The following is a 112327-nucleotide window of genomic DNA, read 5'->3' as shown; positions in this document are numbered from 1 at the left end:
CCTCCCGTGAACTGGACTCGGTTGAGACAACACCATCCACGGCCAGAAGCGCAGGCTCCAGAGCCTGCACAATAGCGGCATCCACATCTTCGGGACCGGCATCATCCCAAGTGACACTGACCGAAACGCTTTCGACAATCACATCCGGGAAGAACTGCGCCCGCATATTGGGAATTGCGGCCGCTCCCAAGATCAGCAGAACCACCAACAAAAGATTTGCGGCTGTTTTGTGTCGGGTGAAGTACGACAAAAGCCCTTTGGCCTGATCTGGCAGATCCTTCACCATGGGTTATCCCCCCATCCGGGATTCGATCCGGTCCACCAAGGCCGCAGGAACACGGGATTGGGCGAGCTGGCCCAAGACGCGCTGTTTGGCCTCGTCGGGCATGCGCGGGTTGCCTTCGACAAATGACACAAGGCGCGCGCGTCGTTCATCAGTCAACTCAATCATGTCAGGCTTTTGGATTTCAGCAGCATCTGCGTTCTGCCGCAAGGGGGTCACAAGGATCCCGCTGCCCAAAAGCGGCGTGCGCCCAACCACAATCTCCCGCCCCACAAGGCCTGATCCGCGGATCAGAACGTCATCGCCCTGACGACGCACCAGCTCAACATTCAGGCTGAGCAGGCGATTGTCCTCGTCCAGCACCAGAACTGTCCCGTCCGACCCTAGCGCTGAAGAGGCCACCCTGACTACGCCACGGACTGCCGGTTCGCGCACTGAAACAGTGACAAAGTCATCCGGCTTAAACCCCGGAGCCCTATCAATGCGGGCATAGATAAAACGCCCTGTCTGCCCGCCCCCCGCCGCACCGCTGTCGCGGGAGATCACGCCGGTCGCTTCAAGGTCTGCGCCGGTCGCATCAAGCCGTACCGAAACCGGCAACGGCAGCAATCGCCCCTCTTCGTCCAGAAGACGGGCGTATTGAACAGTTGAGACCCGAAAGGCGACCTCAAGCTGTCGGGGGTCCACAAGCTCAGCAAGTTTTTCATTGGCTGAGACCAGCCGTCCCTTAACCACGGACACTTCTTCCAGGTTGCCGGAAAATTCAGCCACAACGGTCATGTCTTCCAGATCGCGTTTTGTGGTCTCTACGGCGATGGCCGCGCGGGCTTCACTTGTTGCGGCCTGATCCACGCGCGCCTCAGCCTGGCTGAGCGCCTGTCGACGGGTAATCACGGATTGGCGCGCCTGCGCTGCAACCAGCTCCGCCTCCTCGACGGCTGCAGCCGTGCCGACACCGCGTGACTGCAGGTCCTTTTGACGTTGAAATGCGCGGGTGCGCAGGTCGGCTTGTTCCTCTGCGGCGGCCAACTCGTCCCGTGCCAGGTCCAAAGCACGGGCTGCATCCCGTGTCTCAGCAGCGGCGTCCATCTGATCGGCTTCGGCACTTGCAAGAGCAGCGCGCGCATCAGCAGGGTCTAATTGTGCCAGGATTTCGCCCTGCCGGACACTCCCACCTTCGACAAAAGCATCAGACAAAGTTACAACGCGGCCGGATGCCGGAACCCGAAGCTCCAACCGTCTGCGGCTTTCGATCCGGCCAAAAACCACCAATTCGGGATGTTCTTCGCTGACCTCGGCCGTAACCACATTTACGGTAAAAACCCGTTCACGCGCCGGACGCTGGTTGGTTTCCTCGTTCAGATAAGCCTCTATCGCAGTGTAAACCATCTGGCCTGAATAGGCCAAAAACCCCAACGCCAGCGCTGTAAAAAAGAGCCCCACAAGGCTTTGCCGCAGAAAGCGCATCCCAAGATCCTTTTTTAGCATTCAGTGGCAGGATTCCACCGAAATAGCTCGGGAAAGTTTATCAACTCTTCCGGTCTGTTACGAGCTTTCACGCAGCAGTGGATCACTTCCGTCGCAAATGTTCGTCCAATCTGGGCATTATCTCAACAAAGTTACAAGGCAAATGCCGGTAATCAAGTTGTTTTGAGAGGATTTCATCCCACCCGTCTTTGCATGCACCGGGGCTGCCCGGCAGTGCAAAAAGATAAGTCGCGCCCGCCACACCTCCGGTCGCGCGAGATTGCACCGCCGATGTGCCGATTTTCTGCATCGAGATGATCGTAAAGACAGTCCCAAACGCGTCGATTTCTTTTTCGTAAACATCACGGTGCGCCTCTACCGTGACATCACGCCCTGTCAGCCCAGTGCCCCCGGTAGAGATCACAACATCCACATCGTCATCCGTCACCCATGCGCGCAGTTGGTCCGCAATCTCCGCGCGTTCATCACGCAGGATCTTGCGGTCTGCCAGAACATGTCCTGCGGCAGTCAACCGATCTACCAGAACCTGACCAGAGCGGTCGTCTTCCATGTTGCGGCTGTCCGAGACGGTCAGAATGGCAATGCGAACAGGGATAAATTCTTTGCTTTCATCAATACGGGACATGGCGATCAGATCCTTTCCATGATGGCCAGTCGAACCGCCAATGCCGCGAAGATGCCGCCGGTGATCCGATCTAGCCAGACCGACAGGCCAGTCCCTGCCGACAATGCACGCCCAAGCCGCCCCGCCATCATTCCGGCAGTGGCGTTTACCAAAAAACCACCTACAGAAATAATCGCCCCAAGCAACAGGAACTGCCCCAGTATGGATCCGGCCTCGGGCAAGATAAACTGCGGTAAGAAGGCCAGAACAAACAGGATAACCTTGGGATTTGACAGGTTTACAATCAGGCCGCTGCGAAAGGCCGCGCCCTGTGCCACCTCAACCGGCTGCGCCTTTCGCTTGGGCACAGCGCAAAACGCACCCCATGCCAGATACAGAAGATAGGCCACCCCGACCCAGCGGATCACCTCAAACACGACGGGCACCTGCGCAACCAACGCCCCAAGTCCAAGCCCTGCAAGCGTCACGTGAATCATTGCGCCGACCGCCACACCTGCGCTGGCAAGTACGGCAGCGCGCGAACCTGAACGAGTCCCCTGACCGATACAAAACAGCATATCAGCGCCCGGGGTGACATTCAGAGCCAGTGCCGCCGGTACAAAGGTCAAAAGTGTAATTGCGTCAATCATGGCTTCATTGCGCCCTCAGGCGCGCTTTCAGGTCCAGAAGATCCGCCCAGGCCTGTCGTTTCTGCTGAGGCTGGCGCAACAGGAAGGCCGGGTGAAACATCGGCATTGCCGGTTTGCCCCAGGCCTGATCCCATTTGCCGCGCAAACGGGTGATCCCACGACGACCCAGCACAGCCTGGCAGCTGATGTTCCCCATCAGAACCAGAACATCGGGCTTTGCCAACGCTACATGTCGTTCCAGAAACGGCAGCATCATCGCCATTTCTGCGGGTTCCGGGTCGCGGTTTTGCGGCGGTCGCCAAGGCAGGACATTGGTGATGTACACGTTTTCCGAACGGCTCAGATCAATGGCTTCCAGCATCTTGTCCAACAGCTGGCCAGCCCGACCGACAAAGGGTTTGCCTTGCAAATCCTCATCGCGCCCCGGCGCCTCACCAATGATCATCACCCGTGCCCCCGCCTGCCCATCGGCAAACACCAGATTGCGGGCACCGCGCTTCAGGAGGCAATGGTCAAACCCTGCCAAGGCATCCTTTAGGGCTGGCAGGCTATTGCAGGCGGCCGCTGCCTTTTTTGCCTCGACGACAGGGTCGACTTCTTTTGGCTTGATAATCTGAGGAGCAGCATCGGGTTTGGCAGGCTTTTGCGCAGTTTTTTGCAAAGCATAGCGATCAACCGGCGCATCGCACAACGCGTCGGTCGCCCCAAGCTCCACCTGCCATTCCAACAGCGCCTTGGCGCTCCAATAATCCATTGCCGATTCCATGCGTTAAGCTACCCTGCCACGCGCCTGAGCGAAACCACCCGCGTTTCCATCTATTGCCAAATACGCCGACCGGAAATCTCTCCCACATAGCTCATTCTCTTTACCATTGTTTCAGCACCTTGCCCCAAACCAATGTGCCGCCTATAAGTGCCGCCAAATCCGCCGGAGCCAGGACATTGAAACCGCAATGCCTGCCCCCAAAAGGAGACTGCCCATGTCCGATGCGCCCACCTATTTCCGCCAGAACCATCTGTTGGGAATCGAGCCACTGCACCCGCTGGAAATCACCGAGATCCTTGATCTGGCAGATACCTATGTTGAGCTGAACCGGCAGACCCAGAAACATGCGGATGCGCTGGCGGGCCTTACACAGATCAACATGTTCTTTGAAAACTCTACCCGGACGCAGGCGAGCTTTGAGCTGGCAGGCAAACGTCTGGGCGCGGATGTGATGAACATGGCCATGCAGGCCTCGTCGATCAAGAAAGGCGAGACGCTGATTGACACGGCCATGACGCTGAATGCGATGCATCCGGACCTGCTGGTGGTTCGACATCCCCATTCCGGCGCGGTGGATCTGCTGTCGCAAAAGGTCAACTGTGCGGTGCTGAACGCAGGCGACGGAAAGCACGAACACCCGACACAGGCCCTGCTGGATGCATTGACCATTCGCCGCGCCAAAGGACGCCTGCACCGCTTGAACATTGCGATCTGCGGTGACATCGCCCACAGTCGCGTGGCGCGGTCCAACCTGATCCTTTTGGGCAAGATGGAAAACCGCATTCGTCTGATCGGCCCGCCGACGCTGGTGCCCGGCCATTTTGCAGAGTTCGGGGCCGAGATCTATGACGACATGCGCGAAGGCCTGAAGGATGTTGACGTGGTCATGATGCTGCGCCTTCAAAAAGAACGTATGGACGGCGGCTTTATCCCGTCCGAACGTGAATATTACCACCGCTTTGGCCTGGATGCCGAAAAACTGGCGCTGGCGAAACCGGATGCCATTGTCATGCACCCTGGCCCGATGAACCGCGGAGTAGAAATTGACGGCACAATCGCCGATGATATCAACCGCTCTGTCATTCAGGAACAGGTCGAAATGGGTGTGGCCGTGCGCATGGCTGCGATGGACCTTCTGGCGCGAAACCTCCGCCTTCGCCGCCAAGGTGAGGCCGCCTGATCCATGACGGCGCCCAAGGCCAGCAGCTCAGACCACGACATCGTGATCCCGGCCGGGGAACACGGCAAGATTCGCCTTTTCCAACTGGAGATGCGCCCGGAACAACTGGCCTTTGTCCGTGATGAGCCCGGGGCCTTGGCGCAGATCCTTGGGGTGGAAACGCTGGATATGGCGCAGGCCGATCTGTTTGATGTGGCCGATCTCGAAGACCTTGGACTGGCTGGGTATCTGACCGAAGGATGCGGGGTCGCGGTCGAAGATCTGCACTCCGAACACGCCAAACTGACATCTCTGACCGGTCCGATGCTGGTGTTGCGCTCCCGCGCCTTTGCCGGGCAGGAAACGCGCCTGACCCCTTCGGACCAGGTCTCTCTGGTGGCTACCTATCCCGAAGCATCCGCCACATGGAGCGCGCGCCCTGTGACTGCTGACAGCGCCAAACCACAGAAACCCATTGCAAAACTTCCCCCCCGCCAGGCTCGCGCCGAAGCGCGCCGCCTAGGCTTTATCTTTTTTGTGGTGGTGATGAGCCTCTTTATCCTCATCCTTGCCACGCTGATCCTGTGACCTTTGACTTGAAAGAACCTCAGACATGACGCTTCTTTTCACCAATGCCCGCCTGATTGACCCGGAAGCTGGGAGCGACAGCCTGGGGCACCTTTTGGTTCAGGATGGCAAGATCGCAGCTGTCCTGAATGAAGGCGACGCACTGCCAAATGCGGCACAGGTTGTGGACTGCAAAGGCAAATGCCTGGCCCCTGGTATCGTCGACATCGGCGTAAAGGTTTGCGAGCCCGGTGAGCGTCACAAAGAAAGCTATAAATCCGCGGGTCTGGCTGCTGCTGCCGGGGGCGTAACAACAATTGTCACACGCCCCGATACGCTTCCGACGATCGATACCCCCGAAACGCTGGAATTTGTAACCCGCCGCGCACAGGCTGATACACCTGTCAACGTGCTGGCCATGGCCTCCCTGACCAAAGGGCGCGAGGGGCGCGAAATGGTGGAAATCGGCTTTCTGCTGGATGCCGGTGCAGTTGCATTCTCGGACTGTGACAAGGTCGTACAAAATACCAAGGTTTTCAGCCGCGCGCTGTCTTACGCAAAATCCTGCGGCGCGCTGGTCATTGCCCACCCCCAGGAACCAACGCTGAGTGCTGGAGCGGCAGCGACATCTGGCAAGTTTGCAACCTTGCGCGGCTTACCTGCTGTTTCCCCGATGGCAGAACGGATGGGGCTGGACCGGGATATTGCACTGTTGGAGATGACTGGCGCCAGATACCACGCAGACCAGATCACAACCGCACGCGCGCTTCCAGCACTGGAACGTGCAAAGAAGAACGGGTTGGACATCACCGCGGGCACCTCGATCCACCACCTGACGCTGAACGAGCTGGACGTTGCGGATTATCGCACGTTCTTCAAGGTCAAGCCGCCGCTGCGCAGTGAAGAAGACCGTCTGGCCGTGGTGGATGCAGTGCGCAGCGGTCTGATTGATACAATTTCCTCGATGCACACGCCACAGGACGAGGAAAGCAAACGCCTCCCGTTTGAAGAGGCCGCGTCGGGCGCCGTCGGGCTGGAAACGCTTTTGCCCGCCGCGCTGCGGCTGTATCACTCGGATCTGCTGGATTTACCAACATTGTTCCGTGCAATGGCTTTGAACCCGGCCAAACGGTTGGGATTGGAGAGCGGGCGGCTCGCCACCGGCGCACCGGCAGATCTGGTGATGTTTGACGCGGATGTGCCCTTTGTTCTGGACCGGTTCAACCTGCGGTCAAAGTCACAGAATACGCCGTTCGACGGGCAAAAATTGCAAGGGCATGTGCTGGCGACTTATGTTGCCGGAACATGCGTATTTGAAAGGTAAACCATGCCAAGTCTCGAGATCGCCCTGCCCGCTCTGCTCCTGTGGGGTGTAATCGGATACCTGTTGGGATCAATCCCTTTTGGCCTGCTTCTGACCCGGGCCATGGGACTCGGCAATCTGCGCGAGATTGGATCGGGTAACATCGGCACAACCAATGTGCTGCGCACCGGCAGCAAGGCCGCTGCGGCACTGACACTCTTTTTGGATGGCGGCAAGGGCGCGGCGGCGGTCCTCGCGGCGCGTTTTCTGGCAGGTGAGGACGCGGCGCAGCTGGCCGGACTTTTGGCATTTGTTGGGCACTGCTTTCCGGTCTGGCTCAGATTTAACGGCGGAAAAGGCGTTGCCACTTTTCTCGGCCTTATGCTTGCCTTGGCCTGGCCGGTTGGGGTTGCCTGCTGCCTGACCTGGCTGGCTGCGGCCGCGCTCAGCCGTATTTCCTCGATGGGCGCACTTGTCGCGGCTGTATCCTCCCCCCTGTGGGCACTGCTCCTTGGGCACGGAAACGTGACATCGCTTGCAATTTTGCTCACGGGATTTGTGATCTGGCGTCATTTGGCCAACATAAAGCGGCTTCTAGCGGGAGCAGAACCCAAGATCGGGCAAAAATAATTCCCCAAAACCTCTCCTGTCGATCAGTGTTTTCTCATTCACCAATTGACAATACAACCATTTGAAAAATATATATCTTTTTACGTGATCTCGAAACATTAACCAATCAGTTAAGGTGCGCTTTTTCTCATTCGCACCTGCGCAAGTGCACAATCAATTTCAGTTGATTTGAACAAGATTTGGGCACCTCCCACATCTGAGAAGCGGCAGGTGAACGTCCTGCCCGACCACTCGTAACTCCAAGCTTATGAGGCAATTTTCGCCTCCTGGGCACAAGAAGGTATCATATCATGATCAAGGCAAAATCCATCCTGGGCGGCATCGCACTTTCAGTCGCCGTTGCAACGTCTACTCTTGCAGCTGGCGTTGAATACAACGCGACCTCTACCGGCCTCGCACTGCAAGGATATGATCCGGTAGCCTATTTCACCGATGGCGCGCCCACCAAGGGCAACTGGAAAATTACCTCCACATTTGACGAAGCGACCTATCGCTTTGCCACCGAAGAAAACAAAGCTGCATTTGAAAAGAACCCCGAAGCCTATATCCCGGCATACGGCGGATACTGCGCATTTGGCGCTGCTATGGGCTTCAAATTTGACGGAGACCCAACCTATTGGAAAATCGTGGACGATGTTCTGTACCTGAACCTCTCCAAAGATATTCAGGAACGCTGGGAAGGCGACATTCCGGGCTTTATCGAACGTGCAGACGTAAACTGGGATGAAATCGGAGAGAAAACCCCAGAAGAGCTGCAGGCGCAATAACGCGCTTCACCTCCTAGCCTGCCCATCACAGGTGCTTTGCCGACATCGGTTTCCGATGTCGGCTATTTTTATCAGCTGGCGGCGCGGCCAATGCCACAAACGCGCCATTGGAGAACGCCGCCCAGACCGACCGCTCAAGAAAAATGGGCGTCTCAGCGGCGCCCCTTTCCTACGTCAATTCTCAGTAGCTGTACTCAGCGTAGATCTTCGTCAGATCGCCGCCCCAGTCTCCGTGGTAGTGATCCAACAGTTCATCCGCCGGAACCTTGCCCGTCTCGACACTTTCTTTCAGCGTGTTGAGGAAGTGCGTCTCATCCGGGACGAACCCGCCCGCACTCTTGCAACCACGCGCTTGCAAACCCGCGGTCGCAATCTCCAGAACTTGGCCAGCCAGCGCTTGCATCTTGATGTTACCAACTTCGGCCTGAAGACCGGAAACGGATGCACCAACCCGCAGTGCCTCACGGGTTTCTGCGTCCCAGGTTTTAACCAGATCCCAGGCCGCATCCAACGCGGATTGGTTGTACATCAAACCAACCCAAAAGGCCGGCAATGCACAAAGACGGCTCCACGGGCCGCCATCTGCACCCCGCATTTCCATGTATTTCTTGATGCGCGCTTCAGGGAATGCCGTCGTCAGATGGTCCGCCCAGTCCGACAGTGTTGGCGTCTGCCCAGGTAAGGCAGGCAATTTGCCTTGCAGAAAGTCACGGAACGATTGGCCCAGCGCGTTGATGTATTCACCGTCGCGGTAGACAAAATACATCGGCACATCCAGTGCATACTCCACATAACGTTCGAAACCCATGCCGTCTTCAAACACAAAAGGCAGCATGCCCGTGCGGGCATCATCCAGATTGCGCCAGATCAGGCTGCGCCAAGACTTATGATCGTTTGGTTTGCCTTCAAAGAACGGCGAATTGGCAAAGAGCGCGGTCGCCACAGGCTGCAACGCCAGAGCGACGCGCAGCTTCTGCACCATGTCAGCCTCGGATCCAAAGTCGAGATTCACCTGTACTGTACAGGTGCGGCGCATCATCGCGCGCCCCATGGTGCCGACTTTTTCCATATAGTCATTCATGAGGCGATACCGCCCCTTGGGCATCAGCGGCATTTCCTCATGCGACCAAATCGGCGCAGCGCCCAATCCGATAAAGCCCACACCGATTTTGTCGGCGATGTCTTTTACCTCGCGCAGGTGCTCGTTCACCTCATCACAGGTTTCATGAATAGTCTCCAACGGAGCGCCTGACAGCTCCAGGGCACCGCCCGGCTCCAGGCTGACATTGGCACTATCCTTGGTGAGACCAATAAGCTTGCCGCTTTCGGTGACCGGATCCCAGCCATATGTGTCGCGCAGCCCTTCAAGGACCGCCACGATGGAGCGCTGCCCCTCATAAGGCAAAGGCATCAGCGTATCTTTGCAATAGCCGAATTTCTCATGTTCGGTACCGATGCGCCAATCGGCACTCGGTTTACAGCCCGACGCTAGGTATTCCGCCAATTGCTCATGGCGTTCGATAGGACCGCCGCCGGATTGTGGGATGGACATGGGAAACTCCGTCCGTTGTCTGTCTCGTTGCGCAGAAGTGGGCGGAATCGCCCAAAGTGTCAATGCAGCCGATAGTGGGCGTCGCGACTGGGAGCGCGCTCCCAGATCACGACCTGGTGAGGTCCTTTGCGATGCAGTTCCTCCAGCATGCGCTCTGTCTTGAGGCCCGGCAAGCTTGCAAACACATCAAAAAGCCCGTCGGCCCCTGCTGCGTTGACCGGAATCGCCAAGGGTGCTTGCCCCGGCTGCTCCAAGAGCCAGTGGGACGGTTTCGCAGTATGATCCAAACGCAGCCTTTCGAGTTCGGATGCGGCCACTGCCCCCCCGGTAAGCGGTCCAAAATAGGCAATTTGCCCTTCATCGACCTTCACCACTCCAGGTCCGCTCCCGCCCAAGCGAAAGCGAAGCCTTTGTCCGCCAATGACGGCAACAACAACGGCAATCAGCAGGAAAGCCCAGCCCGTGACCTGCCAGAACCCAAACCCAAAGAACACCCAGCGCAGGCCAACAAGAGCAAGAGCTGCCGCAGCGATCAATTCACGCCAATGCCACATTGCGGCGCGGGCTTCGGGTCGAATAAAGCTCATGTGCGTGCCTCCACAGTGACTGTGCGGATGGTTTGTGCTTCCCGAAACAGCATCAGCGCAAATTTTCCCGCCGGTTGGAAGCCAACCGCGCGATAGGCCGTCGCCGCCGCCTCATTTGCTGCGAACAACACCGCCCGTGTCGCACCGGCTTCGCGGGCCTTGGCCAAATGCATCGCAACCGCGTGGCGTGCATGTCCCCGTCCACGTAATTCTGGTGGCGTGAACACGCCGCCGATTTGCACGACGCCGCCGATATTCGCGCTGAATCCAGTCATTGCAACGGGTTCCCCCTCAACCAGGAGAATGCGGTGACTGTCTTTCGCAAGGTATCTCTCAACTTCCCGCTGCGCAGCCTCTCGTGCCTTTTCTTTGCCCACCCCAAGAGCTTCACGATCAAAGTGGGCACGCCAGTTCACAGCAAGGCTGCGGTCAATTGCCGCCAAAGGCACCAGTTGATCACCCGCACGCGGACCGATTTGCACTTGATCCAACTCGAGGTGAAATCCAAGGTCATCGCTATCCCGCGTCATCGGCGCGCAATACAACCCAGCCGCAACGGAAAAGGCGCGGATCTGGGGCGCATCTCCCAGCAGCCCGCTCACCTTGCGGCCTCGGATCAGCTGGGCAGCAGCGGCCCAAACCTCACGTTCTACGCCCGGCGCCTGCAACAAAACACTACCGGAGTTCGAAATCGCAAAGACGCCTTGCTGGCTCTCCAACACCCAAAGGTTCAAACCATAGGGCGCCTCCGACCCTAACCCGTGATCGCGCAAATTGATGAGCAAAAACATAGAGCTTTGAACATGATCGAACAAAAACCGTTCGACCCAACCCAAATCCTCTTCTGTTGCGGCGCGCCACATCTCACCAATCTCCCAAACTTTTCTGCCAAAGCGTCATCGCCGCCACGGCAGCAGTATCGGCCCGCAGGATACGGGGACCGAGGCTTACCACATGCGATTGTTTGAGCGTATGCAAGCGGTTCCGTTCCCCGTCAGAAAAGCCACCTTCAGGGCCGATCAGAATAGCCCATGGCGCGTCCCTGTGGACGTCTGCCGCGAGTTCCAGCGCATTGCCGGCCTCCGCCTCGTCACAAAACATCAACTGGCGTTCCTCGGGCCAATGATCCAGTAGGCGTGCCAGTTTTTGCAGATCTGCCACTTCGGGCACATAGGTACCGCCACATTGCTCGGCCGCTTCAACCGCATGGGCCTGCAACCGGTCCTGACGGATCCGCTCGGAATTGGTGAACTCCGTCTGCAAAGGCAAGATTCGGGCCGCCCCCATCTCGGCGGCCTTTTCCACGATAAAATCGGTGCGCGCCTTTTTGATTGGCGCAAACAGCAGCCAAAGGTCTGGTGGCATTTGCAGCGGTTTGGTTTGTTCCACGCAGTTCAGCAGCCCGGCGCGCTTGCCCGCCTCGGCGACTTTACACGTCCATTCCCCATCCCGCCCATTGAACAGTGCGACATCTGCGCCCACTCCAAGGCGCATCACCCCAAAGAGGTAATGTGCCTGCTCCCGATCAAGAGGAACCGATTGCCCTGCCCCCAAGGGGTGCTCTACATACAGTCTGACTTTTGCACTCATGGAAGCTTACATATGCAAGGCAACGCCCCAACACCAGATGGTCAGGTCGCAGATGCGGTCAAAGGGAACTGGGTCGACACACTCGCACCAGAATGGAGCCGCCCCTATCTGCGGCTCAGCCGGGCGGATCGTCCTATCGGCACCTGGTTGTTGTTGATCCCCTGCTGGTGGGGACTGGCGCTTGCCATCCTGTCGGATCAGACACCACGTTGGGAAGATCTATGGATCGCGGCGGGCTGCGCTGCCGGAGCCTGGCTGATGCGGGGGGCCGGATGCACATGGAACGACATCACCGACCGCAAATTTGATGGGCAAGTTGAACGCACCCGATCCCGCCCCATTCCTTCCGGTCAGGTTACCGTCAAAGGAGCCGTTTTCTGGATGGGGTTACAAGCTTTTCTGGGAGCGGCGATCCTATTTACGTTTAACTGGGTGGCCATCGCAATGGGGGTCCTGTCACTGATCCCGGTTTTGATCTACCCCTTCGCCAAACGCTTCACTTGGTGGCCACAGGTTTTTTTGGGGCTAGCCTTCAACTGGGGAGCGATGCTGGCCTGGGTCGCACACACGGGCAGTCTGCATTGGGCACCGGTCTTGCTGTATATTGCAGGCATCGCCTGGACGCTGTTTTACGACACGATCTATGCGCATCAGGACACCGAAGACGACGCTTTGATCGGCGTGAAGTCCACCGCCCGTCTGTTTGAAAACGAGACCCCAAAGTGGTTGCGCCGCTTTATCGTTGCAACAGTCTCCATCATGGCGCTGGCCGTATTGGCAGTACTTGGAACCGATGGCTCTCCGATTGCGCTGGCCCTTGCATTGGCAGCTCCTTGGGCAATGGGATGGCATATGACATGGCAATTGCGGAGTTTTGATTCGCAGAACAACGAGAGGCTGCTGCAACTTTTTCGCCTCAACCGAGATACCGGCTTGATTCCGCTTATCTTCTTAATTCTGGCCCTGTTCGCCTGATTGAAAACAAAACATATCGCCGTTATGACATTTGCGAACAATTAAGGGACTGACCAGTTTATGCGGCTACCTTCTGTGCTGATTACGGGGGCAACCTTTGCCACAGCCGCCGCGCTGAGCATAGTGGTAGCCGGTTTTGCGGCCACAGGTATGGAGCGCGGGAGTGAAACCGCAGTCCGGCAGGTTTTGGACAAAGGTGGCTTTGGCTGGGCAGAAGTAACAGCAGACGGGCTGCGCGTGGTCCTGGAAGGTACGGCCCCTGACGAGGCTAGTCGTTTTGGAGCTGTGAGCCAGGTGGGCACCGTGGTCGACACCTCCCGGATCATTGATCAGATGCATGTCACCCCGTCCCGGGGCATAGCACCTCCCAAGTTTTCAGCCGAAATTCTGCGGAATGATTCCGGAATTTCCATCATTGGACTGGTGCCTTCTGGCACGGACAGAGAACGCGTGATCGGCCGTATGGAACATCTGGTGGGTCCAACACGCGTCGCGGATTTCCTGGAATCGACCACCTATGCAGCGCCAAAGGGCTGGCCCGCAGCAATGCGGTTTGGGCTTGAGGCGCTTGAAATCCTTCCAAGTTCAAAAATATCAGTCAAACCGGGTGTTGTCGCGATTACGGCGACGACAAACAGCCCTGAGGAAAAGCGCAAACTGGAAGAGCGCCTGAACCGGATGGCCACCGGTGGCCTGCGCCTGTCGCTGGATATAAAAGCGCCACGACCGGTTATCACACCCTTCACCCTGCGCTTTACCCTCGATGAAAATGGCGGTCACTTTGATTCCTGCTCCGCCGAAAGCGAAGAAAGCCGCGACCTTATCCTGCGCGCCGCGCGCAAAGCCGGGCTGAGCGCCGGAGAAGAGTGCACGATCGGCATGGGGGTCCCTTCCCCAAACTGGTCGCGCGCTGTGAGCGAAAGTCTGGAAAGCCTGACGGAACTTGGCGCGGGCACCGTTACATTGGCCAATGCAGATATCACATTGGCCGCAGTTCAGGGTACGGACCAAGCCCTGTTTGACCGAGTGGTCGGCAAGCTGGAAAGCAAACTGCCCGAAGTGTTTGCCCTGCACGCCGTTCTCCCGCCCCCAGAAGCCCAAGGGGACGAAGAGCTTCAAGAATTCACAGCAACTCTCAGCCCGGAAGGGCAGGTTTTGCTGCGCGGTTATGTTGTTGATCAAACCCAGCGCGCTCTGACCAACAGTTTCGCACAGGCACGGTTCGGCGCCGGGCGCGTACACAGCGCCGCCCGCCTGATGGAACAGTTGCCAGTGGACTGGAACATGCAGGTTTTGTCAGCGCTCGAAGCTCTGTCTTATTTGCAGCGCGGGCTGGTAACAGTGACGCCACAGCTCATTGTGGTACGGGGCGTGAGCTTTAATGAAGATGCCTCTGCCGAGATGGCAAAACTCTTCTCCACGCGCCTGGGCGAACGGGCCTCGTATGAGCTGGACATCACATATGAAGAGCCGCCCATCCCCGACGACCAACCGTTGACTCCAGAGCAATGCCAAAAACAACTTACCGCTATTCAGGACAGTGGCAAAATCGCCTTTGAGCCTGGATCGGCAACAGTAGCCGCAGGCAGCAGTTCGACACTGGACCAGATCGCTGCCGTTCTTGAAAACTGCGGCCCTATACAGCTGGAAATCCAGGGCCATACAGACAGCCAAGGCCGCGAGGCCATGAACGAACGCCTCAGCCAATCTCGTGCGCAATCGGTCCTGAATGAGCTGCGGGCCCGCCGCATTCCAACCCTGACCTTTGTCGCCAGGGGGTATGGCGAAACACAGCCCATCGCCGATAACGAGACCGAAGACGGTCGCGAAGCCAACCGGCGGATTGTCTTTCAAGTCCTGAACAGTCAAGAAACGGTTGAGGACGAAGCTGAGGCAAGCACTGACGCCATCGAACAGACCGCAGCAGAAGAAGACGGCGAAATCGAAGGATCCACAGAATGAACCGGACTGAGTTTATCATCACCACCGCGATTATTCTCTTCGTGGCTTTTACCTTAGGCTGGTTTGCGAATTGGCTGGTGCATCGTTTTACACGCGTCAAACAAAGTGACGTGGCGGATCTGGACCGGATGAGTCAAGAGCTGCATGCGGCAGAAGAGACCCGTGATCAGGCCATAACCTATTTGCAGCAGCGCGAGGCTGAGCTGGTAAACCAGCTGACACAGACGGATGCAGAATTGCGCGCGACCATGGATGGTCTTCGCGATGCCCGCCGCGAAGCGGAAGAGCTGCGCAACCAGCTGGGACGCTGACACCTAGATGCGCGGCTTTACCCGCGCGCGTTCATACGGTGTTTCATATCAGGCGGCGCTAAAAGGACTCCGATGGCCCGTGCGATCTGCCGCATATCCTTTTTGTTTTGCCGGGACCAGATACGGGGAACACAGCTCAATGATGCCAGGGCACCAATTGCCCCACCCGTTGCCGCGGGAATAGGTGCCCCCAAATAGGCAAACGCGCTCCGGGCGTTCATCACATCACATGAGCGCGGGAAACCGGCGAACCCTGTGTTTGAAACGGAAATCATTTCCGCACCACGCATGACCTGCGCGCAATATGAACCAGCTCCCGGCACCGACTGCCAGCGAAGCACGTCTTCTGTGTCATTGAAAACCCCGACACATAGGGAAAGTGGCGGAGTCTCCGGAGAAAAATCAGGAAAAGCGACGCTTATACATGAAACAGAGACACGGTTTGCGGCGACGGCCATCAATCGTTCGATCTCGTCCATTCTTAACACCTACGACACAACACACTACAAAAAAACTGGGCGTAGTCTGATGACTCTAAGGTTAAGAATTGGATGACGTAAATGAAACTCGGGCGGGCACCGTTTCGATGACACCTTATTTTATGATAATGTCACCATCTCTTCAACGCAGCTTCGTCAACGTCCTTCGCCGCAACCCAATCTGCGCTGCCGTCGTTCAGGATTTCCTTTTTCCAGAACGGCGCGCGGGACTTCAGGTAGTCCATCAGATATTCCGCCGCTTCAAAGGCATCCTTGCGATGGCGGGAAGCTGTAGCGACCATCATAATTTGATCTCCCGGAGACAGACGGCCATGGCGGTGAATAACCAGCGCATCGACCAGTGACCAACGGTCAATTGCGTCTTGCGCAATCTTTTCAAGCGCCTTTTGGGTCATGCCAGGGTAATGTTCTATCTCCATCACGGTCATAGCGCCAGCATCAGCTTCGCGCACCACACCAGTGAAGGTCACAATCGCCCCAGCGCCTTTTGCAGCTGAGGTGAATTCAGACGTCTCAACACCCACATCAAAAGGTGCTGCCTGGACTTCGACCCGCATCGGTTCAGCCTCCTGTCATCGGAGGGAAGAAGGCCACTTCACGCACGCCGTCCAAGGGAGCATCAAAGTCGCTCAACTCTTGATCCAAAGCGACCCGTAACGCCGAGATGTCAGCAAATGCTGCCTCATAACGCTCCTCCCGGGTTTTCAGCTCCTCCACCAGATCCATCACTGTGACCGCCGAAGTCTCGATCTGTTCCCGCGGCAGGCCAATCCGTTCCCGCACCCAGGCAAAATAGAGGACATTCATCATGCAGGTTCCTTCAAATGGGGCAACGCTTTGCGCAGGTAATCCGCGCCAGTCACAAAGGTAAGGATTGCTGCGAGCCACAACAACCAAAGCCCAATACGGCCACTCCAAATCAGCCCTTCAAACATCAGACGGATATTAAGCGTGTCCTCGACCTTTCCTGCCATGATCTGATCAACCATCTCCTGGTCCATGCCCCAGACCGACATGCCGAGATAGTGTTCAAAGATTCCCCGGCTGAACAAAACAGCGATGGCCACCATCTGAACCGTCGTTTTCCATTTCGCGAGTTTTGTGACCTTTAGCGTTCCCGCCGTATCGCCGAGATATTCGCGCAAACCCGAGACAAAGACCTCCCTGAACAAAATCACAGTCGCGGGCAGCACCAACCAGGGGATCCAGTTCATGTCCGAATAGCCGACAACAACCATCAGTGCGACCACAACCATCGCCTTGTCTGCAATCGGATCCAGCATCGCGCCTATCTTGGTTTCCTGCTTCCAGGCACGCGCAAGGTAGCCGTCAAACCAATCGGTGATCGCCGCCCCCATGAACAGTAACAGCGCCAGCCAGTCGGCCAATGGGCGCGCGAAATACAGAAACATGATCGCCACACCGGGCGCTGCAAGCAACCGCAGGGTGGTCAGAATATTTGGCAGGTTCCATTTCATGGTTCCCTTCCTACAGCGTGGTTAATGCTGCGAAAAGAGCCATCGCCCCAGCTAAGGCATTTTGACCAAGAAAGTGTTGATCAAGCAGGCTGCCCAGGTGGTCCGGGCAATGTTCCCCAAGATTTGCCTCTCCTCTCGACGGTGCATGCGGACAGACCACCGCAGTCGCCAGAATGGTGCAACTATCTACTTGGCACATATGCCCGCATAAGACCTGTCACAGGACTTCGGCTTGAGAACACTATGTGATTGATGTGTCCAGCAAGGCGCCCCGTTTCTCTCCGTGATGGGTCGCGTGGTCGAGTTTACGGTGGATCTCGTTCAGACGTTCCCGTTCGATAAAAAAGTAATTGTTGATCAAATGTTTCAGGTCTTCTTCGGCCATTTTCTCGGCATCGCGTTCAGTTTCCGCCAACCCCTTGCCACGCAACTTGTCGAGTTCTTTGGCAATTTTCTCACTCTCCTTTTTTGCCTTGTCGACATGCTGGGCCTCATGCACCAATGCAGCCGCATAAAACCTGTACCATTCCACCAAGGCACGCGGGGAGAGACCGCTGACGCTGCGCTTGGGGCATTTGATCGAAGGCGTCAGGATCAGTTTCAGCGTTTTGATTTTGAACGTGACCTCAAACCAGCCGGTTTTCTTGTCAACCTTGGGCTTGCCGTCGGCCCCATATTTGCCCTTGGTGACTTCCGCATCCAGCGCGGTAGTGGTGAGAAACGCCACCTTCTTGTTGTCATTGGGATCTTTGGGACCGGATTTTTTGATGCTCTTGGCAATGTCAGTAAGGGTCTTACCCTTCACTGAATAAGTCTCATAGGTCACGGTTTTCACAGTTAGCGAAACGGGCATAAATCACACCATACTTAGGAACACACCTGGCGACCATACCCCAAAGGGAGAAGGTGCGATATCCGCGCCTTATTCAGCCCCGTGAAAGTGATCATAGATCCTTTCAGCCAGTGCTTCTGAAATACCGTCCACCGCTTTGAGGTCCAAGAGGTTCGCCCTAGTAACCGCCTTGGCGCTGCCAAAGTGTTTCAGCAATGCGCGTTTCCGGGCAGAGCCCACGCCCGGCACATCGTCCAGCGGGTTTGCAGCCATGGCCTTTGCCCGTTTCGCCCGATGTGTCCCAATTGCAAACCGGTGCGCCTCGTCCCGCATACGCTGAATAAAGTAAAGAACAGGGTCATTTCGCTGCAAGGCAAAGGGGCGCTGCCCAATACGGTGGAACTCTTCCTTGCCGTGATCACGATCCACGCCTTTGGCAACACCGACCATCGGTATGTCCTGCACCCCGTGTTCCGCCATAATCTCTGCCACGGCGCTGACCTGACCTGCCCCACCATCAATGAGCAGCAAATCCGGCCACATCCCTTTGTCGCGGTCGGGATCCTCTTTCAACAGACGCGAGAAGCGACGGTTCAACACCTCTTTCATCATGCCAAAGTCATCACCGGGAACCAGATCGTCTCCTTTGATATTAAACTTCCGATAGGCGTTTTTCATAAACCCTTCGGGACCCGCCACAATCATTCCGCCTACCGCGTTCGTCCCCTGAATATGCGAGTTGTCGTAGACCTCGATCCGGCTCGGCGCCTGCTCCAGGCCAAAGGCTTCGGCAATGCCACGCAGCAGTTTGGCCTGGGTGGCGGTTTCCGACATCTTACGCGCCAGGCTTTCGCGGGCATTGCGCACAGCACCGGCCACCAACTCTGTCTTTTCCCCACGCTGGGGCACGATGATCTCAACCTTGTGGCCCGCCTTGTCCGTCAGCGCTTCGGTCATCAGATCAGCGTTCTCCATGGCATCCGACAGGATTAGCTGTCTCGGCGGCTCCTTGGTGGAATAGAACTGGCCGACGAAGGCTTCCATCACCTCCGCCGGGGAATTGTCCGCGTCGATACGCGGGTAGAAATCCTGGTTCCCCCAGTTCTGATTGGCGCGAATGAAGAAGACCTGCACACAGGCCTGCCCTTTCTCGATGTGAAGACCGATGATGTCCGCTTCGGTAACGCCCCGTGGGTTGATACCCTGGCTCGATTGCACCTGCGTCAACGCCTTGATCCGGTCGCGCAGGGCCGCTGCGCGCTCAAACTCCATCGCTTCGGAGGCTGCCATCATTTGCTCGGCAAGATCTTCCTGAACCTTGGTGGACCGGCCGGACAGGAACCGCTCTGCATCCCGCACGCTCTGGGCATAGTCTTCTGCGGAAATCAGCCCGACACAGGGGCCAGAGCAGCGTTTGATTTGATACTGCAGGCAGGGACGGGAGCGGGTCTCAAACATGCTGTCCGAGCAGTTCCGCAGCAAAAACGCCTTTTGCAGCTGGTTCAAGGTACGGTTCACCGCGCCTGCGCTGGCAAAAGGACCAAAATAGCTGCCCTTCTCCTTACGTGCCCCGCGATGTTTCTTGAGTTGCGGAAATCCGTGCTCTTTCCCAACAAGGATATTCGGAAAGCTTTTGTCGTCCCGCAGCAGCACGTTATATTTCGGCTTTAGCTGCTTGATCAGGTTCTGTTCAAGCAGCAGCGCCTCCGTTTCCGTCCGTGTTGTCAAAAACATCATCGACGCCGTGAGCGAGATCATTTTCTCGATCCGGGGACTGTTGCCGGGCCTCGTGTAATTGCTGACACGTGCCCTCAGATTGCGAGCTTTACCCACATAAAGCACCCTGCTCTCGGCGTCCAACATCCGATACACACCGGGCGATCCGTCCAGTGTTCTGACATAGCGCTGGATCACATCATATCCGGTTTTGGGTCTGCTTTCCGGCTGTGACGCATCAGAGGTATTCGGAGGTAATTCTGTCATACTCAATCTCATAGAATCCCCCGTCGGCCGCTGCAATGATCCGCACAAAAAGGCAAGGCGAAACAAGTCCACGAAACCTGGGGATAAACCTGATGATATCTTCTGGCTATCTACCATTTTCCCTTATTTCAAAGAGGCTTTGGTGATTTGCCTAATTTTTAATCAACAACATAAGGTCATATTTTCAAAGGAATTTTTTTACTGTTCCGGTAAGCCATTGAGTCAGGTGACTGTTTTGTAACGACCACACTACGAAAGCGTGAAGTATGTACATTATTCCGCCGCGTTAAGGTTATGTTAACATATTTAAACGCAAATCAGGCTCCATTCGTGCAGGTTTCCCCAGTGGACATCTGCACCTAGAACAATGTTTTTACAGTGTTTTTACGTAAAAAAGGGTCCGAAACTTACGTTTCGAACCCTCGCATTCCCAGCGTCTCACCCTAAAGCAGAACTGCGAGATAGGCCACGTAAAGCACGCTGAGGCCAATCCCCCAAGAGCGCGTTATATCCTGCTTTAAAAAGACAAAGGGGATCAGAATCAAAGATGACGCCAGCATAATCCAAAGATCAAAACGCAGGAATTCGGGGTCTACAGGGATCTTGCCCACAAATGTCGTGATGCCAATGATCGCCAACAGGTTGAACATATTGGAGCCAATCACATTGCCCAACGCCACATCCGCCTGTTTGCGGATCGCCGCCATGGACGTCGTTGCCAGCTCCGGCAAAGACGTACCAACCGCAACCAATGTTAACCCTATGACCGTTTCGCTTATCCCGTAGGTGCGGGCAATGATTGTTGCATTGTCGACCAAAAGATCCGCCCCCAAAGGCAAACCGATCAACCCCAGCAACAGATAAGCAGCAATACGCCAGGAGGGCATATCAGGGTCCGCTTCTTCAAGATCTTCGAGTTCCTCGGCTTCACCATTCTTGCGATGCCGCTGCGCCTCTCGCGCTGCCATGAACAGGATCACCGCAAGCACAGCGAGCAGAATAATCCCGGAGAACACCGTGAACTCTCCCAGAAAGGCCAGCGCGATAAACAAAATCGTAGCGCCCAACATCAGAAGGTAGTTCTTGCGTGTGTCACATTCGCTGGTGTGTAGCCCCGCAAATACCGCTGGAAGCCCTAAGACCAACAAGACATTCGCCGTATTTGAGCCAACCACATTGCCAAGGGCGATCCCCGGCGCATTGTCTTCCACGGCTGAAATTGCGATCAGCAGCTCAGGCGCGGACGTCCCGAATGCAACAATTGTCAAGCTGACGATCAGCGCAGGCACACCAACACGCAGGCTCAAGTTTACCGCTCCGCGCACCAGCGCATCGCCTGCCAAAAGCAGGACCACCAGCCCAAAGGCTGAGTAAAGCCATGGCATCATGTGCCACGTCCTCCATCTTCACAGGCGCAGGGGCCCTTGCCTATTTTGAAGCGTTTACACCGAGGACACCGCGGAGACGCAAGCCTCCCCTTTCCCGGAACGCGCAATTTCCCGAACATGGCCAACACAGCCATAGCAACCAAAAAAAGGGCAACGATCTTCGAAAGCACCTCTAAAGACCAAAGCGTGCAAACGATGCACGCTCCTCGATCTGTGTCAGGGCATCTTCCGCGACGCGCATACCCAGACGGCTGAGCAACGGCCGTTTTACGCCATGAACACGGAAACGAACTTTCTTCCCGAACCGTTCCTGCATCTGCGGTTTGAGATGGCCGATGCCATCAATCAGCCCCAGCGCCTTTGCACGCTTGGCCAGCCAGATCTCTCCGGTGAAGAGATCCGCATCTTCCTTTAGCTTGTCACCACGCCGCGCTTTGACATGGGCAATAAATGTCTCGTGAATATCGCCCAGCAGTGTCTTCAGACGCGTGACATCCTCTTCCTGTTCTGGGCGGAAGGGGTCCAGCATCGATTTGCTTTGGCCCGCCGTGTGAACGCGACGCTCGATCCCTTGGCGTGCCAGAAACACATGGGCGCCAAAGCCGGCCGAGATCACACCGATGGACCCCACCACCGAAGACTCATCGGCCCAAATCTCATCAGCAGCAGCGGCCAGCCAGTAACCACCGGATGCGGCAACATCTTCGACAAAGGCATAAACCGGAACATCCAGGTCTTCGGACAAACGGCGAATACGCGCCCCGATGAGCGAGCTTTGAACAGGCGATCCCCCGGGCGAATTGATTTGCAGGGCGACGGCCTTGGGCTTTCCTTTTCGAAAGGCTTTTTCCAAAACGCCGGCAAGGCTCGCGTCATTCAGCGTGCCACGGCCTGCACCGCCGATTGCTCCAGACAGGCGAACAACGGCCACAAGGGGTGGTTTTTTCACAAAAGGCAGCTTGAGTGTCATGGCGCCCATGTAGAGAGCCGAAGCCTACGAAACAAGGTCAGGGTTGGTCGATAAATTGACTGTTTGGCAATTTGGTCGCAAGGCCGAAGCATTCCTGCAACGCTTATCCGCTCCATTGGGGTTTGTACGCGAAACGCAGCACAAGCAGCGCAACCGCGCCGCGCGTGAGCGCGGCGCTTGGCCCAACGGGTTTTGTGGCCCAATGGGCCATTAAACCGGGCGGGAGCGTCACCGCTCTGTGCAGAAAGACGAGATGCGGGACGCGTTCAAGATCTGATCCGCCAGCCTGTCCTGAAAATCCATGCGATAACCGCAAGGCACAGCATTGTGAACCCGCCAATCGCCGCAAGACTAATCACCACCGGTACATCCGCCGCATCAAAGAAGGACCATCGAAAACCTGAGATAAGGTAAACAACTGGATTGAACAGGGTGATACTCTGCCAGATCGGCGGCAACATAGAAATTGAGTAAAATGCCCCTCCCAGAAACACCAGAGGTGTAACCACCAAAAGCGGCACCAGTTGCAACTGTTCAAAACTGCGGGCCCAGATCCCGATGATAAAGCCCATCAGCGCAAAACTGAGACTGGTCAGTATCATGAACAAAATCATTGCCCCGGGGTGCGCAATCGGCAGATCCACAAAAAGAGCTGCGGTTCCCAAGATGACCACACCAATGAACAAGGATTTGGTTGCAGCTGCCCCGACATAGCCCAAGACAATTTCGCGATGATCAACGGGCGCGGACAGCAGTTCGTAAACCGTTCCCAGGAATTTGGGAAAGTAGATACCAAAAGACGCGTTGGAGATGCCCTGTGTCATCACGCTCAACATGATCAGGCCCGGCACGATAAAGGCTCCGTATTGAATCCCTTCGACCTCCTCGATCCGGCTGCCAATTGCAGAGCCGAACACCACAAAATAAAGCGATGTCGACAGGACTGGTGACAGGAAGCTCTGCATAAGCGTGCGCCAGAACCTGGCCATCTCGAAACGGTAGATCGCATATACGCCGTGCCAGTTCATGCCGCATGCTCCCCTTCATGGACCAGCCCGACAAAGATCTCTTCCAGACTGCTTTGTCGGGTCTGCACATCCGCCAGCACCAATCCAGACTCTGAAATGGCATTGAGCAACGTTGTGATCCCGGTCCGGGCCCCTTTGGTGTCATAGGTGTAAATCAGCGAGCTGCCGTCGTTCCCTAGAGACAGGTCAAACGCCAAAAGCGCCGGTGGCAGCTCTGCCACTGGCTCGGTCAGCTGCACCTCCAGCTCTTTCTGCCCCATCTGCGCCATCAAACGCTGTTTATCCTCAACAAGCAGGATCTCCCCGCGTCGGATCACACCGATACGATCTGCGATCGCTTCCGCCTCTTCGATGTAATGGGTCGTCAGGATGATGGTCACACCAGCAGCTTTCAACTCGCCAACGATATCCCACATGTCCTTACGAAGCTCGACATCAACCCCCGCCGTCGGCTCGTCCAGAAACAGGATCTTGGGTTCGTGGCTCAACGCTTTGGCGATCAAGACCCGGCGTTTCATGCCGCCTGAAAGCTCGTTAATCTTGGCGTTGCGCTTGTCCCACAAGGACAGCTTCTTCAAGATCTCTTCTATCAGGGCATCGTTACGGGGCTTTCCGAATAATCCCCGTGAAAAACGAACCGTATTGATGACCTTCTCAAAGGGTTCCAGGTTGATTTCCTGTGGAACAAGACCAATCAGGTTGCGCGCCGCGCGGAACGCGCGCTGGCTGTCAAACCCGCCAACGGTCACAGTACCACCTGTCGGAAGGGTGATCCCGCAAATGGTGGAAATCAGCGTCGTCTTTCCCGCTCCATTGGGGCCAAGAAGCGCAAGGATCTCCCCTTCTTCGATTTCAAGATTTACGCCTTTGAGCGCTTCAAACCCATTTTCATAGGCCTTGCGCAGGTCGCGGACAGACAGAATGGCAGGCATGTGGCCTCCGTTCACAATTGCTTGATGTCCAAGACCTTAACTGCTCTGCCACCTGCGCACCACAGACCACCACGCGCAGGTTTCTGTGCGCTAATGCAGGCTTGTAGCGCAGGGAGAACTCCTTACGCGCCCAACGTTCCAGAACGAAAATCTCAGTTAAAGATCCGTTTGAACCAGCCCTTTTGAGGCACCTCCTCCAAGGTTTCGGCGGTTTTTTCTATGGCCTCTTCTGTCTGCGCTGGCTCACCAGCAACTTCCGGCTCCAACGCCTCCTGCAGATTGACAAAGAACTGATCAGCCATCTTTTTCGCAAATCCGTCGATCAAACGACTGCCCAATTGCGCCAGCTTCCCTCCGACCTTGGCTTCTACATCATAGGACAAGAGCGTTCCTTTTTCGGATGGCTCAAGTGTAACCGCAGCCTGCCCCTTGGCAAACCCCGCTGCGCCGCCTTTGCCCTCGCCGGTTAACGTCAACTTCTGACCTTCAACAAGGTCCGACATCTCCACACGGCCTTTGAAGGTCGCCTGCACCGGGCCCACTTTCTGTGTCACAGTAGCGGCATAGCCCTCTTCAACATTGCCTGTGACTTCTTTGGCACCGGGCACACATTGCACCAAAACCTCGGGCGACAACAGCGCGGCATAAACAGTTGCCGGATCCGCTGCGATCTCCTTCTGATCGTTCATCTTCATGCTGTTTCCTCCCTATCGGCGCCCCTTCTCCTCCATCAGAAGACACGCCTAAAGAGAGTCTAGCACAAGACCAGCCGATTTGCGCTTAAACTAAAAGCGTAGTTGACCCAAAGGGCGACATTTGAACTATTGCGGTTTTGAACCGGATTTTGCTGCCGCAGAAGCGGCCTTCATCCGTTTCAGCAATTCCGCCTTCTTTTCACGCTGCGCATCTGTGACCTTGGGAGCAATCTTTGCATCCCGGTCCCTATGGCGCGGCTTGTTGGAGCCGATCTTTGGCGCACCCATCCGTCCGTAATCCATCGAAGCCTACTCCCCTTACACCCGGCTTTCACGCACCGTATCGATCATCAGCTGCACGTTATCCGGATCGGCGTCCGGTGTAATTCCGTGGCCTAGGTTAAAGATATGAGGCCCTTGGCTGAAAGCTCTTACAATGCGGCGAGTATCGTCGACCAACGCTTGCCCGCCTGTCACCATATGGCGCGATGCCAGGTTGCCCTGTACGCAACCATCGATCTGCACATGTGCGGCAGCCCACTCCGGATCAACCGAATTGTCCAATGCCACACAATCCACGCCGGTCGCCTTGGCAAAACCCACGTATTTTTCACCCGCCTCACGCGGAAAACCAATCACGGGCACCGTGGGGTGGCGTTCTTTTAAGGCCGCTGTAATCTGTCGGCAGGGTTCCAGAGCATATTTCTGGAAGGCATCCCCTTTGAGGGATCCCGCCCAGCTGTCAAAGATCTTCACCACTTCCGCACCCGCTTCGATCTGCTTCGACAGATACTCAATTGTGGCAATGGTAATACGCTCCATCAGCGCATCAAACACGGCTGGGTTCTCTTGCATCAACGCATGTGCGGGGGCCTGATCCGGTGTGCCGCGACCTGCGATCATGTAGGTGGCAACGGTCCAGGGCGCACCGGCAAAGCCGATCAGGGTCGTCTCTGAGGGCAACTCGTGCGAGAGAATTTTCACCGTCTCATAGATCGGGTTGAGAGTTTCGTGAATGTCATCCTTGCCACAGAGCTTGTCGAACTCGGACTGGGTTGTCAGTGTGGACAGGCGTGGCCCTTCCCCTGTCACGAACCACAGATCCGCCCCCAGCGCCTGGGGCACCAGCAGGATATCAGCAAAAAGGATTGCCGCATCAAATCCATAGCGGCGAATGGGCTGCAATGTGACCTCGGCTGCCAGATCGGAGTTGTAGCAAAGCGACAAGAAATCCCCAGCCTCGGCACGGGTCGCGCGATACTCCGGCAGGTAACGTCCAGCTTGCCGCATCATCCAGATCGGCGGCACCTCTTGGGTTTCACCAGCCAGCGCGCGCAGCAGTTTCTTTTGTTCGACCATCGGGTATCCCTCACATTCGCGTCTCCCTGAGGTCCGCTGTCAGCGGCAAATTGTCAAGGGCAGCAGCAGCGGCGCTTGCCATGGCAAATCGCCGCGACTAATGATCTCGCCTATGACACTGACCCTGCCCTCCCCCGCCTCGCCCCTCAAAATCGGCACACGTGGTTCGCCTTTGGCACTAGCCCAGGCGTATGAGACCCGGTCGCGACTGATGGCTGCGTTCGATCTGCCCGAAGAGGCATTTGAGGTGGTGGTGATCAAAACCACCGGCGACAACCGCGCCATGATTGAGGCAGACAGGCCGCTCAAAGAGATCGGCAACAAGGGCTTGTTCACCAAAGAAATCGAAGAGGCCATGCTGGCAGGTCATATTGATATTGCTGTGCATTCCTCCAAAGACATGCCCGTTGAGCAGCCAGCGGGGCTGATTCTGGATGTTTTCCTGCCCCGCGAAGACGTGCGTGACGCTTTTGTGTCCCCGGCCTATTCGGCCATTGCGGATCTTCCAGAAGGGGCGGTGGTCGGCACCTCCTCTCTGCGCCGCCGGGCGCAACTGTTGAACAAACGCGCGGACCTCACAGTGGTAGAATTTCGCGGCAACGTGCAAACGAGGCTGAAGAAACTGGCTGATGGTGTAGCAACCTGCACTTTTCTGGCGCAAGCCGGATTGAACCGTTTGTCAATGGAGAGCGTCCCCGCAACACCGGTTGAGGTCGACGACATGCTGCCAGCCATCGCCCAAGGGGCAATCGGCATAGAACGCCGCTCTGATGATTCACGTGCCGCAGATTTGCTGGCAGCCATTCACCACACAGAAACTGCGCAACGACTGGCAGCCGAGCGCACATTACTGGCCGGTTTGGATGGGTCATGCGAAACGCCGATTGCAGGCCTGGCCACTGTCATTGGATCCAGCCTGACGTTGCAAGGTCAAGTTTTACGCCCTGATGGCTCGGAAGCGATAAACGCAACGCTTAACGGCGATCTCTCAGATGCAGAAGCGCTTGGTCAAGAAATGGCACAGGTTCTTCTGGCAAAAGCAGGTCCCGGCTTTTTCGACTGGCGTTAAGTTTAGCTCTTTGATCACAACAAAACGCTCCCGCGCGCCCTTCAAGCTGCCAAAGGCAGCTCTTGGGCCCTTGGGCCCAGCAGGCCGCGCCGAAGGCGCGGCCTGCCCCCCAGCGTTCCGCAAAGCGGAGCGCAAAACCTCAAACTTTAAGCTCGTGAAAATCACAGGTTAACGCGTCGTACCCGACCATTCCAACCAGCGGTCCGGGCTGCCAGAAAAAGCATTGATGTCAACATCTCCTACGATGCCCGGAACTGAACCGGTTCCGGTGTATTGCCAGAACGTCCAGTGCTGCCCTGGATAAACCTCCTTAGGGTGGCCAGCGACCGACCGCAGCCAGAAGTCTGTCCCAGATACAGATCCGATACCTGTATCACGGTAAAAATCGACAGTTGTGTAGATCACCGGCCTTTTCCCATAGTGGCGCTCCAGCATTGCCAGAAACCGACGAGCCTCGGCTCTGACCTTTGATCCAGAAGGCCGTTTGCTGCAGGTTTTGGAGTGGTGGTTCCACTCCATATCAAGCACATGAGGAAGTGCTACTGCATCCTTAGGAACATTGCGGATGAACCAACGCGCTTGCTCAGCCGCTGATCGGCAAAAGTAGAAATAATGGTAAGCGCCCCGTGGAACCCCCGCTCGCTTTGCTGCGCGCCAGTGGGACTTGAACTGCGGATCCAGAATATCCCCGCCCTCGGTCGCCTTTAAATAAGCGAATGATACACCAGACCGTCGCGCAAGCGGCCAGTCGATTTCTCCTTGCCAGCGGGACACGTCAATTCCGTGAATCGGGTAGTGGCGCGGGGAACGGCGTTCCCAGTCAACCGGGTCACTGTCACCAAACTCAGGGTATTTGACCAGCTCCACATGAGCACCCGGCCCCGAAAGAGATGGGTTTACAACCGACACCGGCGCAACCACAGGCTGGGCGCAGGCCATCAGCAGCCCAACCAAGAAAAGACATGCAACCAAAACCCGCCGCATGACCTGTCCTCCTCTGCCATCCGTCTGTGGCAGTTTAGGGCAGTGCGTGGACTTGGTCGATCAAAGCAACATCAATAAGGCATCAATTCGCCAATCGGCATTTTGGTGAAGAATTCAAACCCATTTGGCCAAGGGAGGAAGGCTCATCAGAACCGCGTTGGCATCATGACCGGTTTCCAGACCAAATTTGGTCCCCCGGTCATAAACCAAATTATATTCCGCATAGAGGCCGCGATGCACCAGCTGCACATCACGGTCCGCGTCATCACAGGCCTGAAGCCGGCGCTTTTCCACCAGCGGCACAAAGGCAGGCAGAAAGGCACGGCCAATGTCCTGCGTCAGCGCGAAATCTGCCTGCCAATCCCCGGTGTTGCGATCATCCATGAAGATACCGCCTACACCGCGCGCACGACCACGATGCGGAATAAAGAAATACTCATCCGCCCAAGCCTTCAGTTCTGGATAGAGCTCTGCGCCATGCGGTTCAAGATGTGTCTTTTGCTGGTCGTGGAAGTGGGCCGTGTCCTCGTCATATTCGATACAGGGGTTCAGGTCAGAGCCGCCACCGAACCACCAGGCATGCGGTGTCCAGAACATACGGGTGTTCATATGAACTGCCGGGACATGGGGATTGCGCATATGCGCCACCAACGAAATACCCGAGGCCCAGAACCGCGGATCTTCCTTCATGCCGGGAATCCCTTTACGCGCGGCCATCGCGTTCTGCGCACGTTCGCCAAGGGTTCCGTAAACGGTTGAGATATTGACGCCAACTTTCTCAAAAACGCGCCCGCCGCGCATGACACTCATCAGCCCTCCGCCAGCGTCGGAACCATCTTCAGAGGTCCGCGTGGTCTCGCTCACCTCGAAGGTACCGGGCTCAAGATCGGCAAAAGGCCCGTTGTCGTGGCTGGCCTCAAGCCCCTCAAAAGCTGCAACAATCTCGTCACGCAGAGATTTAAACCAGGCTGAGGCGCGGTCTTTTTCGGATTGCATTTCGGCCGACATAGTCTTTCTTCCATTTTCTCGCCGCGCGACACCATGCGCAGATATTTGAACTTAGTGAACAGCTGCGGCAACCGGATCCAACAAGGTACGCCCGCCATCCAGGGTCATGATTTGACCAGTCATGAAACCGGACGCCTCTGAGGCAAGAAACTGGGCCGCCTCTGTCAACTCGCCAGGCGCAGCTATCCGTCCCAATGGGGTGTGTTGTTCAATGTCTTCGCGAAACGCACGATTGTCTTTTAGCGTCGACTGCAGCGAAGCGCTCATGACAGAACCAAAGGCGATTGAGTTCACGCGAATGCGGTGTGGCGCTAGAGACACCGAAAGCGACCGCGTCATCTGATCAAGCGCCGCTGAGGCGATGGAATAGGCCAAAAGGTCTGGATGGGTACGCCGCGCTGCGATGGATGACAGGTTGATGATCGAGCCGCGTGGTGCATCCTCGTCCTTGTCCTCACCCTGTTTTATCATACGACGTGCCACTTGTTGGGACAGGCGCAGCGTCGGCAACAAGTTTTGGTTCAACAGCCGATCCACAGATTCATCTTCGGGATCCAAAGCGTCGCTTTGCTCGACCTGCCGCGCGCCGTTCACCAGAATGTCGATCTCGTCAAAGGCATCAATTGTGGCGGACAGGAGATTGGCAATTGTCAAACGTTCGCGCAGATCGCCCGCGAAAAAACGAATGTTGCTGTCTTCTTCAGGCTCTCCCAATTCCGCAGCCAAGGCGGCCTCATTTGAATCGACGAACATGACATTTGCACCTGCATCCGCAAATTGCTTGCCAATCGCCAGACCAATGCCGCTTGAGGCCCCCGTCACGATGGCGGTCTTACCTGAGATGGAAAAGGACATGACATGCCTCTGTTAAAGTGAGTGGTTTTGGCCGACCTTATACAGGTTGGGCGCGACTGCAAACCTCACACGCCCCTAAGCTTTTGCGCGGCGCGGGCGTTGTGCATGCAGAATTTTGAACCGGTTATCGCCCGCGATCTCTTCGACCTTGGCAAAGCTCTGCTCCAGCGTCACCTCATAGGGGAGATGCCGGTTCGCCACCATCCAGACCTGACCACCCGGCGTCAGCACTTTGGCCGCTGTGCGAATGAAGGCCTGGCCCAATGCCGGCTCCGCAGCGCGGCCCGTGTGAAACGGCGGGTTCATAATCACTGCATCGCACGGCTCTGGCGCTGTCCAACTGGTTGCATCGGCCCAGTGAAACCGTGCCCGATCATCTGTTACATTCGCGCGGGCGCATTCCAGCGCGATATGGTCGGCTTCCACCAGATGCACTGTTTCAACCGCGTCGCGGGACAGGATTTGCCCGGACAGATACCCCCAACCAGCCCCAAGGTCGGCTACGCGGCGCCCCAGTTTCTTGGGCAATGCCTCAACCAGCATGCGCGAGGCCGGATCGATTCCGTCCGCCGAAAACACACCGGGTGCGGTCTTATGTCCTTCGACCAGCGAGCCTTCGGTTGCCCGCCAATTGGGCAAATCTGCACCACCTTCAATCCAGAAGACTTTGCCGTGAGCTTTGGAGATCGGAGCGGAAGGCGCTGCCAGTTTGCGCAAGTCCTTCAGAAACGAATCAATTCCGTCGGTCTTTGCGCCATCAATCAGAACCGGCCCGTCTGTTGCTGCCGCAGCCTGCGCAATAATATCGCGGGCCTGCGCCTTGGCGCGGGTGGCAAACACAACTGAGGCCACCGCGCGGGTCTCTCCGTCCCAGACAGGCACGCAGTCATACCCAAGAGAGGCGAACCGCTCATACGCCGGACGCAGAGGCTGGATGACCTTGACCCGATCTATGGGCAGCGCAGACAGATCCAAATCAACCGAGGGGTGAAACACAAAAACAGAACCGGTTTCAGGCACGGCAAAACCGCCTGCCTCCAAAGCCAGCGACAGGCGAACGGACATCAACGCGCCCCTTTCTCTTTGATTATTCTTCTTTTTCCATCGTGCATTGCAGCGGATGCTGGTGACGTCTTGCAAAATCCATCACTTGCGCGACCTTTGTCTCTGCAATCTCATGGCTGAAGACACCAACCACGGCGAGACCTTTCTTGTGTACCGCCAGCATGATTTCAAACGCCTGAGCATGTGTCATACCAAAGAAACGCTCCAGCACGATCACCACAAACTCCATCGGAGTGTAGTCATCATTCAGCAGCAAAACTTTGTAACGCGGCGGACGCTGCGTTTTGGGCTTGGTCTTGGTCAGAAGGTCCAGTTCACCTTCGTCATCGGACTTGTCCGACAGCAAAATAGGTTCAAAGGTCATGTGCAGGCCGTCTCGATCCAGCATGGAAATTCTCAGGGCGCTTATATAGCCTTTATTGGCGGCAGGAAAAGACACCGAAGGGAAATAGAATGTCAAAGACGCTCACAACGATAGCTTTTGATGCCGATGATACCCTTTGGCACAACGAACGTTTCTTTCGGGTTACCCAAGACCGTTTTGCGGAACTTTTGATGGACCATACGCCTGGGGACATGGACGCGGCGCAGCTGGATCGCCTGCTTTTGGATGCGGAAACGCGCAATCTGGGCCGGTACGGTTACGGAGTGAAAGGGTTCACCCTCTCGATGATTGAAACCGCAATCGAGGTCACTGATTCACGTGTACCGGCGTCGGTGATCCAAGAGCTGTTGGAAGCCGGTCAAATGATGCTGAGCTATCCAATCGAATTGCTACCACACGCGCGCGAGGCCGTAACCGCGCTGGCCGCAGACCATCACCTCGTTTTGATCACCAAAGGTGACTTGCTCGACCAGGAACGCAAGCTGGCACAGTCCGGTTTGGGTGACTTCTTTAATGCTGTGGAAATCGTATCCAACAAAACGCCTGAGGTTTACGCCGACATCTTCCGCCGCCACGGGCACGCCCCGGAACAAACAATGATGGTCGGAAATTCAATGCGTTCTGACATTCTTCCAGTATTGGCGGCCGGTGGCTGGGCCGCCTTTGTTCCACACGGGCTGGTGTGGGATCACGAACATGCTGAACCACCCGAAAACCACACCCGGTATTTCGAAATTGATGACCTCGGCAAACTTCCGGCGCTTATTGCGCAAGTGTAAAAGGATCGAAACATGCCACAGGCTGACCTCTCTTACTCTGCCGACCTCGATTTCGACGCCACCCAAGCACTGGCCGTGATCGAAGACGTGATCAAGGAAAACGATCCCAGTTCCGGTCTGTGCAAGGGCCGCGCCTATCCCATTGCGGTCTCCCATCACAGCCATGTTTTGCTGCGTCTTGCTGTATTGAAAAAGCCGCATCGTAACGATGCCTTTATGATGGGTCTAAGCGAGGCATTGGCAGCGGCACTGACGCCACTGATTCCAACTGGCACGCTTCTGAACGTGCATCTGGCGTTTCTGTCCCCCTATTATCAATCTGTTCAGGCCTGATCCACCATCGCACCTTGTGGCATCCACGCATCAGTTGCCGATTTGCTGATAGTTTTGCGCCGGAATTTCGCCGATTGTTCAAGTTTTTTTACTTAACAGGGCATTAACAAACCATGCATCTTGTGGAACACAAAACGCCACCCACCAGATGCCGGCCAAACCGATCTTTTGGACCTGACCAGCACAAATCCGCGGCGGTTTATTATTAACCATCCCTGTGTTAGCTTCTTCTCGAGCAAAAAATTCGTCAGCCGAAAATCGGCGACACCAGAGGCAGACATGGCAGATATCGCGCAGGTTCCCAACGCCCGGAAACCACGCCCCTTTAGGGGTATTCTCTTTGTTGCACAACGCGGGGCGCTAGACGGCGCCAGGCGAATCATAGCCAGCCTTTTCTTGTGTCTGTTGACCGTGTCCGCGCTACAGGCCGCTCCCTATGCGGCGATGGTAATGGACGCGCGCACCGGCGAAGTTCTACATTCCCGCAACGCCGACACCCGCCTGCACCCGGCTTCCCTGACCAAGATGATGACGCTCTACATCGCCTTTGAAGCGGTCCGAAATGGTGAAATTACGCTTGATACCAAGGTTAAGATCTCGCGCAACGCAGCTGCGGAACCCCCGTCAAAACTGGGCCTCAAAACCGGACAGAAAATCGCTCTGCGCTATCTGATCCGTGCTGCTGCGATCAAGTCTGGCAATGACGCGGCCACCGCCATCGGTGAGGCGATTTCGGGTTCCGAGGCAGCCTTTGCCCGCCGGATGAACCGAACTGCCAAGGCGCTTGGCATGTCGCGTACAACTTTCAAGAATGCCAATGGACTGACGGCAAAGGGGCACCTTTCGACCGCGCGTGACATGACCATTCTGGGACGTCATATTCTGTATGATTACCCCGAATACTATAACCTCTTTTCACGCACCTCTGCCGATGCAGGGGTACGCACCGTTGCCAACACCAACCGACGCCTTCTCGCCGCCTACAAAGGCGCCGACGGGATTAAAACCGGTTACACCAATGCTGCGGGCTTTAACCTTGTTGCTTCCGCCAAGCGTGGCAATGAGCGCGTCATTGCAACTGTTTTTGGTGGGAAATCGTCAACGTCCCGTAATGCAAAAGTTGCAGAGCTTCTGGACCTCGGTTTCCGTCGCGCCCCAACACATGCGAAACTGCGCAAACCAGCACTTCCTCCCTATCAGGGCAATCAGGGCATTCGCGTTGCAGAAGCCGCGGACGACAGCAGAACGCCGCAAACCGGCAGTGGCAAATCTATCCGTGTCAGCGGATTGGTGCAAACCAGCCTGCGCCCGAAATTGAGACCCGGCCAACCCGCTGAAACAGCACCAACCGTTGCGCCTTCTACGGGCAGCGCCTTCTCGCTTTTGGCGGCCAATAAAACCACGCCGGATCAGACATCCGATCTTCAGGCCAGTATTCAAGATGCGATTGCCGAAGCCGCCGTTGTTGAAGCCGCACAGATCGACGTCTCACCAGCAACTGAGGAAGACGCACAGGTTATTGCTGCGGTTGCCTCTGTCGGTGAACAGCGATTGTCTCTGGTCCAACCTTATCGCAGCGGTTTGCGGCCCCAGGCCCGACCCGACAAATTTATTAACGTAAACAACGAATTGGACGAACCGATCGTTGTCACCCGGCTGTCAACCTCAGGTGGGCGGTATTGGGGCATTAATGTGGGACGCTACACCAACCGCTTTAAGGCAGAAAAAGTTCTGCTGAAAACAGCATTGACCGAAATGTCGACGTTGAACGGATCCTTGCGCAAGGTCGTGAAGTCTCCACGCGGGTTTGACGCGAACTTCCTTGGCATGACCCGTGAAAACGCCGAGTTGGCCTGCCGCCGACTGCAGGCGCGCAACACCCCCTGCGAAACAATTGGCCCCCGCTCCTAAACCCGGCTTCTCTAATTGGGTGTTGGGGTCAAGCTCGTTTTCCTTCATTCTTTTGGGTCAGTGTCGCTCATCCGGGTCACGCTTCTCTTCGCAGTCTGGATGATGCTCTTTGGTGGCATCGCTGCACGCCTATGTCGGATCGGCAGTGGAGAACCTTGCTCTGAGACGCGCTTCAACTTGCGCAACCGACTTTTTCGGCTTCTTCCACAGACCTCGTCCGGTGAGGGACGACCCCGTTAGGATGGGATGGGTTGCGTATTAAGTCATGCCTCGCCTCCTACCTGATCCTGACGAAATTCCGCGCCATCAACCCACATGCGATGCAGCAAGACGGCGCGTTTCCGTGCGACCGCAACAACAGCGCGACGGCGTCCTTTGGTCCGCATCAGTCGCATGCCCCATGATTTGATCTGGGACCCCGCCATCGTGCGCATAAGCAAAGCGTTGGCGGCAGCGTACAGTGTTGCGCGGACATCTCGATCTCCAGCTTTCGATATGCGGCCGGGATTGTCATGTTCGCCAGACTGATAGCGTCGCGGTGTCAGACCAAAATGCGCACCAACAATCCGTGACCGTTTGAAGCGCGTGGGATCATCGACTGCAGCTTTGAAGGTGAGCGAGGCAATCGGCCCGACACCTGGAACCGTCATCATTCGCATGCACCCCTCATCTTGGCTGGCGGCGCGTTTGACCCTGCGATCCAGTTCCCAAAAGTGTTCATACAGGACGACGCGTGCATCTAGCAGCGGCACCAAAGCATGAACCAAAACTTCGTCCATTTCGATCAGTGGCCGTACGACACCGTCAAAGCTGCCGTGCTTCACAGTCATGGGAAGACGAATGCCAAAGATCTTTAATAGCCCACGTACTTCATTGGCGAGGTCCATCGTCTTCTTGAGCAGTGCCTTGCGTGTGCTGAGCAAAGCGCGAACGCCATGCGCTTCGCGGCTCTTCATGTGAACCGGGCTGAACCAACCGGTGCGGAGGACCTGAGCGATGCCACGCGCATCATTCTTGTCTGTCTTGTTGCGCATCGCCGACAGCGCCGCATTGACCTGATGCGCCTCCATACAAACGACGTCAAAACCTGCTGCCTTCAAGCCAAAAAACAGATGTTGGCTCATCGTGCCCGCTTCAAAACCGACCCGTTCAATCGGATGGGGAAACGTTCCAAGCCACTCAGTGATGGCGCGGACCTCGCATGGTAGCTCTCGCTCAAGCAGTACGGTTCCCTTACCATCGACAATGCAAAGCGCACAGGATCGTAGCGATACGTCTATTCCAGAAAAGTATTCCATCTTCTATCTCCCTTGTTCACAGATATCCTGTGATCCTATCGGGAGCTCGACCTCAGAATAGAGGGCAGCCCAATTACGCATGCTTTGAGCCCAAACAACAAAGCAAAAACAAAACCAAAAAAAGGCGCCCAACAGGCGCCCTTTTTCTTTGTGATGGTGGTCAAGGCTTGGGGTGTTCGTCCCAGTCGTCGCTCAGAATCCGGCGAGCATCCCCTTCGGGATCTTCGTACTGACTTGAACGGATCGTATAAATAAAACCCGCAAGCCCCAGCCCACCAAGGATCAGAGAAATCGGGATCAGGTAAGAGACGACGGTCATTGGGTCAGATCATCCAGTTCAACGCAGGCGCAACGCGTTCAGCGAAACGGTAATGGAAGACAGCGACATGGCCAAGGCCGCAATCAAGGGGGTTGCCAATCCTGCCACGGCCAAAGGCACGGCAATTACGTTATAAAGCGTGGCGAGGCGGAAGTTCTCCCGGATGCGCCGCGTTGCTTTCTGCGCCGTCAAACAGGCGTCCGCAATCGGTGCCAGATCGCGACCCAGCAAAACGACATCGGAAGCAACCCGCGCCGCATCCAAGGCCGTCGCCGGAGAGACCGAGACATGGGCAGCCGCCAAAGCTGCCGTGTCGTTCAAGCCATCGCCCACCATCAGCACATTATGGCCCTGCTCAGACAGAGATTGCACCTTTGCCAATTTGCCTTGCGGCAACGCTGCAGAGGACCAGTCCTCTATGCCCAAACGTTGCGCCAAAGCAGCCACGGGACCTTCAGTATCACCAGACAGAAGCAACACGTGCTTTCCGGAAGCTTTCAGAGCAGACACAACCTCCTGCGCGCCTGTACGCAGACTGTCTTCGAAGGTGAAGGCGCAGATTTTTCCGTCTCCGCTGTCAAGGTAAGCTGCGGTTTCGGTCGAAGACGTGCCTCCTACCCATTCTGCGCGCCCAAAACGTACAGGCTGGCCATGAAGCAGCGCCTCCACGCCAAAACCTGGCAGCTCCTCGGCGGCCTGTAATTTGGCAGGCTTGATACCGGCAGCCTTTGCCGACCGCGACAAAGCTTGCGCCAATGGGTGCGATGAGACCTCGGCCAGCGCCAGCGCAATTTCCAGATCGCGGCGGCAATGGTCCCCCATGTTGGTCACTTCGGGCGTGCCTTCGGTCAGCGTACCGGTTTTGTCAAAGATGACGGTGTCCACCTCGGCCAGCCGTTCCAGTGCCGTTGCGTTCTTGATCAACAGCCCTTTCTTAAACAACCGGCCGGATGCAGCGGTGGTTACCGCCGGAACGGCAAGGCCCAACGCGCAAGGACAGGTGATGATCAGAACCGCGGCGGCGATATTCAGTGCCATGCGCGTATCATAGGTCCAGAGGAACCAGCCGACAAATGACAGGGCCGACAGGATGTGAACACCCGGCGCATATAGTTTGGCCGCCTTATCCGCGAGCGAGGTATAACGCGACCGGCCGCTTTCGGCGATTGCCACCAGATCCGCCATGCGGTGGAGTGAGGTTTCTTCGCCCACAGCCGTTGCGCGCACGGTCAAAGGCCCGGTCAGGTTCACCTCGCCCGCCGATACGACCTGTCCGGGCTCGGCAAATACAGGCACGGTTTCACCAGTCAAAAGTGAGCGATCCAATTCAGAACGACCCTCCTGGATCACCCCGTCAACGGGCATCCGACCACCGGGTCTGACCAACACGTGATCGCCCACAGACAGCTCTGTTACCGCAACTTCTGTCTCTTCTCCATCCAAGACCCGAATGGCCCGGGGCACTTCCAGAGCGGCCAATTCTTCGGCTGCCGAGCGCGCAACAGCCCGAGTGCGCTGATCCAGATAGCGACCAGCCAGCAGAAAGAACGTCAGCGTCAAGGCCGCGTCAAAATAGGCGTGTTCTCCCCCCAGACTCGTTTCCCAAAGGGACGTCACCAATGCCAGTACCAACGCCAAAACAATCGGAACATCCATATTCAGGCGGCGGACACGCAGGGCCGCCCAGGCATTTACAAAAAACGGCTTCCCGGCATAGGCCACAGCCGGAAGCGAGATCGCTGCTGAAATCCAGTGAAACATATCCCGCGTTGCGTCGGTCGCACCGGACCACACCGAAATAGACAGCAGCATCACATTCATCGAGGCAAAGCCCGCAACCGCAAGGCGCATCGCAAGATCGCGCCCTACTTTGTCCGTTGCCGTGCTGGAAAGTTGCGCCAGATCCAGTTCGTGCGCTTCGTAGCCTAACCCTTCGACCACTGGGATCAGATCAGCTGCGTGCAGGTCTGGGTCTGCCTCAATTAAAGCCCGTTTCAGCGTCAGATTCACGCGGGCAGAACGGATCCCGGGCACCTCGGCCAATCCGCGCTCCACTTTGGAGATACAGGCCTGACAGTGGATCGTCGGCAACGAAAGCGCCAGCCGCGCCTCAGTGGGCGCGGTATCTATTGCTTCGCTTGGCGCTGCAATGCAGCCTGGGCAGACCGCAAGATGTGACTGGTGGGGATCTGCGTTGGCGCTCATTCCTTGTCCTCACGCACATGAATGATCACTCGCTGCGTGAACTCGGTCCCGTCGGTGGCGCGTGCGACCATCCGCAGGTTCCAATTGCCATCGCCAACAGTGACAGGCGCTACATAGGCGCTGCCGTCAAAGGTGAACTCGGGTGTTTGGTCGTCCTTCACGTGAGTGGCCCGTCCAAAGGTCGCGTTCAGCTTGGCAACTTCCACCGGTTGCCCCTCCCGATCCGTGATGGACAGGCGCAGGATGTTATCCTGCACCTCGGCCCAGATCTCCCATCCCAGCGCTTCCTGAGCGTGGCGGCGTGCATCAAACTCCTGGCTTGCAACATAGGAGTTCGCAACCTCCAGTCCGGGGAAGGTCTTCACCGCTTTGACCGCCAGGGTGATGTTTACTGCGATGATAATCGCAAAGGCTCCGGCAAAGATCATAAATGCATGGCGACCGGTAAATTCGCGTTGCGGCTTGTCCATCGTTACTGCCCTCGTCCGTTAAAGGTGCTGTCTTTGTAGGCGCGTTCACCGCTCTCCAGATCTTCGACCCAGATACGCACATCAGTGGCCTCGCCGGATGCAGGTTCCGTCCCCTTTGGCGCAATCACATAGACACGCTGCAGATGCGCTGCATCCGCAGGCACGTCTACGACTGTGTCGTCTTCATTTTCCAATTCGATACGATAGGCGGGATCGCCGCTTACCGTGACCTCAAATTGGCGGACTTCGCCGTGTTTGTTCCGCAGGCGTACGTCATAGGTGTTGCGGATCGATCCGTCAGACAGCGTCACATAGGTTGGGTTACGCACCGGGGCGACCGTCAGATCGACCTCGGGCCGGATGAACAGCGCATAGACCAGTGCCACCCCCACCATCGACCACATTACCGTGTACAAAATGGTGCGCGGCCGCAGGATATGGGACCAGACCGGTTTTGCCTTTTGCCCAGCTTTTTCACGTCCTTCGTCAGACAGCGCCATATAGTCGATCAGACCGCGCGGTTTTCCCAGCTTGGCCATAATGTCATCACAGGCATCAATACACAGCGCACAGGTGATACATTCCAGCTGCTGGCCGTCGCGGATGTCGATCCCCATCGGGCAAACATTCACGCAGGCCATACAGTCCACGCAATCGCCCTTTTGCTCGGCATCCTCGGATTTACGGTGTTTGCCACGGGGTTCCCCGCGCCAAGAACGATAACCTACGGTCAGCGTATCTTCGTCCATCATTGCAGCCTGAATACGCGGCCAGGGGCAGGCATAGATACAGATTTGCTCCCGCGCAAAGCCACCAAACAGGAAGGTGGTAAAAGTCAGGATCGCAATTGTGGAATAGGCAATCGGGTGCGCCTGCCCTGTCACCAGATCAACTGCCAGGGTTGGAGCATCGGCAAAGTAGAACACCCAAGCGCCGCCAGTGGCGAGACCGATCAGCAACCAAGCCACCCACTTGGTGATCCGCAAGCGGATCTTGCGAAGGTCAAGTTTTTCCTGCCGGTGCAAACGCAGACGCGCGTTGCGATCGCCTTCGATCCAGCGCTCTACCAGCATGTAGAGATCGGTCCACACGGTCTGTGGGCAGGTATATCCACACCAGACACGCCCCAAAGCCGAGGTGAACAGAAACAGCCCCAACCCCGCCATAATCAGCAGACCCGCAACAAAATAGAACTCGTGCGGCCAGATTTCGATCCAGAAGAAATAGAAACGGCGATTGGCCAGGTCCACCAAAACCGCCTGATCTGGCAGGTTCGGCCCCCGATCCCAACGCAGAAACGGAGTTAGGTAGTAAATACCAAGGGTCACCGCCATGATGATCCACTTCAGGTTCCGAAACTTGCCGGAAACCCGGCGCGGGAAAATCGGCTCCCTGGCGGCATAAAGGCTGGGGGTCGGGCTGGAATCGCTCACGGGCGTGCTCCAAGAATAACTGCATTACCAAGCCGACTTCTGCCAAATATGCGATTTTCAGACTTTGACGTGGATCAAAATGGGTATGGCCAATGGATGTTTTGGGGCCGTACTCCCTGCGCGGATTGTCGCGGCACGGCTAAATTTGGCCCTGCCGCCGCAGCCAAGCCACAAAGTGCCGGGCAGAGCTGCGCATGTCTCCCGGTCGCGTAACGATGTGATACCCGCAGTCGTCTTCCTCATGGAACAGCTCTGTCAGACGGCCGCTGTCAAGCTCATCCTGAACAAAATCCCGGATTTTGACAGCCACCCCCTGACCGCTCAACACCGCCTCCAGAAGCAAATTACCCGGCACGCGAATTCTTGGACCACGAAGATCCGCCTCTACGCCGCGCCCGCGCAACCAGGACGACGCCTCAGTGGTGCCTAACTCTTCAACCCATGGCAGATCCAGCAGGTCTTCTGGCTTGGTGATCGTCTGGCAATTCAGCAGCTTTGGCGCAGCTGTCACAATGCGCTGGACCGGCAACAACATTTCGGCCTCGAGACCCGGCCATTGGCCATCGCCGTACCGAATGGCAAGATCAAACCCGCCACTGCGCATGTCGACAACGGCGCCTGTCGGATCCAGGACAAGATCAATTTCAGGATGTTTCTCGCGAAAGTCCGAAAGGCGCGGCATCAGCCATTTGGCGGCGAACATAGGCGTACAAGTGATGTGAACTGGACGCGTATCGCCATGTTTGGCAATCTCCCGGACCGTTGTTTCGATCGCCCCGAACCCCAAATGCAGCGCCTGTGCCAGTTTGTGCCCCGCAAGTGTCAGTTCCAGAGCACGCCCCTGGCGGTCCACAAGCGCCACATCCAGATGCTTTTCCAACGCCCTGATTTGCTGGCTGATTGCTGCATGACTGACATTGAGACTGGCCCCCGCCTCGGCGACGCCTCCCTGTTCAGCAAAGGCCGAAAAGGCCCGCAGCGCAGACAGGGGCGGCATTTTCATCCAGTCCATACTTAACCTCAACTTACATATCGAAATTCTATTTGAGTCGCATGCCCCGCCATAATGAGCAAGGGTAGACGTCAGTTAACACCGGCCAGACAAAGGAGAAAGATCATGTTGACCAGCGTTTACTCTCATGTGTTCCTGACAGCAGCAGGTTTCAATACCGACAGTCTGCCACCAATTGATGACAGCATTCCGAAAAGGCGGAAAAAACGCCGTTTTAAGTTTGAAGTTTGGAAAAAAGTGACGCCAGTGCTCCGGGAAACGCGCGAACAATACGGAGCACCGGCGTCGAAATCGTGCCAATAGAGAAGCACGAAAAGCGAAGGATCTGCTTTGGGCGCTGGTTCAGAACCAGCACATGATCCACATGTACTTGTCCCATGATCCCGTCGAGGGGACCTTGATCTGCGTCAAACCGGCGGAAAATTCTGACTAACATATCCCAAACAAAAAAGGGCCGCCCAAGGGCGGCCCGATCTGCTTTTGAAACTTGCGGTTATTCACCGCCACCCAGCTGGTGAACATAGGCGGTAACCGCGCGGATTTCAGCCTCGCTCAAACGACCGGACCAGGGCGGCATCACACCAAAACGGGCGTTGGTGATGGTTGCCACGACATCCTCATAGGACCCGCCATAGAGCCAGATCGCATCCGCCAGGTTCGGCGCACCCTGAGAGATGTCACCTTCGGCGCTTTCACCATGGCAAGACGCGCAATTGTCGGCAAACAGGACCTTGCCATCCGCCACAACAGACGCATCCTGCGGGTCACCGGACAGCGATACGACATAGTTAGCAATCGCGGCGATCTCACCTTTTTCCAGCAACTCATCGCGACCAAAGGCGGGCATTTGAGAATAGCGCGCGTCGTCATCTTCTTCGTTGCGGATACCGTGTGTGACCGTGGTCTGGATCTCCTCGATGGTCCCTCCCCACAGCCAGTCGTCGTCCAACAGGTTGGGATAGCCGACTGCACCAGCCGCGCCAGAACCGTGGCACTGGGCGCACCAGGTTTTGAACACCGCAGCACCGGCTGAAACCGCGTAACCATGCAGATCCGGATCAGCGGTCAGCGCCGTCATATCTGCGGCCTCCAGACGTGCGTTGATTGGGCCGTTGGCCTCTTCAACGGCGGCAATCTCGGATGCTACATCGCCGCGGGTCGACCAGCCCAGCAGGCCGGATGTTGCTGAATTCACAAGCGGCCAGGCAGGAAAGGCAATCGTGTATCCAACCGCCCAGATGATGCAGAGGTAGAAGGTCCACAGCCACCAACGTGGCATCGGATTGTCGAATTCCTCGATCCCGTCCCAGGAATGACCTGTGGTTGGGACATCGTGAGGTTTGACCGGTTTCTTACTCATGTCCGGGTCTCCTCGGGCTCGGCGGGTTTATCCGCATGGCGAAAAGGGATATCGGCGGTGTCGGAATAGACCTTGCTGCTGCCGGGCCGGAAGGCCCAGACAACAACGCCGATAAAGAAAGTGAACAGCAGCAAAAGCATCCAGCTGTCTGCGAACTGCCTCAGGAGCGTATAAGATTCCATCTTTTCCCCTCCCTTAGCGGCTGGCGTCTGGGGTGAAGGTCGAGAAGTCGACCAGCGTTCCCAGCATTTGCAGATAGGCAATCAGCGCATCGGCTTCGGAAACACCGGGCTGGCCATCAAAGTTGCGCACATTGATGTCTTCACCATAGCGTTCCAGCAGACCGTCATAGTCGCTGTCCGGGTCAGCTTGGACACGGAAATCGATCTGCGCTTGCGCAACCATATCGTCAGTATAAGGCACGCCAACAATCGCTTGGGTCGCCATGAGGTCGCCAATGTACTCACCTTCAAGCATAGTGCGTTCCAGGAAGCCATATTTCGGCATCACGGATTCCGGCACCACCGACTGCGGATCCCGCAGGTGGTCCACATGCCAATCGTCCGAGTAACGGCCACCCACACGGGCCAGATCAGGCCCGGTGCGTTTGGACCCCCACTGGAACGGATGGTCATACATGGACTCTGCCGCCAGGGAGTAGTGACCATAGCGTTCGACCTCATCTCGCATCGGGCGGATCATCTGACTGTGGCAGACATAACAGCCTTCGCGGATGTAGACCTCGCGCCCCGCCAGCTCTAGCGGCGTGTAGGGGCGCATGCCCTCGACCTTCTCGATGGTGTTTTCCAGGTAGAACAACGGGGTGATCTGAACCAGACCGCCAATTGTCACCACGAGGAAAGAGAAGACCAGCAGGAGTGTTGCGTTGGTTTCGAGGATCTTGTGTTTATCAAGAATTGCCATCTCTCCGGCCCTCCTTATTCAGCCGGGACTGCAACCGACAGGCTGGCTTCTTTAGCCGGGGCCTTACGGACAGTCATCCAGAGGTTGTAGCACATGATCAGCGCACCGCTGAGGTACATGACCCCACCCAGACCGCGCACCACATACATCGGGAACTTCGCGGCAACGGTGTCAGCGAAAGAGTTCACCAGGAACCCGTTGGCATCCACTTCACGCCACATCAGGCCTTCCATGATACCGGTCACCCACATCGACGCGGCGTAGAGCACGATGCCGATGGTGGCGAGCCAGAAGTGCCAGCTGACAAGTGACAGCGAATACAGGCGATCACGTTTCCACAGAACCGGTGTCAGATAGTAGAGCGCCCCAAAGGTGATCATACCGTTCCAACCCAGCGCACCGGAGTGCACGTGACCAATGGTCCAGTCGGTGTAATGCGACAGCGAGTTCACAGCGCGGATCGACATCATCGGGCCTTCGAATGTGGACATGCCGTAGAACGCAACCGAGATCACAAGCATCCGCAGTACAGGGTCGGTACGCAGTTTGTCCCAGGCACCAGACAGGGTCATCAGACCGTTGATCATGCCGCCCCAGCTCGGCATCCAAAGAACGATCGAGAACACCATGCCAAGGGTCGACGCCCAATCCGGCAGCGCGGTGTAATGCAAGTGGTGCGGACCCGCCCAGATGTAGATAAAGATCAGCGCCCAGAAGTGGATGATCGACAGCTTATAACTGAAGACCGGACGTTCCGCCTGTTTCGGGATGAAATAGTACATCATCCCCAAAAATCCCGCGGTCAGGAAGAAGCCCACAGCGTTGTGACCGTACCACCACTGCACCATTGCATCCTGCACACCGGGCCAGACGATCACGGATTTCGAACCCCAGATCGATACAGGAATGGTCAGGTTGTTGACCACATGCAGCATCGCAACGGTGACGATAAACGCGAGGTAGAACCAGTTCGCCACATAGATATGCGGCTCACGGCGCTTGATGATGGTTCCCAGATACACCGCCAGATAGCAAACCCAGACGATAGTCAGCCAAAGGTCCACATACCATTCCGGCTCAGCGTATTCTTTGGACTGGGTGCCGCCCAGCAGGTAGCCTGTCGCTGCCAGCACAATAAAAAGCTGATACCCCCAGAACACGAACCAGGCGAGGTTCCCGCCCCAAAGCCGCGCAGCCGAGGTCCGTTGCACCACAAAGAACGATGAGGCCAAAAGCGCGTTGCCGCCAAAAGCAAAAATCACCGCCGAGGTGTGTAGCGGGCGCAGACGGCCAAAGTTGGCGTAGCCTTCGGCCCAGTTAAAATTCAGCGCCGGAAACGCGAGCTGAAACGCAATAAACGTCCCCGCCAGAAATCCGACAACACCCCAGAAAGCGGTGGCGATCACACCCGCGCGCACAACGCCATCCAGGTATTCGTGTGTTGGTACAGGTGCCCGTGGCTCATCTGTCTGGCGCAAAGTGTGAAGGAACAGACCTCCCGCCACCAGCATGATGATCACAGCATGCACCTGATAGGCCAAATCGCGTGCAAAATTGATCCCTATCATCGCAAAAAGCGTTATGAGACCAAGCACTATCAGCTTGATATAGTTAGACATTTCTCGTCCCTTTACCTTGCCCTTGCCGATTCTCTTAGGCGACTTCGGGCGGTTTCAGACCGCAGGCTTGATGCCTCAATCAGAAAAAGAGAGCCTTGATCTGCATCAAAACTCCGACAATCGAACCATGGCATTGATAGGTGAGAAACGTGCGATCCCCCTTGAACCGTATGAGGTGCAAGATGTGCTATAAGACTTTGTTGACCGTTATCAGTGATGCGGAGCGGGCCAAGGCCCCGTTGGACCAAACCAGCGTGTTGGCGCGCCGCTTTGACGCCCACACTGATGCTCTCTGCCTGGGAATAGACCGAAGCCAGACCAGTTATGATTATGGCATGGCCAACGCGATGATTCTGCAGCAGTCCCTGCAAGTTGCACGGGACGAAGCGACCTCGCTACAGGCCTTTGCCGAAGAACACCTTGGCCGCGAGGGACTTCCCTTTGCCATCACAAGCAGCGTCGCCCCTGTGGGTGAGATTACCCGCAATGTCGCCCGCCGTGGTCGGTTTTGCGATCTGATGGTTGTGGCAAAACCCTATGGCGTCGGAGCTCCCATAGAAGGCGAGGCGATTGTAGAAGCTGGCCTGTTTGAAAGTGCCGCGCCCGTTCTGGTAGTTCCGGAAAGCGCCAAACCCATGACTGAGACGAAACGCATTCTGATCGGCTGGAATGAAAGTGCCGAAGCCTTGTCGGCTGTGCGCAAAGCCATGCCCTTCCTGAAGGCTGCGGACAATGTGCATGTGGTGGTCATCGACCCGCCGCGCCATGGGCCTGATCGATCGGATCCTGGTGGGCTCTTGTGCCAAATGCTGGCCCGACATGGCGTCGTCTGCGAAGTGAATGTTCTGGCCAAGTCCCTGCCCCGCACGGCAGACGTGCTGATGCGTCATGCAGAAGACACAAATTCGGATCTGTTGGTGATGGGCGCTTATGGGCACTCCCGTTTCCGCGAAGCTATTTTGGGCGGCGCAACACGCAACATCTTGAAGGCGGCAGACCGGCCCGTACTCATGGCTCATTGATAGAAGCCACCAAGATCTGTTCACAGGATGCCGTTACATTCTGCATCCTGTTACGAGGTACAGGGTCTTTGAGTGAGCCGCATGTTTTCAACCTATGATGCGGCTCATGCAAAGCGAAAGAAACGCGTTGCCGGAAAAACCAGTCCCAAACGGAACACCGGTTCAAACCAGATAACCACCGTCGCTGTCGTCGCCCGCTTCTTCCATCAGAACACTCATATCGGGCACGATAATATGGCGCTTGCCCTCCAGCTCTATCACGCCTGATTTTTTCAGGGCGGAGATCTGGCGGCTTACTGTTTCCAGTGTAAGACCCAGATAATCGGCCATGGCTTCTCGTGTCAGCGGCAATTCAAATTCCACCTGGTTCGAGGATGCGTTGACAAGTGAAGCATCCCGACGGGCAAGGATTGACAAGAGGCTTGCGATCTTTTCACGCGCTGTTTTGCGTCCCAGAACAAGCATCCATTCGCGCGCGGCATCCAGTTCATCCAGCGTCATTTCCAAAAGACGATGGGCAATATGCGGGGTCCGCGCCATCATCTCTTCGAATGGTTTCTTGCGAAAGCAGCACATCATGACGTTGTTCGTCGCCACCACGTTATAAGCTGCGCCATCGCGACCGGGCCGCCCTACAAAATCCGATGGCAGCAGCAGGCCCACCATCTGGGTGCGTCCGTCTTCCATGGTCTGGGTCAATGAGGCTACACCGGACACCACAGAACCGACAAAATCCATAGTATCACCTGACCAGACAATTGGCTGTCCGGCCTCATAACTGCGATAATATTTGATGGTGTCCAACTCATCCAGCTCGTCAGCGTCGCACCGCGCGCAAACAGCCCGGTGCCGGATCGGACAATCAGCGCATTTCACATGCGTAAGGACAGGAGCAGACATGCAAGTTTCCAATTGATCTGGGTCAATGACCTGGGGACGTTACGCTTCGTAAAATAGAGACATGGATACAAAATCACAATTGGCTCGCCTCGGTTTATTCGATGCCAAAGTGCCGCGCTATACAAGTTACCCAACCGCGCCTCACTTTGGATCATCGGTGGATTCAGCGTTGTTTACAAGGTGGATCAGCGAAATCGCGCCCCAAAGCACGATCTCGCTTTACGTGCATGTACCATTTTGCCGCAGGTTATGCTGGTTTTGCGCATGCCGTACCCAAGGCACGCAGTCCGATTCTCCTGTGCGGGCTTATCTGGATGTTTTGAAGGCCGAACTGGCGCTGTTGGCCCAGCATTTGCCACAGGGTGTAACCCTCTCCCGCCTGCATTGGGGGGGCGGAACCCCGACATTATTGCCGCCTGACATGATGCGCGACCTCGCAAAATCGATATTCTCGGTCGCCCCTTTGGCGGAGGATGCAGAGTTTTCGGTTGAAATCGATCCAAATGAAATCGACAGCGCCCGCGTCGAAGCGTTGGTTGCTTCCGGGATGAACCGTGCCTCGATTGGGGTGCAGGACTTCGACCCCGAAATTCAGGAAACGATCGGTCGGCCACAGAGCTATGAGACCACCCGCGCCACGGTTGATTTGTTGCGGGGGAATGGGATCGACAGTCTCAATGCGGATATTCTATATGGCCTGCCGCATCAAACCAACACGCGCATGGCTGACAGTGTGCAAAAACTGCTGTCGCTCTCGCCGGATCGGGTTGCGCTTTATGGCTATGCCCATGTGCCTTGGATGGCGCGCCGTCAGAACATGATCCCCTCTGAAACGCTGCCCACACCAGAAGCACGGCTGGAACTCTTTGAAACCGCACAGCAACTGTTCCAATGGGACGGTTACAAGGAAATCGGGATTGACCATTTCGCCCGCCCAGAAGACGGCTTGTCGGTAGCTCAGACCCTTGGGCAGCTGCGGCGTAATTTTCAAGGTTATACGGATGACCGCTCAGATGTTTTGATCGGCCTTGGCGCATCCTCCATTTCCCGCTTTCCGCAAGGTTATGCCCAAAACGCCCCGGCGACATCTGCTCACACCTCCGCAATACAACAAGGCCGTTTTTCCACATCCCGGGGCCACGTTTTTAGCGGTGAGGACAAGCTGCGGGCACGCCTGATCGAAGCGCTGATGTGTGACTTCCGCGTGAATGGCGTTGAGATCCAGGAACAATTCGGAATATCTGCAACTGAACTTAACACTCTGTTCGAACGGGTTGCAGTGCAATTCCCAGGGATGGTGGAGATTTCAGGCCACGTGTTTTCAATCCCTGAGCGCGCTCACCCGCTGACCCGTGTCATCGCGCGAGAATTCGACGCTTATGATCTCAGCAAGGCCGGGCACAGCGCCGCAATCTAACGTCAAGCCTCGCCATCCAGGCCCTCCCGCCCGTCGCAGTCGCATGTAAAACATGCTCCGCTCCCGTTGGGCCAGGCTCGGCGCTTCGCGCCGAGCCTGGCCCAAGGCCGCAAAGGTTGTCTTGCCAAAGGCAAGGCAACCGCGGGCGCGGGAGATCTTCGCCCCTTACCCGGCCAAAGCAGAATTAGTCTGTTACCGGAGCTGTCGCAGCCAAGAGATGCTGGGTATAGGCCGCTTTTGGCGCCGTGAAGATTTCTTCGGCGCTGCCACGCTCGACCACATCCCCTTGGTTCATTACCACCACCTGGTGTGACATTGCCCGCACCACATTGAGATCATGGCTGATGAACATATAGGTAAGACCATAACGTTTCTGCAGGTCCCGCAGCAGTTCGACAATTTGCACCTGTACCGTCATGTCCAACGCCGACGTCGGCTCGTCCAGAACCACCAGCTTGGGGCGCAAAACCATGGCACGCGCAATTGCAATCCTCTGGCGCTGCCCGCCTGAGAACTCATGCGGGTAGCGATCCATGGCAACGGGATCGAGTCCCACCTCTTCCATCACTTCGGCCACCAGTTCCCGCGGGTTTCGGCCTTTATCGACCTCATGAACGGACAGACCTTCGGCGATGATCTGCGCACAGGTCATCCGGGGAGACAACGCTCCAAAGGGATCCTGAAACACGATCTGCATGTCCTTGCGCAGGCTGCGCAGCTCGCGCGTTGACCATTTCCTCAGATCCTGCCCCTGGAAACGGACCGCGCCTTCTGACGCAATGAGCCGCATGATCGCGAGGGCCATCGTCGTCTTGCCTGAGCCGGATTCTCCCACGATGCCAAGAGTTTCTCCTGCACGGATCGAGATCGAACAGGGGTTTACTGCTTTGATGTGACCCACTGTTTTGCGCAGGAACCCACGCTGAATAGGGAACCAGACTTTCAAATCCTCGGTGGCCACCATCTCTGGTGAATTTGCGGGGACCGGGTCCGGCGTGCCCGATGGCTCTGCCGCCAATAGTTTCTGCGTATAGGGGTGCTGCGGATTGGCAAAGATCTCGGCCGTGGGGCCGGTTTCCACAATCTCTCCATCCTTCATCACACAGACGCGGTCAGCGATCCGGCGGACGACGGCCAGATCATGGGTGATAAACAGAACACCCATCCCCTCGCTCTCCTTGAGCTCGGCCAGCAGTTCAAGGATCTGCGCCTGAATGGTCACATCCAATGCCGTGGTCGGCTCATCCGCGATCAGGATGTCCGGTTTATTGGCCAAAGCCATCGCAATCATGACCCGCTGACGTTGCCCGCCCGACAGTTGATGCGGATAGGCGCTCAGCCGACTTTCGGCCTCCCGAATTCCAACTCGTTCCATCAGTTCAAGGATCCGCTTACGCGCCGCCGCGCCCACCAGCCCCTGGTGCAACGCGAGGCTCTCGGCCAGTTGCTTCTCCAGGGTATGCAGCGGGTTGAGCGATGTCATCGGTTCCTGAAAAATGAAGGAGATGTCATTGCCGCGGACCTTACGCAACTGCGCATCATCCGCACCAACCATCTGCATCCCGTCATAGGTCACCGAGCCGGACACCTCGGCACTTTCGCCGAGCAACGATACGGTTGAAAGCGCTGAAACCGATTTCCCGGACCCGGACTCCCCCACCAGGGCAACCGTCTCCCCCTTGTCAACCGAAAAGGAAACACCTTTTACCGCCTCAAACCGCTTGCCATCCTGACGAAAGGCTACGGTCAGGTCTTTCACTTGCAATACTGCGCTCATGAAAAGGTCTTTCTTGGGTCAAAGGCATCGCGCACGCCTTCGAAGATGAAGACCAGAAGCGACAGCATCAAAGCAAAGGTGATAAAGGCGGTAAAGGCCAGCCAGGGAGCCTGGAGGTTCTGTTTGGCTTGCAAGGTCAGCTCTCCCAGAGAGGGCGCAGAAGACGGCAGACCAAAGCCCAGATAATCCAGACTTGCCAGTGCTCCGATGGTGCCAGTCACGATAAAGGGCAGCATGGTCAGCGTCGCAACCATGGCGTTCGGAAGCATATGGCGGAACATGATGGTCATATTCCCGACACCCAGTGCCTTGGCCGCCCGGACGTATTCCAGATTGCGCGCCCGCAGAAATTCTGCCCGAACCACGCCAACCAATGTGGTCCATCCGAAAAGCACACTCAGCAGAACCAGAAGCCAGAAACTGCGCCCCAAAATGGCAAAGAGAATAATGATCACATAAAGGGAAGGCGTCGATGCCCAGACCTCGATCACACGCTGGAAGATCAAATCCAGCCAGCCGCCGAAAAAGCCCTGTAACGCACCGGCCAGAATCCCGATCAAAGTGGCTGCGGTTGTAACCATCAGCGTGAAGACGATCGACAGTCGGAACCCATGGATAACACGCGCCAGAACGTCCCGCTTGCGGCTGTCGGTACCCAGCCAGTTCTCCCCATTGGGTGGCAAGGGGGCCGCACCGGGGCGATCCACGGGCGTGTCAAAGGAGTAAGGGATGAGCGGCCAGATCGCCCAGCCTTTGTCAAACCCTTCGGCTTCGAAAGTGCCTGCGCTGATGTCTTCGATCACGGCTTCTGGATCGTCGAAACACTCTTCCAATCCACCAGAGCGTATCAGACACTGCACCTCTGGATCGCGATAGGCGGCTTCGGTCTCGAAATCACCGCCAAAGGTCGTCTCGGCATAGGACGTGACCACGGGCACATAGAACTGTCCCCGGTACTGAATCAGGATCGGTTTGTCATTGGCCAGCACATCTGCCAGCAGCGAGAGGCCAAAGAGAACAGAGAATAGAACAAGCGACCAATAGGCCCGTTTGTTGCTGCGGAAGTTACGCCAGCGGCGTTGGTTGAGCGGTGAAAGTGCCATTTACCCCTCCCGGCTTTCAAAATCGATACGCGGGTCAACCAGCACATACATGAGGTCAGAGATAATCCCCATCAGCAGCCCCATCAGACCAAAGATAAAGAGCGTGCCAAAAACAATCGGATAATCCCGCGCGACGGCGGCCTCAAACCCGAGACGCCCCAGCCCATCAAGGGAGAAGATCGTCTCGATAATCAGGCTTCCACCAAAAAACACACTCATGAAAGCAGCCGGAAATCCTGCAATCACAATCAGCATCGCATTGCGGAACACATGTCCATAAAGCACCCGGTTCTCGCTCAGCCCTTTGGCGCGGGCTGTCATGACGTAATGTTTCTTGATCTCATCCAGAAAGGAGTTTTTGGTCAGCAGTGTCAGCGTTGCAAAGCTCGCAATTGTCGAGGCTAGGACCGGCAGCGCGATGTGCCAGAAATAGTCCCCGATTTTACCAATCAGGCTCAGTTCGCTGAAATTGTCCGACGTCAGGCCCCGCAGTGGGAAGACCTGCCAATAGGATCCGCCTGCAAAGAGAACCAGCAACAGAATTGCAAACAGAAAGCCCGGAATTGAATAGGCCGCAATGATCACGCCGCTTGTCCAGGTGTCGAATTGCGACCCGTCCCGCATCGCTTTGCGAATGCCCAGTGGAATAGAAATCAGGTAGGCAATCAGCGTCGACCACAGACCAAGCGTGATCGAGACGGGCATTTTCTCCAGCACCAGATCAATCACACCTATTTTGCGGAAGTAACTTTCGCCGAAATCAAACCGCACGTAGTTTCCCAGCATCAACAGAAAACGCTGCAACGGCGGTTTATCAAAACCGAACTCACGCTCCAGCTCTTCGATGAACTCGGGCGGGAGACCACGGGCGCCGACGTATTTTCCGTCTCCACCGCCGCCTAGTGTCAGGTCATTGTCCAGTTCCAGATTGCTTTCTGCTCCGCCACCGGAAAAACCGGCAAAGACATCGCCCTGCCCCTGCTGCTGCGCAATAATCTGTTCAATCGGGCCACCGGGCACAAACTGCACAAGGGTAAAATTCACGATCATGATCCCCAATAGCGTGGGGATCACCAACAACAGTCGTCGAAGGATATAGGCTGCCATGGTTACCGCAACGCGCCTTTGGCTTTCAATGCGGCTTCTTTTTCAGGGTTGACCCACCACAGATCCAACCAGCCCAGCGCGAACTTGGGCATGTTTTCAGGGTGTTCATACATGTCGAAGTAGCTGACCCAGTAATTGGGCACATAGCCATCCGGGATGACAAAGAATTCATATCGCAACGCCCGATCCAGGGCCATCAGCGCCGCATCCTGATCGGCCTGATTGGTGGTTTCAAAAGACGCGTCGATAATGGCGTCAACCAAGGGGCTGGCAAGCCCTGCGGGATTGAAGACGCTAAATTCGGCTTCTCTGGAACCATATTGCTGCTTTAGCCCCTCGCCAGTGGACAAGAACCAGCCGTAGCGCGAGGAATAGACCATATCATAATCCCGCTCTCGCTGGCGCAGGGTGAACTGTGAGGGATCCACCTTCTCGGCTTTGGCATCCACGCCCAGCGCCTGAAGATTCTGGACATAGGTCTCAATCATTGTGGCGGTGGTTTCCGGGATGCTGGTGGCATAGGGGATTTCAATCTTGAGCGTCTCGCCCGAAGCATTGCGGCGCAGCTTGTCTTCGCCGACAGGCCAGCCCGCCGCATCCAGCATCTTGGCTGCTTTGCGCAGGTTGCGGCGATCCCGCAGCCGTTCGGGTTTTGATGTATGGCTCAGCGCTACCGGTGTGTTCAGAAGGTCCGCTGGAACCACATCGCCAAGGCTATTCAGGAACGTCAGCTCTCCGTCCGCCGGCACATCCTTGGCCTCCAGATGGGTGCCTTCCACAAAAGAACTGCGCTGGGTCGACAGGCCAAACAGCAGCGATTCATTCACCCATTCGAAGTTGAACGCCAAGGCCAGCGCGGCGCGCACTTCTTTGTCGGCCAATTGGGGGCTCCCAAGGTTAAAGACAAAACCCGTCGGATTCGGCGCGCTTTGATTAGGGATTTCCTCCTTGGTCACAACGCCGTCGCTCAGATTTGGGAAGTCATATCCCGTCGCCCAGACTTTGGCATCGGATTCAATCCGAAACGTATATTCTCCGGCTTTGAAGCCCTCAAAAGATGCTGTTTGGTCAGCGAAATATTCAACCCGGATCGTATCGTAATTGTGGCGGCCGACATTGATTGGCAGGTCCTTGCCCCAATAATCATCCCGCCGTTTGTAAACGATACGGCGGTTCACGTCATAGCTCTCCAGCTTATAAGGACCGGACCCAACCGCGACCTCGTACCGGGGTTCATCCAGACGGCGGCTTTCATCCGCCTCAAACCAGGCCTTGGAGAACACCGGCGTATTGCCAACGGTTTCGATCAAGCTGCGGCGCGACACATCCGGGTTAAACGTGAATTTGACCGTGTGATCATCCAACGCCTCGGCACCGGTGACCATATGGTTGACCGCTGCCGCATAGGATGGCAGCCCTTGGGTGATGAACAGCGTGTGGCTGTAAACTACATCCTCTGCCGTGACCGGTGTGCCATCCCAGAACGTCGCCTCGGGCCGCATGTGGAAGATCACCCAATTGCGATCCTCGTCATATTCCAGGCTTTCGGCAAGCAGCCCGTAATACTGTCCAACCTCGTTTACAGTGCTCTCAATCAGGCTGTCATATTGCAGCGTCGTCAGCGCGCCAGCACGCCCTTTGACCGTATAGGGGTTCATATTGTCGAAGGTTCCAGACGCCGCCAGAGCCATCTCACCCCCTTTGGGCGCATCCGGGTTCACATAATCCAGATGCTCAAAATCGGCCGGATAATCGAGGTTGCCGAAGTATGAGTAACCATGGCTTTTGATAATGCCATCTTCGGCTCGCGCCATACCTGCTGCCAGGATCAGCGCACCAACCCCCAGGCCCATCCACCTCATCAGCGTTCCAGTTCGCGGGGCGACAGCTACACGGGCCTCGGCTCGGGGTGACTGCATCGACGGATCCTCCATTTGGGTTCTACTGCCAGAGTTATGGATTACTCTTATGTGTTAAAGCACAGCTAATACAAGTTTAGAGAATGTGAACACCCCGTGAAGAGGACAACTGCATCCGGATAAAGAAAAAGCCGCAACCCAACGGGGTTACGGCCTCAAAACTGTTGCGCGTAAAGCGATCTCTTACTTGATCGTGGCCAAGTAGGCGATCAGATTGGCGCGGTCGGTGTCTTTTTTCAGACCGGCAAAGCTCATCGACGTGCCAGGTGCATAGTCAGACGGTTTTGTCAGGAAGGCGTTCAACGCCTCTTCGGTCCAGGTCCCTGCTGGCAGCGCGCCGGAGTATCCGAACCCTGCAGCGGACCCCGCCTCACGTCCAACCAAGCCGAACAAATAGGGGCCGGTTGCATTCGCACCGCTTTCCAGCTTGTGGCAAGCTGCGCATTTCTTGAAAACCTTGGCGCCCTTGCCCACATCTGCTGCGGCCAGGAGCTCTTCAAAGCTCACTTCTTCTTCTGACTCGGCACCGCCAGACTCTGCAACTTCGATCACATAGGACGCCTCACCATGGCTATCCATTGCATAGATCTCAGTCGCTGCCCACTTGCCGAGCAGGAATACGAGAAACGCACCGCAGAATCCTGCGGTCGCTTTGGTAAGGGTCATCGTGTCAAACATGATCGCTGTCCATTTAGCTGTCTGCCCGTTTGTCTAAGGCTTCCCCTATATTCTGACAAGGTATAGACAGCGCGACGAAATGCCCGTTTATTGAACTTTTCTGCAGATGAGACCTAAATGACCCGCAAAATCGCCATTCAAGGAGAGCTCGGCTCCTACAGCCACGAAGCTTGCCGCACTGCACGACCGGATATGGAAGTCCTGCCGTGCCGTACCTTTGAACAGGCAATTGATGCCGTCAACTCTGGCGCTGCGGATCAGGCCATGCTGCCAGTTGAGAACTCCACCTATGGCAGGGTCGCTGACATTCACCGCCTGCTGCCCCTATCCGGCCTGCATATCGTAGACGAGGCCTTCGTGCGCGTTCATATTAACGTGCTTGGCGTTCCGGGTGCCTCCCTTTCTGACATCCGCGAGGCCCATTCCCATCTGGTTCTCTTGCCGCAGTGCTCGAGCTTCCTGAAAGAACGCAACATCATTGGCCGCGTCAGCCCCGATAATGCCCGCGCCGCCCGAGATGTTGCCGAACGGGGAGATCCGACCGTTGCTGCGCTTGCAAGTGAACTGGCCGGCGAAATCTACGGGCTGCAAGTCCTCGCCCGCCATATCGAGGACAACGGCAACAATACCACCCGTTTTCTGATTATGGACCGCGAGGCGAATTACAAACGTCGCGGTCAACACGGGATGGTGACCAGTTTCGTCTTTCAGGTCCGCAACATTCCTGCGGCCCTCTACAAGGCGATGGGTGGATTTGCCACAAACGGCATCAACATGGTCAAGCTTGAAAGCTATATGGTCGACGGCTCCTTCACCGCGACGCAGTTCTATGCCGATATTGAAGGCCACCCTGACGATCCGAATGTCCAGCTCGCGATGGACGAGCTTGCCTATTTCACCACCAATATCAAAGTGTTGGGAACCTTCCCAGCCAGCATGCAGCGGCACTGATCAGCCGCTGCAACCAGTTGTGTGCATCAGGCATAATCGCTCAGCCGGTCTCCAAGGACGGCTGCAAATTTGCTGATCCGTTCGCGGAACCGCTTTTTGACTTTGCCACGCGCCAGTTTCAATGATTGCAACATGAGGCGGCCCGGCAGGGTCGTCGCCGCAAGATCAACTGAAATCACGACCCGCGTGCATTTGGGCGTCAATGCCATCAGTTCAACTCCGAACTGACCGGACACGCCGCTGCCCTCACCGGTGACACCCATAAATGTGGAAGGCTGCATCTTGGTCAACGTCAAACCCAGCGATCGCTCCTTACCACGCAGACTGTAAGCGACACGCCACTGCGCGCCTTCCTGAACGTCACCAGCACCTAGCCGCTCCACATCCAGGCCCCGTCGCGCGGCAAGGCGCTCCAGAGCGTCGAAATCCGACAGGACACGAAAGACTTGGTCAATCGGGGCATCAATGTCTTCGGATGCTTTCAGTTCCATTTAATTTCACCTGTTCGCAACGGTTTAAGTTGGCAGCGGAGCCCGCACGTTCAGCGCAGTGTATCCGCAAGCCAGTTATCAAGAAGAAAACGCGCAATCGCTCCTTTGCGCGCGGGTCGAATTTTTGGATGCAAGCCTGCCTGAGATTCCATGATCTCTTGTTTACTGGCCCAGATCGCATCCTCGATTTCATCGGGGTCGATTGTAATATCTTCGCTGGTCGCTTCCCCCCAGCACCCGAACATCAATGACATCGGAAAAGCCCAGGGCTGGCTGGCCAGATACCCGACGGCGCCAACGTTCACACCGGTTTCTTCCAGAACCTCACGCCGAACGGCCGCTTCCAGGGTTTCACCCGGCTCAACAAACCCGGCCAGCAGGGAATACATCCCCTCAGGCCAGCCCGGAGACCGGCCAACCAGAACCTTATCACCCCGCGTGATCAGCATGATGACAACAGGGTCCGTACGCGGGAAATGCCGGGTTCCACAGGCTGGACACAGACGCTGCCAGCCGCTTTCAATCATATCGCTTTTCGCGCCGCACTTCGCGCAGAAACCATGTGTTTCATGCCAGGCAAGAACGGCCTTGGCTGTTGCGGCGACTTCTGCATCAAATGGGGAAAGCGCCGCCATAATGCTGCGCAATTCGGCAAAAACATGACCTGTTGGCAATTCGGGATGCTGCTGTTCGCTGAGATCTCGAAATGCACCAATCTGGCTCAGGTCTTCGCCTGCGGGCTCCCAATCGGCCAGTTCGGCTGCAAATACTCCCAGCCCTTGCTTGTCCAGACCCAGGAAGACTGAACGCGACTGGCTTCCGGCAACCAGCGCATGGTTGCTAGCCAAAAAGACAAGCTGATCCGGTGGCAGCGTTTCGTCCCCTTCCGAGCAGTCCGTACGCCGCGCCAGCGGCTTGCCTTCCCACAACAAAAGCACCTGACCGCCCTGTTCCCAAAGCGAGCCGAGCCGGGCTTCATCGGTGCGCAAATGGGCCGCTCTATCCAGCCCGCCGCCACCAAAGGTCACTGTTTCTGCGTGTTTCATATGCTCTTTATCACTTGCCTGTTTTTTGGAATTTCTTGAGGTGCGATTTAACCTTTTGGAACCCCATTCAAATTATCCCACAGCGAAGTTTTCGCAAAAAATCGTTTCATTGCCAACATTTTACCGGAAACTTCCCCCTATGGTTGCGACACCCCCCCAAAAATGGTGAATTGTTAAGATTCTACACTTTGCACATGCTTTAAACACTGTTTCAATGGGTGAGAACACCGAAGAAATCCAGGGGCGGGCAAATCAGAAATGCGCCAGGCTACGGCAAAATGACAGGAACGCAAACGCCTCCGAATAATCCGGTGGCCCGGTTGCGCCTGATGGCAACAACCGACTTACATTCCCATCTTATTGCCCATGATTACTATTCTGACAATTCGAACATCGCTTTAGGTCTCACACGTGTCGCAACCTTGATCAAACACGCCCGTACCGAAGCGGCCCAACAGGGCGCCGCCACGGTATTGGTGGACAATGGAGATGGGTTTCAGGGCGCTCCGATCGGTGAAAACATCCTGCAGGGTGAGAAACAGAAACACCCTCTGATCACTGCCTTTAGCATTCTCGATTACGATGTGATGGGGCTCGGGAACCATGATTTCAATTACGGTCTGACCACTTTGGGCCGGCTCTTGAAAGATGCGCCCTGCCCTGCAATTTGTTCAAACATGAGCGCAATTCAGAGAGGTCTGGAACTCCCCTTCCAAGACAGCGCCATTCTGGAACGACAGATCCCGGCAATGCCCGACAAGCCGCCTGTCCGTATCGGCGTGCTTTCGGTCTTGCCTCCGCAAACCGTAGTCTGGGACGCCCATTACCTGGAAGGTCGGGTTGTTGTTCAGGACATGGTCAACGCGGCCAGGGATGTCGCCCGGTCGCTGCGCGCGCAGGGATGCGATCTGGTGGTTGCCCTCGCGCATACGGGTCTGGGTGAACATGACGCTGTTTTGAACATGGAAAACGCCCTTCACCCGCTCAGCGCCCTACCCGAGATCGATGCAATCGTTGCGGGCCATACCCATTTGGCGCTGCCGGACAAAACCCAACCCAAAGACAGCGCGGTGGTGATGCCCGGCGCATTTGGCAGCCATTTGGGCCTTATCGACCTGTCACTGAGCTGGGTTGATGACCGTTGGCGTCTGACAGAGGCTCAGGCTTCACTGCGCGCGGTTGCTCTCAGTAACGGTGAACTGGTCGAAGAAGAGACTGCGCTCAGAGACGCGCTGATGGATGACCATGAAAAAGCCTGCAAACGGCTCGACCAACCGGTTGGTACACTCTCTCAACCATTGCACTCGTTTTTCACCTTTTTCTCACATGACCGGTCGCTGGAGCTGACCGCCTGCGCGCAAGCGGCCGCCTTGCGAGTCTATATCCAGGGCACGCCGGCATCGGACCTACCCATGTTGTCGGCGGTTGCACCGGGAAAATTCGGCGCCCGCGCCGGCCCCAGCTATTACACCGATGTGCCGACGGGCCCGGTGACCATGCGCCATGTAAACGATTTGCAGGTCTTCCCAAATCAGCTGCGCGCAGTGGAGATTTCCGGCACCGAGCTTGCCGACTGGCTTGAAATGTCCTCGGGCATATTTAATCGTATCACCCCAGGCAGCCAGAACCACCCTTTGGTCAATGATCAACGCGCTGGTCACAACTATGATGTGATCTTTGGCGTGGAGTACGACATCGACCTGACCCAGCCCATACGCTTCAACGCAACCGGAATTTTGGTCGACCCAACCGCCAGACGCATTCACAACCTGCGCTGGAACGGAGCCCCCGTTCGCCCCGATCAGCGCTTCTTGGTGGCTGTAAACAGCTACCGCGCCAGTGGCGGCGGGCATTTCAATATGGTCCGATATGCGCCGCAGGTCTCATTGCCGCCGGTACATCTGCGGGACGTCATCCGCGACTATATTGCCGGTCATCTGCGCCGGGATCCCTTGGAAAACGCTCCCTCTCCATGGCATTTCTCCCCGATCGGCCAGGCCACTCAGGCGATTGCCCTGACTGGCCCCGCAGCCACCCAGCATTTGGACGAGCTGCCTGCCAGCCGTGTGTCACTCTTACCCGTTAATTCCGAAGGGTTTCTGGAACTGCGCCTGCAGCTCTAACCTGACTGCGCGCGGCAAGCCCCTCTTTTGCACGGAACTGTTCCTGTTTTTTGTCATCCCCTTGTCATTCTTTGATCCGCGCTCTATATCCGGATTCGAGAGGTTGGCGCGGGCGAGCGCCTCGCCAACCTGGTCAGGTCCGGAAGGAAGCAGCCACAACGAGCCCCGCTTGGGTCGATGTCCAGCCTCTCACCTTATCTCCGCACACAAACCCATCAGCATGTGGTCGGAGCGCAATTGCGCACCACAAGATTTCGTTTGACGACTCGCCTCCGCCCCCGCTAGCCATGGTGCAGATGGTTCTTGTGCCCACTGCTGTGGAACAGGATGAAAAGGGAACACGGTGCGGAGCCCCTTTGCGCGTTGCAAAGGTTTCTCCCAGTCCGAGACTGCCCCCGCAACTGTAAGCGGCGAGCTGCCCCGAAATGAACCACTGGCCCTTTGGTGAGAGATCACACTGGCCGGGAAGGTTCGGGGACGCATTGACCCGCAAGTCAGGAGACCTGCCATCCGTACTGAAACTCGAAACCGGGCGGGGTGCTCCGGGACGGGATCTGCGCATGGCTGAACCACAGCAAAAACGCCCGGTCTACGTTCCCAATTACCCGACCCAAATGCGCGGAGGGCGCGATGATCTGGACCAATGAAACGCATGATTGTGCGGCGACACATTGTATGAAACTGGGCCGCCCCTGCCCGGCTGTCATGCGAATGATCAAGGCGCTCAGCGCCAGCATGACGACAGCAAAGGGTGTAACCGAAGATAACTTTCAGATGACCGGGCAGGCCGAGCTGAACGCCTGCCCCGAGGGCTGCATGGCCCGGTTTGTGGCATCGCACTATCGCATTCGGGTGTTTTGCGACGTAGAGGACACCGCGGATCAATCTGATCTGGACCTGTTTGCAGATGTCATGCTGTGCAAAGACGGCGCCAACGCAGTTGCACTTGCCCCTCTCCCGGCGCGGCCACGGGCGCTTGCGCAGGCCATTCCACATAAAGCAAAGACCCAGAACGTGCTGCAGGAGCGGATATCTGCCACTCGCCCCGGCTGAGATTTGCGTCCTAAACCCTGCGCGCGCCGATGGCCCAGGCCATCTGTTCGTCCGTTTCTACAGCACAGGGGCGGATCGCGCGCAGCCGTTTCAGCGCTGAATGCGGCTGTTCGCCGGCTTCGATCATCAAACGCAAAACCGCCATCCCCGACCGGCCGCATCCGCCCTTGCAATGAACCAGAACCCGACCGCCTCCAACCAATGCCCTGCGCGCTGCATGGCTGGCCTTGGGCCATTTGAACAAAACATCCGGCGGCGGCGTGCTGAAATCGGGCACCGGCAAGTGAAACCACCGGCTGGCCATGCTTTGAATGTCAGAGCCAAGCGTCAGCGCGCCCACGGCTTCATGCTCGGGCGTAGTGGTCATTGACAGGACCAGCCCCGGTTTCCAATCGTTTATGTGCTGCAAATCCGCCCAGTAATCGCCAGTTGCTCCGGGCAATCGGCACAAGGCCAAGTTCCCATTCGCCACCGAAAGGGCATGTATTGTCAGCGTGTTTTGACCCGGTTCAATTGGTCCTGAACCTTTGGCCGGTGTTGACGTGCGTTCCATCCGCATCAGCGCCTCCCCAGCTGGGCTAGAGTTCCGCCATTCCCACCCCTAAACTCTAACTCTGGAATATGTCATAAACCTAGAACTTTCTTATAAAAACGGCTGGATCCCGGGTCGTTTGCCAATATGCCATCCCACCGCCAGATGAGCAGTGGACGAATACAGCCCGCTTGCCTAGTTTGTGACAAATGATCAAACGACGCGAATCCGGCGGAGCATTATGACTGACACCCCTGCGGCAGAGGCGGGCACCCAGCCCAAATATCAGGTACTTGCGCGCAAATACCGGCCCGAGACCTTTGCCGATCTGGTGGGCCAGGACGCAATGGTGCGCACCCTCAGAAACGCCTTTGAAACGGGCCGGATCGCGCAGGCCTTTGTGATGACCGGCATCCGTGGTACCGGCAAGACCACTACCGCGCGGATCATCGCCAAGGGGATGAATTGTATCGGCCCCGACGGCACCGGGGGGCCCACAACAGAACCCTGCGGCGTCTGTGAACATTGCAAGGCGATCATGGAAGGCCGGCATGTCGATGTGATGGAGATGGACGCGGCCTCACGCACGGGTGTCAATGACATCCGCGAAATCATCGACAGCGTCGCCTATCGCGCGGCCTCTGCGCGCTACAAGATCTATATCATCGACGAAGTGCACATGCTGTCGACCTCAGCCTTTAACGCGCTGTTGAAAACGCTGGAAGAGCCGCCGGCCCACGTTAAATTCATCTTTGCCACCACTGAAATCCGCAAGGTGCCGGTCACGGTGCTGTCACGGTGCCAGCGGTTCGATCTGCGTCGGATTGAACCCGAGGTGATGATTGCCCTTTTGCGCAAAATCGCAACTTCTGAGGGGGCCGAGATTGCGGAAGATGCGCTGGCACTGATCACCCGCGCTGCCGAAGGCTCAGCCCGGGATGCAACCTCGCTGTTGGATCAGGCCATTTCACACGGCGCGGGTGAGACCACCGCGGATCAGGTCCGTGCCATGCTGGGGCTTGCAGACCGGGGCCGGGTTCTGGACCTGATCGATATGATCCTGCGCGGCGATGCGGCGGCAGCCCTGACAGAACTGTCCTCACAATACGCCGAAGGCGCGGATCCACTGGCGGTGCTGCGCGATCTGGCCGAGATCACTCATTGGGTTTCTGTGGTTAAAATCACACCGGATGCCGCAGAAGACCCGACCATCAGCCCGGACGAGCGCGCGCGGGGTCAGGCTATGGCCGAAGCCCTGCCGATGCGGGTGCTGACGCGTATGTGGCAGATGTTGTTGAAAGCGTTGGAAGAAGTCTCCTCGGCACCCAATGCGATGATGGCGGCAGAGATGGCGGTAATCCGCCTGACCCATGTGGCCGATCTGCCCAGCCCGGAAGAGTTGTTGCGGAAACTGCAAGACACTCCGCCCCCCCCACCCTCTGGCGGCCCAGGTGGCGGGATGCCCATGCAAAGCATGGGCGCGCCTGCGGCAAGCGGGGGGGGCGCGGCTTCGGCTTACGCCTCAGCCGCGCCGCAAGGTGCACCGGGGGGGAGCCCAAATGGCGGCCCAACCCTGTCGCAAGCAGGCTCTGGCGCGATGGCCGCCCTGGCGCCCGCAACCAATCTGGCCCTGGCCCGGTATCCTACGTTTGAACATGTGGTCGAGCTGATCCGCAAACATCGCGATGTGAAACTTCTGGTCGAAGTCGAAGGCGGTGTCCGGCTTTCGTCCTATCAGCCGGGGAGGATTGAGTTCACCCCCTCGGCGTCTGCCCCGCGCGACCTGGCCGCACGTCTTGGAACGGCGTTGCAGAACTGGACCGGCAATCGCTGGGTCGTCTCCATTGTGGATGGCTGTGACGCAGAAACCATTGCTGAGCTGCGCGACGCTGCGGAAAACGCCCTGCGCGCCAAAGCCACCGGACATCCGCTGGTGCAGGCTGTTCTGGACGCCTTTCCAAAAGCAAAGATCAAGCGCATTCGCACCTCGGAAGAGCTGGAAGCCGAAGTTCAGGCCGAGGCTCTCCCCGAGGTTGAAGACGAATGGGATCCGTTTGAAGAATAGCCGCTTGCAGCAAGTTAACATTTAATGAACCAGAGAGACGACCATGATCGAACGCCTTCACACCGGCCAGCGGATGAGCAAGATCGTTAAACATAATGGCACCGCCTACCTGTGCGGACAGGTTGGCAATGCAGACGACAGCGTCGCCGATCAAACCCGCGAATGTATCCGCCGGATCGAGGCCCTTCTGGAGGAGGCAGGCTCCTCAAAAGAGCAGATGTTGCAGGTGGTCATCTGGCTGGCAGATATGGCAGATTTTGCCGAGATGAATGCAGTGTGGGATGCCTGGGTTCCTGAAGGCCACGCCCCTGCCCGCGCCTGTGGCGAAGCAAAACTGGCCCGTCCTGAGCTGAAGGTTGAGATGATCGTCACTGCGGCCTGTGACTGATTTTCAGCGCCTGCAAACGGTCTTGCTTGCGGGCATTTCCTTCCCTTCGATCGCATTTGCCGAAGTCTGCGATAAGGAGCGGCCCTTCTGGGATGGAGGACCTGTTACAGCAGTCGACGAGGTTATCAATCTCGCTGCTTCACCAATTGTCTGGCTTGGTATTGCGGCCACGCTAATCAGCGCTTTGATCCGCTGGCGCCTGCTTTGGGTGGTGTCTGCCCTGCTTTTGGTCGCGCTCACCGCGCTCCTGCTTTCTGAGGCACTGCTGCCGGACCCAAGCGATGTTCGCGACTTTGCCATCCAAGAAGACTGCATTGGCCCGCCCCATCTGACCATCGCCACCACGGCGCTGCTCGCGATAGTAGCCAGCGCCTGTGCGCTTAAACGCGGCTAAGACGAAGTTTTCATAATTCGAGCCACCAGGATCTCGTGCGGTTACCCGCGTCTGTATGCGCTCCCCCTTGCCGAAACACGCGACGCTCCGTATCTAGAGGCCAAGACATGGCCCAGTGCCACACAGAAAAAAAGGAGACCCCGATGTTCAAAGGACTCGGTGCGCTCGGCGATATGGCCGGGATGATGAAAAAAGCCCAGGAAATGCAGACCAAAATGGCGGAGATGCAGGATGATCTCGCCAATGTGACCGTCACTGGTGAGGCGGGCGCTGGTCTGGTCAAGGCAACCGCCACCGCCAAGGGAGAGCTGACCGCGCTGGACATCGACCCGTCGATCTTCTCCGGCGATGACAAAGAAGTGGTGGAAGATCTGATCCTGGCCGCCATCAAGGATGCGCAGACAAAAGCGGCGGAGAAGTCTCAGGAAGAGATGAAGAAGCTCACCGATGGTCTGGGCCTGCCAGCGGATATGAAGCTGCCGTTCTAAGCCTTCCCGACAAAGCGGCTTCGGGACAGACATGACCCGAAGCCGCCCTGAACCATGGCCACGCGCAGGGTTGGGATGATGAAACAAAGGTCGAACATTCCCCTTGCGCCGCCCCCGGTCTGCTGGCCTATAAGCAACAGACAGCCACCAACAGCCGGACGACCCAAGCCCCGTGTCCCAGAACTCCACAGCAGAAATCGAACGTCTAATCGCCCTTCTGGCGAAACTGCCGGGTCTTGGACCACGGTCCTCGCGACGGGCGGTTTTACATCTGATCCGCAAAAGGGAATTGCTGCTCTCTCCTCTGGCGGCGGCCATGCAGGAGGTTGCGCAGAGCGCGCGCAGCTGTCTGAATTGCGGCAACGTAGGCACCCGTGAAATTTGCACCATCTGCGAGGACCAGAGCCGCGCCAACGGCGAACTCTGCGTAGTCGAAGACGTGTCTGACCTCTGGGCGATGGAACGCGCTGGCGTTTTTAAGGGGCGTTATCATGTGCTGGGCGGGACATTGTCAGCCCTTGAAGGCGTGGGGCCGGACGAACTGCGCATCCCTCAATTGGTCGACCGTTTGGCCAGCGAATCCATACGCGAAGTGATCCTGGCGCTCAATGCAACAATTGATGGCCAGACCACGGCCCATTATATTGCAGATATGCTGCCTCCCGAGATCACCCTCACCTCACTGGCACAGGGCGTTCCCATAGGTGGCGAATTGGATTACCTCGACGAGGGTACAATTTCAGCCGCGCTGAAAGCCCGCAAGACCTTTTAAACCGGTCACCTCCACCGCTCCGAAGCCGTTTAGGACCTGACAAATCAAACGTTCAGCCAAGTTTCGGGCAGGCCCTCCCGCGTCTGCCAAAGCCCTCTGGCCTATCGGCCAGACCTCTCCGCAACCTTGGGCGTAGCGCCGCGCCAAAGGCGCGGCGCTACGCCCAACGGGAGGACAGCAATCTGTGATTGCCGACGACGGGCGGGAGCGATGCCTGGGTAAGAACCCTGACGTGTATCAGCCACCAAATCGCACAATAGCAGCTAGCAGAGCCTTAAAGCCCTCATCCCCGATATCCTTATGTAAAACCAAACGAATTGCGCCTGTCTCTCCACCGCTAAGCTTCATGCCAACGGCTCCAAGGGCATCAAGAAGCAGGGCTCGAACTTCCATTTCGGGGTCCAGGAAAACCATATTGGTACCACTTTCCACTGAGCCAATGCCAGCTTTTATCAATGCAGCAGCAAGTTCCTGCGCCCGTGCATGATCCTCTGCCAAGCGCGCCACATTGTGATCCAGCGCATAAAGGCCGGCCGCCGCCAATACGCCGGCCTGCCGCATTCCGCCGCCCAGCATTTTACGCAGACGGCGCGCCTTTGCTATCAGCTCTGCCTCACCGACAAGAACGGAGCCGACAGGGGCACCCAGACCTTTGGACAGGCAAATCGATACTGTATCGAAGGGATCAGCCAGCGCCTTTTCACCGCATTGCAGCGCTACGCTGGCGTTGAAGAACCGCGCCCCGTCCAAATGGGTCGACAGACCCGCAGCCCGCGCAGCTTTGACAACCTCAGCGCAGCGCGCCAGTGGAACCGCTTTGCCGTTATGCGTGTTTTCCAGAGATACAAGGCGGCTGACCGGGTGATGGGGATCATCTTCTTTGACGGCCTGCTCAATATCTGAAGGATGCAGCCCACCATCGGCAGCCACCGGCAACGGATCCAGAACACATCCTCCGAAAACCGAGGCCCCACCCGCTTCGTATTTGAACACGTGATAGTCCCGCCCCGTAATAACCTCTTCACCACGACCACAATGGGCCAGCATCGCAATCAGGTTGCTCTGGGTTCCCGACGGCAGAAACAGGGCCTTATCCTTCCCCAGACGTTCCGCCAGCACAGATTCAAGCCGCGCAATCGTAGGGTCTTCCCCATATACATCATCACCGACCTCTGCGGCAGCCATTGCGCTGCGCATTCCGGCATCTGGACGCGTCACAGTATCGCTGCGCAGATCACAGAGGACCTCTGCAGCATCTCCAACTGCATTAACGGAGCTGTATTGGCTCATGATTTGCCTCCTGGTATCAAAACTTGAATCGTTTCTTGTGACAGCTTTCTTCTGAACAGCCCATTCGGTGTTAGACTCCGATGCGGTCTGCTTTTGACCCTTCTCTAACGTCATCTTGACAGGAAATTCAAAAGATCGATTGTACGCAATACGCCACATGGACCAGAGGGATTAGTCTTTGCGTCCTCTGACATGACCACAAATCGCCAGCGCATCGCGTCTTGGAACGGTCCTATTCACCGTCGCGCCAGACGCACCACCTAAACAGTGCTAGGTTTCAAGGCTCTTAAGCTGCAAGTTCACTTGCATCGGGTAATTTGCACTGATTTTTTGGGTATATTTTGTTCTTCTATTAGCGGGGGTTACCAGTGCTGTTTAGCCCCCATGCAAACGCACCATCTCCCCGCAAAGAAGCCGCAGCATTTTCATGCTGCGGCTTTGATACTCTCAAAGGCTGTAGGCCACCGGATCAGATCCGGCTGTCGTCGTCCTCGTCATCGTCGTCACCCCCACCGGCAGGCAGGTTAAAGAAGCTGTCGGCATCAACGATCGGATCAGTAGAGTCCGGCTTCTCTTCCACTGGGTTGCCACCCAGAGTAAAGGCTTCCAGACCTTCGATCCCGCTGGGCATCTTCGGCTCAGCATCCATTTCCAGCGACTGCTCCGTGGAAACCAGCTTACGACGCTCGTCATCGCTCATCACGCCGCCTTCGGCAGCCTTGGCTGCGGCCGCTTTCTGAACCACAGCATCCAGTTCGGACTGCTTACACAGCCCCAGCGCAACCGGATCAATAGGCTGCATATTGGCAATGTTCCAATGGGTCCGTTCGCGGATCGACTGGATCGTCGGCTTGGTCGTCCCCACCAGCTTGGCGATCTGCGCGTCGTACAGCTCCGGGTGGAACTTGACAAGCCACAGAATAGAGTTCGGACGGTCCTGCCGCTTGGACAAAGGAGTATAGCGCGGGCCGCGGCGCTTTTCTTCGCCGGCTGCGGCGGGGTTGAACTTCAAGCGTAGCTTGTGCAGCGGGCTTGCTTCTGCCTTGTCGATCTCTTCCTGGGTCAGCTGGTTGTTTGCGACCGGGTCAAAGCCCTTTACGCCCACAGCCACTTCGCCGTCAGCGATGCCTTGAATTTCCAGCTCATGCATGCCGACGAAATCGCCGATCTGTTTGAAACTGATCGTTGTATTGTCCACCAGCCACACGGCGGTCGCCTTGGCCATCAACGGTTTTGCCATGCGTCTTCTCCTTCACTCGTGCCTTCTCCCCGGATATAGCTTTCCCGTCGCCTGAAATAGGCGGTCCCGTTAAATTTGGGACAGGTTGCCGTTGTCGGGGAACTTATGCCCTATATAGTCGCCTTCGTTTGATAAGGAAAGAGGCCAATGCGCGCTCTGTTTTATGCAATTTCACTCATAGCCGCAGGGCTTGTCACTCCCCTTTGGGCGAATGGCGAGAAGGCGGGCGAATTTGACTATTACGTTCTGGCCCTCAGCTGGTCTCCAAACTGGTGTGAAGTTGAAGGGGACGCCAAAGGCTCAGACCAATGTGATCCCCGCCATGATCACGGCTGGGTGCTACATGGGCTGTGGCCCCAGTTCCATCGAGGCTGGCCCAGCTACTGCCGCACAACCGAACCAGCGCCAACCCGGCGCATGACCGAAACCATGGCCGACATTATGGGAACGTCCGGCCTCGCCTGGCACCAGTGGAAGAAACATGGCACCTGCTCCGGCCTGTCCGCATCCGGCTATTTCGACCTGTCCCGCAAGGCCTATGCCAGCATCCAGCGCCCAGAGATCTTTCGCAAATTGGACAAGGTTGTGAAATTGCCTGCCTCTGTGGTGGAGGATGCGTTTTTAAAGGTAAACCCGGACCTTGATCACAACAGCCTCACGATCACCTGCCGCAACGGCCATATCCAAGAAGCCCGCATCTGCCTGTCGCGTGGCGGTTTGAAGCCCGTCCCCTGCGGCCGCGATGTGATCCGGGACTGCCAGCTTAAAGACGCGTTGTTCACTCCAATTCGTTGACCGAACACACCCCATGCCGCCTTTTGAAAGTCAAAAATCCATCTGGCGATATGCTTTCGATAAGTTCACCCATGGCCAACCACACCGTCCTTAGACAGGGCCCGCCCAGACGGCACTCCACAGTTTCCCAGGGAAAGGGAGACAGAAGTCACGGAACACAATCGGCAACCCGGTCAGCTGGCTGGCCAAACAATTCAGCGAAGCCGGGCAGCATTGAGGCGATTCGCTGGAAGAAATCCGACCCCCCGGCACCGATACGCCACACATTCGCAGGCTGACGATATAGGATCTGACAGAGGCCCGCGCCTCGGGGCCCTGGATTTTGCAACGTGTCGAAGCGGCGCTATATTCACCGTCATTCTTCACCCTCACTCGGGCCAGCGATGATTGCTATCGCCGCGCCCGGACAGCTCTTTTCCGCTTTTCGTGCCGATGACCCTTGGCTTTGCCATTGCGGTCCCCGCGGCGGCTGTTGAGCCTTATCCCTATTGCGCCAATCCTCAGCAATGCCACATGGCATGTGTATCGTCGACTGGTGGCCTATCCACACCGCTTGCGCGGCGCTGTTGCTCCTATCGGAACAACAACTGTACCGAATAAAACTAGCTTGAAACCTTCAGAACAATCTTGCCGATATGTTCAGAGGCCTCCATCCGCGCGTGGGCGGCAGCGGCCTCTTCCAGGCCAAAGCACTGATCCATCACTGGCGCCACCGTTCCGGCTTCCAGCAAAGGCCAGACCACGCGCTTCAAATCCAATGCAATCTCTGCCTTCGCCTGATCACTTTGTGGACGCAACGTAGACCCTGTAATTGTCAGCCGCCGCATCATCACCTGCGCAAAGTTCAGCGCAACTTTTGGCCCCGACAGGAAAGCAATCTGCACAAGCCGTCCGTCATCTGCCAGCGCTTTTACATTGCGCGGGATATAGTCTCCGCCAACCATGTCCAGGATCACATCCGCTCCACCTTCGCCCCGCAAGACCTCTACAAAATCCGCCTCTCGGTAGTTAATCGCCTGTTCCGCTCCAAGATCCAGACAGGCCCGGCATTTGTTCTCAGAGCCCGCCGTCGCAAAAACCCGTGCCCCCAGCGCCCGCGCCAGCTGGATCGCCGTTGTGCCAATACCCGAAGATCCGCCATGCACCAGAAACCGCTCTCCTGCCTTGAGGCCTGCGCGCTGAAACACATTTGTCCACACCGTAAAAAACGTCTCTGGCAGACAAGCCGCCTGTTTGAGATCAAGCCCCGCAGGCACGGGCAGGCAATGGGCCGCGGGCGTTGCCACATATTCCGCATAGCCCCCGCCCGGCAGCAAGGCACAAACCTGATCGCCGACCGCGACGCCAGAAACACCTGCCCCGATGGCAATCACTTCGCCAGCGGCCTCCAACCCCGGCAGATCACTGGCATCCGGCGGCGGCGCATAAGACCCGGCACGCTGCAACGCATCCGGCCGGTTCACCCCGGCATAGGCTACTTTGATTACAACCTGCCCGACGCTCGGGGACGGCACCGGGCGGTTACATAGCCGCAACACCTCCGGCCCACCGGGTTCCGAAATCTCAATTGCGCGCATTGTCTCTGTCATCTCCGCCTCCCAATAATCTGTTCCAACATCCTTAGTGGACAGGACACAACCCTGACCAGAGATTGCTCCGCTCTGCGACATCGCGCCTCCGGGTCCGCGCACCTTTCCAGCGGTGCCGACTGCAAACCCGCAGCCGACCGTCTCTTATCGACGCGCACCAGGCAGGTCATCGCGGACCCTGGGCTTCTTGATCTGACTGGCCAGCCAGTTCGGTCCCGCAAGGAACGGTTTCAGCAACGGGTTTTTCTGCACCCCGGCTTTGACCTTTTCAAACAGCATCACATCATCAATGCGCCGGTCCAGAAAATCCCAGCTGGCCTGGTGGTCCAGACTGTCATCACCCAGCCAATACAGAACCGTCGCCGAATACACCCCCGACAGGGTTGCCCTTTTGCTGTACCAGTTCACATCTTCCGAGGTGTCTCCTAGCGTGTTCCAGATTGCATCACAGGTAGACCAGATTGCCCGCGCACCGTCGCCTGCGTGATGAGGCAGCGAGAACAGCGTAGTGCCGCGACGCACCAGCTCCTTGTCTTCCACCACTTCCAGCCGGAACCGGACAGCCAGGGCGATCTTATCGCGAAACCGCAATCCCTCCAGCTCGGCAGCTTTCAAACGCTCGACCATCGCCTGATCACCGGCCGCATGATAAGCCAGCGCCAAATCCACTGCCCCGCGCGGGCAGGCCAAACGCGCCACCGCTGGAGCCACATCCGCATCGCGAATCGCCGCCTGAAACGTGGCCTCACTCCAGCCGTCAAAGGGGACATGCATCACCGCAGCCTCCAAAAGCTGCGCCCGAACCGCGTTATGATCCGCTTCTGTCATAGTATTCTCCCTATATCCGCATTGCCCGTGTGAGGACTCGCTCCCCTGTACTAGACAAAATAACATCGCCTTGCTATATGGCCAGCTCCTGCAATTCCCTTGCAACTCTTATCTAGAAAGGTGGTGACAACCACATGCAGGTTAGTGTTCGCGACAATAACGTCGATCAGGCACTCCGTGCCCTGAAGAAAAAGCTGCAGCGCGAAGGCGTCTTCCGCGAAATGAAGCTCAAGCAACATTTCGAAAAGCCGTCCGAGAAAAAAGCGCGTGAGAAAGCTGAAGCGATCCGTCGTGCCCGTAAACTGGCACGCAAAAAAGCACAGCGCGAAGGTCTCCTCTGATAAGGAACCTTTGTGGCCCGGAGCCCGACGCGTTCGGTGCCGACGGTGCCTCTCCAGTTTGTTTCTGGATACTGTAAAGTATAACGACCCCCGCAGCCTTTGGCTTCGGGGGTTTGTTTTTGCCACAGGTGTTTTGCCGAAAGAAACCTCCGTAAATTGCGCCAGTTTTAGGAGCGCAAACAGAACCCGACCCGGGCACTGTTTTGTCAAACTTGCGCCCCATTCCCCGCACAATTGACCGAATCCAACCGTTTTCGCCACCGCTATTGCTGTCAGCGTTAGGCGAGAAAACACTCGTTTTTTGAAATTTGACAGGCGATTTACTGCCTTTCGCTGCCTTGTGTTTCACAAAGTCAAATATACGCCACCCGACTCACTCCAAAACGGCAGGGATTTACCGATTGTTTAGGATTTTAAACACACCTCGGCTGACAGCCCTATTTCTGCGCTAATCCCATCGTAAAAGTTAACGAAACACCCTCATGACTGAGGTGCCTAGGAGACATACGAATGAGTGAAGCAAGCGCCCTTGAACGCCAGATGCTGGAACTGGTCAACGCTGAACGCGCTGCAAATGGGTTGGATCCGGTACAACTCGAATTGCGACTGAACGAATCCGCTGAGGATCACAGCAGCTGGATGCTGGAACAGGATGTGTTCTCCCACACAGGCGTCGGGGGATCTTCTGCCGGTGATCGGATGGCAAACGCTGGTTTTGTCTTCTCCGGCAGTTGGCGCTGGAGCGAGAACATCGCTTGGCAAAGCGAACGGGGCGACCCCGGCCTCGAAGATGACGTCATCAATCTGCACAATGCGCTGATGAACAGCCCCGGCCACCGCGCAAATATTCTGGACCCCAATGTCACCGTCATCGGCATCGGTATCGAATTGGGAGAATTCAACGGCTACACCGCCGTAATGGTTACCCAGAATTTCGCCCGCACCTCTGCTCCGTTGCAGCTGGACGAAGGCAGTTCAACGGCCCCAACCACAGAGCCCGACACCCCACCGTCGGAAACCGGAACGTCCGGAGGGACCTCAACCACAGGGGATTCACCCGAGAGCACGCCAACTTCTGACGATGACATCATCATCCTGGAAAGCCCCGGCCTGATTAAACTTCTGGCAGGCAATGACACTGCAACTGGCAGCTCCGGTAATGATACGATTCACGGCAATGGCGGTGCGGATTCCATAACCGGCGGGGCTGGAGAAGACAGACTGTTGGGTGGTCGGGGCGCTGACACTCTGGTTGGTGGCTTGGGTGAAGATACTATCAAAGGTGGGGCTGGGCGCGACACACTCAAAGGACGCGCCGACAACGACGAACTGTTTGGAAACAATGGCAACGACCGGTTGCTTGGAGGCGGCGGCGACGACTATCTGAACGGCGGCCGACACCGCGATGTGCTAAAAGGCCACCAGGGTAACGACACCCTCGACGGGGGCAGCGGCAATGACAGATTGATAGGCGGGCGCGGCGAAGACACCTTTGTTTTCTCGCAAGGGTTTGACCGCATTTTCGATTTTGACACCGGGGGATTTGATGACATCATTGACCTGCGCGCCGCAGACGGGATCGACAGTTTTGCCGACCTGATTGCACATCACGTTGTCGAACAATCCAATGGACATCTGCGCATCACTGATGACGATGGCGACAGGCTCGTAATCAAGAACACAGCGCTCTCTGACATCGACGCGTCCGACTTTCTGTTCTGACCTCCCGCTTGCCGCACCGCAGGCAAAGACGTGCCCCAGCCGTTATGTCCCAAAGCTCGCGGGTGGCACGCAGTTCTTCGAGGGCGCATCAGCTCTCGCCCCTGATCTTCCTGGCCGCTGACACTCAGCAGTCCCCCAGGCGCTTTCCACGGCAAGGAAGATCAGGAAAAATTTCGCCCATGACACAAAAGATCCGGCCAAATGGCCGGGTCTTTTGTGCATACATGAAGGCTGTGATCAGTAAATCTTCGGCACATAAAGCTCATCCGGAAGATACTGACGTTCGTAATCCGGGTTATACTCACGATCCGGCAGCGCGACTTTCTCGCTTGGCACATCCTCATAAGGTATCTTGGTCAGGATGTGTTCGATACAGTTCAGACGCTCACGCTTCTTGTCATTGCCTTCCACGATAAACCAAGGAGCCTCGGGGATATTCGTGCGGTCGAACATATCTTCCTTGGCTTTGGTATATTGCTCCCAGCGGATCCGGCTCTCCAGATCCATTGGCGACAGTTTCCACTGTTTCATCGGATCGTGAATCCGCATCATGAATCGCAACTGCTGCTCTTCATCGGTGATCGAGAACCAGTATTTCAGGAGAATGATTCCGGATCGCACCAGCATGCGTTCAAATTCCGGAACGTCCTGAAAAAACTGTTCGACCTGATCATCCGTCGCAAATCCCATAACCCGTTCGACACCGGCGCGATTGTACCAGGAGCGGTCGAACAACACGATCTCACCGGCGGCCGGCAGGTGCGGCACGTAACGCTGGAAATACCATTGGCTCTGCTCGCGGCGGCTCGGGGCTGGCAGGGCCACAACCCGCGCAACCCGCGGATTCAGGCGCTGGGTGATCCGCTTGATCACGCCCCCTTTGCCCGCGCTGTCACGCCCTTCAAACAGGATACAGACCTTGGCACCGCTGTGCTGAACCCAATCCTGCACTTTGATCAGCTCGGCCTGCAGGCGCAAAAGGTTCTGGAAATAAACCTTGCGATCCAGCATCTCAGGGTGCTGCGCCTTGTAGATCTTGCGCAGCTCCATGGACAGCATGGGTTCGGCAAATTCGATCTCGAAATCCTCATCCAGCGTGTCCTGCAACTCGGCCTCAAGCCAATCCAGGGATTTATTGTCCATCTCGCTGGTCACGGGGATCTCCTTCGTCAAACTGCTGTATCCTACGAGGCCATAGCGCCCTCATATGATCGTTTCATGTCAATCAGGCCAAAAACCGAAACTCTACGCACGGTCAAAGATCAAATCTTAGCGCCAAACCCGCAAAGGTTGAAACCCGAAAACACATCGCTCCGCATCCAGTGTAGGGAAACACTGCGCAATGCTCAAACAGGCAGCGCTGTTGTTTTGAAAACCGTTCTCAGAGCAAAGGAGCTTTGCATTTGGGCCACGCCGGGCAGCCGCGCCAGATACTGACGGTGAATGCGGGCGAAATCATCGGTGTTTTCCGCAACCACTTTCAGAATGTAATCGGCCGTTCCCGCCATCAGATGACATTCCAGAACATCCGGAATCAATGACACGGCTTTTTCAAAGGCATCCAACACCTCATCCGCTTGCGTCGACAGGGTGATCTCAACAAACACCGTTGTCGGCACCTTCATCTTGCGCGCATCCAGAAGCGCGACGTATTTGCGGATAAAACCTTCCTTCTCCAACCGCTGCACACGTCGGTGGCAGGCTGATTGCGATAGATTTACGACCTCGGACAGATCCGCATTAGAGATACGTCCTCTGTCCTGAAGAACCTTCAGAATCCGACGATCTGTTTCATCTAACAACATTTGCCGAAGATCCTTTCGCACATTACCCTAAATCATCGAATAATCTCCCACAGCCACAAAGTAAATATACTCGAAAAAGCAGCACATTTTGTCGCAGCTGCGTCACCCTCGATGCAATGGGAAAAGAGAGAGCTTCTAGGAGTGCCATCATGAAAATCGGATGCCCTACTGAGATCAAACCGCAGGAGTTCCGGGTCGGGATGACCCCGGACGCCGCCCGTGAAGCCGTGAACCACGGCCATACGGTTTACATTCAACAAGGTGCTGGCTTGGGTGCCGGTTTCGGCGATGCGGATTACCAGACGGCCGGCGCGGCCATTCTGGACACCGCCGAAGAGATCTTTGCCCAATCCGACATGATCGTGAAGGTTAAAGAGCCGCAGGCAGTGGAGCGCAAAATGCTGCGCGAAGGGCAACTGCTGTTCACCTATCTGCACCTGGCACCGGATCCGGCCCAAACGCGCGACCTGCTGGCCTCTGGCTGTACCGCCATCGCCTATGAAACCGTGACCGACAGCCGCGGCGGTCTGCCTTTGCTGGCACCGATGTCCGAAGTTGCAGGCCGTCTGGCGCCGCAGGTGGGTGCATGGACCCTGCAAAAAGCAAACGGCGGCCGTGGCGTTCTGATGGGCGGCGTTCCCGGTGTGGCCCCGGCCAAAGTTGTTGTCATCGGCGGCGGTGTCGTTGGCACCCACGCAGCAAAAATTGCCGCAGGCATGGGCGCAGATGTCACTGTTCTGGACCGCTCACTGAACCGTCTGAAATATCTGGATGACGTCTTTGGCCGTGATTTCAAAAACCGCTATGCAACTGCGGGTGCCACCGCGGAACTGGTGCGCGAAGCAGATATGGTCATCGGCGCGGTCCTGATCCCGGGTGCGGCAGCTCCGAAACTGGTCTCACGCGCGGATCTGGCCGAAATGAAGCCGGGCGCAGCGCTGGTTGACGTCGCAATCGACCAAGGCGGCTGCTTTGAAACCTCCAAAGCCACCACCCATGCAGAGCCGATCTACGAAGTTGACGGCATCATGCATTACTGTGTGGCCAACATGCCGGGCGCTGTTGCACGGACCTCGACCCTGGCTTTGGGCAATGCAACCCTGCCCTTCCTGCTGAACCTGGCAGACAAAGGCTGGAAAAAAGCATGTGCCGATGATCCGCATCTGCTGAACGGTCTGAACGTTCACTCGGGCCAGCTGACATACGAAGCCGTGGGCAAAGCTCTGGGCCTTGATGTGATCTCGGCAGAAACCGCAATCAAATAAACCGTTTCTAACGGACCTCCTGCGCAGCCTTACTCATGTCCGAGGCTGCGCACAGACTGGCGTTTTGCTCTTTGCCTGGCCTCTCCCAAACGTGCCGGGCTAGAGCAAAACGCTTTTTCTTTTCCCCAAACGCATAGGTTGAATTGCATATATATGCAATTTACAGGAGCAGCCCTGATACCCTAGGCTATGCGCACCTTGGAAAATCCAACAGAAACAAGAAGGTGACCCAAGGTAAATCAAAGGGGACAAAAGGAAACGCGACATGTTCAACGAGTTCAAATCATTTATCGCCCGCGGCAACGTCATGGATATGGCCGTCGGGATCATCATCGGGGCGGCCTTTACGGCCATTGTGAAATCCATGGTTGATGACCTGGTCAACCCGATCATCGGGCTGTTCACCGGTGGGATCGATTTTACCAATAACTTTGTTGTTCTGTCCGGGGATGGCGAATACGCCTCGCTTGAAGCGGCACGTGAAGCCGGGGCGGCCGTTTTTGCCTATGGTGCCTTTGGCATGGCAGTGCTGAATTTCCTGATCATCGCCTTTGTTGTCTTTATGATGGTGCGGTCGGTGAACAAGGCCAAGGACGCCATGGAGCGCAAGGAAGACGTGGCCGAAGAGGAAACACCCAAAGGTCCAAGCGAGCTGGACGTGCTTCTGGAAATACGGGACGCGTTGAAGAAAGGCTGATCAGGCTGCGCTTCGACGTATCAACGCGCAGCAGTGAAATGTCACAGACCTGATCGCCTCGGCTCTGATTTCAGATCCCTGTGGTCACCACAAAGCGCAGGGGCTCCCGCCTGTTCAGCGTGCCCAAAAGGCCCGCACACAGTTGGGCGTGGCGCCCCGCCTGCGGCGGGGCGCGGTTGCTCTGCTCTCGCATCTGTTTGACCAAATCTGCATCGGCCCAAATCCTTGGGCCAGTGCTGAAAAGGCATCAGGACAGGGTCGGGCGCCGCAGAATGTGATTTTCGACACCGTGATACCGGGCACGCCCCACCGCACAATAGCCCAGACGGTCCGCCAAACGCAGGGAGGACCTATTGCCGGAAGCGACCATGGCAAAGGTCTCCGGCCAAGGGCGCGTATCGGCCCAAGCCAGCAGGGCAGCCATAGCTTCCGCTGCAAGCCCCTGCCCCTGGGCGGCCGGGTCCAGAACCCACCCGGCTTCTATCGGATCTGTGCGCAACAGTTCCTTGAGCGGTGGCTCGGTCAGACGTGGCAGGATGCAGAACCCTGCCATACCCAGATAAGCGCCATCGCGCGCCGTAATGGCCCAATAGCCAAAACCAAGCGCCGCCCAATGACCGATGTGAAACATCAGCTTGGCCCAGGCGGTTTCCGCCGTGTCCGCTACGCCGCCAATGTAGTGAACCACCTCAGGCTGGGACCAGATCCGCAGCACATCGCCACAATCCTGCAGCCCGTGGCCACGCAGGATCAGCCGATCAGTGCGGATCTCAGGCGCCTTCATTTGGGCAATGTGCCCTCGGCCACATAGGTCAGGATCTGTACCACCTGCGCAGGGGTCTGGGCCACGGCCAGCGCTGCCGCATGGACCTCTTTCAGCGCGTGCTGATGTTCAGGGGGGCTCAGCACAATGATGGATTTGCCCAAGGCCGCCGCGTAGCCCGCATCAAAAGCCGCGTTCCACTGTTTGTATTTATCACCGAAACGCACCACAACCACATCGGCCTCTTCGATGCCTTTACGCGTGCGGATGGCATTGATCTTGGCCCCCTTATGGTCGTGCCAGAACTTATTTTCTTCGCTGCCCAGAATCGCCACACCGCAATCATCGCTGGCCTCGTGGTCGGTGACCGGCGCATTGAACAGGATCCCCAGCCCATCTGCGCCCTCCTCGATCTGCTCCCGCCAATCGGTGTGAATTTCTCCGGAAAGGTAAACGCTCATCATGGGATCTGTCCTTTGTGCCTGGCCCAGCTGGGGCATATTGCATGTCACCCCAAGTCCTAGCGCAGGCGCGCGCGTCAATCCACCGACGAAATCTTGCGCGCGACCACAAACCGTCCCGGCGTGCGCACGGGGTAGTTTCCGGTCTCCAGAACCTCAAAACCGGCCCGCCGGATCTTCTGCTCCAGCGCTGCAATGGTCAGGAAGCGAACCGTTTCAGGGGTTTTCCCGACCCAACGCATTGCGGTGATCATCACGTTCAGAAAAGCCCGCTTTATGGGCCCGGCCTCCCCCAGACAAGGTGTCTTGGAGATAAACAAACCGCCGACGGGCAAGCGCAGGGCAACCGCGGCCAGATCCGCATCAGGCTCGGGAAGCAGATGCAGAAGGTTCATCGCCATCACCACATCAAACGGCCCGTCGGGGGCGGTCTGCGCAACTGCCACCTGGGTTTTGACGTTTGTCACGCCAGCCTCTGCCGCGCGTTGATCCGCAATGGCCAGCATCGCAGGCGCAAGATCCGTGACCGTCACGGATGCCACCTGCCCGGACAGTTTGATCGCCGTGGTTCCGGTGCCGCCACCCAGCTCCAGCACATGGTAAGCCGGATCCAGATAGTGCGAGACCCGATCGAGCGTCCGGGCATAGGCCGCCTCGTCCTGGACCGGACGCGCCGCGTATTTCTCGGCCAGATCATCCCAGAACTTTGCATCTACTGACATATTTCATTCTCCATCATTCAGCACATCATAGGCGCCTTGCGACATCCAATGAATTGCCTAAATCCGCAGAGCCCATATACAGGAACGTATGAGCACACCCGACTGGACCCATATCCGCGCCTTCCTGGCCACCGCCGAGACCGGTTCCCTGTCGGCTGCTGCCCGGCACCTGCGCCTGACACAGCCGACGTTGTCCCGACAGGTCGCCGCGCTTGAAGAAGACATGGGTGTAATGCTGTTTGAGCGTGTGGGACGTGCCCTGCAGCTGACCGAAGCCGGCCACGAGCTTCTGGCCCATGCGCGCCAGATGGGCAGCGCAGCCGAGGCTTTTGCAATAACCGCCAACAGCCAATCCCAAGAAGTAGAGGGGCTGGTGCGGATCACGGCCTCCGATGTCTTCTCGGTTTATGTGCTGCCCCAGGCCCTGCGGATTCTGGCAGAGCGCGCCCCGCGCCTGAAGGTAGAGATCGTCGCCGACAACGACCTGCGTGACCTGATGCGCCGCGAAGCTGACATCGCCATCCGTCACGTCCGCCCCGAGCAACCCGATCTGGTCGCGCGCCTGGTTCTGGAGGCGCGGGCCCATCTCTATGCCTCTGAAGATTACATCAAAACCCACGGAGCCCCCCAGACACTTGCCCAGTGCAGCCAGCATGAATTCATTGGGTTTGGCGATGTGGAAAATATGATCACCTTTCTGAAACCTCTGGGAATTGAGACCACGCCCGAAAATTTTCGGTTCAACACTCACAATGGGCTGGTCGCCTGGGAGCTGGTACGTCAGGGATTTGGCATCGCCATCATGGCCTCTGACGCCGGTGACAACACGCCCGGAATGCATCGCATCCTGCCGCAGATGGATCCCGTGGTCTTTCCGATTTGGCTCACAACCCACCGGGAACTTCACACCAGCCGCAAGATCCGCCTGGTCTTTGATGTTCTGGCTGAGGTCTTGGGGCAGAAGAAACACACATAACGGCGGCAGGACGGACCCGGAACACTGCCCCCCCCGGCGCCCGCAGAAAAGCGAAACGCGCCCCGGATGGAGCGCGTTCTGTAGATTAAACTGAGGCCGCGCTTAGCCGCGCAATTCGCCACCCGTGGCTTTGGTCACTTTGGCGATGATCTTCTCACTCACCGCTTCAATGTCCTTTTCCTTCAATGTCTTGTCTGTCGGCTGCAGACGCACGGTGATGGCCAGAGACTTCTTACCCTCGCCCAGCGATCCACCGATGAATTCATCAAAGACGCGCACATCCGTGATCAGCGCCTTGTCGGCACCTGCCGCCGCATTGACCAATGTCAGAGCCTCAACCCCGGCATCGACAACAAAGGCAAAGTCACGTTCAACGGCTTGCAAGTCGCTGATCTCCAGCGCCCCACGGTTGGTTCCGGATTTACGCGGCAGCGGGATTTCCTCGGGCCAGATGGTAAAGGCAACAGCCGCGCCTTTGAGGCCCAGTTCCGCCAGAACCTTGGGGTGCACCTCGCCAAAGACGCCCAGTGTCTTTTTCGGGCCCAGACAGATGCGACCATGACGGCCCGGATGCCACCAGGCGTCGCCGTCGCGCAGGATCTGCACCTTGGCCGGCGCGCCAATCGCGCTCAGTACCGCCTCGATATCGGCTTTGGCGTCAAACACATCCACATCGCGGGAGGCGCCATGCACGTCCTTGGGACCGTTTTTACCGACCAACAAGCCCGCGATCTGCTCGCGCTGTTCACCCGGCTCACCGCCATGGAACACCGGACCCGCTTCAAACAGCGCCAGATCCATAAAGCCGCGCGCCTGATTGCGGGCGGCTGCCTGCAACAGACCCGGCAACAGATCGGGGCGCATATGGCTCATCTCGGATGAGATCGGGTTCGCAAGTTTGGTCACCTCATTGCCACCGCCAAACAGCGCCGCTGCGGCCTGGTCGATAAAGGTATAGCTCACCAGCTCATTGTACCCCAGCGCCGCCGAGGTCCGGCGCGCCATCTGCATACGACGCTGCTGCGGGGTCATAACCGCCTTGGGGATACCATCGCTCAGACGAGGCAGCGGACGGCCAACAAGTTTGCTCAGCGATGCAATTCGCGCCACCTCTTCGACCAGATCGGCCTCGCCCTGCACATCGGGGCGCCAGCTGGGCACATGGGCCAGATTGCCCTCCAGACGAAAGCCCAGACGGGTCAGAGTCTGGCGCTGATCGCTTTCGGGGATCTCCATCCCCACCAGGGACTGCACCCGCTCGGGCTTTAACGCATAGGCACGCGCGTGGTTTGGCACGTCGCCTGCAATCACAATCTCAGACGGTTCTCCGCCACACAGATCCAGGATCATCTGCGACGCGCGCTCCAAGCCTTCGACGGTGAATTCCGGGTCGACGCCCCGTTCAAACCGATACCGCGCATCGGAATTGATCTTCAGCGCACGGCCTGTGGTCGCAATCTGAATGTGGTCCCAGAACGCGCTTTCAAGGAAGACGTCAACGGTCTCCTCGGTGCAGCCGGTGGCCTCACCGCCCATGATACCAGCAATGCTTTCAACACCATTGTCGTCCGAAATCACCATCTGCCCGGCAGAGAATGTGTATTCCTTCTCATCCAGTGCCAGCAGGGTTTCCCCGCCCTTGGCGCGGTGCACCCGCAGATCGCCCGCGACCTTGGTCACGTCAAACACATGCAGCGGGCGGTTCTGATCAAAGGTGAAGAAATTGGTGATGTCCACCAGCGCCGAAATCGGGCGCAGACCAATGGCGGTCAACCGGTCCTGCAGCCATTTCGGGCTGGGTCCGTTTTTCACGCCCCGGATCACACGACCGGCAAAGACCGGCGCGCCATCCAGCGTGTCGTCGTCAATGGTAACCTTAATCGGGCACGGGAACATGCCCGGCAACGGGCTGTAATCGCGGGTTTTCAACTCTCCCAGACCCCGCGCCGCCAGATCACGGGCAATGCCATAAACCCCCAGCGCATCCGGGCGGTTCGGCGTGATCGCAATCTCGATCATCGGGTCGACCTTGGCCGGGTCATTGGCGGCCAGCCAATCCACCAGCTTGTCGCCCACGTCGCCGCTGTCCAGTTCGGCAATCCCGTCGTGATCCTCACCCAGCTGCAATTCGCGCCAGGATGCCATCATCCCGTGGCTTTCAACGCCGCGGATCTTGCCCACTGACAGGGTGAAATCCAGCCCCGGCACATAATCACCGGGTTTACACAGCACCACGGTGATGCCAGCCCGCGCATTTGGCGCGCCACAGACGATCTGCTTTTCGCCTTCATCCGTCATCACCTTGCAAACCCGAAGACGATCCGCATCGGGGTGCTGTTCAGCCGCTTCGATCTTGGCCAGGGTAAAGGCTTTCAGCGCCTCTGCCGGGTTCACCACATCTTCAACCTCAAGACCGAGGTCGGTAAGTGCTTCACAAATCTCATCCACAGTTGCGGTGGTGTCGAGATGTTCTTTCAACCAGGACAGCGTGAATTTCATCGGTCAGGGATCCCTTGGCAAGCCATGCGTGTTCCAGCAGGCAATGGCAAAGAATGGCCCAAGGTGCAAGCCTTGGTCGCGCCCCGACCTCAAGGATACGACGGGGTGAGACCCAAAAGCTCGTCCAGCTGCCGACCAATCCAGCCATGCGGGACAAAATGCCCACCCGGATGGAGATCCAGAACCACCGTGCCTTGATCGCAGGTCCAGCTCTCACGGGAAAAGGTGAGAAACGAGCGCGCCTGCCAATTGCCGCTGTCTTCTGCGCTGCCGCACCCCAGCTTGTTCCGCCACAGCGCCATCGGCTCCCCTGCCCCGATTGGGCTGTATGGGGCGCTCATCACCGTGTCACTGGTGCCATGGACATGGCGCACATTCCGGGGCGCCTCCGCGCAGTTCTCATCAGCGGGAATTGCACCCGCTATCGCCAGCAGCGCCGCCACATGATTGCCGCTCTCGCAGACATAACGCCAGGCCATTGCTCCGCCATAGGAATAGCCCGAAACATAAATGTGATCAGTATCAATCGGATAGCGTGACGCCACATCCTGAAGCACCCGATTGGCAAACGCCACATCCTCCGGATCACGGCCCCAGAAGTTCCAGGAGTTGCGCCGCCCATCGGGTGTGACCAGCAGCACTCCGCGGCGTTTGGTTGAAGCTCCGATCCGATCACTGCGCTGTGCATTCACACCGTCGCGCCCCCACCCGTGGAAATGAAGAAGAACCGGCAATGCGGTCTCCCCGTCCCACCCTTCGGGTTCCATCACGTGATAGGACCGGCCAGCTACTGTACAGGGCTGATCCAATTGGCACGCGGAGGATTTCCAGGGTCCCATGGCCTGGGCTTGCGGAACAAGGGCGGCAAGGCCGATAGCGGCCAGAAGGGCAAGGGTGACTCTCATATCCCGGACCCTAAAAAACTATGCGGTTGCGGTCACTTCACATATCTATCAGCTCACGGAAAAAAGCGCTGCCGGATCAGGACAGCGCTTTTCAGACATTTGTGAAACCTGCTGGTTCAGGCGATCAAGGTGATAAACCAGAACAGGCTTGCCGAAAGTATCCCTGCCGCTGGAACCGTTATCACCCAGGCCGCAACAATTGTCAGGAAATGCGAGCGACGCACCAGCTTGCGGCGACGACGTTCCTCTCCGGGCTGTTTCGCGGTTTGGGGCACAACAATCTGCGCCCGTCTGATCCGGCGGCTGGCGTCCCACTCGCGGAAGAACCCCACGCCAAAGATTGCGCCGATGGCAATATGGGTCGAACTGACCGGCAGGCCCAGCCAGCTGGCCACAATCACGGTGATCGCAGCCGACAGCGCCACGCAATAGGCGCGCATCGGGTTCAGCTTTGTAATCTGACTGCCGACCATGCGGATCAGCTTGGGCCCGAACAGAAACAGGCCAAAGGAAATGCCCATAGCTCCGATAACCATGACCCAGGGCGGAATCGACACCGCAGCGGTGAAATCGCCGGATTTTGACGCCTGCACAATCGCGGCCAACGGTCCCACCGCATTGGCCACATCATTGGCCCCATGGGCAAAGGACAACAGTGCAGCCGACACCACCAAGGGGATGCCAAACAGAACCTTCAGCGACTTGTTGCGGTTCTCTAACCCCTCGGACTGACGGCGGATCACGGGGATCATCACAACCCAGATCACCAGGGCTGCCACCGCGCCAATGCCAAGCGCGCTCACCAGGTCAATCTTGATCACCTTCTTCAGCCCCTTGAGCGCAAGATAGGTGGCAAAGGCTCCGCCCATAATGCCAACCAACATCGGAACCCAGCGCCGGGCTGCGGCGATCTTGTCATCCTGATAGATAATCCGCGATTTGATGAACCACAGGAAGGCGGCGGCAATCACCCCTCCCAACACCGGAGAGATCACCCAGCTCGCCGCGATTTTGGCCATCGTAGCCCAGTTGACGGCCGCAAATCCGGCCGCGGCAATGCCCGCTCCCATTACACCGCCCACAACAGAATGTGTGGTCGACACCGGCGCGCCAATCCAGGTCGCCAGATTGACCCACAAGGCCGCCGACAAAAGCGCCGCCATCATCGCCCAGATAAAGGTGCTGGCCGTCTGCATGCTGTCCGGCGCAATAATCCCCTTGGCAATGGTGGAAACCACATCTCCCCCGGCCAAAAGCGCGCCTGCGCTTTCAAACACTGCAGCAATGGCAATCGCCCCGCCCATGGTCAGCGCATTTGCCCCCACCGCGGGACCCATATTATTAGCCACATCATTGGCCCCGATGTTCAGCGCCATATAGGCACCAAAACCCGCTGCAATAATGACAATCATTGTATTGGAGGACTGGCCAAACAGCAGCGCCGCCGCCAGACAGGTCAGCAGGATAAAGACAAATGCCAGTCCCGGCCCCACCAAAGGGCGGCCGACATAAGCCGTTGCCATTTCCAGATTGGACAGTCGCCCCAGATCGCGGTCCAGCGTCTCAAGATGTCGCGCATCAAGATCGTTGTTAGGCATGCTCGCCTCCAAGGATAAAATCCCGGCAGCCGATAGCAGGTCACATGCACAACCACAACGCGCAGCACACCCCGTCAGGGCTATTATTTTACAAAACTGTTACATTCCCTCATCACCCATTGATGAAGGGTGTGTTACCGCACACCACACAAAGCAGCGCCCGCCTTTTGCCGAAGGCAAACCATAGGTTTGACGGAGCAGCGGGCAGGCAAGTTCCGAGCAGCAAGCGACCAAACTGAAAGCCTATTCGCTTAGAACATCTTCTTGTGGAAACCGCTGACTTTCCAAAGGTTTTCCAGCCAAATAATTTAGCAAAATGCCGGTCAGGACGCCGATTAGAATTCCACCCAGGATAAAAATAAACTGATCAATAACAAGGCGCTTTAAACGACGCAGGGGCTTCATCTCACCAAGAAAAACCATGCCCTTGTCTGTGAGACGAAACCACTCAATATCCCCGTATCTTGAATCCTGCTCATAATCGAATTCAGATTCTAAAAAACCTTGATCAATCATGCACTTGAAATAGTGGCTTCGTTCTTCAGAAGTGAACGGCAACTCCTCAACAGGTATAGTGCGTCTCTCATCGGCATCGCCCTCGACCCAAATGCCTTTTGCGTCGATAAAAAAGGACTTCCCGTAGTCAGTTTGTCTATAGCAAAAAGACAAGAGCTTATGAACTCTTGCCTTATTTGCTTCCCAGTTCACCGCGACAAACCACCATGCAGGGTCGGCATGTCCAGACACTGGAAACCATAGTGACGCAGCCAGCGCAGGTCGCTGTCGAAGAAGGCGCGCAGGTCAGGGATGCCGTATTTCAGCATCGCAATCCGGTCAATCCCCATGCCAAAGGCAAAGCCCTGATAGACCTCGGGGTCGATACCACCCGCTGCAATCACCTTGGGGTGCACCATGCCCGAGCCAAGGATCTCCAGCCAGTCGTCGCCCTCACCGATCTTCAGCGTGCCCCCTTCCCAGGAACAGCGGATGTCCACCTCGGCAGATGGTTCCGTGAAGGGGAAGTGGCTGGCGCGGAAGCGCAGGTCCACACCGTCGACCTCAAAGAAGGCCTTCACAAACTCTTCCAGAACCCATTTCAGGTTCGCCATGGAGATGTCCTTGTCCAGCGCAAGCCCTTCGACCTGGTGGAACATCGGCGTGTGAGTCTGGTCGTAATCGGCGCGGTACACGCCGCCCGGACAGATAATGCGCAACGGCGCGCCCAGTTTCTCCATCGAGCGGATCTGCACGGGGCTGGTATGGGTACGCAGCACATGCGGCGGGCGGTCATCGCCTTCGGCACGGCTCATGTAGAACGTGTCCATCTCCGCCCGCGCAGGGTGGTGGCCCGGGATGTTCAGCGCGTCAAAGTTATACCAATCGGTGTCGATACGCGGCCCTTCCTGCACGGAAAAGCCCATCTCGGCAAAGATCGCGGTGATCTCTTCGCTGACCTGGCTGATCGGGTGCAGCGTACCCTGGCGGCGCTGCGGGCGGGTCGGCAGGGTTACATCCAGCCACTCTGAGCGCAGGCGTTCATCCAGCGCCGCATCGGCCAGCGCGGCCTTTTTTGCGGCCAGGGCTGAATTGATCTCATCCTTCAGGGCATTCAGCGCCGGACCCGCCACCTGGCGTTCCTCCGCGCTCATCTTGCCCAGCTCGCGCATCTTCAGCGCAACTTCGCCTTTTTTACCAACAGCGGCGAGGCGGATCGCCTCCAGCGCGCTCTCATCTGCGGCCTCGGCAATCTGACCCAGATATTTTGCCTTAAGATCGTCCATGACGGTCCCCCGAATTCTGCTTAGGCTCTGCTACCATACGCGCCGCCAAACGCAAGGGGGCTGAGGCGCCGTGCCCCCACTCAGGACCAGCCGTTGCAGCAAAACCTGCCTCATGGTGGAATGCATGGCTTGCATCTGACGTCGCGGCGGCCCATCTTGGAGCCAAGACCTGTGGCCGCGCATTTTCCCGGGACGCGATTTGATGAGTACCTCTGTTACACGCAAGCTCACCACAATTCTGGCGGCGGACGCCGAACGCTATAGCGCGGCAATGGAGGCCGATGAGGTCGGCACCTATACCGCGCTGAAATCGGCCCGTGCGGTGTTTTTCAAATTGATCGAACGGCGCGGTGGCCGGGTGGCCAATACGGCCGGCGACGGGCTGATTGCGGATTTCCCGTCCGTGGTCGAAGCGGCCCATTGCGCCATTGAGGTCCAGCAGGAACTGGCCGCCGAAGACAGCCCGCTTCGGTTCCGCATTGGCATTCATCTGGGCGATGTGATCTGTGATGGCGACGATCTTCTGGGCGACGGTGTAAACCTTGCGGCGCGCCTGCAATCCATGGCGGAACCCGGCGGTATTCTGATCTCACGCCAGGTCTATGACCAGGTTCGCAACAAGCTGACGATCGGTTTTGAATACCTGGGCGAAAAAACCGCGAAAAACCTGCCCGAGGATATCTCGGTCTATCGGATCACCACCGCAGCCGAAGGGGCTGCCCGTTTCGAAAAAGTAAAGCCCCGGCTGCATCGCGAGGGGACGAGACCGCGCAAACTGTCCAAGGTGGCGCAGGTCTGGGACGATGACTTCGAGGACCACCACAGCGCGTCCGACCACACAGCCGCTCCGGAAACGCCTTCGCAACTGGATCGGATTGCCCTGCAAACCTCCACCCAGCGCTGGTTTATCTTTGGCGTCGGCGGGGCCGTGTTGTTGAACCTCATCAGCGGCGGCGGCTTCTGGGTGGCCTGGCCAATTCTAGCCATCGCCTTGGTCTATGGCCTGCGCTATGGCGAACGCGCCCTTGGGTTCAGAACCTACAAATCCATCCCCGTGCGGATCTGGGTACTGGTTCTCTTCCTGATCGCGGTCAATCTAATGAGTTTTTCCGGCCCCTGGGCGATCTTCCCGGTGGGCGCGCTTCTGGCTTTTGGCTGGCTGTTCAGCCGTCGCTGTGACGAGCCGGATCACCGCACACAGCCCTGATCCCGCATCCGAAACTGCAAGCATAGAAAAACCCGCCGGATCACTCCGACGGGTTTCATTCTCTACGTGCTGAACAGCTTAGGCTGCCAGAGCGTCCTGAGCTTGCTTGACGATTGCGCCAAACGCTTCGGGCTCATGCACGGCCAGATCTGCCAGAACCTTACGGTCCACTTCTATGCCAGCCAGGTTCAGACCGTTGATGAAGCGCGAATATGTCAGCGCCTCGTCGTGGCTGCGGACGGCAGCGTTGATCCGCTGGATCCACAGCGCGCGGAAATTCCGCTTGCGGTTCTTACGGTCACGGGTTGCATATTGGTTGGCCTTATCGACGGCCTGGCGCGCGACCTTAAAGGTGCTCTTGCGGCGGCCATAATAACCTTTTGCAGCCTTGATGACTTTCTTGTGACGGGCGTGAGTGACGGTACCACCTTTAACGCGGGACATATCTCAGATCTCCTCTTAACGGTCGTAGGGCATGTAGCCCTTGACGGTTTTTGCGTCGGGCTTGGACAGGGTGGTGGTGCCGCGGGCATCACGGATGAATTTGGTGGTACGCTTGATCATGCCGTGGCGTTTGCCGGCCTGACCTGCTTTTACCTTACCGCTTGCGGTAACCTTAAAGCGCTTCTTGGCGCTCGATTTTGTCTTCATTTTGGGCATTTCCGTCTCCTTCAATGCAGGTTCGCAATCCACACGACTCGGCATGCCACTTAGCCGGACGCGCGATGGGAGCCGCCATTTAGACGCTCCCTGCCACAAACGCAAGCCTCAATGTAAAATATCCCGGTCTCTTATGCTTGCCCAACCAAGAAGCAGATTGAAACCATACCGCAGCTTCCACCGTCGGCGGTGCCCTGATATCAGGACAAAGCCCCAGACACCGTATTTGACATCAGCCTGCCGGTGTTCGGCTTTGGCGCAGACATTGGCACAATTTTTGTGAGTATGATCTATAATCCCGTATTTCATGCGCCGCTAGGGGTCAGAACATACCGCCGACAACGCGAAAAAACACGTCCGGGATCTGGTCAATCGCATATCCACCGGGCTTCTGGTTCACCGCATAGGCCACCAGGCCAACAGCCACCAACAAGGTCACCCCACCGCCGCGCGGCGCACGGGAATCGCTTATGGCGGACAACAATGCCGGAACCGACAGTAACGCAAGCCCCAGCCCGACGATCAAACAAAGATCTGGATCCATAACATGGCCCCCAAAAACAAACCTTAACGCGCAGTTTACCAATAGTTTGACGCGTCCGGCAATGGACCGCAAAAAATGTATGCAAAACCTTCATTTTTTGCGACCATTCTGCCGCAACCAAAACACAAAACCGCCGCAGGCACGCAACCTGCGACGGTTCTTGGCTCACAAAAGGTGCCGTTTACTCAGGGTCGGTTGCGTAGATCTGGCGTTCGTCACAGGGGGCGATGCGCAGGATGTTGGTGGTGCCAGAGACGTTGAAGGGCACGCCGGCCGTCACCACGATCTGATCCCCTTCGCTGGCAAACCCGCCAGAGCGGGCAGCCCGTACAGCCCCGACCACGGCGCCTTTGAACCGTTCCACCGAATCCGCCTGGATGCAGTTGCACCCCCAGCTCAGCGCCAGACGACGGGCCGTATTCATCACCGGGGTCATCGCGAGGATCGGAACCGCAGGGCGCTCGCGCGCGGTCAGCAGCGCGGTTGTGCCGCTTTGGGTGTAGCAGGCGATCGCCTTAATGTCGGTCTTTTCAGCAATCTCGCGCGCCGCGGCCACGATCCCATCCGCGATTGTGGTGCCCTTGGCAGAGCGGGAGGCTGCAATAATATCGCGGTAGGTCGGGTCTGCTTCGACTTCTTTGGCAACCTGATCCATGGTCTGAACCGCCTCGATGGGATACTGACCGGCCGCAGATTCCGCGCTGAGCATGATAGCGTCAGACCCCTCGTAGATCGCAGTGGCCACATCAGAGACTTCGGCGCGGGTCGGCATCGGGCTTTCGATCATGCTTTCCAGCATCTGGGTCGCGACGATTACCGGTTTGGCTGCTTTGCGGCACTTGCGCACAAGACGTTTCTGGATCGGCGGCACGGCCGAGACAGGCAGTTCTACACCCAGATCGCCACGCGCCACCATGATACCATCCGCAGCATCCAGGATCTCATCGATATTGTCGACTGCGGCAGGCTTTTCGATCTTGGCAACCACGGCGGCACGGCCATCCGCGAGCCCCTTGGCTTCGAATACATCCTTGGCCCGCTGCACAAAGGAAAGCGCCAGCCAGTCCACGCCCAGCGCGCAGACAAATTCCAGATCCGCGCGGTCCTTTTCGGAAAGCGCAGCCAGGGGCAACACCACATCCGGCACGTTCACACCCTTGCGGTTGGAGATCGTACCACCGGTCACCACAACGCAATCGGCAAAATCTTCGCCGCAGCGCTCCACCTTCAGGCGGATCTTCCCGTCATTGACCAAAAGCGAAGCCCCGACCTCAAGCGCCTGGAAAATTTCCGGATGCGGCAGGTTCACACGGGTCACATCGCCAGGTGTCTCATCCAGATCCATGCGGAAGCTTGCGCCCTCTTCCAGCTCTTCGGCATCATTGGCAAAAACACCGACACGCAGTTTCGGCCCCTGAAGGTCCGCCAGAATAGCAATCGGGCTGTCCAGATCCGCTTCGATCTTGCGGATGATCTTGTGACGTTCGGCGATTTCCTCGTGGCTGCCGTGCGACATGTTCAGGCGGAACACATCTGCGCCGGCTTCATGCAAAGCGCGGATGGTGTCATAATCATTGGAAGCCGGGCCCAGGGTGGCCACGATCTTTACATTACGCTGTCGTCGCATCGACGTTCTCCTTCGTGTTTCGGACCCTTCAGGCCCCAGCCCGCCCCGGCGGCCAATCGACCAGCCGACGCGACGCCCTCCTCGCGGCTTTTGCGTCTGTACACATGCGGAAATGTTATCGCAAACACACTCGCCGCCCTTATCGCCCAATTCCCTTTCGCTGGCAACTCCCGTAAAGCTCGACCATCAAACGATGACAGGCCCATGACATATTCACCCTTTTTCACACACGGCACCGAACGTTCCGCACGCTGGTTGATCACCTGTGATCACGCAACAAATTTTGTTCCGCCTTTTGTCAATGGCGGCGACCTTGGCCTGCCGCCCGAGGATATGAACCGCCACATCGCCTATGATCCCGGCGCCTATGCTGTGTCCTGCCTTCTGGGAGAGCTCCTGGATGCCCCGGTTTTAGCCTCAAACTTCTCACGTTTGGTTATCGACCCCAACCGCGGAGAAGACGATCCGACGCTTTTGATGAAACTTTATGACGGAACCCTCATCCCGGCCAACCGGCACGCGGACACCGCCGAGATCGAACGCCGCCTTGACGCCTGCTATCGCCCATATCATGCGCAGCTCGCCGAATTGGCCGCCCGGCGGGACGACACAATCATTATCTCGATGCATTCCTTTACCCGCCAATTGCGCGGTCGTGCGCCGCGCCCCTGGCATATCGGTGTGCTGTACCCGGATGACGAACCGTTTTCGCCGCATCTGATTTCAACGTTGGAAGAGGACGCGGACCTGTGCGTGGGAGCCAATGAGCCCTATACCGGCTATCTGCCTGGTGATGCGATCGACACCCATGCGACCAAACCGGGCCGCCCCAACACATTGATTGAGCTGCGCAATGATCTGGTGGCAGATGCGGACAGCCAGCGCGCCTGGGCAGAACGTCTGGCCGCTGCCCTCCCCCGTGCCCTCGCCGCCTCGGGTCTTTAGACGCGCCCGCTTTGCCTCACCTCCGGCGCGCCCCATATAACTAAAGTGAGGCGCGTCGTTTCGAGGAGAGGCACATGACTTTGGAAACCTTGTCAGCATTCTTTGGCTGGCTGACGGTCGTACATCTGGCCGTGTTCAGCCTGACTGCAACGCTGATCCTGATCCTACAGAACGTGGCGGCAGAGCTGCATGCCCGCATGTTCGCCATCCCAGAGGAGGAGGTGCGGCGCGTGATCTATAGCTGGCTGGGCACCTATAAGCTGATGATCTTTGTCACTGCTCTTGTCCCCTGGCTGGCCTTGCAACTGATGTAACACCCCGATCAGGCCTGCGTGATCCCATTGCCTGAAACCAGACTGCCTGCTACCCCTTGAACCAGCCAAGATTTCCGCCGGAGAACCCCATGGACCAGCCAAACATCGACCCGCAAACCGAGATTGAACTGCAAGCCGCCGCCTTTCGTCGCCTGCAGCAACATCTGATGCAGGACCGCACCGATGTCCAGAACATCGACATGATGAACCTTGCCGGTTTCTGCCGCAATTGTCTGAGCCGCTGGTATCAGGAAGCCGCAAATGAACGCGGCATCGAGCTCGACAAGACCACTGCCCGCGAGATTTTCTATGGCATGACCATGGAGGACTGGAAGGCGAATTACCAAACCGACGCCAGCGCCGAAAAACAAGCCGCGTTTGAGACTGCGTTCACGGAAAACGTCACCAACAAGGGCTGACCCTCAGCCTGCAAAACTGCGCTGGATCACCTCTCGGATCCAGCGGTTGCGCGGTGAGTTTTCATGGCGCCGGTGCCAGACCAGATCAAAGGGAATGTCCGGCATCGCAAAAGGGACCGGACAGGTTGCGAATTCGGCCAAGACGCCCTGATGCAGCTTACTGGGTAAGGTTGCCACCATTTTGGTTCCCCGCATCGCCTCGGCCAGAAGCCAGACGTTGGGAACCCCCATTGTGACCTCACGGCGGATCGCAAATTCGTCCAGACGCTGCTCCACCGTGCTTTTTGTCCGCCCACCAAAGTCCAGAATGATATGGGGCGCGGCGCCATATTCTTCGACCGTAGTCACCGGCCCGCGTTCGCTGGGATCGTAAAAGACGGATGAGGTATCCACATAAAGCCCATCGGAACGCAGCGTCTTGGGGTAGCTGTTCAGACGCGGTACAAGCGCCGCATCCAAATCCATCCGGTGCATGCTCTCTTCCAGATTGTCCCGCGCGCCCAATTCCCGAATGGTCACCTGTTTCATCGGCACACTGTCCCAGATGGCCGATTGGATCGTCCGCGCCGCAATTGCCATGGCGCCACCGTTCATGGCCAACACAATCGGGTTTTGATCCTGGATCGGAAAGTATTCCTCGTTTTCGCCAAGCGCCTGAAGATCAGCCATGATCTTGCGCATCTGCGGCGCAATCCGCGTGGCCGCCGCCGTTGGAACGATCCCGCGCCCGGACTTCTGGAACAGCTCGTCTCCCAGAACACCCCGCAGTTTTTCAAGCGTATGGCTCACACTGGACTGGCTGACATCCAGCTTCAAAGCGGCCTGGCTGACCGAAACTTCGTCATAAACCGCCAGAAAAACGCGTAATGTTTGACCATTGATCTGCGATATATCGATTTTTGTCATGTATTAATCTATCGCTTCGATTGCTTTTGTCCGAACAACTGATGCAAAGTTTAATGAAATCTGAGGTCTAAAACCACTAAACTCTGCAATGCTTCATTCGAAATCACCCAAAATGTCCCAGACGGATGCTTCCGGAGTAGGACCACAGCCTTTGGCGGAACCGGGCCTCAAGCCCTTGGTTGACCACGCCATAGATTGTGCGCGGAATTTCGATTTTCAAGCCGCTAAAAAGGCTCTGGAACAGGCAAAGAAGCGCCTGGAAGAATAACGCAAAGACATCGGATTTTGCTGACACCTTTCAAAAAGCAAAACCACCACTCACGCGCGTGTGTCAGCATCAAAGAGGGCCGTCCCTTATTTCAGGGGCGGCCCTTTGCTTTTTGAAACACTTTCGCCGTCTGTCCGGATCAGATCGCCTCTTTCAGGCTTTCTTCCAGATAGATCTCACGCAGGCGCTTGGCGATCGGGCCCGGTGTGCCGTCACCAAGCTGCACACCGTCGATTTCCACAACCGGCATCACAAAGGCAGAGGCCGAGGTTGTGAAGGCTTCATCCGCCTCTTTGGCTTCATCGATGGTAAACAGACGCTCTTCGATTTTCATCTGCGCCTCGTTTGCCATACGCAGAACCGCCTTACGGGTGATCCCATGCAGGATGTCGTTTGACAGCGGACGGGTCACGATCACACCATCTTTGACGTAATAGGCATTGTTCGACGTGCCTTCGGTCACATAACCGTCTTCCACCAGCCAAGCGTCATCGGCGCCGGCTTTCTTCGCCATCATTTTACCCATTGACGGGTACAACAGCTGCACGGTTTTGATGTCGCGACGCCCCCAGCGGATGTCCTCGATCGAGATGACTTTGGCACCCTTTTTCGACGCTTCGCTGTTGGCCAGACCGGGCTTGTTCTGGGTGAACAGCACCAAGGACGGCGGCGTGTCCTCGGAGGGAAAGACAAAGTCACGGTCGCCATCGGACCCACGGGACACCTGCAGGTACACCAGACCTTCGACGATGCCGTTTTCCGCCACCAGCTTGCGGTGGATCTCCAGCAGCTCTTCTTTGCTGCAGGGGGATTTCATGTCCAGCTCGTCCAGCGAGCGCTGCAGGCGCACGGCATGCCCTTCAAAGTCAATAAGCTTGCCATCCAGAACGGATGTCACCTCATAAACCGCATCCGCAAAGAGGAAACCACGATCAAAGATCGAGACCTTGGCTTCGGTCTCTGGCAGGTATTCGCCATTTACATATACTGTACGGGTCATCTCAGTCTCCTTAGCCCCACAGATCGGCCAACGGCGGGTGCACGCCTGCCGTATCAAAAGTCAACGGTTGTTCACGGTCTTCGGCCAACAGAAGCGGGCCGTCAAGGTCTGTGACCATGGCCCCTTGGGCCACCAAGGTCGCTGGGGCCATCGCAAGCGAGGAGCCGACCATGCAGCCGACCATGATTTTGTAGCCCTCAGCCAAGGCCGCTTCGCGCAGCTTCAACGCTTCGGTCAGACCGCCGGTTTTGTCCAGTTTGATGTTGATCACATCATATTTGCCTTTGAGCTTAGCCAGGCTCTCGCGATCGTGGCAGCTTTCATCGGCGCAGACAGGCACGGGCCGGTCCATACCAATCAGCGCGTCATCTTCGCCTGCGGGCAAAGGCTGTTCAACAAGCGCCACGCCCAAACGCACCAGATGCGGTGCCAGATCCGCATAGACCTCTGCTGACCAGCCTTCATTGGCGTCAACAATAATGGTGCTGTCCGGCGCACCGGCACGCACAGCTTCCAAACGCGCCATATCGTCCGGCGTGCCCAGTTTAATTTTTAACAGCGGACGAAATGCATTTTTGGCCGCCTGCGCCTGCATCTCTGCCGGTTCCGCAAGTGACAGCGTATAGGCGGTGATTTCCGGGCCGGGGTTGGGCAGGCCAGCCAGCTCCCAGGCGCGTTTCCCGGCCTGTTTGGCTTCCAGGTCCCAAAGCGCGCAATCGACCGCATTGCGAGCGGCCCCGGATGGCAACAGCCCTTGCAGGTCCGCGCGATCAAAATCCGTTGGCAGGCCGCGAATTTCGTCGGTCACACTATCCAGCGTTTCATTATAACGTGCATAGGGCACGCATTCGCCCCAGCCCACATGACCGTCTTTTTCAACTTTGACCGTCAGCACCTTAGCCTCGGTCCGCGACCCGCGCGAGATGGTAAAGACCTGAGCCAGCTTGAATACGTCTGCGGTGACACTCAACTGCATGTAATACCCCCAATTGGATGCGCCTTTTCGGCGGTCACCCTAGGGCGCACCCGATCAAAGGGCCACCCGTCTTTCATCTTTTTATAAATACTTCCGCCGGAGGCACCCACGATCACCGCAGGCACCCCCGATCGGAAAGAGTCTCATCAGATCGCGGCAAGTGCGTCGACCAGACGGCCCGCACCCTGACGATAGGGGTCAACCGCCGGCAGACCCATTTCCTCTTCGACCTTTGCCAGATAGGCGATCGCCTCCTCTTCGCTCAGGTGCTGCGTGTTCACGGAGATGCCGACAACCTGACAGGCCGGGTTGGATTTCCGCGCCAGCGGCAGTGCGGTGTCGCGCAGCTCTTGCAGGGTCGGCAGGTCAAAGCCCGGAAGACCGCGCATGTGCTCGCGGGTTGGCTCGTGGCACAGGATCAGCGCGTCCGGCTGACCACCGTGGACCAGCGCCATGGTCACACCCGAGTAGGAGATGTGGAACAAGGAGCCCTGCCCTTCTATCAGATCCCAGTGGTCGTCGTCATTGTCAGGGGTCAGATATTCAACCGCACCCGCCATAAAGTCCGCAATCACGGCGTCCAGCGGAACACCTTGGCCGGTGATCAGAATACCGGTCTGGCCAGTGGCGCGGAAGGTGGATTTCATACCACGTTTCTGCATTTCCTCGTCCATGGCCAAGGCTGTGTACATTTTACCAACTGAACAGTCGGTACCAACAGCCAGGCAACGTTTGCCGGTGCGGTTCTTACCGTTTGCAATCGGGTAGGCCACGGTCGGGATACGTACATCGTGCAGGGTGCAGCCGTGGGTCTGCGCAGCAGCAACCAGCTCGTTTTCGTCACGCAGCAGGTTGTGCAGGCCGGATGCGATGTCAAAGCCCATCTCCAGCGCTTTGACCAGCAGTTCTTTCCACGCCGCAGAGATCACGCCGCCCCGGTTGGCCACGCCGATCACCAGTGTCTTGGCACCGGCTTCTTTTGCCTGTTCCAGTGTCATTTCGGTCAAGCCCAGATCCGCGCCGCAGCCCGGCAGGGAAATCTGACCAACAGCGTGATCCGGACGCCAGTCACGGATACCAATCGCCACTTTGGCTGCCAGCATATCGGGCGCGTCGCCCAGGAACAGGAGATAGGGTGTCTCAATCATCTCAGTGCGCTCCGCATAGAATTAAAGTCCAAGGAAACATATAGGATTCGAAACGCGAGGGGTTCCCTGAGTTCGGCCGGAAACTCTCAAAATTTGAAACTTTCCTCGACCATAACGTAAAATACTCGAAGATTATTCCAAAAAGGAGCAACTTTCCGCCGAAGTCTTCGCAAGGGGTGTGATTAATTTTTGGGCAGTTTGTGAACAATGCTGCGCGTGCAAAATCATGATTGCACACCGATGCGAAACTATATATCAATCAAGCAACGCAAAACGACATATCGTTACCTTTACGACTCTATCACTCTGAGGAGCCCCGAGATGAGCTTTCGCATTCAGCCCACCGCCCCGGCCCGCCCGAACCGCTGCCAGCTGTTCGGCCCCGGATCCAACACCAAGCTCTTTGCCAAAATGGCAGCCTCGGCGGCGGATGTGATCAACCTCGACCTTGAGGACTCCGTTGCGCCCTCAGACAAGGATATGGCCCGCGCCAACGTAATCGAAGCGATCAACACCGTAGATTGGGGTACCAAACATCTCAGCGTGCGTATCAACGGGCTGGACACGCCCTATTGGTATCGCGATGTGGTGGACGTGTTGGAACAGGCCGGCGACCGGTTGGATCAGATCATGATCCCCAAGGTGGGCTGCGCTGCGGACATCTATGCGGTGGATGCGCTGGTAACTGCGATCGAAACAGCCAAGGGACGCAGCAAGCCGATTGCCTTTGAGGTGATCATCGAATCTGCGGCCGGCATCGCCCATGTGGAAGAGATTGCCGCCGCCAGCCCCCGCCTGCAGGCGATGTCGCTGGGAGCAGCGGATTTTGCGGCCTCTATGGGGATGCAGACCACCGGGATCGGCGGTACGCAGGAAAACTATTATATGCTGCGCGAAGGTGTGAAGCACTGGTCAGATCCCTGGCACTGGGCGCAGGCCGCGATTGTCGCCGCCTGCCGCACCCATGGGGTGCTGCCCGTCGACGGCCCCTTTGGCGACTTCTCAGATGACGAAGGCTACATCGCGCAGGCCAAACGTTCCGCGACGTTGGGCATGGTTGGCAAATGGGCGATCCACCCGAAACAGATCGCCCTGGCCAATGAGGTCTTTACTCCATCCGAGGAGGCTGTGACCGAAGCACGCGAAATCTTGGCCGCGATGGAAGAGGCCAAGGCCTCTGGTGCCGGTGCAACCGTATATAAAGGACGCCTGGTAGACATCGCCTCGATCAAACAGGCAGAGGTCATCGTAGCCCAGTCCGAGTTAATCGCACAAAGCAGCTGAGAGTTATTTGACATCCCCGGGCACCGCTGATGGGCGGTACTACGCACGGCTATCTCAAACTCTCCTCCATCTCGCCTGCGGCGGGCAGTCTCCTCCCGTCCCTTTTCAAAGTGCCAAGGGCACGTTCGAAAAGCGTTGGGCCGGGCGGGGGGCGCCGAAGGCGCGGCCCCCGCCCCCTTGGCGATGCGCATCGCGCAGCGCAACCCCTTTTTCTTTCTTGTTGCCTTTGGCCCTGACACCTCAGAATCGCGGCACGCGCTTTCCCAGTTAATTCTCGCAATCGGGCTTGTGTCCAACAGCACTACCAGCCGACTGGGAGCATCCCCCGGCCGGTTTGGTCTACTTACTCGCCACGCGCTTTATTCCTGTGCATTCGCGCCTTAGTCACATCATCAATAAGGTGGCGGCGCCGCCAAATCGGAAGATGGGTGGGAGACCCCACAGAACAGACGTCTCTTCTCTCCCCTGTGTGCCAGACCGGGGGCCGTTTCCTGGTGGCGCGGGGATGTCAGGCCCGCACCGGTGATCGATCACGCACCAAATTGCCAAAACGGTCTTAACAAGCGGCAACCGGGGCGTGCGCCGGAGGTGCAACACCTCGGGGCGCGGGCGTTTGGCATCAGCTGCGCAGATCCTTGGGGGATCCCATCACCACATAAGATGTAATCGAGGTGACATAGGGCGCGGTCCCCAGCACATCGGTGTGAAACTGTTTATAACTGGGCAGATCCGCGCATTCGACCCGCAAGAGATATTCGATGGTGCCGGTGATATTGTGGCATTCCACCACTTCGGGCGCATGATCCATCGCACGCTCAAAGGTCTCCTGCGCCTCTTTGGTATGTTCACCCAATCCGACCCCGATATAAGTCACAAACCCCTGCCCCATCGCGGCCCGATCCAGCACTGCCCGGTAGCCCGTAATCACGCCCTGACGCTCCAGCTCCTGCACCCTTCGCAAACAGGCAGAGGGTGACAGGCCAATGCGGTCCGCCAGCTCCAGATTGGAGACCCGACCATCGCGGCTGAGCTCATGCAATATCTGTTGATTTATTCGGTCAATTTTCGCCATTTGTTGCAAGTTATGACAAAATGCGCTGCAGAACACAATTTCATTTGGCCGATCTTCAAGCAAATTCATCAAATGACTTATGACATCTTTCTCGCACTTGCCGGTTTTTCTCTGGGCACCGTCATCACCCCCGGTCCCAACAATCTGATGTTGATGGCGTCAGGGGCGAACTTTGGGTTTCGCCGCACTATTCCGCACATGTTGGGGGTCGGTCTGGGCTTTCCGATGATGATTGTCCCCGTGGGTTTGGGAGTAATGCAGCTGTTTGGCCTTTATCCGCCGCTCATCCGGGTGATGGAGGTAATCTCGCTGGTCTATATGCTGTGGCTTGCGTGGAAGATCGCCAATGCCGCGGCCCCTGGTGAGGCAAGAACCGGCGGCACGCCGATGACTTTCATGCAGGCGGCGGCCTTTCAATGGGTCAACCCCAAGGCCTGGGCCATGGCTCTGGGCGCGATCACTCTCTATGCCACGGACCGCACGCTGGGCGCGATCCTCTGGGTGGCTGGAACCTATGTGCTCATGGCCTGTTTTTCGACCACCGCCTGGACAGTATTGGGCCAGCAGCTGCGCCGTTTTCTGACAAACCCCTTGCGCCTGCGCCTGTTCAATGGCGTGATGGCGGCGCTGTTGGTCTGTTCTCTGATTGCGGCGCTGCTGCTGAAATAAACCCTTCTGTACCTTTAGACGAGACCGTCAGTCCTGGCCCGTTGAAGATGCGGCTGATGCACCAGCGGCAAACAGATCTGCGTCAACAGATCCTCGGGCGCGGTGTCGGCGGGACTATTCAGATAGACCTCATATGGCGGTTCATCGCGCGCCTCTTCACCCGATTGCGGCAACCAAACGCCATAAAGGTATCTGTAGGCCTCATGCAGCCCTGCATAGGGCCCTTTGAACAAGAGAACCGCCGTCTGACCGCCCCGTATTTTACCTTCTGTCAGCGGCGCGCTGACCTGGGCCGTTGCCGTCAGCTCAAGCGCAGCAGCGCTTTTCAACGCCTCTGTCGGCGTGGCATCGGGGTCATCGTAATAGATCCCGATCATCGCCTGCACATCGGGCCACAAGCCACGGCTGCTGGCCAGGACGCTCAGCTGTTCAAAGATTTTGCCAATTTCCATGTAATCGCCTGTATGTGACAGGCAAGCCACGCGGCGGTCCGGCAATGTTTCAAAACGAACATCATACATTTTAGGTACTCCTGGTTTGCGGGGACGGGGCTCGGGACCCAATCTCCCTTGTTGACGAAACTGACCGGGAGGCAGGCCGAAGCTCGCGCGAAAGGCCCGCGAAAAAGCTGGGACGGTGGCATAGCCCGCGTCGGTTGCAATGGCATCCATCTCCATATCCTGCCCCACCAGCTGCATGGCCGCCCGATACAGGCGGATGCGCCGGGTGGCCTGCGCCGCGGTTTCTCCAGTCACCGCATGAAACACCCGGTGAAAGTGAAAACGGGACATGGCGGCCACCTCGGCCAAACGGTCGAGCGAGAGATCATCAGGCGCGGCCGTATGGATGTGTTCAACCACCCGCAGAAGGCGCTTTTCCGTTGCACGCAGGTGCGCCTGACGCGCGGCGTTCGGCTGCGGTTCCTGGGAGAACGTGGTCATGAGATCGAAGCCCTTGTTTTAGTCAGTCTCTGATTTGGGAGTGCCACGAGAGAGCTTACCAAATCTTGCTGAGTTTGCAGGAAGAAGGGGGCAAGCGAGCTTCAGGCACGGACCTTTTATGAACACGAGAGGGCGAACGCTCCCGCATCCACACGCGCACCTCTGGCCTGAGGCCAGAGCGGCCGGTGGATTTTGGGCGTAGCACCGCGCCAAAGGCGCGGTGCTACGCCCAACCGCAAGGGTCCGTCCCTTTGGGACGCGGCCCGCGTGGGCGGGAGAACACCCTTTTGGAGGAAGAAGCATCGCAATCATATAGCCCATCGCCATACGAGCCTTACCTGCCCGGTTGCAATTGCCTTCAGCCAGGGTCATATAGCCTTCGCAAACTGTGCGCGGAGAGGCATCCATGACCAACTATCTCGATTTCGAGAAACCCCTGGCGGAGATCGAAGGCAAAGCCGAAGAGCTGCGGGCTTTGGCGCGGGCGAATGAAGAGATGGACGTGGCCGAAGAAGCGGCCGCACTGGATGCAAAGGCAGAGCAGCTGCTGGTGGATCTTTACAAGGATCTGACGCCCTGGCGCAAATGTCAGGTCGCCCGTCATGCGGATCGTCCGCACTGCAAGGATTACATCAAAGAACTCTTTACCGAATACACCCCACTGGCAGGGGACCGGAATTTTGCGGACGACCTCGCCGTTATGGGGGGCCTGGCACGGTTCAACGACCAGCCGGTTGTTGTGATCGGACACGAAAAAGGCTCGGACACCAAGGGGCGCATCACCCATAACTTTGGCATGGCCCGCCCCGAAGGCTACCGCAAGGCAATCCGTCTGATGGAGATGGCCGGCCGGTTCGGCCTGCCCGTTATTACCCTGGTGGACACCGCCGGCGCCTATCCAGGCAAGGGCGCGGAAGAACGCGGCCAATCCGAAGCGATTGCACGCTCTACCGAAATGTGCCTGAAAATCGGCGTTCCGCTGATCTCGGTTATCATCGGTGAAGGCGGATCTGGCGGCGCTGTGGCCTTTGCCACCGCAAACCGGGTCGCAATGCTGGAGCATTCCGTCTATTCGGTGATCAGCCCGGAAGGCTGTGCCTCGATCCTGTGGAAGGACGCCGAAAAGATGCGCGAGGCCGCAGAGGCTTTGCGGTTGACGGCCCAGGATCTGCTGGAGCTGGAGGTCATCGACCGCATTATCTCGGAACCGCTGGGAGGTGCACATCGGGACCGCACGGCGACACATGCTTCGGTGCGGGGCGCCATCACCAACATGCTGGCCGAACTGAGCGGCCTGGACGCGGATGCGCTGATCAAGGATCGCCGCGCCAAGTTTCTTGCAATCGGCTCCAAAGGTCTGGCTGCCTGAACCAGGCCATTGTCGAACCTGTCAAACCCGGCCCTGGCGCCGGGTTTTTCTGTACCCGGTCCTCACGACATCGTGTGTATGGGGAGCGTGACGCAGTCACATTTGGCCACCCCATCCCCCTGTTATTCTGGAAACAAACACAGGGTGTCGCCTGCCATCTCAGCAAGCGGCCAGCAAAGGATGACGGAAATGGACGAGTTTTCACGCAGAGGGTTTATTGGCGCGAGCGTCGCCTTGGCGGCAGCGGGAGCTGCAAGTGGCGCGGCCGCCGGAGTGATTTCCTCTGACATTGACGCAGACGTGCTCCCGGCGTCAAAAACCACGCCCCTGGGCCTGTACCTGTCCCCCAGTGCTGCCCATCAGGCCATGACGCAGGACCCGGGTATCCTGCTTGTGGATGTGCGCGATCCGATTGAAATCTCCTTTGTCGGCCACCCCGCCGGATTGGACAAGATCATCCCGCTGAACGTGGCAACACATCAGGTGAACCCGCAGACCGGCCAATATCAGATGGCGCACAACCCGCATGTGGTGGCGGAGTTCGAAGCCCTTCTTCGAGGCAAAGGCAAAAGCAAATCCGCCCCGCTGTTTGTCACCTGCCGCTCGGGCAGCCGGTCAGCGGCTGCAGCGCGGATGCTGGTGGAAGCAGGGTTCACCAATGTCTGGAACCTGACCGAAGGGTTCGAAGGAGACAAGGACGCAAACGGGGTTCGTGCTGTGAACGGCTGGCGCAACCGGGGCCTGCCTTGGGGGTATCATCTGGCACCGGGGGTCGCCTGGTCGGCCTGACACAGCATGGAAACAGGGACGTCTGGTGAGAGACGTCCCTGTCCAATCGCCGAAGTTCCGTGAGTGATTTACTTCAGCGCGGCGACGCCGAGCGGCACCGAGAATTTCTTGCACCAGACGTAGACCTCGTTGAAGTCATCGACATTGACGCTGGCGGGAACGATATAGACCTGAACCCCGGTTTTGTTCTGCAGAGCACCAAGGTCTGCGCTGTCTGAAAATACACCGTCCTTGCCAAAACCAACCCGCGGGTCCGGTGCGCCGTCCAGGCTGAAGTCGCTATCCAGGATCACAACTGCGCCACCGTCAGCGGTTTTGACAATCTTCACGCCGCCGGTGGTGACGTGGTCGCTGGCTCCTGTGAATTCTCCGTGAGTTTTGGACTGACCCGCCGTTGCGGAAAGCGGAGCAAAAGCAATCATCGCGGCTGCGACAATACCAAGGGATTTTACAATAACCGATTTCATGTCGTGATCCTGACTGAGGCTTGGGGCAAACGTTTGCCGGTTGAAAACTCTGTACAGGCTGCATAACATTAGGAACCGATCAGTTCCAAATCGCATTTTCGTGATAATGGACCAACTGGTTCCAAACTATGGAGCGAAACGAGGTAACGATGGCACGCCCCCGTGAGTTTGACATCGACACAGCGCTGGCACTGGCGCTAGATGTGTTTTGGGACAAAGGATACGGCGAGACGTCCCTGCCCGACCTTCTGGAGGGTATGAAGCTGACACGCGGCAGCCTTTACAAGGCGTTCACAGACAAGAAGTCGTTATACCTGCGTGTCCTGCGTCAATATGATGAAAAAGCGGTCACCCAAGCGGTTGACCTTCTGACCACCCCCGGCACGGATGGCTGGACACGGATCCAAACGTTGTTTCAGGTCATTACCGATGTAGTGGAGCAAGGAGACCGGCGCGGATGCCTGCTGTGTTCGGCAGCAGCTGGTCCAGCCGCCTTTGACCCGGATATCGGCGCTGCCGTCGCGGCCTCGCTGCAGCGGATGCACAATGGGTTCCAGACTGCAATCCAGGCCTCAAGTCGCCCCCGGAACGCCAAGGGTCTCGCCCATCTTCTGGTCAACCAATACGTCGGGCATCGGGTCATGGCGCGCACCGGTGCGCCACTTGAGGCTCTGCGCCAAAGCAACGCCGCATTGGCCTATCTGTGCACCCGGTAAAGAAACCGCCCCTACCCGACCAGCAGTCGTAACCCTTTTGTCACGTCAGAGCGCACCGCAAGGCGCAGGCTCGGTTCATCCCCGGCCTTGAGCGCGGCGATGATCAGGCGGTGATCCTGTGGCGGTTCGGTGCGGCGCAGGCGTCCGTAAAGGGCACGCATGGTGGGCCCCAGCTGCAACCAGACGGTTTCCGCCATTGCCAGCATCGCAGGCGCCTGAGCACGCAGATAAAGGGTGCGGTGAAATTCCAGATTGGTGCGGATATACCCCACCGCGTCACGTTTCGAGATCATTTCGGCCACGTTGGTGTTGATGTCCTGCAACCGGTCAATCAGCGCCATATGGGCGCGGGGCAAGGCACGCGAGGCCAGCTCGACCTCGATCAGCGCGCGCAACGCCGCCAGTTCTTCGATCCGCTCATTGCTCAGCTCTGGCGTTGAGACCCGCCCCGAGGAGGACAGAAACAGCGCCCCTTCGGCAACCAGCCGACGCACGGATTCCCGCGCGGGTGTCATAGAGACCTCATACTCGCGCCCGATGCCCCGCAGGGTGAGCGCTTCGCCCGGGGCGATCTCTCCATGCATTATCCGCGTACGCAAGGCACGGTAGACGCGATCATGCGCGGCGGTGGTAACGTCAGAGGGGGCGGTGGAACGGCTATTCAATGTCATGGAGGAGCATGTGATCACAAAAACCCAAAGGGTCAACCACAATTACACGTCTCCTGGGATTCGTGTACAGGATCGCCCCAGCTGCCCGTTGCCTGAGGCGGTGGCTTGCGATAGCCAAAGGGAATGACCCAGACACCGCTCCTCTATTCCTTTCGTCGCTGCCCTTATGCCATGCGGGCCCGCCTTGGGCTGGCCGCATCCGGACGTGAAGTCGAACTGCGCGAGGTGGTTTTACGTGACAAACCAGCGGAATTTCTGGCCGTATCACCCTCTGCCACGGTACCCTGTCTGGTCGCCGGATCTGACGTGATCGACGAGAGCCTGGACATTATGATCTGGGCCTTGCAACACTGCGACCCCGACGGATGGCTGAACATGCCCGAGGAGGGCCATACACTCATCACGGAAGCGGATGGCCCATTCAAACAGGCGCTGGACCGGACGAAATACGCGACCCGCTATCCCGGCGAAGACCCCGAAGCCCACCGCGCGACCGCACATGCGTTCCTGACCCGGCTGAATGCGCAGATCGAGACGTGGATCTTTGATCGGCCAACACTCGCGGATTACGCAATACTGCCATTTGTGCGCCAGTTCGCTTTTATCGACAAGCCGCGGTTTGATGCGCAGGACTGGCCTGCAGTACACGGCTGGCTGGACCGGTTTCTGACCTCGGATCGCTTTCAGGCCGTGATGGAGAAGTATCCCCAATGGCAGGCAGGGGATGCGCCGACCGTTTTCCCCTGATCACCCAAACCGATAGCGGTGCAGTTCGCCCCCTTTGATCCGAAGCCATTGGCGCGGCGGTTCATAATTGCCAAAAAGCCGAGTGACCTGATCCCAGAACGCCTGAGAATGATTCATTTCAGCCAGATGGGCGACCTCATGCGCGGCCACATAACGCAGCACGTCCGGCGGAGCGAGGATCAGCCGCCAGGAATACATCAGCGCCCGATCCGACGAACAGGACCCCCAGCGGGAGCGTGTATCGCGCAGGGTGATCCGGCTGTAGTCACGCCCCAGACGGCGCGCATAGTGATCAGAGGCCTCGGCCAGCCGGTCCCGTGCCAGTTCACGTAAGTACCGTTCCAGACTGCGCCCCAGCGACGCCGTGGGCACGGCGATCGTTTCAGGTTCCAGCACCACGCGACGCCCCTCCGCAGCCACCACCCGACGCGGGGTGCCATCCACGGGCAACATCGTGTTGATCCCCACCTGAACCTGCTCTGGCTGTCGCGCCAGATGTTTACGGATCCAGTCTTCTTTCTCGGCCGCAAACGCAAGCGCAGCTTCAGCCCTGAGCCGTTCCGGCATGGTCAGCGTCACCCGCCCGTCCAGTGCAGACACCCGCAACGAGATCCGCCGCGCCCGCGCCGAACGGCGCAGCGTGAGCGGGATCGGAGGATCTCCGGGCAGATGATGATTGGTCATTTGGCGTCCCTTGTTCGCAAAGGCTTTGACAGTCAAACCCTCATATGGCAAGGCACCTGAATCGTCGATACGACTCACAGCATAATCAAGGGGACATCACATGCCCAAGGAAGAATGGGGCGTGAAGCGCGTCTGCCCGACCACCGGCAAGCGTTTCTACGACCTGAACAAAGACCCGATCGTCAGCCCTTATACGGGCGAGATCGTTGAGCTGAACACAGGCAAATCGCGCATGATCGAAGCGGATGCCGAAGATGCGGCCAGCGCAAAGGCCAAGGAAAGCGCAGACGCCGATGATGTCGTACTGGATGATGACGACGACGTGGATGTAGATCTGGGCGATGATATCCTCGAAGAAGATGACGAGGACAACGTGTCACTGGACGACATCGCGGATATGTCCACGCCAGATGACGATTCCTGATCGGAATCGCAAAAGCCCCAATCCCCAAGGGGGTGGATGACGTCAGAGGAGGCCTCAAGTGCCTCCTCTTTTGCGTTTTGATACAGAGGCTTTGCCCCGTTTTTCGAACCAGCATGCCAGGCTGCCCCAAGGAGGCTGTGAAACGCGGAAAAATACCGCCCCTCCTGCATTTTCCTCTTGCAGCCTGAAGGGAGACGGCTTAAACGACCTCTCACACCGCAAGGGACGAAGCCCATGCGGCCATGATGGGGCCTTAGCTCAGTTGGGAGAGCGCTTGCATGGCATGCAAGAGGTCAGGGGTTCGACTCCCCTAGGCTCCACCATTACTTTCCTGTAAATTGTCAGATAGTTCTGCCTTTTTGGTCAGATTTCTTGCCTCTGGCCGCGCGCAACGTGTCACATCTACGGTAATCTCAGTCAGCTTGCTGAAATCCGCGCTTTGTGCACGACGGGCGGAGAGCTGCCGTTCTCCGCGTCTGCGAGAGGCTCATGCTCAAGAAGGATTAGCGGCCATTCAAGCCCGCGTAACCCTCGGAGCGATGCTGCGCACCACACCGATGTCAGCAATGCGCAGCTAGTGACCTTTGCAAAGTCTGGCGATCTGCCACCCGGGCGGCGGTCCAATGCTGCACGAGCAATGGATAGAACAGACCTTCGCCGCATGTGCAGCCACCAATCATCATCGAACGGAAGGGGTGCGGGACTTTGCGACCTTTCGGTGTAGCGTGACGGAGGTTTGCTTCGGGAAATCCGTTCTTATAGCCAGCATAAATCCGTTACGTTGCTCGCGTACGACGTTCAGGGATTTGCGACCACTCGAAGAATAGGAAATCTATGCACATTGCTATTGCAGCCTGTCGGACAAACCCACTGCTTTCTTCTTCAAACAAGACCCTGCAATTGGCTTTGGAAGCAACCGGTGCGCGTGTGTCTGTTCTGAACTGGAATGAACATTCTGCTTCAGATTTTCTATCGTGCGACCTCACCCTATTGAGACAGACTTGGGACTACCAAAACGATCCCGGCGGCTTTGCGGCTTGGTTGGTCAGGCTTCATGCGAACGGTGGTCAAATTGAAACGCGTCCGGACTTGGCCATATGGAACAACGACAAGCGAACGCTTATTGAGCTAGAGGAGGCCGGAGTTCAAATTCCAACGACTTTCCGTTCGGTGGAGGATGCCATAGCAAGCCAAGGAGATCCGGGCCAATTAGATAAATTTGTGCTAAAGCCTGCGTTCGGCGGCGACGGTATCGGCGTAGAACAAACAAGTTACTCTGAAATTGAAACGACGCGAGCAAAGATTCAACAACACCTGCCAGGACGTCCAATCATGGTGCAGGAGTTTCTACCAGAAATCGGAGATGGTGAGTGGAAAATGACATGCATCGACGGCAAGGTTGAACTCGCGGTCCATGCGAAACCGATGTCTGGAGAATTCCGTATCAATTCACGCTTCGGTCCAACAATTGATGCCGCAGAGCCGCCAGATGCTGCCCGATCAGCAGCGGAAAAAATCATGGCGTTTGTTGGAGCGCCTCTTTGCGCACGTGTTGACGGTGTCATGCGCGGGGACAAGTTCATTTGCACTGAGTTAGAGCTTTGCGATCCAGACTTACATCTCCACTACGCTCCAGAGGTCGCGACGATACTTGCGGCTGCAACACTCCGTCGAATGGACACAGCGCAATCCTGACTGCGGGCATTCGTGCTGCGGGCAGCATCCGGTACAAGGGGCTCTGAGCTGCCTTGCGGCGGCGCGGCAGCACGACTGCAGCACAATCGTCTTCAAGCCACATCGGCCAGATGGCCGCAGCCAGCCCTTTCGAGACATTCAAGCGAGGCGGATCAGTGCCACTGCTGCAGGCGCGAAAGAAATCGACGGGTTTCCCAGGAGCGGACCTTCAGGCCGTCTCTACAGATTGAAACTATGCTGCACCACCGCTGATGTCAGCGAAGCGCAGATAGGGACATTTGCAAACTCTGGCCGTTGCGTCAAAGTCGCCATTCGGGACAGATGCACCCAACGACGGCTTGGAGCCCTAAGAAACGGACGTTGTGGGGATGGCTGCTGACAGTGTAATCCAGCGTGCGCTTGGGCTACCGATCGTTTGGCAGCGCGACGGTTGAAAACGCGATTACGATTGTGGCCGATTGTTCAGCATCTGTTTTGGACATTCTTTAACTTGCACCTCATCGTAAGACATAGCCAAGTGTGTTACCGATCGTTTCCTCTGTGGCACCCATTTGACGTAGCTTGCCCGCAAGCGCTTCATTTGCAGGGACAATCAGAACAGCCCGGCCGCTTTTTGATTTCTTAAACGAAAAATCGGTTATTTGGGCTGATTGCAGGACCTTGGCCATGGGCGACGGGTTTGGCCCCCAAGCTGCAATTGAGACCTGATAGGCCGAGCCAAGATCCAAAGCCGAATACATGATCTGCTGATAGATCGGGTCGGTTGCGCGATCCTTGCCTTTGAGGCCCTCGTTGATCAGCTGCGACAAATCTGCAGCACTTGGCGGTGTGGCCTGAACGTCCGTCACCGGCGTGTTTCCGGATTGCACGGGCGAGGCCGCAGGGATTTGTGCATCGACCCCACCGGCTGGGCGTGCCGGGGGCGTTGGGGCCGATGCAGGTTGCGCGGCGAGAGGGAGAGGGTTCCCGCGTTGCAATTGTATCATTTGGTTTTGCAGCACCAGCAATTGGGTTTGGAGACCGGCCAATTGGCCCTGGATACCGGCAATGTTTGAGCTGCCCGCATTGTGCTGGCTTTGCAAAATCGCGACTTGGCGTTGCATCTCATCGATCTGGGTAAGCTGATGATTTGTGTCGCCACCACGTGCCCACAGGACCGCGCCCAGGATCAAGGCCATGGCGCTGGAGCCTGCGGCAATGGTACGCCACAATTTCGGCGGGTGCAGCTGCGCAACCCAACTAAACGTTGACGCGCCTTGCTTTGAAACAGTGCGGGGTGGTGCCAACAGGCTGGGGTTTTCATCCATGTCTTTCATTCACCCAACCTCACCAGTCGAACGGGCAGCCACGGCAACCCTCCATATAAGCGTCCTGAAAGATCGCGAAGGTCACAACTGTGCCTTCGTCCAGCACCGCGTCTGCCAGGTTGCTGTCATAAAGTTTCATTTCCTGAAGGTTGGCGCTGATCAGCACCGAACCTTTGAGCTGAAGCTTGTTGGCACGCACCATTTCCAGATTTGCCGCGGTCAAATCGGCGCCGGACCAATCCGCAGCCGAGACGCGGGCGTATTCGAAATTAGCACCACGCATATCGGCTCCGCGCGCCTTGCTTTTCTGCATAAAGGCGCGGACCAAGGTGGCCCCTTTCAAATCCGCCCCATCAAGATTGGCAAATTTGAGGTTGGTATCTGTAAAATTCGCACGTGCCAGTTTGGCCCCGCGAAAATTGGCCCCAAAGAGATCCAGGCCAGAGAGATCAGCATGGCGCAGGTCAACACCGGGGCACTCGGTCTTGCGCTCCAAACGGCAGCCATTGATCACCAGCACCCCGTCTGCGCCCGGCTGTGGACCGTCATAAGTCCAGCCGCTGTCGCCATAGTCCACGTCTTCGTCAAATGCAGCAACCGGTCCGGGCAGGAGCATCAGGGCCCCGAGACATGCAGCCGTAAGTGAGTGTTTGAACTGTACCATCTTCACCTCCCGTTTTGGGCGTCCGGGCGCGCGTCGCCCGGACACATTGGTGTTGGATTACTCCAGCGCTGCGTTTTCAAAGCTTGCCAGCTTGAAGACCCAGAAGCTGCCGCCTTGTTGGACATCCCGGGTCAACTTGGCCATGTCGCCGCCCCACAGAGGCACAGCGCCGCCGTAGCCCGAAGCGAAACCAACGTATTGGACGCCGTCGTCTTCCCAGGTCACCGGATTGGAGATGATGCCCGATCCGGTCTGGAACTTCCAAACTTCCTCGCCGGTTTCGGCATTAAACGCCTTCATGTATCCATCCGAGGTCCCGGTGAAGAGCAGGTTCCCCGCAGTGGTCATGGTACCGGCCCAAAGCGGGAGGTCTTCCTTGTGCTCCCAGACCACTTCGCCGGTGGTCGGGTTCATTGCCCGCAAGATTCCCACATGGTCCTCAAAAAGGCGTTTGATGGTGAATCCCATGCCGAGATACGCGGCGCCGGGGGCGTATTTGACCTCTTCAGTCCAATAGTCCTCCATCCAGTGGTTGGCTGGGATATAGAAAAGGCCGGTATCGGGGCTGTAGGACATCGGGTTCCAATTCTTCCCCCCCAGGAAGGGAGGCGAGACCTGGACCGCTTTGCCCCTTTTTTCGCCCGGCAGAGGCGGCGGCGGGCGTTGGCCTTGAACTTCAATTGGACGACCGGTTTCAAGGTCAATGCCTGTGGCCCAGGTGATTTCATCCACAAATGGAAAGGCATTCAACAACGCATTGGGGCGGTTAATGTCGCCCCCCCGTTTTGAGAGCGCGTCAATATCCGTCACATAAAAGAAGCCGTTCCGGTCTGCATGACCCCCAGCGCGGTGGGTGTTGCCATCTTTGTCGGTGTAGTCAAACAACACGATTTCATTGTTGCCAGAGAAGTCCCATGTATCGTTCGGCGTGTGTTGGTAAAACCCGATCAACTCACCATTGGAGGGATCGACATAGGCCTGACCCGAGGTGAAGAGGCTATCACCCGGCCAGCGTGCCCATCCATTCCAAGGAGCGGGGTTGCCCGCACCAATAATGATTGTGTTGGTCTCGACGTCAAAGCTTGCAGACTGCCAAGGCGCGCCCCCGCCATGGTTCCAGGCTTCGACCAGATCACCGTTTTCGTCGCGTGGCCAACTGGGCGCATTGGGGTCGCCTGTCGGCGTGCTTTCTTCACCCATATAGCGGCCCATGTGACCTTGAACCAACGGGCGCATCCAGATCTCTTCGCCGGTTTCCGGGTCACGGGCAAACAGCTTGCCAACAACGCCGAACTCATCGCCAGACGAGCCGTGGATCAACAGATCGCGGCCTGTTTCCCTGTCGTGGATGATGGTCGGCGCGCCGGTCATCGTATAACCAACTTTGTAGTCGCCGAACTTCTTGCGCCAGACGACTTCACCGGTATTCTTGTCCAGCGCCACGACAGAAGCGTCCAGAAGCCCCATATAGACCTTGTCGCCATAAATCGCGGCGCCCCGGTTGATCACATCACAGCAGGGACGGATACCTTCTGGCAGGCGCGCAGAGAACTGCCACAGTTTCTTGCCGGTTTTGGCGTCCAAGGCAAACATGCGGCTGTAGGATGCGGTTGCATAAATTACACCCTCATGCACAATTGCCTGAACTTCCTGGCCGCGTTGACGTTCATCACCAAAGCTAAAGGACCAGGCAGGCACCAGCTGGTCCACGGTGTCCACATTCACCTGATCCAGCGCGCTGTAACGCTGCGCCTTGGGCCCAAAGCCGTACATCAGCACATCGCCTGTTGTCTCGGCATCATTTGCAATGTCGTCCCATGTCACGTCGGACAGGGCCGGTTGGGCCAATAACATGGCCGCAGCGGTTGTGACTTTCAGAAGTGTCTTCATTTGTCTCCTCCCATTTCGGCACAAGGCCAAGCT

Annotated in this window: 118 protein-coding genes, 1 tRNA gene, 1 other RNA gene and 1 riboswitch (1 of these 121 running past the window's edge); of the genes, 44 read left to right on the top strand and 76 right to left on the bottom strand. The window is 57.3% G+C overall.

The genetic code is table 11. The features are described from left to right. From ACXAEW_RS09620 to ACXAEW_RS09600, 5 genes are all read right to left on the bottom strand, one after another. A protein-coding gene (locus tag ACXAEW_RS09620) for an efflux RND transporter permease subunit (protein WP_474941111.1) crosses the window boundary here: on the bottom strand, positions 1-286 show its start. It extends 3107 nt beyond the left edge of the window; 286 of the gene's 3393 nt are visible here — the first part of the coding sequence; its start codon is at positions 284-286; its stop codon lies off the left edge, out of view. Positions 287-289: 3 nt separating this feature from the next. Further along, positions 290-1750, bottom strand: coding sequence for an efflux RND transporter periplasmic adaptor subunit (locus ACXAEW_RS09615; protein WP_474941110.1), 1461 nt, complete (start codon positions 1748-1750; stop codon positions 290-292). Between the two features lie 103 nt (positions 1751-1853). Continuing rightward, a complete protein-coding gene (moaB, locus tag ACXAEW_RS09610) occupies positions 1854-2396 on the bottom strand; it encodes a molybdenum cofactor biosynthesis protein B (RefSeq protein WP_474941109.1) in 543 nt (180 codons plus the stop codon). 5 nt (positions 2397-2401) lie between these two features. Continuing rightward, positions 2402-3025, bottom strand: a complete 624-nt coding sequence (locus ACXAEW_RS09605; RefSeq protein ID WP_474941108.1) for a LysE family translocator — start codon at positions 3023-3025, stop codon at positions 2402-2404. A gap of 4 nt (positions 3026-3029) precedes the next feature. Further along, on the bottom strand, positions 3030-3791 hold the full coding sequence (locus tag ACXAEW_RS09600; protein WP_474941107.1) for a uracil-DNA glycosylase: 762 nt from the start codon (positions 3789-3791) through the stop codon (positions 3030-3032). A 214-nt stretch (positions 3792-4005) separates the two neighbouring features. Between ACXAEW_RS09600 and ACXAEW_RS09595 the strand changes: the two genes are divergently transcribed. The 5 genes from ACXAEW_RS09595 (at position 4006) to ACXAEW_RS09575 (ending at position 8217) form a co-directional block, all read left to right on the top strand. Then, positions 4006-4971: an aspartate carbamoyltransferase catalytic subunit gene (locus ACXAEW_RS09595; RefSeq protein ID WP_474941106.1), complete on the top strand. Its 966-nt coding sequence runs from the start codon at positions 4006-4008 to the stop codon at positions 4969-4971. A 3-nt stretch (positions 4972-4974) separates the two neighbouring features. After that, complete coding sequence (locus ACXAEW_RS09590; protein WP_474941105.1) at positions 4975-5538, top strand: hypothetical protein; 564 nt, start codon at positions 4975-4977, stop codon at positions 5536-5538. A gap of 25 nt (positions 5539-5563) precedes the next feature. Further along, positions 5564-6841 carry a dihydroorotase gene (gene pyrC, locus ACXAEW_RS09585; protein WP_474941104.1) on the top strand — a complete coding sequence of 426 codons (1278 nt, stop codon included), beginning with the start codon at positions 5564-5566 and terminating at the stop codon, positions 6839-6841. 3 nt (positions 6842-6844) lie between these two features. Further along, positions 6845-7450, top strand: coding sequence for a glycerol-3-phosphate 1-O-acyltransferase PlsY (gene plsY / locus ACXAEW_RS09580; protein ID WP_474941103.1), 606 nt, complete (start codon positions 6845-6847; stop codon positions 7448-7450). Between the two features lie 290 nt (positions 7451-7740). Then, the gene (locus ACXAEW_RS09575; protein ID WP_474941102.1) at positions 7741-8217 is read left to right on the top strand and encodes a YHS domain-containing (seleno)protein; all 477 of its coding nucleotides are present in this window, start codon (positions 7741-7743) and stop codon (positions 8215-8217) included. Between the two features lie 181 nt (positions 8218-8398). Here ACXAEW_RS09575 and ACXAEW_RS09570 read toward each other — a convergent pair whose 3' ends face one another. The 4 genes from ACXAEW_RS09570 to ACXAEW_RS09555 are packed head-to-tail and all read right to left on the bottom strand — an operon-like array spanning position 8399 to position 11946. Beyond that, positions 8399-9769, bottom strand: a complete 1371-nt coding sequence (locus ACXAEW_RS09570) for a glutamate--cysteine ligase (RefSeq protein ID WP_474941101.1) — start codon at positions 9767-9769, stop codon at positions 8399-8401. Between the two features lie 59 nt (positions 9770-9828). After that, positions 9829-10356 (bottom strand): hypothetical protein, encoded by a 528-nt coding sequence (locus tag ACXAEW_RS09565; protein WP_474941100.1) that lies wholly within the window; start codon positions 10354-10356, stop codon positions 9829-9831. Continuing rightward, positions 10353-11219, bottom strand: coding sequence for a GNAT family N-acetyltransferase (locus ACXAEW_RS09560; RefSeq protein WP_474941099.1), 867 nt, complete (start codon positions 11217-11219; stop codon positions 10353-10355). The genes ACXAEW_RS09565 and ACXAEW_RS09560 overlap by 4 nt, the downstream gene beginning before the upstream one ends. Position 11220: 1 nt before the next feature. Further along, positions 11221-11946, bottom strand: a complete 726-nt coding sequence (locus ACXAEW_RS09555) for a 16S rRNA (uracil(1498)-N(3))-methyltransferase (RefSeq protein WP_474941098.1) — start codon at positions 11944-11946, stop codon at positions 11221-11223. Positions 11947-11958: 12 nt separating this feature from the next. On the opposite strand from ACXAEW_RS09555, the gene ubiA reads away from it, so the two are divergent. Genes ubiA through ACXAEW_RS09540 form a run of 3 tightly spaced genes read left to right on the top strand, consistent with a single transcriptional unit; the run spans position 11959 to position 15194 of the window. Further along, a complete protein-coding gene (gene ubiA, locus ACXAEW_RS09550; RefSeq protein ID WP_474941097.1) occupies positions 11959-12921 on the top strand; it encodes a 4-hydroxybenzoate octaprenyltransferase in 963 nt (320 codons plus the stop codon). A gap of 60 nt (positions 12922-12981) precedes the next feature. Further along, positions 12982-14883 carry an OmpA family protein gene (locus ACXAEW_RS09545; protein ID WP_474941096.1) on the top strand — a complete coding sequence of 634 codons (1902 nt, stop codon included), beginning with the start codon at positions 12982-12984 and terminating at the stop codon, positions 14881-14883. Then, positions 14880-15194, top strand: a complete 315-nt coding sequence (locus ACXAEW_RS09540; protein ID WP_474941095.1) for a hypothetical protein — start codon at positions 14880-14882, stop codon at positions 15192-15194. The genes ACXAEW_RS09545 and ACXAEW_RS09540 overlap by 4 nt, the downstream gene beginning before the upstream one ends. Before the next feature lie 17 nt (positions 15195-15211). Here ACXAEW_RS09540 and ACXAEW_RS09535 read toward each other — a convergent pair whose 3' ends face one another. The 13 genes from ACXAEW_RS09535 to hemE all read right to left on the bottom strand — a co-directional run bounded on the left by ACXAEW_RS09535 (position 15212) and on the right by hemE (position 26359). Beyond that, the gene (locus tag ACXAEW_RS09535) at positions 15212-15652 is read right to left on the bottom strand and encodes a GAF domain-containing protein (protein WP_474943018.1); all 441 of its coding nucleotides are present in this window, start codon (positions 15650-15652) and stop codon (positions 15212-15214) included. Between the two features lie 152 nt (positions 15653-15804). Continuing rightward, entirely contained in the window at positions 15805-16251 is a 447-nt protein-coding gene (locus ACXAEW_RS09530) for a molybdenum cofactor biosynthesis protein MoaE (protein WP_474941094.1), read from the bottom strand. A 4-nt stretch (positions 16252-16255) separates the two neighbouring features. Then, positions 16256-16504 carry a molybdopterin converting factor subunit 1 gene (gene moaD / locus ACXAEW_RS09525; RefSeq protein WP_474941093.1) on the bottom strand — a complete coding sequence of 83 codons (249 nt, stop codon included), beginning with the start codon at positions 16502-16504 and terminating at the stop codon, positions 16256-16258. Continuing rightward, positions 16501-17172 (bottom strand): CDP-diacylglycerol--glycerol-3-phosphate 3-phosphatidyltransferase, encoded by a 672-nt coding sequence (pgsA, locus tag ACXAEW_RS09520; RefSeq protein ID WP_474941092.1) that lies wholly within the window; start codon positions 17170-17172, stop codon positions 16501-16503. The genes moaD and pgsA overlap by 4 nt, the downstream gene beginning before the upstream one ends. Positions 17173-17413: 241 nt before the next feature. Further along, positions 17414-18025 (bottom strand): DUF922 domain-containing protein, encoded by a 612-nt coding sequence (locus ACXAEW_RS09515; RefSeq protein ID WP_474941091.1) that lies wholly within the window; start codon positions 18023-18025, stop codon positions 17414-17416. 69 nt (positions 18026-18094) lie between these two features. Then, a complete protein-coding gene (gene uvrC, locus ACXAEW_RS09510; protein ID WP_474941090.1) occupies positions 18095-19987 on the bottom strand; it encodes an excinuclease ABC subunit UvrC in 1893 nt (630 codons plus the stop codon). A gap of 443 nt (positions 19988-20430) precedes the next feature. Next, positions 20431-21375: a calcium/sodium antiporter gene (locus tag ACXAEW_RS09505; protein ID WP_474941089.1), complete on the bottom strand. Its 945-nt coding sequence runs from the start codon at positions 21373-21375 to the stop codon at positions 20431-20433. A gap of 172 nt (positions 21376-21547) precedes the next feature. Next, a complete protein-coding gene (locus ACXAEW_RS09500; protein ID WP_474941088.1) occupies positions 21548-22345 on the bottom strand; it encodes a S49 family peptidase in 798 nt (265 codons plus the stop codon). 266 nt (positions 22346-22611) lie between these two features. Further along, entirely contained in the window at positions 22612-23373 is a 762-nt protein-coding gene (locus tag ACXAEW_RS09495; protein WP_474941087.1) for an ABC transporter permease, read from the bottom strand. Then, positions 23370-24305, bottom strand: coding sequence for an ABC transporter ATP-binding protein (locus ACXAEW_RS09490; RefSeq protein WP_474941086.1), 936 nt, complete (start codon positions 24303-24305; stop codon positions 23370-23372). The genes ACXAEW_RS09495 and ACXAEW_RS09490 overlap by 4 nt, the downstream gene beginning before the upstream one ends. A gap of 152 nt (positions 24306-24457) precedes the next feature. Continuing rightward, a complete protein-coding gene (locus ACXAEW_RS09485; protein ID WP_474941085.1) occupies positions 24458-25000 on the bottom strand; it encodes a CoxG family protein in 543 nt (180 codons plus the stop codon). A 126-nt stretch (positions 25001-25126) separates the two neighbouring features. Further along, positions 25127-25303, bottom strand: coding sequence for a hypothetical protein (locus ACXAEW_RS09480; RefSeq protein ID WP_474941084.1), 177 nt, complete (start codon positions 25301-25303; stop codon positions 25127-25129). A 15-nt stretch (positions 25304-25318) separates the two neighbouring features. After that, a complete protein-coding gene (gene hemE / locus ACXAEW_RS09475) occupies positions 25319-26359 on the bottom strand; it encodes a uroporphyrinogen decarboxylase (RefSeq protein ID WP_474941083.1) in 1041 nt (346 codons plus the stop codon). Between the two features lie 112 nt (positions 26360-26471). On the opposite strand from hemE, the gene hemC reads away from it, so the two are divergent. Further along, on the top strand, positions 26472-27428 hold the full coding sequence (gene hemC / locus ACXAEW_RS09470; RefSeq protein ID WP_474941082.1) for a hydroxymethylbilane synthase: 957 nt from the start codon (positions 26472-26474) through the stop codon (positions 27426-27428). A gap of 168 nt (positions 27429-27596) precedes the next feature. On the opposite strand, the gene ACXAEW_RS09465 is transcribed toward hemC, so the two are convergent. The 5 genes from ACXAEW_RS09465 to clpS all read right to left on the bottom strand — a co-directional run bounded on the left by ACXAEW_RS09465 (position 27597) and on the right by clpS (position 31704). After that, positions 27597-28412 carry a glycoside hydrolase family 25 protein gene (locus ACXAEW_RS09465; RefSeq protein WP_474941081.1) on the bottom strand — a complete coding sequence of 272 codons (816 nt, stop codon included), beginning with the start codon at positions 28410-28412 and terminating at the stop codon, positions 27597-27599. A gap of 114 nt (positions 28413-28526) precedes the next feature. Next, positions 28527-29420: an oxygen-dependent coproporphyrinogen oxidase gene (gene hemF / locus ACXAEW_RS09460; protein ID WP_474941080.1), complete on the bottom strand. Its 894-nt coding sequence runs from the start codon at positions 29418-29420 to the stop codon at positions 28527-28529. Positions 29421-29471: 51 nt separating this feature from the next. Continuing rightward, positions 29472-30275 carry an SDR family NAD(P)-dependent oxidoreductase gene (locus ACXAEW_RS09455; protein WP_474941079.1) on the bottom strand — a complete coding sequence of 268 codons (804 nt, stop codon included), beginning with the start codon at positions 30273-30275 and terminating at the stop codon, positions 29472-29474. Positions 30276-30350: 75 nt separating this feature from the next. Continuing rightward, a complete protein-coding gene (locus tag ACXAEW_RS09450; RefSeq protein ID WP_474941078.1) occupies positions 30351-31340 on the bottom strand; it encodes a class I SAM-dependent methyltransferase in 990 nt (329 codons plus the stop codon). Positions 31341-31362: 22 nt separating this feature from the next. Beyond that, positions 31363-31704 carry an ATP-dependent Clp protease adapter ClpS gene (gene clpS, locus ACXAEW_RS09445; RefSeq protein WP_474943017.1) on the bottom strand — a complete coding sequence of 114 codons (342 nt, stop codon included), beginning with the start codon at positions 31702-31704 and terminating at the stop codon, positions 31363-31365. An 89-nt stretch (positions 31705-31793) separates the two neighbouring features. On the opposite strand from clpS, the gene ACXAEW_RS09440 reads away from it, so the two are divergent. From ACXAEW_RS09440 to ACXAEW_RS09430, 3 genes are all read left to right on the top strand, one after another. Continuing rightward, entirely contained in the window at positions 31794-32504 is a 711-nt protein-coding gene (locus tag ACXAEW_RS09440; RefSeq protein WP_474941077.1) for an HAD family hydrolase, read from the top strand. Between the two features lie 12 nt (positions 32505-32516). Continuing rightward, positions 32517-32837 carry a hypothetical protein gene (locus ACXAEW_RS09435; protein ID WP_474941076.1) on the top strand — a complete coding sequence of 107 codons (321 nt, stop codon included), beginning with the start codon at positions 32517-32519 and terminating at the stop codon, positions 32835-32837. A gap of 279 nt (positions 32838-33116) precedes the next feature. Continuing rightward, positions 33117-34748, top strand: a complete 1632-nt coding sequence (locus ACXAEW_RS09430) for a D-alanyl-D-alanine carboxypeptidase family protein (protein ID WP_474941075.1) — start codon at positions 33117-33119, stop codon at positions 34746-34748. A 263-nt stretch (positions 34749-35011) separates the two neighbouring features. Here the strand turns inward: ACXAEW_RS09430 and ACXAEW_RS09425 are convergent, their stop codons facing one another. The 6 genes from ACXAEW_RS09425 to ACXAEW_RS09400 all read right to left on the bottom strand — a co-directional run bounded on the left by ACXAEW_RS09425 (position 35012) and on the right by ACXAEW_RS09400 (position 41485). Continuing rightward, complete coding sequence (locus ACXAEW_RS09425) at positions 35012-36046, bottom strand: IS110 family RNA-guided transposase (RefSeq protein WP_474940969.1); 1035 nt, start codon at positions 36044-36046, stop codon at positions 35012-35014. Positions 36047-36206: 160 nt separating this feature from the next. Next, positions 36207-36365 carry a cbb3-type cytochrome oxidase assembly protein CcoS gene (gene ccoS, locus ACXAEW_RS09420; RefSeq protein WP_474941074.1) on the bottom strand — a complete coding sequence of 53 codons (159 nt, stop codon included), beginning with the start codon at positions 36363-36365 and terminating at the stop codon, positions 36207-36209. Positions 36366-36383: 18 nt separating this feature from the next. Further along, entirely contained in the window at positions 36384-38570 is a 2187-nt protein-coding gene (locus ACXAEW_RS09415; protein WP_474941073.1) for a heavy metal translocating P-type ATPase, read from the bottom strand. Continuing rightward, positions 38567-39040, bottom strand: a complete 474-nt coding sequence (locus ACXAEW_RS09410) for a FixH family protein (RefSeq protein WP_474941072.1) — start codon at positions 39038-39040, stop codon at positions 38567-38569. The genes ACXAEW_RS09415 and ACXAEW_RS09410 overlap by 4 nt, the downstream gene beginning before the upstream one ends. 2 nt (positions 39041-39042) lie before the next feature. Continuing rightward, the gene (gene ccoG / locus ACXAEW_RS09405; RefSeq protein WP_474941071.1) at positions 39043-40473 is read right to left on the bottom strand and encodes a cytochrome c oxidase accessory protein CcoG; all 1431 of its coding nucleotides are present in this window, start codon (positions 40471-40473) and stop codon (positions 39043-39045) included. 139 nt (positions 40474-40612) lie between these two features. Beyond that, positions 40613-41485 (bottom strand): LysR family transcriptional regulator, encoded by an 873-nt coding sequence (locus tag ACXAEW_RS09400; protein ID WP_474941070.1) that lies wholly within the window; start codon positions 41483-41485, stop codon positions 40613-40615. Positions 41486-41590: 105 nt separating this feature from the next. Here ACXAEW_RS09400 and ACXAEW_RS09395 point away from each other — a divergent pair, with 105 nt between their 5' ends. Further along, positions 41591-41788: a hypothetical protein gene (locus ACXAEW_RS09395; RefSeq protein WP_474941069.1), complete on the top strand. Its 198-nt coding sequence runs from the start codon at positions 41591-41593 to the stop codon at positions 41786-41788. A 190-nt stretch (positions 41789-41978) separates the two neighbouring features. On the opposite strand, the gene ccoP is transcribed toward ACXAEW_RS09395, so the two are convergent. The 4 genes from ccoP to ccoN are packed head-to-tail and all read right to left on the bottom strand — an operon-like array spanning position 41979 to position 45388. Then, positions 41979-42845, bottom strand: coding sequence for a cytochrome-c oxidase, cbb3-type subunit III (ccoP, locus tag ACXAEW_RS09390; protein ID WP_474941068.1), 867 nt, complete (start codon positions 42843-42845; stop codon positions 41979-41981). Further along, entirely contained in the window at positions 42842-43027 is a 186-nt protein-coding gene (locus ACXAEW_RS09385) for a cbb3-type cytochrome c oxidase subunit 3 (protein ID WP_474941067.1), read from the bottom strand. Before ACXAEW_RS09385 ends, ccoP begins: the two co-directional genes overlap by 4 nt. Positions 43028-43040: 13 nt before the next feature. After that, a complete protein-coding gene (gene ccoO, locus ACXAEW_RS09380) occupies positions 43041-43769 on the bottom strand; it encodes a cytochrome-c oxidase, cbb3-type subunit II (RefSeq protein ID WP_474941066.1) in 729 nt (242 codons plus the stop codon). 14 nt (positions 43770-43783) lie between these two features. Next, positions 43784-45388, bottom strand: a complete 1605-nt coding sequence (gene ccoN, locus ACXAEW_RS09375; RefSeq protein WP_474941065.1) for a cytochrome-c oxidase, cbb3-type subunit I — start codon at positions 45386-45388, stop codon at positions 43784-43786. 182 nt (positions 45389-45570) lie between these two features. Here ccoN and ACXAEW_RS09370 point away from each other — a divergent pair, with 182 nt between their 5' ends. Further along, the gene (locus tag ACXAEW_RS09370; protein ID WP_474941064.1) at positions 45571-46410 is read left to right on the top strand and encodes a universal stress protein; all 840 of its coding nucleotides are present in this window, start codon (positions 45571-45573) and stop codon (positions 46408-46410) included. 162 nt (positions 46411-46572) lie between these two features. Here ACXAEW_RS09370 and fnrL read toward each other — a convergent pair whose 3' ends face one another. After that, a complete protein-coding gene (fnrL, locus tag ACXAEW_RS09365; protein ID WP_474941063.1) occupies positions 46573-47310 on the bottom strand; it encodes a transcriptional regulator FnrL in 738 nt (245 codons plus the stop codon). A gap of 61 nt (positions 47311-47371) precedes the next feature. On the opposite strand from fnrL, the gene hemN reads away from it, so the two are divergent. Then, positions 47372-48727 (top strand): oxygen-independent coproporphyrinogen III oxidase, encoded by a 1356-nt coding sequence (gene hemN / locus ACXAEW_RS09360; protein ID WP_474941062.1) that lies wholly within the window; start codon positions 47372-47374, stop codon positions 48725-48727. A gap of 184 nt (positions 48728-48911) precedes the next feature. On the opposite strand, the gene ACXAEW_RS09355 is transcribed toward hemN, so the two are convergent. From ACXAEW_RS09355 to ACXAEW_RS09335, 5 genes are all read right to left on the bottom strand, one after another. Next, the gene (locus ACXAEW_RS09355) at positions 48912-50504 is read right to left on the bottom strand and encodes an ABC transporter ATP-binding protein (protein WP_474941061.1); all 1593 of its coding nucleotides are present in this window, start codon (positions 50502-50504) and stop codon (positions 48912-48914) included. Continuing rightward, positions 50501-51607, bottom strand: coding sequence for an ABC transporter permease (locus ACXAEW_RS09350; protein ID WP_474941060.1), 1107 nt, complete (start codon positions 51605-51607; stop codon positions 50501-50503). The genes ACXAEW_RS09355 and ACXAEW_RS09350 overlap by 4 nt, the downstream gene beginning before the upstream one ends. Continuing rightward, positions 51608-52714, bottom strand: a complete 1107-nt coding sequence (locus tag ACXAEW_RS09345; protein ID WP_474941059.1) for a microcin C ABC transporter permease YejB — start codon at positions 52712-52714, stop codon at positions 51608-51610. A gap of 2 nt (positions 52715-52716) precedes the next feature. Next, positions 52717-54633, bottom strand: coding sequence for an extracellular solute-binding protein (locus ACXAEW_RS09340; RefSeq protein WP_474941058.1), 1917 nt, complete (start codon positions 54631-54633; stop codon positions 52717-52719). Between the two features lie 183 nt (positions 54634-54816). Continuing rightward, entirely contained in the window at positions 54817-55311 is a 495-nt protein-coding gene (locus tag ACXAEW_RS09335; protein WP_474941057.1) for a c-type cytochrome, read from the bottom strand. A 117-nt stretch (positions 55312-55428) separates the two neighbouring features. Here ACXAEW_RS09335 and ACXAEW_RS09330 point away from each other — a divergent pair, with 117 nt between their 5' ends. Then, entirely contained in the window at positions 55429-56262 is an 834-nt protein-coding gene (locus ACXAEW_RS09330) for a prephenate dehydratase (RefSeq protein WP_474941056.1), read from the top strand. Between the two features lie 26 nt (positions 56263-56288). Here ACXAEW_RS09330 and ACXAEW_RS09325 read toward each other — a convergent pair whose 3' ends face one another. Together ACXAEW_RS09325 and nudC are read right to left on the bottom strand one after the other, a co-directional pair. After that, the gene (locus ACXAEW_RS09325; RefSeq protein ID WP_474941055.1) at positions 56289-56753 is read right to left on the bottom strand and encodes an SRPBCC family protein; all 465 of its coding nucleotides are present in this window, start codon (positions 56751-56753) and stop codon (positions 56289-56291) included. Positions 56754-56803: 50 nt separating this feature from the next. Further along, on the bottom strand, positions 56804-57799 hold the full coding sequence (gene nudC, locus ACXAEW_RS09320) for an NAD(+) diphosphatase (protein ID WP_474941054.1): 996 nt from the start codon (positions 57797-57799) through the stop codon (positions 56804-56806). Between the two features lie 278 nt (positions 57800-58077). Here nudC and ACXAEW_RS09315 point away from each other — a divergent pair, with 278 nt between their 5' ends. The 4 genes from ACXAEW_RS09315 to ACXAEW_RS09300 all read left to right on the top strand — a co-directional run bounded on the left by ACXAEW_RS09315 (position 58078) and on the right by ACXAEW_RS09300 (position 60975). Further along, positions 58078-59922, top strand: coding sequence for a 5'-nucleotidase C-terminal domain-containing protein (locus tag ACXAEW_RS09315; RefSeq protein ID WP_474941053.1), 1845 nt, complete (start codon positions 58078-58080; stop codon positions 59920-59922). A gap of 96 nt (positions 59923-60018) precedes the next feature. Next, positions 60019-60117: signal recognition particle sRNA small type (ffs, locus tag ACXAEW_RS09310), an RNA gene on the top strand. A gap of 85 nt (positions 60118-60202) precedes the next feature. Continuing rightward, positions 60203-60447, top strand: a riboswitch (cobalamin riboswitch). Then, positions 60405-60569, top strand: a complete 165-nt coding sequence (locus ACXAEW_RS09305; protein ID WP_474941052.1) for a hypothetical protein — start codon at positions 60405-60407, stop codon at positions 60567-60569. Its footprint overlaps the riboswitch before it by 43 nt. After that, complete coding sequence (locus ACXAEW_RS09300) at positions 60553-60975, top strand: hypothetical protein (protein ID WP_474941051.1); 423 nt, start codon at positions 60553-60555, stop codon at positions 60973-60975. The genes ACXAEW_RS09305 and ACXAEW_RS09300 overlap by 17 nt, the downstream gene beginning before the upstream one ends. Before the next feature lie 10 nt (positions 60976-60985). On the opposite strand, the gene ACXAEW_RS09295 is transcribed toward ACXAEW_RS09300, so the two are convergent. Next, positions 60986-61528 (bottom strand): protein-tyrosine phosphatase family protein, encoded by a 543-nt coding sequence (locus tag ACXAEW_RS09295; protein ID WP_474943016.1) that lies wholly within the window; start codon positions 61526-61528, stop codon positions 60986-60988. 220 nt (positions 61529-61748) lie between these two features. Here ACXAEW_RS09295 and ACXAEW_RS09290 point away from each other — a divergent pair, with 220 nt between their 5' ends. From ACXAEW_RS09290 to recR, 5 genes are all read left to right on the top strand, one after another. Continuing rightward, entirely contained in the window at positions 61749-63572 is a 1824-nt protein-coding gene (locus ACXAEW_RS09290; protein ID WP_474941050.1) for a DNA polymerase III subunit gamma/tau, read from the top strand. A 43-nt stretch (positions 63573-63615) separates the two neighbouring features. Further along, positions 63616-63960 (top strand): RidA family protein, encoded by a 345-nt coding sequence (locus tag ACXAEW_RS09285; RefSeq protein WP_474941049.1) that lies wholly within the window; start codon positions 63616-63618, stop codon positions 63958-63960. Positions 63961-63982: 22 nt separating this feature from the next. Then, a complete protein-coding gene (locus tag ACXAEW_RS09280; RefSeq protein ID WP_474941048.1) occupies positions 63983-64354 on the top strand; it encodes a hypothetical protein in 372 nt (123 codons plus the stop codon). Between the two features lie 143 nt (positions 64355-64497). Further along, positions 64498-64842, top strand: coding sequence for a YbaB/EbfC family nucleoid-associated protein (locus ACXAEW_RS09275; protein ID WP_474941047.1), 345 nt, complete (start codon positions 64498-64500; stop codon positions 64840-64842). 172 nt (positions 64843-65014) lie between these two features. After that, positions 65015-65614 carry a recombination mediator RecR gene (gene recR / locus ACXAEW_RS09270; protein ID WP_474941046.1) on the top strand — a complete coding sequence of 200 codons (600 nt, stop codon included), beginning with the start codon at positions 65015-65017 and terminating at the stop codon, positions 65612-65614. A 237-nt stretch (positions 65615-65851) separates the two neighbouring features. Here recR and ltaE read toward each other — a convergent pair whose 3' ends face one another. Both ltaE and ACXAEW_RS09260 read right to left on the bottom strand, forming a co-directional pair. Further along, entirely contained in the window at positions 65852-66904 is a 1053-nt protein-coding gene (ltaE, locus tag ACXAEW_RS09265; protein ID WP_474941045.1) for a low-specificity L-threonine aldolase, read from the bottom strand. 469 nt (positions 66905-67373) lie between these two features. Further along, positions 67374-68144, bottom strand: coding sequence for a DUF1013 domain-containing protein (locus tag ACXAEW_RS09260; protein ID WP_474941044.1), 771 nt, complete (start codon positions 68142-68144; stop codon positions 67374-67376). 147 nt (positions 68145-68291) lie between these two features. Between ACXAEW_RS09260 and ACXAEW_RS09255 the strand changes: the two genes are divergently transcribed. Beyond that, positions 68292-68939, top strand: coding sequence for a ribonuclease T2 family protein (locus ACXAEW_RS09255; RefSeq protein ID WP_474941043.1), 648 nt, complete (start codon positions 68292-68294; stop codon positions 68937-68939). A 602-nt stretch (positions 68940-69541) separates the two neighbouring features. Here ACXAEW_RS09255 and ACXAEW_RS09250 read toward each other — a convergent pair. Both ACXAEW_RS09250 and ACXAEW_RS09245 read right to left on the bottom strand, forming a co-directional pair. Then, positions 69542-70528 carry an NAD(P)H-quinone oxidoreductase gene (locus tag ACXAEW_RS09250; RefSeq protein ID WP_474941042.1) on the bottom strand — a complete coding sequence of 329 codons (987 nt, stop codon included), beginning with the start codon at positions 70526-70528 and terminating at the stop codon, positions 69542-69544. A 144-nt stretch (positions 70529-70672) separates the two neighbouring features. Continuing rightward, positions 70673-71356 carry a COQ9 family protein gene (locus tag ACXAEW_RS09245; RefSeq protein ID WP_474941041.1) on the bottom strand — a complete coding sequence of 228 codons (684 nt, stop codon included), beginning with the start codon at positions 71354-71356 and terminating at the stop codon, positions 70673-70675. Positions 71357-71490: 134 nt separating this feature from the next. On the opposite strand from ACXAEW_RS09245, the gene rpsU reads away from it, so the two are divergent. Then, entirely contained in the window at positions 71491-71697 is a 207-nt protein-coding gene (gene rpsU / locus ACXAEW_RS09240; protein WP_005614280.1) for a 30S ribosomal protein S21, read from the top strand. Positions 71698-72207: 510 nt separating this feature from the next. After that, complete coding sequence (locus ACXAEW_RS09235) at positions 72208-73419, top strand: CAP domain-containing protein (protein ID WP_474941040.1); 1212 nt, start codon at positions 72208-72210, stop codon at positions 73417-73419. Positions 73420-73656: 237 nt separating this feature from the next. Here ACXAEW_RS09235 and ppk2 read toward each other — a convergent pair whose 3' ends face one another. Both ppk2 and ACXAEW_RS09225 read right to left on the bottom strand, forming a co-directional pair. After that, positions 73657-74562 carry a polyphosphate kinase 2 gene (gene ppk2, locus ACXAEW_RS09230; RefSeq protein ID WP_474943015.1) on the bottom strand — a complete coding sequence of 302 codons (906 nt, stop codon included), beginning with the start codon at positions 74560-74562 and terminating at the stop codon, positions 73657-73659. A 203-nt stretch (positions 74563-74765) separates the two neighbouring features. Continuing rightward, a complete protein-coding gene (locus ACXAEW_RS09225; protein ID WP_474941039.1) occupies positions 74766-75224 on the bottom strand; it encodes an Lrp/AsnC family transcriptional regulator in 459 nt (152 codons plus the stop codon). Positions 75225-75373: 149 nt separating this feature from the next. On the opposite strand from ACXAEW_RS09225, the gene ald reads away from it, so the two are divergent. Beyond that, complete coding sequence (gene ald / locus ACXAEW_RS09220) at positions 75374-76489, top strand: alanine dehydrogenase (RefSeq protein WP_474941038.1); 1116 nt, start codon at positions 75374-75376, stop codon at positions 76487-76489. A gap of 265 nt (positions 76490-76754) precedes the next feature. Continuing rightward, entirely contained in the window at positions 76755-77186 is a 432-nt protein-coding gene (mscL, locus tag ACXAEW_RS09215) for a large conductance mechanosensitive channel protein MscL (RefSeq protein WP_474941037.1), read from the top strand. Positions 77187-77433: 247 nt separating this feature from the next. Here mscL and ACXAEW_RS09210 read toward each other — a convergent pair whose 3' ends face one another. The 3 genes from ACXAEW_RS09210 to ACXAEW_RS09200 all read right to left on the bottom strand — a co-directional run bounded on the left by ACXAEW_RS09210 (position 77434) and on the right by ACXAEW_RS09200 (position 79132). Further along, entirely contained in the window at positions 77434-77970 is a 537-nt protein-coding gene (locus ACXAEW_RS09210) for a GNAT family N-acetyltransferase (protein ID WP_474941036.1), read from the bottom strand. Beyond that, the gene (locus tag ACXAEW_RS09205) at positions 77967-78413 is read right to left on the bottom strand and encodes a YtoQ family protein (protein WP_474941035.1); all 447 of its coding nucleotides are present in this window, start codon (positions 78411-78413) and stop codon (positions 77967-77969) included. Before ACXAEW_RS09205 ends, ACXAEW_RS09210 begins: the two co-directional genes overlap by 4 nt. Positions 78414-78487: 74 nt before the next feature. Beyond that, positions 78488-79132, bottom strand: coding sequence for a class I SAM-dependent methyltransferase (locus tag ACXAEW_RS09200; protein ID WP_474941034.1), 645 nt, complete (start codon positions 79130-79132; stop codon positions 78488-78490). An 88-nt stretch (positions 79133-79220) separates the two neighbouring features. On the opposite strand from ACXAEW_RS09200, the gene ACXAEW_RS09195 reads away from it, so the two are divergent. Continuing rightward, complete coding sequence (locus tag ACXAEW_RS09195; RefSeq protein WP_474941033.1) at positions 79221-80108, top strand: LysR family transcriptional regulator; 888 nt, start codon at positions 79221-79223, stop codon at positions 80106-80108. 102 nt (positions 80109-80210) lie between these two features. On the opposite strand, the gene pheT is transcribed toward ACXAEW_RS09195, so the two are convergent. From pheT to pheS, 5 genes are all read right to left on the bottom strand, one after another. Further along, positions 80211-82607, bottom strand: coding sequence for a phenylalanine--tRNA ligase subunit beta (pheT, locus tag ACXAEW_RS09190; RefSeq protein ID WP_474941032.1), 2397 nt, complete (start codon positions 82605-82607; stop codon positions 80211-80213). Positions 82608-82696: 89 nt separating this feature from the next. After that, complete coding sequence (locus ACXAEW_RS09185; RefSeq protein ID WP_474941031.1) at positions 82697-83512, bottom strand: CE1 family esterase; 816 nt, start codon at positions 83510-83512, stop codon at positions 82697-82699. Between the two features lie 116 nt (positions 83513-83628). Next, a complete protein-coding gene (locus ACXAEW_RS09180; RefSeq protein ID WP_474941030.1) occupies positions 83629-85110 on the bottom strand; it encodes an inorganic phosphate transporter in 1482 nt (493 codons plus the stop codon). Between the two features lie 243 nt (positions 85111-85353). After that, complete coding sequence (locus ACXAEW_RS09175; RefSeq protein ID WP_474941029.1) at positions 85354-85818, bottom strand: hypothetical protein; 465 nt, start codon at positions 85816-85818, stop codon at positions 85354-85356. Beyond that, the gene (pheS, locus tag ACXAEW_RS09170) at positions 85815-86891 is read right to left on the bottom strand and encodes a phenylalanine--tRNA ligase subunit alpha (RefSeq protein WP_474941028.1); all 1077 of its coding nucleotides are present in this window, start codon (positions 86889-86891) and stop codon (positions 85815-85817) included. Before pheS ends, ACXAEW_RS09175 begins: the two co-directional genes overlap by 4 nt. Before the next feature lie 202 nt (positions 86892-87093). Here pheS and ACXAEW_RS09165 point away from each other — a divergent pair, with 202 nt between their 5' ends. Then, on the top strand, positions 87094-88098 hold the full coding sequence (locus ACXAEW_RS09165) for an adenylate/guanylate cyclase domain-containing protein (RefSeq protein WP_474941027.1): 1005 nt from the start codon (positions 87094-87096) through the stop codon (positions 88096-88098). Positions 88099-88176: 78 nt separating this feature from the next. Here ACXAEW_RS09165 and rplT read toward each other — a convergent pair whose 3' ends face one another. From rplT to pyk, 4 genes are all read right to left on the bottom strand, one after another. Then, the gene (rplT, locus tag ACXAEW_RS09160) at positions 88177-88542 is read right to left on the bottom strand and encodes a 50S ribosomal protein L20 (RefSeq protein ID WP_153217418.1); all 366 of its coding nucleotides are present in this window, start codon (positions 88540-88542) and stop codon (positions 88177-88179) included. Between the two features lie 15 nt (positions 88543-88557). Continuing rightward, positions 88558-88758 (bottom strand): 50S ribosomal protein L35, encoded by a 201-nt coding sequence (gene rpmI / locus ACXAEW_RS09155; protein WP_153217419.1) that lies wholly within the window; start codon positions 88756-88758, stop codon positions 88558-88560. Positions 88759-89080: 322 nt separating this feature from the next. After that, positions 89081-89302 (bottom strand): hypothetical protein, encoded by a 222-nt coding sequence (locus ACXAEW_RS09150; RefSeq protein ID WP_474941026.1) that lies wholly within the window; start codon positions 89300-89302, stop codon positions 89081-89083. Between the two features lie 181 nt (positions 89303-89483). Then, entirely contained in the window at positions 89484-90929 is a 1446-nt protein-coding gene (gene pyk / locus ACXAEW_RS09145; protein ID WP_474941025.1) for a pyruvate kinase, read from the bottom strand. A gap of 204 nt (positions 90930-91133) precedes the next feature. Between pyk and ACXAEW_RS09140 the strand changes: the two genes are divergently transcribed. The 3 genes from ACXAEW_RS09140 (at position 91134) to ACXAEW_RS09130 (ending at position 92607) form a co-directional block, all read left to right on the top strand. Beyond that, positions 91134-91874 (top strand): N-formylglutamate amidohydrolase, encoded by a 741-nt coding sequence (locus tag ACXAEW_RS09140; RefSeq protein ID WP_474941024.1) that lies wholly within the window; start codon positions 91134-91136, stop codon positions 91872-91874. 74 nt (positions 91875-91948) lie between these two features. Beyond that, positions 91949-92188 (top strand): DUF6868 family protein, encoded by a 240-nt coding sequence (locus ACXAEW_RS09135; protein ID WP_474941023.1) that lies wholly within the window; start codon positions 91949-91951, stop codon positions 92186-92188. Positions 92189-92292: 104 nt separating this feature from the next. Continuing rightward, complete coding sequence (locus ACXAEW_RS09130) at positions 92293-92607, top strand: DUF1244 domain-containing protein (RefSeq protein WP_474943014.1); 315 nt, start codon at positions 92293-92295, stop codon at positions 92605-92607. Between the two features lie 3 nt (positions 92608-92610). Here ACXAEW_RS09130 and ACXAEW_RS09125 read toward each other — a convergent pair whose 3' ends face one another. From ACXAEW_RS09125 to dgcN, 4 genes are all read right to left on the bottom strand, one after another. Further along, positions 92611-93513, bottom strand: a complete 903-nt coding sequence (locus ACXAEW_RS09125; protein ID WP_474941022.1) for a LysR family transcriptional regulator — start codon at positions 93511-93513, stop codon at positions 92611-92613. A 407-nt stretch (positions 93514-93920) separates the two neighbouring features. After that, complete coding sequence (locus tag ACXAEW_RS09120; RefSeq protein WP_474941021.1) at positions 93921-94781, bottom strand: D-amino-acid transaminase; 861 nt, start codon at positions 94779-94781, stop codon at positions 93921-93923. A gap of 10 nt (positions 94782-94791) precedes the next feature. Further along, positions 94792-95757 (bottom strand): N-acetyl-D-Glu racemase DgcA, encoded by a 966-nt coding sequence (gene dgcA / locus ACXAEW_RS09115; RefSeq protein WP_474941020.1) that lies wholly within the window; start codon positions 95755-95757, stop codon positions 94792-94794. Positions 95758-95903: 146 nt separating this feature from the next. Next, complete coding sequence (gene dgcN, locus ACXAEW_RS09110; RefSeq protein WP_474941019.1) at positions 95904-96905, bottom strand: N-acetyltransferase DgcN; 1002 nt, start codon at positions 96903-96905, stop codon at positions 95904-95906. A gap of 321 nt (positions 96906-97226) precedes the next feature. Here dgcN and ACXAEW_RS09105 point away from each other — a divergent pair, with 321 nt between their 5' ends. Next, complete coding sequence (locus ACXAEW_RS09105; RefSeq protein ID WP_474941018.1) at positions 97227-98189, top strand: L-malyl-CoA/beta-methylmalyl-CoA lyase; 963 nt, start codon at positions 97227-97229, stop codon at positions 98187-98189. Between the two features lie 619 nt (positions 98190-98808). Here ACXAEW_RS09105 and ACXAEW_RS09100 read toward each other — a convergent pair. Next, positions 98809-99261 carry an Lrp/AsnC family transcriptional regulator gene (locus tag ACXAEW_RS09100; protein WP_474941017.1) on the bottom strand — a complete coding sequence of 151 codons (453 nt, stop codon included), beginning with the start codon at positions 99259-99261 and terminating at the stop codon, positions 98809-98811. A 72-nt stretch (positions 99262-99333) separates the two neighbouring features. Between ACXAEW_RS09100 and ACXAEW_RS09095 the strand changes: the two genes are divergently transcribed. Next, entirely contained in the window at positions 99334-99930 is a 597-nt protein-coding gene (locus ACXAEW_RS09095; RefSeq protein WP_474941016.1) for a LysE family translocator, read from the top strand. A gap of 14 nt (positions 99931-99944) precedes the next feature. Here ACXAEW_RS09095 and ACXAEW_RS09090 read toward each other — a convergent pair whose 3' ends face one another. After that, entirely contained in the window at positions 99945-100871 is a 927-nt protein-coding gene (locus ACXAEW_RS09090; RefSeq protein WP_474941015.1) for an AraC family transcriptional regulator, read from the bottom strand. Between the two features lie 406 nt (positions 100872-101277). Between ACXAEW_RS09090 and ACXAEW_RS09085 the strand changes: the two genes are divergently transcribed. Both ACXAEW_RS09085 and ACXAEW_RS09080 read left to right on the top strand, forming a co-directional pair. Then, on the top strand, positions 101278-102240 hold the full coding sequence (locus ACXAEW_RS09085) for an acetyl-CoA carboxylase carboxyltransferase subunit alpha (protein ID WP_474941014.1): 963 nt from the start codon (positions 101278-101280) through the stop codon (positions 102238-102240). A gap of 189 nt (positions 102241-102429) precedes the next feature. After that, entirely contained in the window at positions 102430-103029 is a 600-nt protein-coding gene (locus ACXAEW_RS09080; protein ID WP_474941013.1) for a rhodanese-like domain-containing protein, read from the top strand. A gap of 68 nt (positions 103030-103097) precedes the next feature. On the opposite strand, the gene ACXAEW_RS09075 is transcribed toward ACXAEW_RS09080, so the two are convergent. After that, entirely contained in the window at positions 103098-103496 is a 399-nt protein-coding gene (locus ACXAEW_RS09075) for a DM13 domain-containing protein (RefSeq protein WP_474941012.1), read from the bottom strand. 149 nt (positions 103497-103645) lie between these two features. Between ACXAEW_RS09075 and ACXAEW_RS09070 the strand changes: the two genes are divergently transcribed. After that, positions 103646-104212 (top strand): TetR/AcrR family transcriptional regulator, encoded by a 567-nt coding sequence (locus tag ACXAEW_RS09070; RefSeq protein WP_474941011.1) that lies wholly within the window; start codon positions 103646-103648, stop codon positions 104210-104212. Between the two features lie 11 nt (positions 104213-104223). On the opposite strand, the gene ACXAEW_RS09065 is transcribed toward ACXAEW_RS09070, so the two are convergent. Continuing rightward, a complete protein-coding gene (locus ACXAEW_RS09065; protein ID WP_474943013.1) occupies positions 104224-104883 on the bottom strand; it encodes a GntR family transcriptional regulator in 660 nt (219 codons plus the stop codon). A 123-nt stretch (positions 104884-105006) separates the two neighbouring features. Here ACXAEW_RS09065 and ACXAEW_RS09060 point away from each other — a divergent pair, with 123 nt between their 5' ends. Next, positions 105007-105630 (top strand): glutathione S-transferase, encoded by a 624-nt coding sequence (locus ACXAEW_RS09060; protein WP_474941010.1) that lies wholly within the window; start codon positions 105007-105009, stop codon positions 105628-105630. Here the strand turns inward: ACXAEW_RS09060 and ACXAEW_RS09055 are convergent, their stop codons facing one another. Then, a complete protein-coding gene (locus ACXAEW_RS09055) occupies positions 105631-106314 on the bottom strand; it encodes a M48 family metallopeptidase (protein WP_474941009.1) in 684 nt (227 codons plus the stop codon). 100 nt (positions 106315-106414) lie between these two features. Here ACXAEW_RS09055 and ACXAEW_RS09050 point away from each other — a divergent pair, with 100 nt between their 5' ends. The 3 genes from ACXAEW_RS09050 (at position 106415) to ACXAEW_RS09040 (ending at position 108433) form a co-directional block, all read left to right on the top strand. Further along, positions 106415-106738, top strand: coding sequence for a TIGR02300 family protein (locus ACXAEW_RS09050; protein WP_474941008.1), 324 nt, complete (start codon positions 106415-106417; stop codon positions 106736-106738). Between the two features lie 247 nt (positions 106739-106985). Beyond that, positions 106986-107061 (top strand) — tRNA-Ala (locus ACXAEW_RS09045). Between the two features lie 511 nt (positions 107062-107572). After that, a complete protein-coding gene (locus tag ACXAEW_RS09040) occupies positions 107573-108433 on the top strand; it encodes an ATP-grasp domain-containing protein (protein WP_474941007.1) in 861 nt (286 codons plus the stop codon). Positions 108434-108930: 497 nt separating this feature from the next. Here ACXAEW_RS09040 and ACXAEW_RS09035 read toward each other — a convergent pair whose 3' ends face one another. Genes ACXAEW_RS09035 through ACXAEW_RS09025 form a run of 3 tightly spaced genes read right to left on the bottom strand, consistent with a single transcriptional unit; the run spans position 108931 to position 112294 of the window. Continuing rightward, a complete protein-coding gene (locus tag ACXAEW_RS09035; protein ID WP_474941006.1) occupies positions 108931-109749 on the bottom strand; it encodes a hypothetical protein in 819 nt (272 codons plus the stop codon). A 10-nt stretch (positions 109750-109759) separates the two neighbouring features. Then, complete coding sequence (locus ACXAEW_RS09030; RefSeq protein ID WP_474941005.1) at positions 109760-110404, bottom strand: pentapeptide repeat-containing protein; 645 nt, start codon at positions 110402-110404, stop codon at positions 109760-109762. Positions 110405-110461: 57 nt separating this feature from the next. Next, positions 110462-112294, bottom strand: coding sequence for a methanol/ethanol family PQQ-dependent dehydrogenase (locus ACXAEW_RS09025; protein WP_474941004.1), 1833 nt, complete (start codon positions 112292-112294; stop codon positions 110462-110464). Positions 112295-112327: the final 33 nt, after the last annotated feature.

This window comes from Epibacterium sp. ABZ3_068, assembly GCF_056159265.1.
The sequence above is the reverse complement of the archived record's forward strand: the minus strand, read 5'-3'. Positions and strand labels throughout refer to the sequence as shown.

Coding starts and splice junctions, on each gene's coding strand:
- ACXAEW_RS09615 (WP_474941110.1), bottom strand. CDS start 1,750: ATGCGCTTTCTGCGGCAAAGCCTTGTGGGGCTCTTTTTTACAGCGCTG.
- moaB (WP_474941109.1), bottom strand. CDS start 2,396: ATGTCCCGTATTGATGAAAGCAAAGAATTTATCCCTGTTCGCATTGCC.
- ACXAEW_RS09605 (WP_474941108.1), bottom strand. CDS start 3,025: ATGATTGACGCAATTACACTTTTGACCTTTGTACCGGCGGCACTGGCT.
- ACXAEW_RS09600 (WP_474941107.1), bottom strand. CDS start 3,791: ATGGAATCGGCAATGGATTATTGGAGCGCCAAGGCGCTGTTGGAATGG.
- ACXAEW_RS09595 (WP_474941106.1), top strand. CDS start 4,006: ATGTCCGATGCGCCCACCTATTTCCGCCAGAACCATCTGTTGGGAATC.
- ACXAEW_RS09590 (WP_474941105.1), top strand. CDS start 4,975: ATGACGGCGCCCAAGGCCAGCAGCTCAGACCACGACATCGTGATCCCG.
- pyrC (WP_474941104.1), top strand. CDS start 5,564: ATGACGCTTCTTTTCACCAATGCCCGCCTGATTGACCCGGAAGCTGGG.
- plsY (WP_474941103.1), top strand. CDS start 6,845: ATGCCAAGTCTCGAGATCGCCCTGCCCGCTCTGCTCCTGTGGGGTGTA.
- ACXAEW_RS09575 (WP_474941102.1), top strand. CDS start 7,741: ATGATCAAGGCAAAATCCATCCTGGGCGGCATCGCACTTTCAGTCGCC.
- ACXAEW_RS09570 (WP_474941101.1), bottom strand. CDS start 9,769: ATGTCCATCCCACAATCCGGCGGCGGTCCTATCGAACGCCATGAGCAA.
- ACXAEW_RS09565 (WP_474941100.1), bottom strand. CDS start 10,356: ATGAGCTTTATTCGACCCGAAGCCCGCGCCGCAATGTGGCATTGGCGT.
- ACXAEW_RS09560 (WP_474941099.1), bottom strand. CDS start 11,219: ATGTGGCGCGCCGCAACAGAAGAGGATTTGGGTTGGGTCGAACGGTTT.
- ACXAEW_RS09555 (WP_474941098.1), bottom strand. CDS start 11,946: ATGAGTGCAAAAGTCAGACTGTATGTAGAGCACCCCTTGGGGGCAGGG.
- ubiA (WP_474941097.1), top strand. CDS start 11,959: ATGCAAGGCAACGCCCCAACACCAGATGGTCAGGTCGCAGATGCGGTC.
- ACXAEW_RS09545 (WP_474941096.1), top strand. CDS start 12,982: ATGCGGCTACCTTCTGTGCTGATTACGGGGGCAACCTTTGCCACAGCC.
- ACXAEW_RS09540 (WP_474941095.1), top strand. CDS start 14,880: ATGAACCGGACTGAGTTTATCATCACCACCGCGATTATTCTCTTCGTG.
- ACXAEW_RS09535 (WP_474943018.1), bottom strand. CDS start 15,652: ATGGCCGTCGCCGCAAACCGTGTCTCTGTTTCATGTATAAGCGTCGCT.
- ACXAEW_RS09530 (WP_474941094.1), bottom strand. CDS start 16,251: ATGCGGGTCGAAGTCCAGGCAGCACCTTTTGATGTGGGTGTTGAGACG.
- moaD (WP_474941093.1), bottom strand. CDS start 16,504: ATGATGAATGTCCTCTATTTTGCCTGGGTGCGGGAACGGATTGGCCTG.
- pgsA (WP_474941092.1), bottom strand. CDS start 17,172: ATGAAATGGAACCTGCCAAATATTCTGACCACCCTGCGGTTGCTTGCA.
- ACXAEW_RS09515 (WP_474941091.1), bottom strand. CDS start 18,025: ATGCCCGTTTCGCTAACTGTGAAAACCGTGACCTATGAGACTTATTCA.
- uvrC (WP_474941090.1), bottom strand. CDS start 19,987: ATGACAGAATTACCTCCGAATACCTCTGATGCGTCACAGCCGGAAAGC.
- ACXAEW_RS09505 (WP_474941089.1), bottom strand. CDS start 21,375: ATGATGCCATGGCTTTACTCAGCCTTTGGGCTGGTGGTCCTGCTTTTG.
- ACXAEW_RS09500 (WP_474941088.1), bottom strand. CDS start 22,345: ATGACACTCAAGCTGCCTTTTGTGAAAAAACCACCCCTTGTGGCCGTT.
- ACXAEW_RS09495 (WP_474941087.1), bottom strand. CDS start 23,373: ATGAACTGGCACGGCGTATATGCGATCTACCGTTTCGAGATGGCCAGG.
- ACXAEW_RS09490 (WP_474941086.1), bottom strand. CDS start 24,305: ATGCCTGCCATTCTGTCTGTCCGCGACCTGCGCAAGGCCTATGAAAAT.
- ACXAEW_RS09485 (WP_474941085.1), bottom strand. CDS start 25,000: ATGAAGATGAACGATCAGAAGGAGATCGCAGCGGATCCGGCAACTGTT.
- ACXAEW_RS09480 (WP_474941084.1), bottom strand. CDS start 25,303: ATGGATTACGGACGGATGGGTGCGCCAAAGATCGGCTCCAACAAGCCG.
- hemE (WP_474941083.1), bottom strand. CDS start 26,359: ATGGTCGAACAAAAGAAACTGCTGCGCGCGCTGGCTGGTGAAACCCAA.
- hemC (WP_474941082.1), top strand. CDS start 26,472: ATGACACTGACCCTGCCCTCCCCCGCCTCGCCCCTCAAAATCGGCACA.
- ACXAEW_RS09465 (WP_474941081.1), bottom strand. CDS start 28,412: ATGCGGCGGGTTTTGGTTGCATGTCTTTTCTTGGTTGGGCTGCTGATG.
- hemF (WP_474941080.1), bottom strand. CDS start 29,420: ATGTCGGCCGAAATGCAATCCGAAAAAGACCGCGCCTCAGCCTGGTTT.
- ACXAEW_RS09455 (WP_474941079.1), bottom strand. CDS start 30,275: ATGTCCTTTTCCATCTCAGGTAAGACCGCCATCGTGACGGGGGCCTCA.
- ACXAEW_RS09450 (WP_474941078.1), bottom strand. CDS start 31,340: ATGTCCGTTCGCCTGTCGCTGGCTTTGGAGGCAGGCGGTTTTGCCGTG.
- clpS (WP_474943017.1), bottom strand. CDS start 31,704: ATGACCTTTGAACCTATTTTGCTGTCGGACAAGTCCGATGACGAAGGT.
- ACXAEW_RS09440 (WP_474941077.1), top strand. CDS start 31,794: ATGTCAAAGACGCTCACAACGATAGCTTTTGATGCCGATGATACCCTT.
- ACXAEW_RS09435 (WP_474941076.1), top strand. CDS start 32,517: ATGCCACAGGCTGACCTCTCTTACTCTGCCGACCTCGATTTCGACGCC.
- ACXAEW_RS09430 (WP_474941075.1), top strand. CDS start 33,117: ATGGCAGATATCGCGCAGGTTCCCAACGCCCGGAAACCACGCCCCTTT.
- ACXAEW_RS09425 (WP_474940969.1), bottom strand. CDS start 36,046: ATGGAATACTTTTCTGGAATAGACGTATCGCTACGATCCTGTGCGCTT.
- ccoS (WP_474941074.1), bottom strand. CDS start 36,365: ATGACCGTCGTCTCTTACCTGATCCCGATTTCTCTGATCCTTGGTGGG.
- ACXAEW_RS09415 (WP_474941073.1), bottom strand. CDS start 38,570: ATGAGCGCCAACGCAGATCCCCACCAGTCACATCTTGCGGTCTGCCCA.
- ACXAEW_RS09410 (WP_474941072.1), bottom strand. CDS start 39,040: ATGGACAAGCCGCAACGCGAATTTACCGGTCGCCATGCATTTATGATC.
- ACXAEW_RS09400 (WP_474941070.1), bottom strand. CDS start 41,485: ATGGACTGGATGAAAATGCCGCCCCTGTCTGCGCTGCGGGCCTTTTCG.
- ACXAEW_RS09395 (WP_474941069.1), top strand. CDS start 41,591: ATGTTGACCAGCGTTTACTCTCATGTGTTCCTGACAGCAGCAGGTTTC.
- ccoP (WP_474941068.1), bottom strand. CDS start 42,845: ATGAGTAAGAAACCGGTCAAACCTCACGATGTCCCAACCACAGGTCAT.
- ACXAEW_RS09385 (WP_474941067.1), bottom strand. CDS start 43,027: ATGGAATCTTATACGCTCCTGAGGCAGTTCGCAGACAGCTGGATGCTT.
- ccoO (WP_474941066.1), bottom strand. CDS start 43,769: ATGGCAATTCTTGATAAACACAAGATCCTCGAAACCAACGCAACACTC.
- ccoN (WP_474941065.1), bottom strand. CDS start 45,388: ATGTCTAACTATATCAAGCTGATAGTGCTTGGTCTCATAACGCTTTTT.
- ACXAEW_RS09370 (WP_474941064.1), top strand. CDS start 45,571: ATGTGCTATAAGACTTTGTTGACCGTTATCAGTGATGCGGAGCGGGCC.
- fnrL (WP_474941063.1), bottom strand. CDS start 47,310: ATGTCTGCTCCTGTCCTTACGCATGTGAAATGCGCTGATTGTCCGATC.
- hemN (WP_474941062.1), top strand. CDS start 47,372: ATGGATACAAAATCACAATTGGCTCGCCTCGGTTTATTCGATGCCAAA.
- ACXAEW_RS09355 (WP_474941061.1), bottom strand. CDS start 50,504: ATGAGCGCAGTATTGCAAGTGAAAGACCTGACCGTAGCCTTTCGTCAG.
- ACXAEW_RS09350 (WP_474941060.1), bottom strand. CDS start 51,607: ATGGCACTTTCACCGCTCAACCAACGCCGCTGGCGTAACTTCCGCAGC.
- ACXAEW_RS09345 (WP_474941059.1), bottom strand. CDS start 52,714: ATGGCAGCCTATATCCTTCGACGACTGTTGTTGGTGATCCCCACGCTA.
- ACXAEW_RS09340 (WP_474941058.1), bottom strand. CDS start 54,633: ATGCAGTCACCCCGAGCCGAGGCCCGTGTAGCTGTCGCCCCGCGAACT.
- ACXAEW_RS09335 (WP_474941057.1), bottom strand. CDS start 55,311: ATGTTTGACACGATGACCCTTACCAAAGCGACCGCAGGATTCTGCGGT.
- ACXAEW_RS09330 (WP_474941056.1), top strand. CDS start 55,429: ATGACCCGCAAAATCGCCATTCAAGGAGAGCTCGGCTCCTACAGCCAC.
- ACXAEW_RS09325 (WP_474941055.1), bottom strand. CDS start 56,753: ATGGAACTGAAAGCATCCGAAGACATTGATGCCCCGATTGACCAAGTC.
- nudC (WP_474941054.1), bottom strand. CDS start 57,799: ATGAAACACGCAGAAACAGTGACCTTTGGTGGCGGCGGGCTGGATAGA.
- ACXAEW_RS09315 (WP_474941053.1), top strand. CDS start 58,078: ATGACAGGAACGCAAACGCCTCCGAATAATCCGGTGGCCCGGTTGCGC.
- ACXAEW_RS09300 (WP_474941051.1), top strand. CDS start 60,553: ATGATCTGGACCAATGAAACGCATGATTGTGCGGCGACACATTGTATG.
- ACXAEW_RS09295 (WP_474943016.1), bottom strand. CDS start 61,528: ATGGAACGCACGTCAACACCGGCCAAAGGTTCAGGACCAATTGAACCG.
- ACXAEW_RS09290 (WP_474941050.1), top strand. CDS start 61,749: ATGACTGACACCCCTGCGGCAGAGGCGGGCACCCAGCCCAAATATCAG.
- ACXAEW_RS09285 (WP_474941049.1), top strand. CDS start 63,616: ATGATCGAACGCCTTCACACCGGCCAGCGGATGAGCAAGATCGTTAAA.
- ACXAEW_RS09275 (WP_474941047.1), top strand. CDS start 64,498: ATGTTCAAAGGACTCGGTGCGCTCGGCGATATGGCCGGGATGATGAAA.
- ltaE (WP_474941045.1), bottom strand. CDS start 66,904: ATGAGCCAATACAGCTCCGTTAATGCAGTTGGAGATGCTGCAGAGGTC.
- ACXAEW_RS09260 (WP_474941044.1), bottom strand. CDS start 68,144: ATGGCAAAACCGTTGATGGCCAAGGCGACCGCCGTGTGGCTGGTGGAC.
- ACXAEW_RS09255 (WP_474941043.1), top strand. CDS start 68,292: ATGCGCGCTCTGTTTTATGCAATTTCACTCATAGCCGCAGGGCTTGTC.
- ACXAEW_RS09250 (WP_474941042.1), bottom strand. CDS start 70,528: ATGACAGAGACAATGCGCGCAATTGAGATTTCGGAACCCGGTGGGCCG.
- ACXAEW_RS09245 (WP_474941041.1), bottom strand. CDS start 71,356: ATGACAGAAGCGGATCATAACGCGGTTCGGGCGCAGCTTTTGGAGGCT.
- rpsU (WP_005614280.1), top strand. CDS start 71,491: ATGCAGGTTAGTGTTCGCGACAATAACGTCGATCAGGCACTCCGTGCC.
- ACXAEW_RS09235 (WP_474941040.1), top strand. CDS start 72,208: ATGAGTGAAGCAAGCGCCCTTGAACGCCAGATGCTGGAACTGGTCAAC.
- ppk2 (WP_474943015.1), bottom strand. CDS start 74,562: ATGGACAATAAATCCCTGGATTGGCTTGAGGCCGAGTTGCAGGACACG.
- ACXAEW_RS09225 (WP_474941039.1), bottom strand. CDS start 75,224: ATGTTGTTAGATGAAACAGATCGTCGGATTCTGAAGGTTCTTCAGGAC.
- ald (WP_474941038.1), top strand. CDS start 75,374: ATGAAAATCGGATGCCCTACTGAGATCAAACCGCAGGAGTTCCGGGTC.
- mscL (WP_474941037.1), top strand. CDS start 76,755: ATGTTCAACGAGTTCAAATCATTTATCGCCCGCGGCAACGTCATGGAT.
- ACXAEW_RS09210 (WP_474941036.1), bottom strand. CDS start 77,970: ATGAAGGCGCCTGAGATCCGCACTGATCGGCTGATCCTGCGTGGCCAC.
- ACXAEW_RS09205 (WP_474941035.1), bottom strand. CDS start 78,413: ATGATGAGCGTTTACCTTTCCGGAGAAATTCACACCGATTGGCGGGAG.
- ACXAEW_RS09200 (WP_474941034.1), bottom strand. CDS start 79,132: ATGTCAGTAGATGCAAAGTTCTGGGATGATCTGGCCGAGAAATACGCG.
- ACXAEW_RS09195 (WP_474941033.1), top strand. CDS start 79,221: ATGAGCACACCCGACTGGACCCATATCCGCGCCTTCCTGGCCACCGCC.
- pheT (WP_474941032.1), bottom strand. CDS start 82,607: ATGAAATTCACGCTGTCCTGGTTGAAAGAACATCTCGACACCACCGCA.
- ACXAEW_RS09185 (WP_474941031.1), bottom strand. CDS start 83,512: ATGAGAGTCACCCTTGCCCTTCTGGCCGCTATCGGCCTTGCCGCCCTT.
- ACXAEW_RS09180 (WP_474941030.1), bottom strand. CDS start 85,110: ATGCCTAACAACGATCTTGATGCGCGACATCTTGAGACGCTGGACCGC.
- pheS (WP_474941028.1), bottom strand. CDS start 86,891: ATGGACGATCTTAAGGCAAAATATCTGGGTCAGATTGCCGAGGCCGCA.
- ACXAEW_RS09165 (WP_474941027.1), top strand. CDS start 87,094: ATGAGTACCTCTGTTACACGCAAGCTCACCACAATTCTGGCGGCGGAC.
- rplT (WP_153217418.1), bottom strand. CDS start 88,542: ATGTCCCGCGTTAAAGGTGGTACCGTCACTCACGCCCGTCACAAGAAA.
- rpmI (WP_153217419.1), bottom strand. CDS start 88,758: ATGCCCAAAATGAAGACAAAATCGAGCGCCAAGAAGCGCTTTAAGGTT.
- ACXAEW_RS09150 (WP_474941026.1), bottom strand. CDS start 89,302: ATGGATCCAGATCTTTGTTTGATCGTCGGGCTGGGGCTTGCGTTACTG.
- pyk (WP_474941025.1), bottom strand. CDS start 90,929: ATGCGACGACAGCGTAATGTAAAGATCGTGGCCACCCTGGGCCCGGCT.
- ACXAEW_RS09140 (WP_474941024.1), top strand. CDS start 91,134: ATGACATATTCACCCTTTTTCACACACGGCACCGAACGTTCCGCACGC.
- ACXAEW_RS09135 (WP_474941023.1), top strand. CDS start 91,949: ATGACTTTGGAAACCTTGTCAGCATTCTTTGGCTGGCTGACGGTCGTA.
- ACXAEW_RS09125 (WP_474941022.1), bottom strand. CDS start 93,513: ATGACAAAAATCGATATATCGCAGATCAATGGTCAAACATTACGCGTT.
- ACXAEW_RS09120 (WP_474941021.1), bottom strand. CDS start 94,781: ATGACCCGTACAGTATATGTAAATGGCGAATACCTGCCAGAGACCGAA.
- dgcA (WP_474941020.1), bottom strand. CDS start 95,757: ATGCAGTTGAGTGTCACCGCAGACGTATTCAAGCTGGCTCAGGTCTTT.
- dgcN (WP_474941019.1), bottom strand. CDS start 96,905: ATGATTGAGACACCCTATCTCCTGTTCCTGGGCGACGCGCCCGATATG.
- ACXAEW_RS09105 (WP_474941018.1), top strand. CDS start 97,227: ATGAGCTTTCGCATTCAGCCCACCGCCCCGGCCCGCCCGAACCGCTGC.
- ACXAEW_RS09100 (WP_474941017.1), bottom strand. CDS start 99,261: ATGGCGAAAATTGACCGAATAAATCAACAGATATTGCATGAGCTCAGC.
- ACXAEW_RS09095 (WP_474941016.1), top strand. CDS start 99,334: ATGACTTATGACATCTTTCTCGCACTTGCCGGTTTTTCTCTGGGCACC.
- ACXAEW_RS09090 (WP_474941015.1), bottom strand. CDS start 100,871: ATGACCACGTTCTCCCAGGAACCGCAGCCGAACGCCGCGCGTCAGGCG.
- ACXAEW_RS09085 (WP_474941014.1), top strand. CDS start 101,278: ATGACCAACTATCTCGATTTCGAGAAACCCCTGGCGGAGATCGAAGGC.
- ACXAEW_RS09080 (WP_474941013.1), top strand. CDS start 102,430: ATGGACGAGTTTTCACGCAGAGGGTTTATTGGCGCGAGCGTCGCCTTG.
- ACXAEW_RS09075 (WP_474941012.1), bottom strand. CDS start 103,496: ATGAAATCGGTTATTGTAAAATCCCTTGGTATTGTCGCAGCCGCGATG.
- ACXAEW_RS09070 (WP_474941011.1), top strand. CDS start 103,646: ATGGCACGCCCCCGTGAGTTTGACATCGACACAGCGCTGGCACTGGCG.
- ACXAEW_RS09065 (WP_474943013.1), bottom strand. CDS start 104,883: ATGACATTGAATAGCCGTTCCACCGCCCCCTCTGACGTTACCACCGCC.
- ACXAEW_RS09060 (WP_474941010.1), top strand. CDS start 105,007: ATGACCCAGACACCGCTCCTCTATTCCTTTCGTCGCTGCCCTTATGCC.
- ACXAEW_RS09055 (WP_474941009.1), bottom strand. CDS start 106,314: ATGACCAATCATCATCTGCCCGGAGATCCTCCGATCCCGCTCACGCTG.
- ACXAEW_RS09050 (WP_474941008.1), top strand. CDS start 106,415: ATGCCCAAGGAAGAATGGGGCGTGAAGCGCGTCTGCCCGACCACCGGC.
- ACXAEW_RS09040 (WP_474941007.1), top strand. CDS start 107,573: ATGCACATTGCTATTGCAGCCTGTCGGACAAACCCACTGCTTTCTTCT.
- ACXAEW_RS09035 (WP_474941006.1), bottom strand. CDS start 109,749: ATGAAAGACATGGATGAAAACCCCAGCCTGTTGGCACCACCCCGCACT.
- ACXAEW_RS09030 (WP_474941005.1), bottom strand. CDS start 110,404: ATGGTACAGTTCAAACACTCACTTACGGCTGCATGTCTCGGGGCCCTG.
- ACXAEW_RS09025 (WP_474941004.1), bottom strand. CDS start 112,294: ATGAAGACACTTCTGAAAGTCACAACCGCTGCGGCCATGTTATTGGCC.